We start from the raw sequence: 115,343 nt of genomic DNA, 5'->3' as shown, positions 1-115,343 counted from the left end.
GATTTCAATTCAAACTATAACATCGGTTAATTTTTTGATAAGCTAATTGGAATACTATACATTTGCCGAAGTAAAAAAATAATAAACGATTATAATGAATATACCAGCTGAATTAAAGTATACAAAAGACCACGAATGGGTAAAGATTAACGGTGATATTGCAACCGTAGGTATTACTGATTTTGCCCAAGGTGAACTAGGTGATATTGTTTATGTAGAAGTAGACACCTTAGATGAAACTTTAGAACGTGAAGCAATTTTCGGAACTGTTGAGGCTGTAAAAACTGTTTCAGATTTATTTTCTCCCTTATCTGGTGAAATAATTGAATTCAATGAATCGCTTGAAGATGAGCCAGAAAAAGTTAATTCTGACCCTTATGGTGATGGATGGATGGTGAAAATAAAGTTTAGTGATGCTAGTCAATTAGATGATTTGTTAAGTGATTCGGCATATAAAGAAATTATAGGTGGTTAAAAACCTTGTTTTTAAAGTACTATTCATAAGCTGGATGATGTTTGTAACATTTTTCAGCTTATTTTCTTTTTCAGATGTAGATACTTCTCGGTTCAACATTCCACATATAGACAAGGCGGTTCATTTCACCTTTTATTTTCTAATGGTCGTGTTGGCTTATTTGGCAAAAACCAAGGGAGAATTTAAAACAAATGGGACGCTTAAGCTGCTGTGGTACATCGTTTTATTTGCCATAGTTTACGGCATAATTATTGAAGTGATACAACATATAGCTACCGATGATAGACATGGTGATCCGCTTGACGCATTGGCCAATTCTACCGGAGCTATAGTAGGAATGTTGGTCCTACGATTTTTGTTTTTTCGAAAGTCATCGTTAAAATGAAAATATTAATTGCATTTTTATAGAATATTTAGTTAAATTAGCAATCACTAAAATGAATATATATGGAACCTAAAAAGAATCCTAAGGCGGATTTAACGAAGAACAGTAGTCTTTATTTTGTTATCGGATTGTTCGCGGTAATGCTATTTACTTATGTGGCATTTGAGTGGAAGACTTATGATGAAGTCAATGATTATGATATTTCTATGAATGTGGATGACCTTTTAGATGAGGAGGTTCCTATGACCGAACAGATTAAAACTCCACCACCACCACCACCACCAGCAGCACCTGAAATTATTGAGGTTGTAGAAGATGAAGAAGAGGTTGAAGAAACTGTAATTGAGTCTACTGAAACTAGTCAAGAAGAAGAAATCGTTGAGGTTGACGATGTAATTGTTGATGAAATTGAAGAAGATGTAGATGTACCTTTCGCTGTAATTGAAGATGTACCGATTTTTCCAGGTTGTGAAAATGAGAGCGATAAGAGAGCTTGTTTCAATTCAATGATTCAAAAGCACATTGGTAAAAACTTTCGCTACCCAGAAATAGCACAAGAAATGGGCGTTCAAGGTAGGGTTAGTGTTATGTTCGTTATTCAAAAAGATGGTAGCATCGGTAACATTAGAATGCGTGGGCCAGATAAAAACTTAGAGGCTGAGGCCGCTAGGATTATTGGTAAACTACCGAAAATGACACCTGGTAAGCAAAGAGGTAGAGCAGTACGTGTACCTTTTAGTATTCCAATTAACTTTAAATTACAATAGTTCATAAAGCTATTTTATAATATAAAAAAATCCCGAGCTACTAGCTCGGGATTTTTTTGTTTTTAATGGCTACTACTACTTTTTTAAACTGGTATAAAATGTACTTCTCAATTTTTCAGGATTGATGAAGCCAGTTCCATAATCAGTATCATATGCGCCAGAAATAGAAGTGTCCGTTTTAATTTGCTCTAATGTTTTTCCTGATTCTATTGCTTTTAAAGTGTTATTCTTAATGTTCTCTAACATGGCAATGTAAGTGGTAAGTTCTTTTTTATTCGATGGTCGGCCGTGACCAGGTATTATAACCGTATGGTCATCAATTAGTATTAAAGCCTTCTTTTGTGCGGTAATATAACCATCAACGCTTCCACCGTTATCTAAATCAATATAAGGATAGCGTCCTGAAAAGTAGGTATCACCCATATGCAGGACATTGTTTTTCATGAAATATATCATAGCATCACCATTAGTATGGGCATTATGTACGTGAAATGCCATTATGGTTTCATCGTCTAAATATATTTTAAGCTCTTCAGAAAAACTTATTTCAGGTAAAATGTCTTTACTAAGTTCAGGTTCTTCAATAATTCTCTGTTCTAGGCTTTTTCGAACATTATCTTGGGCAATTAAATTTGTTGTATTGGTGTTGAATTCTGCATTCCCTCCCGTATGGTCCCCGTGCATATGTGTGTTGAATAAATAGGTTATAGGTTTGCTGGTTATTGTTGCTATCGCTTGTTTTATTTTCGGACTTAGTCTCGCAAACTGATCATCGATCATAAATGAGTTGGTCGCATTTACATAGAGTCCGATATTGCCACCTTGCCCAGTAAGCATATATACTTCACTAGTAAGGGTATCTATGGTAATTGTAACTTTATCTTCTTGGCCCAAAGTAATTGTTGAGATAAGCATAAGTGTCGCTAGAGTGTAAATAGATTTTAATTGTTTCATTTTTAAGGGATAAGAAGTTATTTTGAATACTTTCAAATATACTAGAAATAAAGGTTTAAGGTTGCAGAAATATGACTAGGGGGTTATCTTTGCTGATCTATTTAAATGAAATATGAAAACGGCCGTTAGTTCGACAAAAAATAGTGCGCTAGCATTAATTTTTGACGATTTTAAGGAGATTACCAAAGCTAGGTTGGCAATTAGTGTCGTTTTTTCTTCGATTGCGGGGTATTTTTTAGGGGCCTATGAAATTCAATGGGTTCAGGTGTTGTTATTGGCATTTGGAGGGTATTGTATGGTTGGCGCGAGTAACGCATACAATCAAGTTATAGAGAGAGATTTAGATGCTTTAATGAAGCGTACTAAAAATAGGCCTATTCCTACTGGTAGAATTTCTGTCAAGTCAGCAATGACAATGGCAATTGTTTTAACCTTGCTTGGTGTAATGGCATTATATGTATTGAATCCTAAAACGGCAATGTTTGGGGCTATTTCTATATTTCTTTACACCAGTGTTTATACTCCGTTGAAAACTATAACCCCATTGGCGGTTTTTGTTGGCGCTATTCCTGGGGCGATTCCATTTATGCTAGGATGGGTTGCTGCTACTGATGATTTTGGTATAGAGCCAGGAACATTATTTATGATTCAATTTTTTTGGCAATTTCCTCATTTTTGGGCATTAGGATGGATGTTAGATGACGATTACCGAAGTGGTGGATTTAAAATGTTGCCGACCGGTAAAAAAGATACCGCTACTGTACTGCAAATAATCATGTATACGATATGGATGATGGTCGTATCGGTTATACCTGTTTTTGGTATTACGGGTAGATTACAATTATCAGTTATAGCTGCTGTAATTGTATTTTTAATGGGGGCTGTGATGTTGGGCTTTGCCTTTAAGTTATATTCGAAAAGGGACAATGCTTCTGCAAGAAAATTAATGTTAGCAAGCGTCAGTTATATAACTTTGATGCAAATAGTATATGTAATAGATAAATTTTTAGGTTAATATGGATTTGACACAAGGAACGGAGCAAGAGAAAAATGCCAGAGCGAAAAAAATGATGCTTTGGTTTGGAATCGTGAGTTTGTTAATGGGGTTTGCTGGTTGGACAAGTGCTTACATTGTCAGTAGCTCAAGAGAAGATTGGTCTAGTGATGTGTCTTTGCCACAATTTTTTATATATAGCACTATTGTCATTATTATTAGCAGCTTTTGTTATATGTTGGCAAAAAACGCTATTAAAGAAGGGCAGTCTAGTAAGGGTACTCTTTGGTTATGGATAACGTTTGCGTTAGGTATTGCCTTTATTGTACTTCAATTTTCTGGTTTTTCAGAAATGGTAGCGCAGGGATATTATTTTACAGGCCCAACAAGTAGTATAAAAATGTCTTATGTTTTTCTTATCGCCATGGTACATATTGTCCACGTTATAGCGGGAATGATTTCACTATTGGTTGTATTATATAACCAAAGCAAAGGGAAATATAATAAAGAGAATTATTTAGGAGTTACCTTAGGGGCTACTTTTTGGCATTTTTTAGATTTGTTATGGGTCTATTTGGTGATATTTATGACCTTTGTTAAATAAAAAGTGTCTCAAAATAAGTTTTGACTCAAATTGCGCTTTTATATAGTTCAAAAAAATGTAAATTTGCTAAAGTTTTATTAAAACGATAATCAGTATATGGATTCTACGGTGACAACGGGAACGGAAACAAGCGTATGGGGTGGAGGCAATCAACCTTTAGGAGCAAGCTACGGTAAATTAATGATGTGGTTTTTCCTTGTGTCGGATGCGTTAACTTTCTCAGGATTTTTAGCAGCTTACGGCTTTTCAAGATTTAAATTTATAGAAACGTGGCCAATTGCCGATGAGGTATTTACCCACGTTCCATTTTTTCATGGTAATTATCCCATGATTTATGTTGCTTTCATGACCTTTATTTTGATTATGTCATCGGTAACGATGGTATTAGCTGTAGATGCTGGCCATAAAATGAAGCAAAATGCAGTTATTTGGTATATGTTCGCTACCATTATTGGAGGTGCTATCTTCGTTGGTTCACAAGCATGGGAATGGGGAACTTTTATCAAAGGTGATCATGGTGCTCTAGAAACTAAAGGTGGTAGAATCTTACAATTCGTAAAAGCAGATAGTGGGGAAAGAGCTTCATTGTCAGATTTTGCTGTTACAATACCGGGAGAAAGAGTCATACACGAAAGAAAGAATGGTCTGTGGTTCTTTGATGAACCAACATTAACTAGTTTTTCTCTAGAAGAGGTTGTTGAAGGTTTTAAGGCAAATCCTAATATTTTAATTAGAACAGAAGTAATTACTGAAGAAGGTGAGAAAACCCTTTTAGATAGACAAGCTTCATTAAAGAAATTAGCAGATGCAACGCAAGTTGTTGAAGGTGCCAACTTAATTCATAATGAGTATGGTAGCAGGCTATTTGCAGATTTCTTCTTCTTTATAACTGGTTTTCACGGGTTTCACGTTTTTTCTGGTGTAGTGATTAATATTATCATATTCTTTAATGTTATTCTTGGTACATATGAACGAAGAGGACATTATGAAATGGTTGAGAAAATTGGGTTGTACTGGCACTTTGTAGATTTAGTATGGGTATTCGTATTTACCTTTTTCTACCTGGTTTAGTCTTTCTAAAAGATTGTATAATTACGATAGATTTATTTAATAGATTACAGTAAAATGGCACACGGACATAAATTAGAAATTTTTAGAGGACTTGTAAAGTTCAAATCTAACACACAGAAAATTTGGGGAGTATTAGCTTTCTTGACCTTAATTACAGCTGTAGAAGTTGTTCTAGGTATTATGAAGCCAGAAGCTTTAACAGATACGCATGTATTAGGCATGAAGTTGTTAAACTGGATATTCATTATACTTACCTTGGTTAAAGCGTATTATATTGCTTGGGACTTTATGCACTTACGTGATGAAAAGTCTGCCTTAAGAAGAGCTATTGTTTGGACACCAATATTCTTAGTGTTGTATTTAGTATTTATTCTACTGGTTGAAGCAGATTATATATACAACGTATACAGAGATAGCTTTATTTCTTGGAATTTCTAAGCTATTATTAACAGAATTAAAAGACGGTTTTATAACCGTCTTTTTTATTTTTGTATAGTTTCTATTGTAATAGATATTCAATCGGGGTTAACTAATTTGACCGATAATTTTTCTTCTTGATTTATGAAAAAGGCCTTTGTTCTTATTGTCTTGTTTGTGCTTCCAATCGTTGCCTATTTATTTTTTGCTTCTGGGGTCAATAACTTTGGGAAGTTGCCCGTGCTTACCGAGAATGTGAAGGAAATAGATTTTTCAAAAGATATAAGGTTTAAGGATAAAATTACTGTTTTAGGATTTTTGGGCACAAATGTAGATTCGAGAAAAGGAAACGCATTTAATCTAAACCAAAAGATTTATAAACGATTTCATGAATTTAATGATTTTCAGTTTGTAATGGTTGTACCAAATGGTACTGAAGATAAAGTAGATGAGATTAAAAAAGAGCTTACCACCTTGTCTGAAATTGACAAATGGAATTTCGTATTTGCCACTCAAGAGGAAATAATGGCCTTATATTCTAGCCTTAAAACAGATATTCAATTAGATGATAGATTGGGTACTTCTTATGTTTTTATAATTGATAAAAATTTTAAGCTTAGAGGTAGGACTAAAGATGAGGATGAAGGCACGAAATACGGTTTCAATTCAAATTCTGTTGCTGATTTGAACAATAAAATGGTAGATGATATAAAGATAGTTTTGGCAGAATATCGTCTTGCCTTAAAAAAGAATAATACCGAAAGAATTAAGTGATGAATAAGAAGTATACGTATGTCTGGGTATCATTAATAATTCTAATTTTTGGTATAATTGTTATTCCACGAATAGTAGAAAGATTATCATCAAATACGGTTGTAGAAAACGACCGTCTTAATGTATCCGTTCAAAATGATAAATTGGGTTATATTTTATTAGATGGTAAAAAGCGAAAAGTGCCATCATTTGAATTTATCAATCAAGATAGTATTGTAGTTAGTGATAAGGATTATTTAGGTAAAGTTTATGTAGTAGATTTCTTTTTTACAAGATGCCCTAGTATATGTCCAGTAATGACTACTAACCTTGTTGATATACAAAGGAATTTTAAGGGAAATAAAAATTTCGGTATTGCTTCATTTAGTATCACTCCAGAGTTTGATACACCACAGGTATTAAGAACCTATGCCGAGAAATATAAAATTCAAAAATCTGGTTGGAATTTATTGACGGGTGATAAGGATGCTGTATATGAATTGGCAAATGCTGGTTTCAATATATTTGCTGCAGAAATGCCAGATGTTCCAGGGGGTTTTGAACATTCTGGGTTGTTTGCATTGGTAGATAAGGAAGGCTATATAAGGTCTAGAAAAGATGAATTTGGAAATCCTATAGTGTACTATAGAGGAGCTATTTTAGAGAAAGACGGGGCTAATGATCAAGGCGAGCCCGAAGAGATAGGTATTTTAAAAAGTGATATTCAAAAGTTGTTAAAAGAGTAAAGTCATAAATATGCAAGTGAACGTGTCAGACGAACGAAAATTTAATCGATTGATAACAGTGGTTTCAATTGTTATTCCTGTGGTAGTTGCTATACTTTTTGGAGTTAAAATTCCTAATGTAGAACCACTGTCGTTCTTGCCTCCAATCTATGCGACTATAAATGGCGTTACTGCTGTTTTATTATTGGTAGCTGTATGGGCAATTAAAAATGGTAATGAGAAACTTCATCAAAATTTAATGACAACAAACATAGTTTTGTCATTGTTGTTTCTGATAATGTATATTGCATATCATATGACTTCAGACTCTACTTCTTTTGGTGGTGAAGGTGTTATTCGTTACGTATATTATTTTATATTAATAACACATATCGTATTGTCTATTGCATTAATTCCTCTTGTTCTGCGTACCTATTCAATGGCCTATTTAAAGAAATTCGAAGACCATAAAGCATTGGCGAAATATACTTTTCCTGTTTGGTTGTATGTTGCAATTACTGGTGTCGTGGTCTACCTAATGATATCACCTTACTATGTATACTAAACGGACAATATTTATACTTATAGCGATGCTTATAGTAGTGCCATTTGATGCAGAAGCACAATGTGCCATGTGTAGAGCGGTATTAGAAAGTGAATCGTCTGGTAAAGCTGCCGAAGGTATAAATAACGGTATTGTTTATTTGATGGCAATACCCTATGTTTTGGTCGCCGGATTGTTCTATTTTATCTATAGAAAAATGCGGACATAAACTAATTTTTGTAATTTTTACATTAATAGTGTAACATTCTTGCGTCTGGTTAGTCTTATGATTGTGTGATATTTAAATTGCATTCATCAATCAATCAAATTAATCAATCTCATGTTCGATCTAGAACGTTGGCAGGAAATCTTCGATACTATTCGCAAAAATAAATTGCGAACTTTTCTCACGGGACTTTCCGTGGCTTCAGGAATATTTATTTTGGTTATTTTATTGGGTTTCGGGCAAGGAATGCAAAATGGTATTGCCAAAGAATTTGAACAAGATGCAGCAACTAGTGTTTGGGTTTGGCCTGGTGTTACCACAATTGAATTTAAAGGGATGAACCCTGGTAGACCTATTCAATTACGAAATGAGAATTATGAGTTTGCAGCTACTTTATTAGAAGACCAAATAGAGAATAAGTCGCCAAGAATATTCGTGCGAAATTCATTTGTCAACTACGGTAATGAATCTTTAGCATATAATGTACAAGGCGTATCTCATCAATTTCAATTCATAGAGAATGAATTTATTTCGCAAGGTAGATTTTTGAATCAGCAAGATGAAGATACTAGGGCAAAGGTTGCCATTATCAGCAACAAAATAAATCGAGAAGTATTTAAAGAATTGGAAAGTCCTGTAGGAGAGGTTTTAGATATATCTGGTATATCTTTTAAAATTGTCGGGGTGTATGGTGATATTGGCGGTGAACGTGAAGAAGACCGTATTTATATTCCTATAAGTACCGCACAACAAGTTTTTAATGGGGCAGATAAATTGAACAACTTGTCCTATACATTACCGCCAGTAGAAGATTTTGAAGCTGCGGTGGCACAATCTATCAAGTTTAAGAACGACCTTAAATCTTACCTACAAAAAGCACATACCGTAGCTCCTGATGACACAAGTGCCATTCAGATTTATAATCCTATGGAAGAAGCTAAGCGCTTTTATTCCCTAATGGGCGGAATCAAATTTTTCTTTTGGTTTGTAGGGGTGTGTACAATTATTGCCGGTATTGTTGGGGTAAGTAATATTATGCTAATAGTAGTGAAAGAACGAACTAGAGAAATCGGTATTCGAAAAGCATTGGGAGCTAAACCTTGGTCGATTGTTGGAATGATTTTGCATGAAGCTATTTTCATCACTGCAATCGCTGGATTTACCGGACTTATTTTAAGTATGGGATTATTGGAGATTGTAGGCCCACATGTTGAAGTAGATTATGTGCTTAACCCTTCGGTTGATTTTAACGTTGCGCTTACCACTGTTTTTGTTTTGATTTTTGCAGGTGCCGTGGCTGGTTTTTTTCCTGCATGGCGTGCGGCCAAGATTCAGGTTATTGAAGCTTTAAGGGATCAATGATATAGAAGTTATTCATTTATATGATGGTATTATGGCAGTTGTACCAATAATTAATAAAACTTAAGCATGTTCAACAAAGACCGTTGGAAAGAAATAATGGAAGTTTTGTCTAGCAATGTTTTTAGAACATTAGCTACTTCTTTTGGTGTGGGTTGGGGTGTATTTATTTTAATTATACTACTTGCAGCGGGAAAAGGATTGGAAAATGGTATTCGGGCAGATTTTGGTGATATTGCCACCAATACCATGTTTATGTGGTCTAGAAATACTACAATACCCTATAAAGGATTACCAAAAGGTAGACGCTTTAATTTTAAATTAGAAGATGTACAGGCTATAAAGGACAACGTGCCGAACCTTCGGTTTATATCTCCTAGAAATCAATTAGGAGGTTTTGGTGGTGGTAATAATGTTGTACGAGGTTTAAAAACAGGTGCTTTTAATGTGTATGGCGATTATCCGCAGATTATACGGCAAGAGCCAATGACAATTACTTCAGGCAGGTTTCTTAATCAAAATGATATTGAGGAAAAACGCAAAATCGCTATCATCGGCGATGGGGTAAAAAATGAACTATATGGGCAAGGTGAAAATGTTATAGGTACATACGTAATTATACAAGGTGTCAATTTTATGGTGGTAGGTACCTATCAGAAGAAAAGTGATGGCGGTGGTGAAGAAGGCCAAAAAGAAATATTTGTTCCCTTTACGGCTTTTTCACAAGCATTTAATACAGCTAATGATGTAGGTTGGATGGCAATTACGGCTAAAGATGGTAGTTCAATTTCTAATTTAAAAGAAAAAATTGTAGATGTTGTTAAAGAGAGCCGTAAGATTCATCCAGATGATAAGCGTGCCGTTGGCTATTTTGATTTATACGAACAATTCAATAGGGTAGAAAGCTTGTTTGGAGCATTGCGTTGGGTTGCATATTTTGTAGGTGTTCTGGTATTATTATCGGGCATTATAGGGGTAAGCAATATTATGTTGATAGTTATTAAGGAGCGAACCAAAGAAATTGGTATTAGAAGGGCATTGGGAGAAGCACCTTGGTCTATCAAAAAACAAATTCTTATGGAATCTATATTTCTAACCATTATATCAGGTATGGTTGGTATAATTTTCGGAGCGGTATTTATATATGGGGTAAATGCAGTGCTCGATTCTGTAGGTCCAGTAGATATGTTTGTAAACCCCAGTGTAAGTTTGGGTGTGGTAGTAAGCGCATTGGTCATTTTAATATTCTCTGGATTGTTAGCTGGCTTTATACCTGCTCAAAGTGCTATTAAAATAAGACCTATTGAGGCATTAAGAACAGAATAAATAAATTTATTAATCAGAAAAATATATAACCAATCAAAAAAATGAAAAAATCAACAACAATTATCATTCTACTAATCATAGTATTAGCATTTGGCGGTTCTATGTATTATTTATATCAAAAGAACGCAGAGGATCCGGTTGTTTATTTAACTGAGGAACCTTCGAAACAGACAATCATTAAAAAAACGATGGCCACCGGAAGTATACTTCCGTTAGAGGAGGTTTTAATTAAGCCGAATATATCTGGAGTTATTGAAGAGATCTTTGTTGAAGGTGGCGATTATGTAAAATCTGGTGATTTGCTTTGCACTATTAAGGTTGTTCCCAATCTTAATGCTCTGAATGATGCAAGAAATACTATTGACGAAACTAAAATTAATTTAGATGATCAACTACGGAATTTTGGGCGTCAAAAAGGACTGTTCGATAAAGGTGTAATATCAAAAGTGGATTTGGAAAGGGCAGAGGTAACTTATAATCAGGCAAAACAATCATATGCTGCGGCCAATAAGCGATATGATATTGTAAAAACAGGAACAACTGCCGGTTATGGTAATGCAGCCAATACTCAAATTAGAGCAACGGTTAGTGGTATGGTTTTAGAAGTACCGGTAGAAGTGGGTAATCAGGTAATTGAAAGTAATAATTTTAATGAAGGAACTACCATTGCTGCCATAGCAGATGTTGATAAAATGATTTTTGAAGGAAAGGTTGATGAGTCTGAAGTTGGTAAAATCAAAGAAGACCTTCCATTAGAAATAACTGTAGGAGCAATCGAAAATAAGATTTTTGATGCCGTATTAGATTATATAGCTCCAAAAGGAAATGAGGAAAATGGTGCAATACAATTTGAAATTAAAGGAACTCTGAAAAAGCAAGATTCAATATTTATTAGAGCCGGATTAAGTGCCAATGCATCTATAATATTGGCCCGTGCCGATAATGTTTTAGCGGTTAAGGAAGCTTTGATTCAGTTTGATGATAAGACTAAAAAACCGTTTGTAGAAATTGAAAATGGGAAGCAGCAGTTTGAGCGAAGAGATATTGAACTGGGAATTAGTGATGGAATATATGTACAGATTAATTCTGGTATAAAAGAGGGCGAGAAAATAAAAGTTTGGAACGAGGTTAAGCCAGATGTATTAGCAGAAAATTAAAAAAGCAAAAAAATAAATCAATTGATGTAACAATTTAAACACTGGCTAGTCTAATGCATAGACAGTGTAGAAAATTGTCCAAAACAACAACCAACATGATTCAAATTAAAAATCTTCATAAGTCCTATAAAATGGGCAAAAATTCACTTCACGTACTTAAGGGAATAAATTTTAATGTTGAGGAGGGTGAATTGGTAGCTATTATGGGCTCCTCTGGTTCAGGTAAATCTACGTTATTGAATATTCTGGGTATGCTGGATAGTTTGGATTCTGGCGAATACATCTTGGATAATGTGCCTATTAAGGATCTTAATGAGACTAAAGCCGCTCGTTACCGAAACAAGTTTTTGGGGTTTGTATTTCAATCGTTCAACCTAATCAATTATAAAAGTGCCGCGGAAAATGTTGCGTTACCGTTATATTACCAAAAAGTACCTCGAAAAGAACGTCAAGAAAAGGCTCTTAAATATTTAGAACAGGTAGGGTTAAAGGAATGGGCAACACATTTACCTAGTGAACTTTCTGGTGGTCAAAAGCAACGTGTAGCAATTGCAAGGGCAATGGCCGCAGAACCTAAAGTGCTATTGGCCGATGAGCCAACTGGTGCCTTGGATAGTACAACTTCTTATGAGGTGATGGATTTAATTCAGAAAATTAATGATCAAGGGAATACTATTTTAATAGTTACCCACGAACCAGATATTGCTGCTATGTGCAAGCGTATCGTGCATTTAAAGGATGGTATTATTATAGAGGACAAGAAAATTGAACAGGTAAGAGCAGCGAAATATGTTTGATAGAGACATTTGGCAAGAGATTTACCATAGCATCAGCAATAACAAGTTAAGAACTTTTTTAACTGGTTTTTCTGTGGGTTGGGGAATCTTTATTCTGGTAATGCTTTTAGCTTCTGTAAATGGAATGCAGAATGGCTTTACGTCACAGTTTAGTGATGATGCCACAAATTCTATTTTTATACGAACGGGTACAACTTCTTTGGCGTATGGTGGTTTTGAGGCAGGAAGAAGAATTCAACTTACCAATGATGATATCGAATATATTAAAAGAAGTTTCCCTAATGATGTAGAGTATATAAGTCCAAGAGTTTTTCAAAACACATCGGCACGCTATAAAAGTGAAACTGGCAGCTATAATGTTCAAGCAGTTTATCCCGATCATCAAGCAATAGAAAAGACCATTGTTAATAAAGGCAGGTTCATAAATATAAATGACTTGCTCAATGCCTCCAAAGTTGCCGTAATTGGTAGAAAAGTAGAGGAAGATTTATTTAAGAATGAAGATGCCATTGGCAAGTTTGTTGAGTTTAACGGACTTCCTTTTAGAGTAATTGGAACCTTCACCGACGATGGTGATGATAATGCAGAGCGTAATATTTATGCGCCAACTAGTACATTTCAGAAAATGTATGGTCAAACAAATCACATAGATCAAATAGCGTTGACCTATAATCCTGAATACAATCTTACCAAAGCGTTAGAATTTTCAGACCGATTAGAAAGTGTTTTTAGACGTAGGTTTAAAATTGCTCCGCAAGATCAAGCAGGTATTCGAATTTTCAATTATGCCGAGGTCTTTGAAGATATCAGCAATTTTACGGGAGGTTTGGATATTGCAGTGATTATTGTAGGACTTTTAATCCTTCTTTCTGGTATAGTAGGAATCGGTAATATTATGGTATTCATAATAAAGGAACGTACAAAAGAAATAGGTGTTCGTAAAGCACTAGGTGCCGAACCTTGGTCAATAATTAAACTAGTATTGTTCGAATCTGTTTTTATAACTGCTTTGTCAGGTTTTATAGGTTTGGCTATTGCAACAGGGTTATTGGCTATTATAGGTCCAAATATTAAATCTGGGGCTTTTGCAAATCCGTCGGTAAGTATGTCAATAGTAGTAACTGCAACAATAATATTAATTGTAGCGGGTGTTTTAGCGGGATTAATTCCTGCGATGAAAGCAGCAAAGGTTAAACCAATTGTAGCACTAAGCGATAAATAATATGTGGATATTAGATAGAGATTTATGGTCTGAGATTTTTGCCACACTAGGTAAGAACATGTTTCGAACATTTTTAACGATGTTAGGGGTTATTATCGCTATGATAATTCTCGTTCTCTTATTGGGAGGTGCTAACGGAATGAGTAATGGATTTCAGAAGATATTTGCCGGTACAGCTTCCAATAGTCTATTTATTTGGAGCCAAAGCACATCTGAACCATACAAAGGTTTTGAAAGAGGGCGCAGAATTCAATTCAAATTAGAAGATGCAACCATTTTAAAAGAGCAGATTGAAGAAATAGAAGTATTGGCACCACGTATAGAACTTGGTAGTCATAGGGGTGTAGTGACGGTATATAGAAAAGGACTTACTAGTGGTTCAGCGGTATATGGGGATTATCCTAATATCGATGACATCATGAAAAAGAAGTTGGTTGCTGGGCGTTTCTTAAATGAGAACGACATGACCGATGCAAAAAAGGTCTGTGTAATTGGTGAAGAAACCTACAAGCTTCTATTCGAAAAGGGGGAAACTGCAGTTGGTGAAGATGTTCGAATAAATGGAGTATTCTTTAATATTGTCGGTATATATAAACCAAACCAGAATATAAATATTGACGGTGAAAATTCGGTATATATTCCATTTTCTACATTTCAGAAAGCATTTGGATCAGGAGATAGAATGGGTTGGATGGCAATTTCAGTTCGAGAAGATACTAAAGTACCCATTGTTGAAAGTAAAATTAAAGGTTTGTTGAAAAACAAATATGATATCAACCCTATAGATGAACGAGCAATTGGAAGTTTTGACCTCTCAGAGGTTTTTAATAATGTTTCTGCCTTTACCGGTGTATTGCAAGGGGTATCATTTTTTGTTGGAATTTTAACTCTCTTGGCAGGTGTAATCGCAATTAGTAATATCCTTTTGATTACTGTTAAGGAGCGTACTAAAGAGATAGGAATTCGAAGAGCTTTGGGTGCTACGCCTAAAGTGGTTAAACGTCAAATAGTTTTAGAATCTATTGTAATTACTGTGTTTGCTGGTTTTGTTGGTTTTGCTATTGCAGTAGGATTTCTGGCGATTGCTAACAATATGATAGGAGATAATAGTGATTTGCCATTTTATAATTTAATGATAAGCATCCCCCAATTTTTAACATCCTTTATTTTAATGATCGGCCTTAGTGTTTTAATAGGTTTAATTCCTGCTAATAGAGCCATTAGAATTAAACCGATTGATGCATTAAGAGAAGAGTAACAAACCAAATAGAGAAGAATAAATAACAATCAAATAGTTGAGCATGAACAAGTATGTAAAGTACGGATTACTAGGAGTGGCGGTTATAGGAATATTGGCTGCAGTAGTCTATTTTTTAAAGAAAAATAGCACACCTCTAAAAACATATGAAACAGAGCAAGTTGTAAAAAGAGATATCGTAAATAAAGTGGTGGTTACTGGCAAGGTAATACCACAAGATGAAATTGAGATTAAGCCTCAGATTTCGGGTATCATTGAAAATGTGTTCTTAGAAGAAGGATCGCAAGTAAAAGCGGGAGACTTAATTGCGACCATTAAAGTGGTTCCAAACGAACAAACTTTAAACCAGGCAAAAGGACGGGTGAACAATGCCAATATTGCTTTAGGAAATACGAAAATTGAGTATGACCGTAACAAAACACTTTTTGATAAAGGGGTGATTTCAAGTCAAGTTTACAATACTCAAAAACTTAGCTATGACCAAGCAGTGCAAGAATTGCAAAATGCACAAGCAGATTATCAAATTATTAGGGTTGGTTCTGCAGGTGGCTCATCAAGCGCTAATACTAATATTAGAGCTACGGTAACAGGTACTTTATTAGAGATTCCTGTCGAAGTAGGTGATCAAGTTATTCAAAGTAATAACTTTAATGATGGTACTACCATTGCTACCATTGCCGATATGTCGAAAATGATATTTGAAGGTGAAGTTGACGAGGCTGAAGTTGGCAAATTGAAAGTGGGTATGCCATTAGAAATTAGTATGGGAGCTTTACAAGATGAAAAATTTTATGCTAAACTAAAGTTTATAGCACCTAAGGGAGTCGAAGAAGAGGGTGCTGTTCAATTTAAGATAGAAGGTGATTTAGTAGTTTCTGATAGCACAAATGTACGAGCAGGTTATAGCGCAAATGCTGCAATCGTATTAGAAGAAAAGAAAGATGTTTTGTCGATTAAAGAAGCATTATTGCAGTTTGACAAAGAAACCAATAAGCCTTATGTTGAGGTAGAAACTGGAGAAAATGAGTTTGAAAAGAAAGAACTTGTCTTAGGTGTTAGTGATGGTATAGATGTTGAAATTGTATCTGGTATCGATGAGAACGCCAAGATAAAAATTTGGAATAAGTTAGAGGCTAAGAGTGAAGATAATAGCCCTAATGAAGATTAATTCAATCAATCAAATCAAAAAACGAATCATGTAGCCAAAGATTAAATTTGGTTTCAAAAAAAGTAAACAAATGAAAGTAAAAATCACAGGATTACTACTTATATTTTCTGTTGTGGTGGGTATGGCGCAACAAAAGAGATGGACTCTAGAAGAGTGCGTATTCTATGCTGTAGAAAACAACTTAACAGTTGAACAATTCGAGTTGGATTTAGAAAACGCAAGAATTGATGAGTCTGATGCTATCGGAAATATGTTGCCTACGTTAAATGCTTCTTCAAGTGCATCAAAAAACGTTGGGTTTACAATCGTAAGCACCTCAAACCAGCCTGTTGCAGGTAATCAATCTACTGTTAGTGTTAGTGGAAATATTAGCTCGAATATTACTCTTTACAACGGATTAAGAAATTTTAAACAATTGCAACGTGCAAAATTAAATGCAATTAGTAATCAGTATAGATTAGATAATTTGAAAGATGATATAAAGTTGAGCGTAGCTAATGCTTATCTTCAAATCTTATCAAATAAAGAAGCCCTAGCAGTGTCAAGGGCTCAATATGCTATTACAGAACAAGATTTAAAACGAACCAAGGAATTGGTTGATTCTGGGGTTGTCCCAAAAGGAGATTTGCTTGATTTAGAGGCGACTGCCGCTGGGCAAGAACAACAAATGGTCAATAATGAAAGCTTAGTTTTAATTTCAAGAATAAACCTTGCACAACTTTTACAAATAACGGATTACGATAATTTTAATATTGCGGATGAATCTTTCGAAATCCCTCCATCGGATATATTGAATAATTCTGCTAAAACAATTTTTGCGAAAGCATTAGAATTTAGAAATGATATTAAGTTTTCTGAGTCTACAGTAGATTTAGCAGAGAAAGATTTAGAGATTGCAAAAGGTGCTTATGCTCCTACCTTAAGTGGGTTTTTTCAATATGGAGCAAGATATTCTGATGCCACCCAACCTTTACCAGATGGTAATGGAGGCGTTTTTACACCTGGGTTCATAGACCAACTTTGGATTTTTGATGGAATCTCTTATGGTGTACAATTAAATGTACCGATTTTTAATGGTTGGAGTACTCGTAATAGTGTACAACGTTCACGTATAAATTTAGAGAAGTCTAAACTTCAATTCGAACAAGATAAGCTAGATTTGGAAACAACAGTAAATCAAAGGTATGTTGATGTTACAACATTCGCAAAAGCATACTATGCCGCTGAAAAAACTTTAGAGGCTAGAAGATTAGCTTACAATTATTCAAAAGAACGTTTCGATGTAGGTTTAATGAATTCATTTGAGTTCAGTCAAGCGCAGTCTAGGGTTGATAATGCCGAGGCAGATTTAATTCGTACTAAATACGATTATATCTTTAGATTAAAAATATTAGAATTCTATTTTGGTATTCCTATTTCTTTAGATTAGTCGAATCGATTATAATTAAAAGGCCTGTAACATTTTAATGTGTACAGGCTTTTTCATTTTATGGGATGTAATACCTTTGCATCATGGGTATAATATTAAATCTTGAAACATCTTCTACAAATTGCTCGGTATGCTTGGCGAAAGACGGAGTTATACTGGCGATGAAAGAATTAAATTCTGAAAACTATTCTCATGCTGAAAAACTTCACGTATTTATTGAAGAGGTAATAAAAGGAGCTACTTTGAAAATGCAAGATTTAGAGGCTATAGCAGTGAGTAAAGGCCCTGGTTCTTATACAGGCTTAAGAATTGGAGTTTCTGCCGCAAAAGGCCTGTGTTATGCTTTGAGTATACCGCTAGTTTCAATTTCTACATTAAAAAGTATGGCCTCTCAATTAAAGGGCGTTAATGATGATGATACAATAATTCCTGTTTTAGATGCTAGACGTATGGAAGTGTATTCTGCCATTTTTGATAGTCAACTAAATCAAGTAAGGGAGACCAAAGCAGAAATTATAGATGAACAATCATTTGAAGCGTATATTGGCTCAACTTCTGTTCATTTTCTGGGAAGTGGTGCCGAGAAGATTAAAGGAATTTTCAATTCTAAAAATCTTACCTTTCACCTAGATGTTGTGCCATCGGCAAAAGAAATGGCATTGATATCATTCGATAAATTTAAAAACAAAGACTTTGAGGATGTTGCTTATTTCGAACCTTATTATTTAAAGGACTTTGTTCTTCAAACGAAGAAGGATAAGTAATAAAAAATATGCTTATAATATTTTCTTATTCGTTTCCTGAGTATTGTAATAGTTTATCAATTGAATAATATCACTTTCTAATCGCATATTCAATTCATTTTTCTTAATATATTGTTTCAAGATTTCAGAACTATCATCTAAAAAACTTAGAATCTTTCTTTTTGATAGTTTAGTTTCAATTGCGGGTTCATCACCTTTTTGCATATAATACATTGATATGTCCTGATATTTTGCAGGTTTAAATTTATCGTACCCGTTTTCTGGATTTTCGGCTTGTACAAATATTTTCTTTGGTTTTTTTAAAAGCCTGGCATATCCTTCATTTAGGGGGTTGAAATATCCTAATTTATTTTCACCTGATTCGCGATACTCCCTAACCATATAAATTGTACCATCTATATCGGCGACAATGTTGCTTCTTCTTAATAAAGTTCTTGCTACATCATTTTCATTTTTTATTTCAATTGCGTCACGGTATGCATCATATCTCATTAAAGCATCACTTGTATGTTTACCATTAATTATAGTTTTTCCTTTTTTGAAAATCTCATTCATATATGGCGAACCGTCAATAGGTACTTCAAAAAAAGACATTCCCATTTGTGCAGGAGTCAATACGCCAGCTGGACGTCCAATGCCTTGAACTCCCTGCGAAAAGCATAAATTGGATATAAAAAACATCAAAATTAAAAGCCTGTTCATAACTATTGATTTTACTTAAAATTAATAAATAATTAATTAATTGAAAATCAATTAACTGCAAAAAAAAATCCTCTAATTCATAGAGGATTTTAATTTACTACTATAATAAATTTTAATTTTTCATTTGGGTAACTACACGTTGTGGGAATGGTATTTCAATACCAGCAGCATCGAATCGATATTTTGTTTCTTCCAGAACATGAAAATGCGCTGCCCAAAAATCTGGATTATTTGCCCAAAAACGAAGCGTTAAGTTTACTGAGCTATCCCCTAATTCTCCCACATATACTTCAGGTGTAGGGGTTTGAAGGATAGTTTCATATTCAGCACATATTGCCAAAAGAATTTCTTTCGCTTGTTTTATGTTAGAACCATAACCAATACCCACATCAATTTTATCTCTTCTTGTGTCTTGAGAATTGTAATTTATAATTGTGTTATTAGAAAGTTGTCCATTTGGTATTATGGCCATTTGGTTTCCAAACGTGCTAACTTTTGTAGTGAAAATCGAAATTTCTTTTACGGTTCCATCAACTCCTTGAGCAGAAATAAAATCTCCAATTTTAAAGGGTTTGAATAATAATATTAAAACGCCACCGGCAAAATTGGCTAGCGATCCTTGAAGTGCCAAGCCTATTGCTAGACCAGCTGAAGCAAGTACCGCAACCAAAGAAGTGGTTTGCACTCCCAATTGGGTAATGACTAGTACAAACAGTATCATTTTTAACGCTATATTAATAAAGCTTTGTAGAAATGATTCCAAGGCCAAATCATAGTCTTTCTTTAAAAAGAACCTACGTACCATTTTATTAATGAAACGTATGACATATGTTCCTGCAAATAAAAGAAAGAGCGCAATTACTAAATTGGGCATAACGGCCCACATCCAATCTAATGCTTTGTCTGCATGTTCTTGAAGGTTCATTATTTTATCCATAATCGATATCTGATTTTTGATATTTTAAAACTGAACATTTGTAAAATGTAATTCAAATGTTAGGACTTAAAAATTATTAAAATTGTGCCATTACTAATTTTAAGGCTTCTTTGGTTTCTTCAACGGGTAATTGACATGTACCATGTTTACATACATATATTAGCGTTTTTTTCTCTGCATGTCTATTCATTAACAAGGGTAAATTACTGGTTTTAGAATTCGAAGCGGCAAATATAGCGTTTGGCAAGTAGCTATTCATTATGCTTTTGCATATGGGTTCAAAATTTTCACCAATAACGACAACTTCATAGTAATCTTGACTCATTAATAGTGATAAGTGAAGCCAATTAGCGTGGTTTTGCGGATTATCGGTAATTGATTTCTGCATAGTATTCATGATTTGATTCAATCTTATTTCAATATTTTCCTCTGGAAAATATTTAGAAAGCTTCAAAAGATTATGAGCCATTATAGAATTGGATGAGGGTATCACATTATCAGCTACTTCTAAGGTTTTTCGAATTAAAGCTTCTTCTTTATTCGAGGTGAAGAAAAACAATCCGGTTGAGGTGTCTGAAAAATTATCAAGTACGTAATGGGTAAGTTTTAAGCTGTGAGTAAGCCATGTTTCGTCATAACTTACTTCGTATAAACTTATAAAACCGTCAATTACAGCAGCATAATCCTCAAGAAAACCAGAAATAGTGCTTTTGCCGTTTTTATGATTATGATAAAGACCACCCTCTTTATCAACTAATTTGTTTAGAATGAAATGCGCGTTCTGTTGGGCCATTTCTAAATATTTGTTGTTTCCCAAATACCTATAGGCATCGGTAAGTCCTTTTAGGGCTAGACCGTTCCAAGAGGTTAGAATTTTGTCATCAAGCCTAGGCTTGTCCCTTTTCTTGCGTTCTAGCTTTAATGAGTTTAAACATTTGGTTATGATATTGAATACTTGTTCTTCTGATAGATTGTGCTTATTCCCAATTTCCGTTGCTTCTGCGTCCCTAATTAACACGTATTTGTCTTCTTCCCAAAAACCATAAGTATTGATACTATAAAAATCAGCAAAAAGAGGGTAATTCTCTCCGAGAATTTTTTGAAGTTGTTTTTCTTCCCAAACATAAAAAGCTCCTTCTACCAATTTTCCTGTTTCCGTTAAACTATCAGCATCAAGAGAGGAGTAAAAACCATTGCTAACATCTAAAAGTTCTTCTTCAATAAAAGATATGGATTGTTGTACTACATTTTTATATAAAGTGTTCTTGGTTGCCGCGTACGCTTTGGCATAGAGACTGATTAATAATCCGTTATCGTAAAGCATTTTTTCAAAATGGGGTACATGCCATTTCGTGTCTACCGAGTATCTCGAAAAGCCACCGCCTACATGGTCGAAAATACCGCCCCAAGCCATTCTTGTTAATGTAGTATGCACATATTCATTGATTGCTTCATCTTTTTGTGAATGCCCATAATGTAAAAGAAAATTTAGATTTACGGGCATCATGAATTTGGGTGCTCTCTTATAGCCTCCTAGAAATGTATCGAAATACGTAGACCAATCTTTTACTATTTTTTTTATATCAGAAACGGTTATAATGTCACTATTTTTCTCAATGGCTACGGTATTTATTTCTTTTAATCCATGAGCCATGTTTTCGGCATATCCAATAATTTTTTGAGAATCGTTTGTATATAACTCTTGCAATTGGTTTAACACTTGAATCCATTCTTGTTTCTTTACAAAAGTGGCTCCCCAGAAGGGTCTTCCATCAGGTAAGGCTAAAATATTTAAAGGCCAACCACCACTTCCTGTCATCATTTGTAAAGCATCCATGTATATATGGTCAATATCTGGTCTTTCTTCACGGTCAACCTTAATATTAATAAAATGAGAATTCATAGTCCTAGCGACATCCTCATCTTCAAAACATTCATGTTCCATGACATGGCACCAATGACAAGCAGCATAGCCAATACTTATTAAAATAAGTTTGTTTTCCTCTTTCGCGCGCTGTAATGCTTCAGCGTTCCATGCTTCCCAGTTTACTGGGTTATGGGCGTGTTGAAGTAAATACGGACTACTTTCTTTGATTAGATTATTGGTGAATTTCGGATGCTTAACCATTAGAATACTTATTAATTTTAGGACAAAAAAAAACGCCAAAAGGCGCTTTTAAACTTGTATGATTTTTGTTATTTCACTTCGAAAGTGATTTTAACATTCACTCTATAATTTTTGATTTTTCCATCTTCAACAGTCGCACTTTGCTCGTTGATATAAACCGATTTAATATTCTTTACCGATTTAGAGGCTTCAGAAACTGCTTTTTTTGCTGCGTCTTCCCAACCAGTATCAGAATTTGCTAATATTTCAATTACTTTTAAAACTGCCATAATAAGGTATTTTTAGATTCACTCTAAGTTACGAAATTTGAAGGCAAAATTTGATGATATCCAAGGATTTATTAACCGTTTAGGGCTACAACTTCATTTACTTTATCACCCATCATATTTTTAAGCATAGTTTCTATACCGTTTTTTAAAGTATACGTAGAAGAAGGACAGCCGCTACACGCACCTTGTAGTATTACGTTTACAGTTTTACTGTCCTTATCATAAGATTTGAACATAATATTTCCTCCATCACTTGCAACCGCAGGCTTTACGTATTCTTCCAAAATATCCACAATTTCTTGTGATGTTTCATCTAGGGCAATTGTACTTTCTGCAGATACCGTTTCGGAAACTTGCGCTTCGGTACCAATTGATTTTGCGTTATCGGCAACAATCTCCTTTCCGTCAGCAATAAAATTTCTAATCACTTCTCTTAATTCTATATTGATGTCTTCCCATTCGGCAACTTCGTATTTTGAAACCGAAACATAATTTTCATCAATAAATACTTGTTTTACAAACGGAAATTGAAATAATGCTGTCGCTAATTTCGAATCTCGGGCTTCGTCAATATTTTTGAATTCAAACGCTGAACCAACTATTTTTTTACTGGCTACAAACTTCATCGTAGATGGGTTTGGTGTAACCTCTGCATAAACGGTTACAGGTATTGGTTTATCCAAATCTTCTTCAAGAACAATAGGTTCTCCTGCGTTCAAGTATTCGACCAATTGTTGCGCAACCTCATCTTTAACATCTTCCCACTTAACAATATCATATCGTTCTAGACCAATGAAATCACCAGAAATATATACTGTTTTTATAAATGGTAAATAAAATAATTGTTGAGCCAACGGTGAATTTTTGGCTTCATCTATATTTTTGTACTCGTAGTTTTTTCGTTGAACTAATAGATGATTAGTTTCGAACTTTAGTATATTGGGATTATTAGTCTTAACAACTGTAATAGAATACTCTTTCATGTCTCAATTAATTTATGCAAAAATACGAAGGAAATCTTAGTTTAGTCCTACATAATAATGTTGTGGTTAACCCGTTATACACTTTATATTATCAAAACTAAGGTCTAGTTTATAATCCCAAAGATGAGATACCATATTCTACTATTGTTTACCGTGTTAATGATAGGTTCAAAATCTATAGCACAGGAGGGCATTCCTGTATATTTTGATTATTTGTCAGATAACTATTATTTGGTATTTCCTTCTATGGCAGGTATAGGTGAAGGAGGAAAAATTAGGGCGACCGCTAGAAAGCAGTGGTTCGATGTCGATGATGCCCCTAGTTTACAAACGATTAATGCACATTTTAGAATTGGAGATACCCCCAGTGGAATAGGAGCCATACTATTTAATGATGCAAATGGTTATCATTCTCAAACTGGCTTAAAATTAACATATGCTCACCATTTAAGAATGGGCAGCAGTGATATGAGAGTTTTGAATCAACTTTCTTTCGGATTAAGTGGTACAGTTTTACAGAGTAGTTTAGATGAAACCGAATTTAGATCTGTTACCCCGGATCCTGCCGTATCTGGAATAAAATTGAGTGCATCATATACTAACGTTGATATTGGTATTTCATATAATTTTCAAGAATTCTACACTCATTTTGCAGTGACTAACGCATTAACAGGTAGTAAAAGAAATGTATACTATAGAGATAGACAAGATAACCCTGACCAATTAGTAATCGATAATATTAGAAGATACCTCGTTTCTGCCGGTTATGTAATTGGTAGAAGTGAATGGCAAGTTGAACCTTCGATATTGTTCCAAATGACTGAGTTTACGAAAGAGAAAACCATGGATATTAATGCCAAGGTATATAAGGATGTTGATTTTGGACGTATTTGGGGCGGACTCTCTTATCGAAGAAGTTTTGATGGTGCCCAATTTCAAACTACAAATGGTTTTGGTGAACAACGTTTACAACTCGTAACACCCATAGTAGGAGCTAATATTAATAATTTTATGGTTTCTTATAACTATTCATATCAAATGGGCGATATCCGTTTTGATAATGGTGGATTTCATCAGATTACCATTGGTTATGATTTCGGACAGACCGAGCGTAAGTACGATTGCTATTGTCCGGCAGCTAACTAAAAAAAGGCCCGTTTGATAAAACAGGCCAATTATCTTTTCTAAGATTAATCCCATCTATAGTTTTTTGATGCAGCTTGTTTTTTAATGGCCTGAATCATTGCATTTTCTAACTCACCAGAGTTATTGTTTTTTTGATTTTCGGTGATGTAGGTTAAGCGTTTAGAATTGTACTTCTTTATTTCTTTTTGAATTTCTTCTCGCTCATTTTTTTTCGATTCAACAAACTTCTTGATTTCGTTTTCACTCTTGCTTTGTAGTTCCTCAGGTAACTCGTCTTTTTCTATTGAGCTGATTTCAAATTCGGCATCATCATAAGCGTCAACCAAATCCCATTTTTTATTATTGTAAAGCCTTGAACTTTTACTAACGGCTCTTTTAACGGCAACAGCCTCTTGCATAGAAAGCGCATTGCGATCTTGAACCTCTTGAGCAATATATTTTGATTTTCCCAAAGAACCATAAGAAATGTAAGTCTTGTTCAATCTTGAATTAAGCTTTATGATAATTTCATCATATGGGGTAGTTATTTGAACAACTTCTTTGTTGTGGTCAATGGCCATATATTCACCACCGGTTAGTGTTGCTCCATTTTTCCAATTGGTATTAATGCCCAAATCGTAGTTTCCACAGAAAATGGTATTAACAACAACATCTTTCTCATTGGCATTGGTCAATGCAGTTTTATAATTGTATTGCCCTTGGTCAAAAGGTTCATTGCCAGCAATAAATATCATGCGTAATAGATCTGGGTTTTTATTCCATGGTAACTGAGCCAATGAGGCCTGTAAAACTTTACCGCAATATTCTTCCCCACCATTGGTCGTCAATAAGAATAGTTTTTCGGATATTTCATCAAGGTCGCTACTAAAACCTAATACTTGTTGTATGTAACCTTCATCAGCCGATAAATTGTCGTTGCCATACTGATACAGTGCAATCTGTAAATTTGGTCTGGCATCATTTCCCCATTTGGCAAGGCTGAATTCATTTACGATATCCCAAAGTTGCGATTTTGCTTGGTTAATTAAACCGTCCATACTATTACTAGTATCAAGTAATAATGCAATTTGTACAATATTATCTTTTTTTATTTCCAAAGGGGAATGAGCATGTGCAATTAGTTCAATTTGTTTTTGTTTAGGTTCGTCTACACAACCAAGTACAGTTGATATACCAAACAGAAGTAATCCCGAAGTTGTTATTTTTTTTAATGTTTTCATGTTTGTAGTTTTAAATTCAAGGCTAAAACTAATGGCAATATTTCTTTAAAAATAATGGTAATGAGTAAACGCACCTTCTCACTTAGTTAAGTAGTTCGCTGAGTTTGTAAACTATTTAAATTGGGAGTTAAATGACTGTTTTTGGTATTTAACCTATTTTTTTGTGACCTATAAATCAGCTAAGTTTACAGTAATAATAGCGAATGAAAAATTTATTATTCTATATATTTATCTGCTTTATATTGGGAACTTTTACAAGTCATTCTCAAATACAAAATGGTACCGTAAAGTTCAATTTAAAGGGTAGGGTCGAAGCTAAAAATACCGGTAGACCTATTTCTGGTGTGTCAATTTCAAATAATTTGGGGAATTTAGTTGTAACTAACGGACTTGGAGAATTTGAGATAAGAACCAAAATAGGCGATATACTTATAATTGAGCACGAAGACATAGAAACTTTACGATATAACGTAAAGCAAAATGATGATGTTCTCATTTTAGTAGAAGATTTTGAAACTTCATCAATAAGCAGTCGATTAAAATCATCGCCTGATATTTCTTTAGAACATCAAGCTTTGTTAGATTCTGCCGAAACATATAAAGCACAGGATATTGAAAAAAGTATTGACTATGTAGCACAATCAATATCCTTATTAGGTAAAAGGGGTAGAAAAAAAGAATTCGCAAGATCACTATCTAAACTTGGTGAAATTTATCAATATCATAAGCAATTAGATTTAGCTATCGATAATTATGAGGATGCCTTAGATGCGAATAAGACGATTGCAACATCATTATTGTTAGCTAAGGCTTATAATCTAACCTCGAGATTTAAAGAAACCGTTAATCTATTAAATCCTTTATTGGAAATTAAATCTATGCCCCCGTACCAAAGTGTACAATGTTATGAGTTGTTAGGTGATTCAAAAAAGGGTGATGGAAAGATTTCTGAAGCCATTCAGTTGTATAATAAAGGACTCTTAATTGCTAATAAGAATCAGATTACTTCGAAAATGACAGATCTCAATTCTAAAATCGCTGACACATACTCTTTAAGTAATCAAACGATAGAAGCTGAAGCATATTACGGAAATTCGCTTGAATTGGCTTCCCAACAGGCACCTAAAAGAGCTTTGCAAGAAAAGGAAAAGGTGGCTGATTTTTATAATGCCAAAAATAGGTATAGTGAAGAGATTACTATGCGAAAAAATAGCCTGCAAGATTTAAAAAAACTTAGCTCACCTAACGCAGGCGTAACTAAGTCAGAACTTGGTGATACAATTACATCGCAACGAATTAATTATAAAATAGCAAATGCGTATATCTCTCAAGATAAGTATAACGAAGCAATACCTTTTTTAGAAAGAAGTATTGTTGAGGCTGATTCTGAAGATGATCTTGTTGTACAAAAAGATGCTACCAGAAAGCTTTCTGAGGTGTATAAAGAGAAAGGTGATTTTACTAAAGCCTTAGACACCTACCAATCGTATGTTGCTTTGGTCGATTCATTATACATACGTAAAGAACAAGAAATATCTAGGGCAACTAGATTTAATAGGGAAATTGCCAATGCTCAAAATAGACTAACAGGACTAGAGCAAGAGCGAGAGTTGTCGCAAAGTAAATATGATTTAGCATTAACCGAACAAGAGTTGGTTAAAGAAAGTAATGCGAGGCAACAGTGGATTATTTATTCATTGATTTTCGGATTACTATTAACTCTTTTAGCTGCATTCTTCTTTTATCGAAGTAATCAGCAGCAGAAATTGGCCAATAATTTATTGGCGTTAAAATCGTTGAGGTCGCAAATGAATCCGCATTTCATATTCAACGCATTAAATTCGGTTAATAATTTTATTTCTAAAAGCGATGAAAGAAGTGCCAATAGGTACTTAAGTGATTTCTCTTCTTTGATGCGCTCGGTACTCGAAAATTCTGAAGAAGATTTTATTCCGTTAGAAAAAGAACTACAGCAATTAGAACTTTATATGAAATTAGAACATTCGAGGTTTGAAGATAAGTTCGAATATGAAATTACTATAGATAAGGACGTTCAAATTTCAAAGTATCAAATACCACCTATGTTGTTGCAGCCTTACATTGAAAATGCAATTTGGCATGGTCTAAGGTATAGAGAAACAAAAGGTTTTTTGTCAGTTTCTATTAAAGAAAACACTAGTAAATCAATTTCGATATGTATTACTGACAATGGTATAGGGCGTAAGAAATCTGCATCTATTAAAACTCAAAACCAAAAGAAACAAAAATCTAAAGGCATGGGGATAATCGAAAAAAGGGTTGCTATTTTAAATGATATGTATGCCGATAAGGTAGATATTGAGATTTCAGACTTAGAAATAGATGGTTCAGGTACCAAGGTGCTTTTTATATTAAAAAAAGAAAAATGAGTTTAAAAGCAATTTTGGTCGAAGATGAGGCCAATAGTAGAGAAATTCTTAGAAATTACATTGGTAAATATTGCCCGAGTATCGATTTAGTCGGTGAGGCGGCATCCATAAAAGAAGCTTTAGTAATGATAGAGAATAATATTCTTGATCTTGTATTCTTAGATGTCGAGATGCCTTTTGGTAATGCGTTCGATCTATTAGATCGGCTACCCGATAGAACTTTTGAAACTATTTTTGTTACTGCGTATAACCATTATGCAAAAGATGCTTTGAATAATCATGCTGCATATTATTTGACTAAGCCAATTAATATTGATGAATTAATTAATGCTGTCAATTATGTTGAAGGTGTACGGGAAAAAGAAGCGAGTTTAGAAGGTGAGATATTAACTACCAAGTCGAAAGGAGTTGAAGGTAAATTGACGTTGCCTCAGCAAGACGGATTTCAAATATTGAATATTTCTGAAATTCTATATTGTAAAGCTGATGATAATTACACTGAGATTTATCTACTGAATAAGAAAATATTGGTGAGTAAGACTTTGAAGTATTTTGAAGATGCTTTGGCCGAGTTTCCTTTTGCGCGTGTGCATAAATCGTTTTTGGTAAATGTGAATGAGGTGGTCAAATACAGAAAAGGCAAAGGAGGTAGCGTGGTGATGTCTAATGGAAAAGAAGTGATGGTTTCCGCATCTAAAAAGAAGGATTTCCTGTCCTATTTTAATTAAATAATAAACAAAGGGTATGATAAAAGGTGTTAGAGGTAAAGAACCTGTAATAGGTGATGATTGCTTTATTGCTGAAAATGCAACTATTGTAGGTGAAGTAATAATGGGTAATCAATGCAGTGTTTGGTTTAATGCTGTGCTTAGGGGCGATGTACATTTTATTAAAATGGGCGATAAGGTAAATGTTCAAGATGGGGTTGTTATTCATTGCACGTATAAAAAATCGCCAACAACAATAGGTGATAATGTATCTATTGGTCATAATGCAATTGTACATGGGTGTACTATTCATGATAATGTGTTGATTGGTATGGGTAGTATTATTATGGATGATTGTATCGTTGAGAGTAACAGTATAATAGCAGCCGGAGCTGTTCTTACTAAGGGGACCCATGTGCCATCGGGAACCATATTTGCGGGTATGCCAGCTAAGAAAATAAAAGATATTAGTCCCGAATTAAGTTCAGGAGAAATTAATAGAATAGCAGAAGCGTATATCATGTACTCAGGTTGGTTCAAAGAGTCAGAATAGAGGCTGTTCGTAATTTCAATACGGCAATCTATCTAAAATTTGTACTTTTGCCGCACCAAAATTAAAAGTTATGAACGCATATGTTTTTCCTGGGCAAGGTGCTCAATTTGTTGGAATGGGACTTGATTTATATGAGAAATATCCTATCGCCAAAGAATTATTTTTAAAGGCAAATGATATTTTAGGTTTCGATATTACCGAAATAATGTTCAATGGTACTGCCGAAGGATTAAAAGAGACAAAAGTAACGCAGCCAGCTATATTTCTGCACTCTGTTATCTTAAGTAAGGTAATGGGCGATTCATTTCAACCAGACATGGTTGCAGGCCACTCACTCGGAGAATTTTCTGCGCTTGTAGCAAATAATACCTTGAGTTTTGAAAATGGATTAAAATTAGTATCGCAACGTGCCTTGGCTATGCAAAAAGCTTGTGAGTTAAAACCATCTACCATGGCTGCCGTTTTAGGATTAGAAGATGATGTTGTAGAAAAAATATGTTCAGAAATTTCAGGTATTGTAGTAGCTGCTAATTATAACTGTCCTGGTCAATTAGTGATTTCGGGTGAGATAAATGCTGTAGAACAGGCATGTGAAAAATTAAAAGAAGCAGGCGCGCGAAGAGCACTGATGTTACCTGTTCGGGGAGCATTCCACTCTCCTTTAATGGAGCCTGCTAGAGAAGAACTTGCAGCAGCAATAGATAATACGAATTTTGCAAGCCCAAGTTGTCCTATCTATCAAAATGTAACGACAACTGCAGTAAATAGTCCGACAGAGATTAAGAAGAACTTAATGCTGCAATTAACAGCACCAGTTAAATGGACGCAAAGTGTACAACAAATGGTAAAAGATGGGGCGACAGTGTTTACTGAAATTGGACCTGGGAAAGTTTTACAAGGTTTAATTAAAAAAATTGAACCTACCGCAGAAACTCAGTCACCAATACTCGATAGCTAGGCTTTTATCTTTCGAGTATACCATTCAACCTAAAAATCCTTTTTTCAACTGTTTGTGAGCGGTTTACCTTGATTTTTTCGTAATATTGATGTCCTTATTTTTGGTTGTAGAATTATAATTATTCTTCAATGAAATTGATGGAAATGAAAAGAATACTATGAAAATGAAATTACATTCTATTTTTCTAATCATTACAAAAACAATCGACTTTAATCGGTCTTTATTTGTTTTCGCTTTATTTTTTCTATCTGTTTCTCTAGGAGGGATTTTTGGGCAATCGGTATCAATTGTAAATAATGCGGACGCCTTAGAGGGAAGTGCTACTCCTGGAAATTTTAGGGTTTCAGTGGCGTCTCTTTCTGATTTTGGTACAGTTACCGTGAAATATGTTGTTTTGGCTAGCAGTACTGCTACGTCAGGTGTGGATTATACAGCTTTAAGCGGAGAGGTGGATGTTACCTATACTGCGCTTCTAAGTAGTGCGTTAATTAATGTAAACACTTCTTTTCAAGATGTTTTATTGGAGGGAACAGAAACAGTAACTGTTGAACTATCAACAAGTATGGATTATACTTTAGGTGCTAATACAACAGCAACAGTTAATATAGTTGATGACGATACTGCAACTTTGAGTATATCTGATGTATCAGCTGTTGAAGGTACTAATCTGGTGTTCAGTATTGTGGCTGATAAAGCTGCATTATTTGATTATACCGTAACTGTTAATTTTGGTGGGGGAACTGCAACCATAGGAACGACACCCATTGTTTATCCAGAAGATTATAATGGTGCGCAAAGAACTGTCACGTTTTTATCAGGGGATGTTTCAAAGCAATTAGCGGTAACTACCGGGAACGATATTGTAATTGAAGATGACGAAACATTTATAGTTACCCTTACAAGCGCCAATAATGCCAATATTATCGCAGGAGATACAGCTATTGGTACCATAACGAATGATGATTTAGGACAGGTAACCGTTCTTGCAAATAGGGCGATTACTAATGAAGATGGGTCAGGCAACGATGGTCGATTTAGAATTGAATTGAGTGAACAAAATAATACAGGAACTGCAATAGTTGTTGATTACACGTTGACAGGGAGTGCTGCACAAGGCGCTGGACAGGATTACACCATTTCTGGGAATGCATCAATAGCCAATGGTGCTTCGTCAACAAACTTAAATATTCAACCTATTGATGATGTATTGGTAGAAGGAGATGAAACTGTAATAATAACCTTAAATAGCGTAAACAGTGCTTTGTATGAAATTGGAACCCCGGCGTCTGGTACAGTAACTATAGTCGATGATGATGTTTTTACGGCAACTATTACTGCAACTGATGGTACGGCTACCGAAGCTACCCCAGTTACTGATACGGGTACATTTACTGTTAGTTTAGATGAGGTAAACAACACGGGAGGTCCGGTAATTGTAAATTATAACGTTGGTGGTACAGCTACCTCGGGTACAGACTACACTGCACTAACAGGTTCTGTTACTTTTGCTAATGGTCAACAAAACAGGATTATAACAGTCACACCTATTAACGACAATAATGTTGAGAATTCTGAAACCGTAATTGTTACTTTAGCTACGGGTACAGGTTATGATTTAGGACTTGCCGCAACAAGAACAGCAACAGTGACTATAGTTGATACCGATACCTATACCGCAACAGTGGTTTCAACAGTGGCAACTGCTAATGAGAATCCTGTCTCAAATGGGACATTTACGATTAATTTAGGTTCTGTAAATACTACAGGGTCTCCAATCCTTGTAAATTATAATATTACTGGTACGGCCACATCTGGTCTTGATTTTAATGCATTAAGCGGAACTGCTTCGATTGCTAATAATCAACAAACGGCCATTGTTACGGTAACACCTATAAATGATGCCGCCATAGAAGATAATGAAACTGTTGTTTTAACACTTGCAGCAGGTAATGGCTATTCTATAAGTACTATTAACAATGCTAGTATAACAATTGTAAGTGATGATGCTTATGTCGCTCGAATTACTGCATCCGATGCTACAGCGGCAGAAAGTAATGGGGCTGTAGCCACCGGCGAGTTTACTGTAGCTTTAAGTGCGCCAAATAATACCGGGGGTCCAATAACCGTTAATTATACTGTTAGTGGTTCAGCAGTTAACGGAACCGATTATACTGCAATAAGCGCAAATGCTGTAAGTATTGCAAATGGCATACAATCTGTACCAATTGTAATAGCCCCGATAAATGATCAAATACAAGAAGGTATTGAAACGGTAATTATTACTCTTGGCACTGGAACTGGTTACGTTTTAGGAACTACAGCTACTCAAACGGCGACTGTTAATATAAATGATAATGATCAAGCTACTTTAACTATTTCTGATGTTACAGAAAATGAAGATTTAGCCTCTGGGCAATTTGTCTTTAATGTTGTTTTAGATATTACAGTGGTCGGCGGTACACAAGTATCTTATTCTTTTATTGATGACACGGCTATAGGTGGGGGAACAGATTATACGGGTACTCCGGGTACATTGATTTTTACGGGCACTGCAAATGAAACTAAGACGATTACTGTGCCCATTAACAATGACGCAGTTTTAGAAGATACAGAAACTTTTAATGTTCAATTAGGCTTACCCACTAATAATGTACAACGTGCAAATGGTGGTACAGCTATAGGTACGATAAATGATGATGATAATTGTGTTGCTGCACCGGTTTTAGATGCATCTGTTTCTCCAATATATTGTGTTGTTGATATCGGTAGTGCTTTTTCAGCCAATCTATATGATTTCACTACTAGTATTGCTCCTAGCGGTACCGTTCTGACATGGAGTAGGGTTTCTAACCCTTTAATAATAAACTCACATTTGACGGTTGCAGAAGCTCAAGATGTTAGCACACCGGCCTCCTATTATGGCTTTTTCTATGATGCGGCAAATAATTGTGCGAGTGGTAATATTGAAGTTCAAATTGTTCGAAATATCATTCCTCAGTTGGTTAGTATTACTGGTAATGAACGTTGTGGTTCTGGAACATTATTGTTAAGTGTTACACCAAGTGATGGTGCTTCTGTTAATTGGTATGATTCATTAGAATCCGATACGCCTATAGCTTTTGGAGAAACTTATACAACTCCACCCTTAACTACAACAACTACATATTATGTTGAGGCTACCGAAAACGAATGTACAACCGAAAGGCAGCCAATAATTGCTAGAATAGGATTTCAAGCTACTACCGGTACTGCTCAAAATGCCTCTATATGTAATATAGCGGCCAACGGTCTTACCAGTTTAGATTTAGATAATAGACTTACAGGGGCTGACCCTGGTGTATGGATTTTTGTATCAGGTCCTGAAGATGTGAATATAAGCTCTACCAATGTTGTTGATTTTGAAGGGTTGGCTTCAGGAGCATATATTTTCAGATTTACAACTACGAATTCAACGGCGCCATGTCTCAACTCTACAATAGATATTACCGTTAATGTTAGTGATTGTGAATCAGATGATGATAATGACGGACTTTTAGGTGGTCAAGAAGTTGCCTTAGGCTTAGATCCTAACAACCCAGATACTGACGGTGATGGTATTGAAGATGGTGAAGAAGTTGGTACTGATATAGCCAATCCCTTAGATGAGGATAATGATGGAATTATAGATGCTTTAGATTCAAATACCGAGGATACGGATAATGATGGTGTAAATGACCAACAAGATCCTGCTAACGACAACCCATGTATTCCCAACCGATTTAATGGTAGTTGTGACACTGACGGCGATGGTTTATCAGATTTAGACGAACAAACCAATGGCTCTGACCCAGATGACCCTTGTGATCCTGTAGCAACACCAAACTGTGATGATCCTATAGATTTAGAAGTTTTGAAATCTGTTGACAATGTAGATGCGCAAATCGGTGATACTGTTGTTTTTGAAATAATGGTAACCAACTTATCTGATAGAAAAGCTAGAGCAATTGTTATTGGAGACTTATTAGAATTAGGTTTTGATTTTGTGTCTAAATCCTCTCTCGATTATGATGAAATTTCAGGTATTTGGAACATAGCAGAACTCGAAGCTGGTTTGTCTGCAGAACTTACCATAACTGTTACTGTTTCTGAGGAAGGGCCATACGAAAATACGGCAACCTTATTAGAGTCCATACCGTCAGATAATAATCCAGCAAACGATGAATCTACCGTAACTCTAAATACAGAAGTGCCTGAAGGCATTGATCTTGAAGTAATAAAGACTGTTGATAATAAAACTCCATTGTTGGGAGAACAAATAACATTTACCATTCGTGTAGAAAATAAATCTGTAAATGGAGATACAATTAATAATATCGAAATTGAAGATATACTTCCAGTTGGTATAGATGCTGGTTTTATTTACATAAGTGATGTTTCTACCGCAGGAGATTATAATGAGTTGACAGGTAGGTGGACTATTGATTCACTTGAAGTAGGAGAACAAAATGCAGTATCATTAGAAATTACCGTATCAGTGCCAATAGAGGGGACTTTTAGTAATTTGGCCACATTAATTAGGTCATCGCCAAAAGATGGTAATGAGGTAAATAACAGTAGTACTGTAGATGTTAAGGTCGGTATACCAACTCCTGCAGACCCAGGTTTCCTTTTTAATCAGTTTTCACCGAATGGAGATAATACTAATGATGTACTAAGAATTAATCTTAGGGACTCAGATACTCAATCCAGAGAGGGGATAAATTATAAAATTGTTATTTATGATCGTTATGGAAATCTGGTTTTTGAAGGAGCTAATTTAGTTTCTTCTGAAACTCAGACTACTGTTGATGTTTGGGATGGAACCTATAAAGGAAAAGAAGTCCCTAAGGGAACTTATTTTTATATTATGAATTATAGTATTAATAATCAACCGGCTATAATCGATAAGGGTTGGATACAGCTTATTAGATAGAATAAATTATGGATTATAACTTTAATAAATCGAGTTATACTGTAGCGCTTTTGCTATTTTCTCTGTTAGGCTTCAATGCATTTGGGCAGAAAGAACCGCAGTACACTCAATATATGTATAATATAGGTAGTTTTAACCCAGCCTATGTCGGAACAGTTGAGACACCAGAATTATCTGGACTTTACAGAGCTCAATGGATAGATATACCTGGTGCGCCAAGAACATTTAGATTCGGAGCTAACCTGCCCTTTAAAAATGAGAAAGTAGGTCTAGGTCTTAATGTCATAAGTGATCAATTGGGGCCAGTTTCTCAAACCTATGCTGATATTTCTTATTCATATCAGATAATGGTAACCGATGAGACAAAATTGTCTTTTGGTATTGATGCAGGTGGGTCATTTTTAAATGTTGACTTTACAAAAGGTACTTTTGAGAACCCTGGTGAAGACCTTAATGGTGAAATGCTAAGCAAGTTTTATCCAACAGTTGGTGCTGGTGCTTTTCTATATTCAGATAATTGGTATCTTGGGGCTTCAGTTCCGAATTTTTTAACTGAAGGTGTATACAATGACGAAGTGGCTTCAATAGTTGAAGATAAGCTTCAATTCAATTTAATTGGAGGTTATGTTTTCGACCTTTCAGATAATCTAAAATTTAAACCAGCTTTCTTAATAAATACACTTAAAGGCTCTCCGATTAACGCAAACTTATCTAGTAATTTTTTAATTTCAGACGTATTTACTGCTGGTGTGTCGTACCGTATCGAGAATGCATTTAGTGGTTTGGCAGGTCTTCAAGTTTCAAACTCATTATTTGTAGGGTATTCATATGATTATAATACCAATTTACTTGGCGAGTTTAATAATGGGTCACATGAGATTATTCTTAAATTCTATTTAGGTAGGGAAGGAGCTAATAGTACAAAGGATGGCAATGATAAAAATGCAAAAGGTAAACCTAAACAAATTGATTCACCTCGATTCTTTTAAAGTGCACTAACATGAGATTTAAATTAATCATAGTATTACTAGTTTTTGTTCCCTTGATGGTTTCAGCGCAGGATAAAAAATCTAAAGCTGATAATCTATATTATAGCTATCAATACCAACAAGCAATAACCGAGTATAGAAGTGAAATGGAAAAATATCCATTAACGAACCATCAGTTATTAAACCTTGCCGATTCTTATTTTAATATCGGAAGCTTTGATAATGCCTCTGAACTTTATTTAGAAGTGAATAAGAATGATACAATTATGTCGGTCAATCGATTTAATAAAATGCTTCAAAGTATATCTAAAAACTCAGAGAGAGATAGGATAAAGACTTTTTTAAGGTCGAAAGCTGATATGTTGTCACCAGAGCTATTAGAGAACGCAGAGTTTAATTATAGTCTTTTAGAAATTCCTAAAGAAAGTGATAATAGTGTTATTGAAAATGTAGCTATAAATAGTCCGCAAGGAGATTTTTCACCTGCTTTTTATAAAAACGGTTTGTTGTTTAGTAGTAGTAGAATACAAAAAAGTAAAAAAGTTTATGAACCTTCAGGAGAATCATATTTAGATATCTATTTCGGTAAACTAAATGCTAATAATGAATTGACGGATGTTGAGGTTTTTGATAAAATACCCGCAACAAAGTTTCATAAGTCGACCCCTTTCTATTCTGATAAATTATCAACTTTTTTCTATATTCTGTCAAACACTGAAGATGATGAGCTTAGATATGATGAAAATGGCAAAAACGCATTGGCTATTGGTACGTTAACCGATACGGGACGATTTCGATTTATATTAAAAGATCTAAGTACATCTTTTTATTATCCATATTTCGATGACAGGTCTGAGCGATTATATTTTGCTGCTAATTTCGATGACAGTTATGGTGGTACCGATTTGTATTATGTATATACAAACAACGGGCAAATAATGTCTGCGCCTATAAATTTGGGTCCGAGAATTAATTCACCAGGAAATGAAATTGCTCCTTTTGTCTTTGAAGGAAGTCTTTATTTTTCTTCTGATGTTTTTTACGGATTAGGTGGAATGGATGTTTATAAATCAAGTATAATAGGAAATGATTCGTATACCATACCTGTTAATCTTGGTGAGGGTATAAATTCAATATCTGATGATTTTGGTTTTATAATTAAGCAGAATGAGAATAAAAGTTTTTCAGGGTATTTCTCATCTAATCGTAAGGGAGGTAAAGGTGGAGATGATCTTTATAGGTTTACATTAAAGAATTTACCTGGTTTAAAGACATTTTCTTTAGGTGGAAAGGTTGTTGACTTAAAGAAAAAAAATGGGGTAAGTGGTGCGCAAGTAAGGTTGTTAAACGATAAGGGTGAATTGTTAAAGGAAGTGAGTTCTGTAGCGACAGGTGATTTTAGAATTGAAATTCCTTGGCAAAAACAGGTGACTATACAGGCTTTAAAAGATGGATATTCAATTTTTTCAACATCCTATTCAGAAGAAGATATGGAAGAGATTCAAACAATTTCTTATACGTTAGGGCTTGCTAGGTTTGAAGATTTCGTTTTGGAAAGTGAAGACAAAACTATTTTAAAACTTGATAAATTTTATTTTGACAAAGGAAAAGCTATTTTGAATGCACAAGTAGAAGCTGAATTGAATAAGGTTGTTGATGCAGTATCGCGTTTTCCTCAGTTAAGGTTAAAAATTGAAACGTACACAGACAGTAGAGGTAGTGATTCTTATAATAAGAAACTATCACAAGACCGGTCTAATGTTATAAAAGATTATTTATTAAAGAATGGTTTATCCTCTAATAATATTGTTGAGGCAATTGGTTATGGTGAGGAGATGATTAAAAACAATTGTACTAATGGAGCATATTGTTTAGATTTTCTTCATAAACAAAACGAACGTACTTTATTTGTGGTTGTAGATTGATGTTAATAGTTCCTATTTAGAATATTACGATGTAAAAATAATACAACGAAAAACACGACAAAAATACAATTCCAAAATAAGTTAGCATTTTGAGATATTTTCCAGGCCAAAATTCTTGAGCCAAGTCATTACTAGTCACATTCTTTAGATTCATATAGCCGATAATAGGAGCTACTATGAATGAAACAAAAGTAGCTAAAGCCACCAGCTTGCCCATATTTGCACTAAATGTTGCAATGACTATAAAGTTGATAATGGTTAAAATTAGCACCCCTATGCCAAATGCTAATTTAGTACTGAATATTTTAGTTTTCGGATTCAATAGAGAGGCAATGTCTAGACCTACCCTGGTTAATGCATCATGGGCAGTCAGACATGTACTGAACATTGTGGCAAAAGCAGAAATTGCAATGAAAATATACGCCCAAGAACCAATATGCTCAGTAAATAATAAAACTACTTGGTCGGCAAAACTTACCGCATTATTGCTAAGCTGAATGTTTGTTCCGTATAAAGTGAACCAACCGATAATCATAAAAAAAACTGCTAGAATGGCAGTGATGCTATATCCGATATTAAACTCCTGAAGTGATTCTTTTAAGCTTGGTTTATCTTGAGTTTTCCATTTTTCAATACTCCATAAACTAATCCAGCTAGATGCTTCAACCGTGGTTGGCATCCAACCCATTAAACCAATTAAGAAAAGTACGCCAACCTCATTAAAAATGGGTGTTGGTTTAAAATCTTGAATATGGGCGACAGGACCTTGAATTAGCACTAAGACTGTTGTGGTGAGCAATGCGATAAAGAGAATGCTTACCACAAACTTTAGGCTAATCTCTAAAAATTTGTATTTTCCAAAAATTAGAATTGTACTTATAGTCAAAAACAAACCTAGTGCTACAGTTGAAATAGAAGTGTTCGTAATGTTAAACAGATTAATGAATAAACCTGCAGTAACCGTGTATAGTGCTGCTAAAATTGTAAATGTGGTTAGTAGTGTGATTCCTGCGTAGAACCATAAATAGCCTTTGCCGCGATGCAGATATCCTTCAATTAGAGTTTTATTGGTAACACTGGTATACCGCACTCCAAATTCAAAAAATGGATATTTGAGGATGTTAGCTAGAATAATGGGTATTACCATAACCCAACCATATTGTGCACCTGCTTTTGTAGATAATACTAAATGGGAGGTGCCGATTGCCATACTTGCAAATAAAAGTCCTGGCCCTAAATTTCTTAAGATGATTTTAAGTTTTGACACAATTTATGGTTTGGTTGCTCCAATAAATGTAAACTATTTAGGTTAAGTGGTAATGTTTATTTTATTTCAATGGTCGCTCCATAGAATTTTGGCTGAGTGTTTAATATCATATCGATAAAAACTTTTACCCGTGCTAAATATTCTCTAAAATGAACTTTGAATCCTTGTGAGGTAGATAAGTCTTGGGCATTGAAACCTATAGCTTTTAATCCTTTTTGTTCTGCAATATATATTGCTCTCTCATTATGAAACTTCTGTGAGATTACGGTAACGTTGTCAAGTCCAAAAATAAATTTTGCCCGAACCATAGAGTCTAGAGTTCTAAAACCAGCATAGTCTAAAAAAATCATTTCTTCTGGTATTCCCGCTTTTATTAAATCTTTCTTGATGGTATTTGGTTCATTGTAATAAATGCTACCATTATCACCACTCACTAAAATAAATTTGATTTTGCCAGCTTTAAATAGCGCTACTGTTGCATCTATGCGATAGGTATAATACGGATTTGAAGAACCGTTAGATATTCTATTAGAAGTCCCTAGTACAAGTCCTACCCTATTGGGGGGTATAGTATTAATGTTAGAATAGGTTTTGTCTTCAGTGGTGCTTGAAATAATAAAATTGCAGGTCAAAATCACTAGTACGAGTACTAGACTTAATGTGCCTAAAATTTTAATGATTTTTCTGAGCATGTATTAAAGTCAAGATTAAAGGTAATAAATACCGAATGACTTTAAGTTCTATTAAATTAAAAAGTACCTAGGTTAATCTTAGGAAATAGATTAAAATAAAAAAACCCTTGAAAATCAATTGATTAACAAGGGCTTTGGTACTCGAGGCGGGACTTGAACCCGCACGCCCCAAAGAGCACAGGATTTTAAGTCCGGCGTGTCTACCAATTCCACCACTCGAGCATATTTGGCATTTAAATAAAAAATGCTGACCAGCAACATTTTCTGAGCGAAAAACGGGATTCGAACCCGCGACCTCCACCTTGGCAAGGTGGCGCTCTACCAGCTGAGCTATTTTCGCAAGTTAATGAACGTGCATCTCTTAAAAGATGCGGGTGCAAATTTAATACAATTCTGTAAAAACCAAAGTAAAAATGAGCAAAAGAATAAAAAATTTTATGATGTCGCCTTCTTGTCCTTGGTTAACAGCCTTTTAATTTCATTTAACTTCATTAATGCCTCTACCGGAGTAAGGGTGTCAATGTCTAAATGCGTAATTTCTTCCTTAATTTCTTCTAATAATGGATCATCTAAGTTGAAAAAACTTAATTGCATTTCGTTGGAAGTGTTTTTAAGTTGATCACCAATTTCTTGATTCACCTGTTTATTTTCCAACTTTTTTAAAATCTTATTCGCTTTTTGAATTACTTGTTGCGGCATACCTGCCATTTTTGCTACATGAATACCAAAACTATGTTCACTGCCACCAGGAACTAATTTTCTAAGAAATAGAACGGTATCCTTTAATTCCTTTATGGCAACATTGAAATTCTTAATACGATTATACGTATGAGTCATCTCATTAAGTTCGTGGTAATGGGTGGCAAACATCGTTTTTGCTCTGGAAGGGTGCTCATGAAGATACTCTGAAATGGCCCAAGCAATTGAAATACCATCGTAAGTGCTTGTTCCTCTTCCAATTTCATCTAATAAAACCAAACTACGTTCAGAAAGGTTATTAAGTATTGATGCGGTTTCGTTCATTTCAACCATAAAGGTCGATTCGCCCATCGAAATATTATCGCTGGCACCAACTCGAGTGAATATTTTATCAATCACCCCAATTTTAGCACTTTCAGCAGGTACAAAACTTCCCATTTGTGCAAGAAGAACAATTAAAGCTGTTTGTCTCAATAATGCTGATTTACCACTCATGTTTGGTCCGGTAATCATTATAAACTGCTGGTTAGATCTATCTAACTGTAGGTCGTTGGTGATATATTGTTCACCTAAAGGCAGTTGTTTCTCAATAACTGGATGCCTTCCATCGGTAATTTGTAAATCAGTAGAGTCATTTAACTCCGGACAATTATATGCATTCTCTTTAGCCAATTGAGCAAATCCACAAAGGCAGTCAAGTTGCGCTATTAGGTAAGCATTGTTTTGAACTGGGGCAATATATTCTTGCATCCAAACAACCAACTGAGAAAATAGTTGTTGCTCTAATGTTGAGATGCGATCTTCTGCGCCTAGTATTTTTGCTTCATACTCTTTTAACTCTTCAGTAATATATCGTTCTGCATTAACTAAGGTCTGCTTGCGAATCCATGTATCGGGAACCTTGTCCCTGTGCGTATTTCTTACTTCAATGTAATACCCAAAAACATTGTTAGAAGCTATTTTAAGAGAGGTGATGCCAGTTGCAGCAGTCTCTCTTTCTAGCATGCTGTTTAAATAATTTTTACCAGTAGTGGCCAACCCTCTTAGCTCATCTAATTCTTCAGAGAACCCTTTTGCGATAGTACTGCCCTTTAAAATATTTACTGGGGCCTCTTCGCTAAGCATTTCTTTAATTTTTGCTCTTAATAAATCGCAAGATTGAATTTGGTCTCCGGTTAAAGCCAAAGATTCATTTTTAGAAGCAGTTGCCAATTGCTTTATTGGTATTAAAGCTTCAAGTGAGTTTTTAAGCTGAACAACTTCTTTAGGGTTGACTTTGCCTGTGGCCACTTTAGAAATTAAGCGTTCTAAATCGCCCATCTGCTTAATGTGGTGTTGAAATTTTTCTAGAACTATGTCTTCATTATATAAAAAAGAAACTATCTGTTGTCTTCTTTTTATTTTTTCTAGATTTTTAAGTGGTAAAGCAAGCCATCGCTTTATCATTCGCCCACCCATTGGGGAGATAGTTTTGTCAATGACATCTAAAAGAGTGACGGCATTTATATTTGTTGAATGGTATAGTTCTAAATTTTTTATGGTGAACCTATCCATCCATATATAATCATCTTCGGCGATTCGCTGCAATTTTGAAATATGCTGTAATTGGCGATGCTGCGTTTCTCCTAAATAATGTAATATAACACCAGATGCAATAACACCACATTTTAAATGATCAACACCGAATCCTTTTAATGTTTTGGTGTTGAAGTGTGAAGTAAGGTTTTCTAAAGCATAATCTTCCTGAAATACCCAATCTTCTAAATAAAATAAATGATGGTTTTTGCCAAATACTTCGGTAAATTCTTTTTTATGGGCTTTAGATATTAAAATTTCATTAGGGGAAAAATTCTGTAATAGTTTATCGATTTGTTCTTCACCACCTTCCGATGTTAAAAATTCACCTGTAGATATATCAACTAAAGAAATTCCAATTTTTTTTCTTCCAAAATGAACTGCGCACAGAAAATTATTAGTCTTTGAATGAAGTATATCATCATTCATTGCCACTCCAGGGGTTACCAATTCAGTAACACCCCTTTTAACAATCGTTTTGGTTTGTTTAGGGTCTTCGAGCTGATCGCAAATCGCAACACGTAGCCCTGCCTTTACCAATTTCGGTAAATAAGTGTTTAATGAATGATGGGGAAATCCGGCTAATTCTGTTCGTTCACCACCATTATTTCTATAGGTAAGAATGATTCCTAAAATACGAGAAGCCTTAACGGCATCTTCACCAAAGGTTTCGTAAAAATCACCTACTCGAAAAAGCAATAACGCATCAGGATATTTGGTCTTGATGGTATTGTATTGCTTCATTAAAGGGGTTACCTTTTTTATCTTGCTTTTATCCGCCACTTTATCTTTATCTCATTAATTTTGTATCTACACGAAAGTATGATTTTATCCATCGATTTTAAATCATTGTTGATATTTGCCGATAAGTTTATCACATTAAATTATCATTAGAAAATTAAAATAAAGCATGAGAAAACTACGAAATGAGGAGCTAGATAGAAAGGGTGTAGAAGAATTTAAACTTGCTGGTAAGACTCCGATAATTATTGTTTTAGACAATATTCGCAGTTTGAATAATATAGGTTCGGTTTTTAGAACAGCAGACGCTTTTTTGGTTGAAAAAATATACTTGTGCGGCATAACCGCTACGCCTCCCCATAAAGATATTCATAAAACTGCTTTGGGTGCTACTGAAAGTGTTGATTGGGAGTATGTGCCTGAGACTATTGATTTAGTTGAGAAGTTAAAAACTGAAGGATGTCATGTGATATCGGTAGAACAAGCTGAGAATGCGACTCAATTAAATAAATATATTCCCGCGAAGGATGAAAAACAGGTTTTGATCTTTGGTAACGAAGTGAAAGGTGTAGCACAAAATGTTGTTTCAGCAAGTGATGAGATTTTAGAAATTCCCCAGTTTGGAACAAAGCACTCTTTAAATATTTCGGTAAGTGTTGGGGTTGTAGTTTGGGATTGCTGGAATAAATTAAATGCATAAAAAAACCTGGTCATTGACCAGGTTTTCAAGTATAGTTTGAGTTAGTTAGTTGCACTTGTGCTGTTGCAATAAAGTGAATCCTTTTCATTTACGCAAGAAATCATACAATATTTTGCACTATAGTGATGATAATGCAAAATCTTCAATCTTAGTTAAAATGGTTTCGTAATCCCTATTATGACTTACAAAATCTAAATCACTAACATCTATAACTAATTGATTTTCTTTTGGGTAGGTCTTTAGAAAGTCAAAATAACCTCTATTTATTCGTTCTAGGTAAGAGAGTTCAATATTTTGTTCATAATCTCTACCACGCTTTTTTATTTGCTCTAAAAGTCGCTCTGTGGTTTGATACAGATAAACGTATATTCTTGGTTTTTTAACCTCCTTGTACATGAAATTAAATACTTTTCGGTAAAGTTCAAATTCGTTTTGCTGTAAGGTGACCTTTGCGAAAATTAGTGATTTGTATATGTCATAATCACTCACCATAAAGCTTTTGAAGAGGTCAAGCTGATTGGTGTCTTCTGTAAATTGTTGATAACGATCGGCCAAAAAAGACATCTCTAGCGGAAAAGCATACCTTGCCTGATCCTCGTAAAAACTTGGTAGAAACGGGTTTTCGGCAAATCGTTCCAATATTAATTTGGCATTAAATTCATCAGAAATTTTTGTAGCTAATGTTGTTTTTCCTGCACCAATGTTACCTTCAATGGCCAAATAATTAAAACTGGCAAAAAGCGAATGTCGATTTTTGAAAAGTTTATTAAGTTGTTTGGTGATGATGCTTTTATCTTGGCATTCTTGCAGCAAATTTCTTGTATCCTTGTTTAATATAGGATGATAGAATTGAGGTGTAATATCAGCTAATGGCTTGAGAATAAATTTACGGTCTTGCAGTTTTGGGTGCGGAACAGTTAAGGTTTCTGTTTCAATAATATCATGCTCATAGTAGATTATATCTAAATCTAGTGTTCTACTCTGATAACTATTGCTTTCGGTTCTTATTCTTCCAAAATACGTTTCAATTGTCAATAGTTTGGATAACAATTCTTGTGGAGAAAGTAACGTTTGTATTTCTATGCAGGCGTTTAAAAAATCTTCACCTTCGAAACCCCATGACGGAGTCTCGTAAATAGCAGAGACTTGCCTAATTTCTCCGGCTTTACTGCCTATTTCGAAAATAGCTTTTTGTAAAAGAAGTTCCCTGTTACCTAAATTACTTCCAATAGATAAATATGCTGTTTTGTACACTCCCATAATATTGGAACAAAATAACTAAAACATATTCACATTGGTTATCTTTGTTAACTATTTAAAAGAAAGATTTACATGAATTTTTTGAGAAATTTTTTAGCGTCTATTTTAGGTTCCCTGTTCGCTTTTGGAATCGTATTCGTTATGTTTTTAATATTTGTCACGCTTGTAAGTAGTGGAGAAGATACTGTTGCTGTGAAAGAGAATTCGATATTAGAGCTTCAGTTACAGCGTCCAATTTCAGATTATACTGGCACCAATGAGCTTGATCCATTTGCTGGTATTTTTGAACAATCACAAGGTTTAGATGAAATCTTACATGCTATTGAAGTGGCTAAAAATGATAACCGTATAAAAGGTATTAGCATTAATAACAACTTTATTATTGCTGGTTTGGCTCAAACGCAAGCCATTAGAGGGGCGTTAGAAGACTTTAGGTCTAATGGTAAGTTTATTTATGCATATGCAGATTTTTATATGCAGCGCGATTATTATTTAGCAAGTGTGGCAGATTCGATTTTTATGAACCCTGTAGGTGTGTTAGATTTTAAAGGACTCTCGACTGAAGTGCTTTATTTTAAAGAACTGCAGGAAAAATCAGGTGTTAAAATGGAGGTGATTCGCCATGGTAAATATAAAAGCGCAGTAGAACCTTATTTAGAAAATAACATGAGTGAGGCCAATAGAAGTCAATTGACGTCATTGCTTCAATCGCTGTGGAATTCTATGGTTACCGATATTTCAAATACAAGAGGTATTTCAGAATCTGATTTAAATAGTATAGCTGACACATTAGGGGGCAGAACACCTAAATATGCAAAAAAATCTGGTCTTGTAGATGATATTGCTTTTTACGATGAGTATGAAAATAAATTGTCTAATGCCCTAGCTCTAAAAAATGAGGATAAGATCAACATTAGTACACTAGATGATTATGTGAAATATTCCAATAAGAAAACATTGAAATCCGGTGATGATAAGATTGCCGTTGTCTTTGCTCAAGGAGAAATTTTTTATGGAGAAGGTGGTCCAAATATCATAGGACAAGGAATTATTAATGAGGCTTTAATTAAAGCAAGAGAGGATGAAAGTGTTAAAGCTATTGTATTAAGGGTTAATTCGCCGGGAGGTAGCGCTTTGACTTCAGATATTATTTGGAGGGAAGTTGCACTAACTAAAAGAGTAAAGCCAGTTATTGTTTCTATGGGTAACGTAGCTGCATCTGGCGGTTATTATATAGCTGCAGGTGCAGATAGGATTTTTGCTGAGCCAACCACAATTACGGGTTCTATTGGTGTTTTTGGTACTGTACCGAATATGACCGAGTTGGCTGATAATATTGGAATAAATGCAGAACAGGTTGGTACCAATAAAAATGCTATTGATTATTCTTTATTCGAACCGATGCAAGAAAGTTTTAAAAATCAAATTCAAGAGAGTATTGAAGATACGTATCAAACATTTTTACAGCGTGTATCTGAAGGTCGTAATATGACGATGGCACAAGTAGACAGTGTGGCTCAGGGTCGTGTTTGGAGCGGTACTGAGGCTTTAGAAATTGGTTTGGTAGACGAATTAGGGAGCTTAGATGACGCTATTGCTGCTGCTGCTGAAATCGCTTCCTTAAAGTCTTATGGGGTTAAAAAGTTTCCTAGATATAAAAGTGGTTTTGAGCGTTTTATGGAAGATTTAGAAGGGGCTAGTGTACAATTAAAAGATAATCTGCTGAAAAATGAAATTGGCGATGAAGCTTATATGATACTTAAAGAATTAAAGTCTTTCAAAGAACAAAAAGGCATACAGGCAAGAATGCCTTTTGCTTTGGATATCAAGTAAACGATGACGTTAAAGGATAGGAGACTGGCACAACGTATTTATTTGTATTTAGGGGCGCTGTTTATTACCTCCTTAGTAGTATCGAATCTTATTTTTCAAAAATTTTTCTATTGGAATCCGTTTGGTGATTTTACTGTTTTTGGAGTTTCGCTTTTTGAGGTTTCCGTTGGTATTTTACCTTATCCCATAACCTTTTTGATCACTGACCTTATCTCTGAAATATATGGTAGAAAAATGGCGAATCAGATCGTCACTGCCGGTATTTTCGCTTCTTTTTTTTCAATGAGTATTATTTTGCTAGCAGAGGTTGTGCCTGCAATACCCACTTCACCAATAGGCGACCAAACGTTTACTCAGGTTTTTGCGTTATCACCAATAGCAGTATTAGCCTCAATGATAGCCTATTTATTAGCGCAATATGTAGACGTTGCCATTTATCATTTTTGGAAAAGATTGACCAAAGGAAAGTATCTATGGTTGCGTAATAATTTTTCTACATTTCTTTCACAATTTCTTGATACGTTTACCGTTGTGGGACTGTTATGTGTCTTCAAAGTACTACCATGGGAATTATTTTTCGGACTAGTGGTAAGCGGATTTCTTTTTAAAATTTTTATAGCATTCTTTGACACTCCTTTTCTCTATTTCTTCGTATATATAATGAGAAAACGTTTTGATCTGAAACCAAATGAAGAATTGGACTTAGATATATTAGAACAATAGCATAAAATAAAGCAGTATAAATATGGGTAAGAAAATATTGAAAATTGTAGGTGTAATTCTATTGTTGATAATAGCAGTGCTAATTGCCGCGCCTTTTTTCTTAGAGGCAAAAATTGGTGATATTATAAAAAATAATGTCAATAAGAATGTGAATGCTACACTAGATTTCTCAGAAACAGATTTGAGTTTATTTAGCAGTTTTCCTAATGCAGAGGTGAAATTTAAAGATGTGATTTTAATCAATAAAGCTCCTTTTGAGGGCGATACTTTGTTTAAGGCCAACACACTAGATTTAACTATGGGTATTATGCAATTGTTTAAAGGGACCGAAGATGCTATTGTAATTAATAATATTTATTTAGAAGGTGCATTGATGAATGTAGTCGTTGATAAAGATGAGAACGCTAATTATGATATTGATGTAGCTTCTGAAAATACAACGGTTGCAGAACCTATTAGTACCAATGGTTTCTCTTTTGATTTACAATCATATGAAATCTCAAACTCAAGAATTTATTATATAGATAAGTCTACGGGCATAACTTTTAAGTTAGATGATTTTCAACATAAAGGAACAGGTGATTTGTCCCTGGCAACATCAGAGTTAGACACACATACCGATGCTTTGGTTTCGTTTGAAATGGATAGTGTAAATTACCTATATAGAAACAAGGTACAATTGGATGCTTTAATCGGCATAGATTTAAATCAAAATAAATATTCTTTTTTAAAGAACGAAGCACTAGTAAATCAGCTTCCGTTAGTATTTGATGGTTTTGTTATTGTTAATGACGACAATCAAGAAATAGATTTAACGTTTAAAACTCCTTCCTCAGATTTTAAAAACTTTTTGGGTGTAATACCAGAAATCTATTCTAAGAATATTGAAAGTGTTACTACCACTGGTGATTTTATAGTTAATGGTAATTTTAATGGTATTGTAGACGATACCCATATTCCTAAATTTAATATTGACATTAAATCTGATAATGCATCTTTCAAATATCCAGATTTACCTAAAGCGGTGCGTAATGTCTTTTTTGATATTCAATTGAATAACAAAACTGGTATTACAGAAGATACGTATGTAGATATAAACAAAGCTTCATTTATGATAGATGAAGACAAGTTTAACCTTACATCTAATATTACCGAGCTTATGGGTAATACTAAAGTAAAAGCTCATGTAGATGGGGTAATGAACTTGGCTAATATTTCTAAAGCATATCCTGTACCAGCCGGGTATGATTTAAAAGGCCTTTTGAAAGCAGATATTACAACAGCCTTCGATATGGCTTCCGTTGAAAAAAAGCAATATGAAAAAACGAATACAACTGGAGAATTAAGTGTTGCTAACTTTGAATATAATTCTGAGGAACTTGCTAATCCTGTTAAATTTAATAAGGCAAGTTTAACGTTTAATCCGAAAACTGTCGCATTAAATAGTTTAAACGGTACTACAGGTAAAACTGATTTTGATGTTACCGGAACTATTAATAACCTTTTAGGGTTTATGTTTAATGATGAAAAGGTGGAAGGTTATTTTAATTTAAAATCGAACACCTTTGCTTTGAATGATTTCATGGTAGCTGAAGTAGAAACCACAACACCAACAGAAAAGAACGATAGTGAAAGTGGGGTAGTCGTCAAAGAAGAGAAAATTAAGATACCTTCATTTCTTGATGCTACCATTAATGCAAATGCAAAACAAGTATTGTACGATGATATTGTTTTAAGTGATGTCACTGGAATTTTGATGATAAAAGACGAAACGGCTATATTGAGCAATATGACCTCTGGTCTTTTTGGGGGTAAAATGGCTTTTAACGGTGAGGTTTCAACTAGAGGTGAGATTCCGACCTTCGCCATGAAATTAGATTTAAACCAATTAGGCATTGAAGAAACGTTCAAGTCAGTTGAATTATTTAAGTCATTAGCGCCTATTGCACAAATATTGAAAGGGAAGTTGACTTCGGATATTTCATTATCGGGGAATTTAACAGATGATTTATTACCTAATCTATTATCATTAAGCGGAGACCTTTTTGCAGATATAGCTACCGATGAGATTAATACGGAATCTGCTCCACTTCTAAATGCTTTAGTTTCAAAATTGAATTTTATCGACTTAAAAGAACTAAATCTTAAGGAATTAAAAACATCTCTTTCTTTTAAAGATGGTCTGGTTACCGTAAAACCATTTACGATTAATTATAAGGATATCGCTATAAATGTTGATGGGAGCCATACTTTTGATAAGAAGTTAAACTATAAAGCTACGTTACAGGTTCCTGCAAAATATCTAGGTTCTGACATTACCAAATTAATTGCTAGAATTGATGATTCAGCTTTGCAAAATTTGACCATACCTGTTATTGCAAATATTGGAGGGGTATATAATAGTCCTCAAGTGACCACAGATTTAACCTCAGGCATAAAGCAATTGACCACGAAGTTGGTGGAGATCGAAAAGCAGAAGCTTATTAATAAAGGCACTGATAAGGCTAAGGATTTGATAGGGGGTATTTTAAGCGGTAATCAAGCTAAATCAGATTCAATTAAAAAAGATACAACTTCAAATAAACAAAAGGCTAAGGATATTTTAGGCGGAATACTTGCTATCAAAAACCCAAAAGATAGTACAGCGGTTAATAAAGACTCAGTTCCTGCCAAGAACGAGAAGGAAGTAGTAAAAGAAAAAGCGAAAGATATTTTAGGTGGTTTGCTAGGTAAAAAGAAAAAAGATACAGTTAATTAACTGTAAGGCCTACATAATAACCCTCACTACCTCTAATATTAAATACAGTGTTATCTTCGAATATAAGATACTGCCCTTTTATTCCTTTTAATTTACCTTCATATAAAGGTGTTTTATCAAGATTAAGGCTTTTGACTTTAGTGGGATATTTCAATACCGGGAACTCTATCTGGGTTTCACTTTTATTGTCTAAATAATAAGGAAGAGCTTCTTCAGGAATGTATTGCTTTAATTTTTCACGCCATTCTAAAAGATTCTCATCTACAATATTATTGGTTAGCATAGTGCGCCAATTTGTTTTGTCGCCAACATGATTTTTTAAGGCTACTTCTGTAATACCTGCAAGATACCTGTTGGGTACTTCTACGATTTCAATAGCTTCATGAGCACCTTGGTCAATCCACCTTGTGGGTATTTGCCCTTTTCTGGTAACACCAACTTTAACGTTGCTTGAATTGGCTAAGTAAACAATGTGTGGTTGCAATTGTACTTTTTTCTCATACGCTAAATCTCTATCTTCTTGGTCTAAATGGGCTGTGCTCAATTCTGGGCGCATAATCCAATCTCCCGCAGAGGGTATTTCAAAGAAACATGTTTTACAAAAACCTTGTCTATAAATAGGTCTGTCATTTCCGCAGTTTAGACATTGAAATTTTATAAATTCTATTTTTAGATTTTTATCGAGGACTTGATTTACATTTAGAAAATCTGATTCAAACAGCATATAATATTGTATTGGATGACCAATTTCTGTTTGCATTTTTTTTAGTACTCCTTCGTATTGCATGTTTAATCTGCTTATTGTATGGTCAATTTGAAAATGATACTTAGATACGCTATTTTTAGCAACACAAAGATACCGATAAATGCCAATTACTTTATTTAATTCCATTGCCTCTTGGCTGTTGAAGAAGCGTTATCATCAGATAGAACTTTTTTTAAAGTACCCAGAAGAGGTTCAAGAAGAAGTTTTACTGCAATTGCTCGAATTTGCAGAAGACACAGAAGTTGGTAGAAAGTACGAATTCGATTCTATTGAATCATATAACACATTTAAAGAACGTTTGCCAATCGTGTCTTATGAAGAAATTGAACCAATAATTGAACGTACTAGAAAAGGTGAACAAAATCTTTTTTGGCCTACCAAGGTGAAATTGTTTGCGAAAAGTAGTGGAACCACTAATGCAAAAAGTAAGTTTATTCCCGTTAGTAGTGAAGCATTAGAGGACTGCCATTATAAATCAAGCAAAGATTTACTATGCCTTTATTTAAACAATAATGAAAATTCACAATTGTTTACGGGTAAAAGTCTTCGATTAGGGGGTAGTAAAGAGCTCTACGAGGACAATGGCTCTTTTTTTGGTGATCTGTCTGCCATTCTTATAGATAACATGCCTTTATGGGCAGAATACAGCAGTACACCTAGTAATAAGGTTTCTTTGATGAGTGAATGGGAAAGTAAGCTGATGGCCATTATTCATGAAAGTGTACAAGAGAATGTAACTAGCCTTGCAGGTGTTCCATCATGGATGTTGGTCTTGATGAATAAAGTTTTAGAAGAAACAGGAAAAGAGAATTTATTTCAAGTATGGGAAAATTTAGAGGTGTACTTTCATGGCGGTGTAAACTTCAACCCATATAAAGAACAGTATAAAAAAATACTTCCAAATGATAATTTTAGGTATTATGAAATATATAATGCTTCAGAAGGATTTTTTGCTATTCAAGATAGAAATAATAAGGAAGATCTTTTACTCATGTTAGACTATGGTATTTTTTATGAGTTTATCCCGATGGATGTTTATGGCACAATAGAGCAAGAAGCGATTCCGTTATGGGAAATTGAACTAGAGAAAAATTATGCAATTATCATCACGACCAACTCTGGCCTATGGCGTTATAAAATTGGAGATACTGTTAGGTTTACTTCTAAAAGTCCATATCGAATAAAGGTTACTGGGCGTACTAAACATCATATCAATGTTTTTGGTGAGGAGTTGATTATTGAAAATGCCGAGGAAGCATTGAAAATAGCTTGTGCTAAAACCGAGGCTGAAATTATCGATTATACTGCCGGACCTATTTTCATGGTCGATAAAGAAAAAGGAGCTCATGAGTGGATTATGGAATTTAGAACCTTGCCAAAAGATTTTAATTTGTTTGTTAATGTATTTGACAATGCTTTGAAATCACTCAATTCAGATTACGAGGCAAAACGGCTTAATAATATCACCTTAAACCTACCCTTGGTTCATATTGCCCGTAAAAACTTATTCTATGATTGGTTAAAGGCAAATGATAAACTTGGTGGTCAACATAAAATACCAAGACTTTCCAATAAACGTGATTATTTAGAAGAGCTTTTGCTAATGAACGGGTAATTTGCCCCATACACACTATTTTTTAGTCTAATCACAACATACTTTTATTTTGGCTCAATAGTTGAATTAACTTTATATTGGTTAAAAACCTGGTTAAGAGCTATTTCAATTGTTGCTTTTTATCATTAGAATTCTTAATAAAAGGGACTACAACGATAATTTTATACGAGTAAACAATTAAATAGTGATATGTGCAGCTAAAAATCCAACTTGCTGTAGGAAAACTTAACCAAACTATAAAATACGATTATTATGGCACAGAAATTAGTGATTGTTTCAGATATGTGGGGCGCTAAGAAAGGTTTGTGGATTACTTCATATTTAGGATACCTTCAACAGTATTTTGATATTACTTTTTATGATAGTCAACAATTGGCCAACCTGGATCTATTGGTACAGTCAGAAGAAAATGTTCATAGTGCTTTTGTTAATGGTGGTATTGATACAGCTGTTTCTCATTTGTTGAAAAAAGAGAAAGAACCTTGTTATTATCTAGCTTTTAGTACGGGTGCAACTATTGTTTGGGAAGCTGCAAAAAATGGATTGCCAGTTAAATCATTTTATAGTGTTTCGGCTACTAGAATTCGTTTAAAAAATGAAAGGCCAAATGTGCCATTTCAATTGGTATATGGTGAAAATGACGTATTTAAGCCGAGTGATGATTGGGCTGTTAGATTAGGTATTGACATGGAAGTTGTTTCCAATTATGGGCATACACTTTATTCTGATGAGAAAATCATACAGAAAGTATGTTTAGATTTATTACAAGAGGTAACACAAATAGCACCACAAATTAAGAAAGTGGTCTAGTGTAAAATATAAGATTAGAACCTAAAAAAAAGCGTGGATGAATATCCACGCTTTTTTTATATATTATTCAGGGTCTTATTTAAGAAACTGCTTTTAACTTTTTTACGGTATCGTAAGATAACTTTTCTTCAGCATAAGGTTTTGTTACTTTGAACGTCGTATCATCTGTACTTGGCATCTCGAACATTGCATCTGTAAAGATTGCTTCACATAAAGATCTTAAACCTCTAGCACCAAGCTTGTATTCAATTGCCTTATCAACAATATAGTCTAATGCCTGTTCAGTGATGGTAAAAGTAATATTATCCATTGCAAACAGTTTCTCGTACTGTTTAATGATTGCATTTTTAGGTTCTGTCAAGATTGCTCTTAACGTCTTTTTATCTAGCGGATTCATATGAGTAAGAACAGGAAGTCTACCAATAATTTCAGGTATAAGTCCGAATTCTTTTAAATCTCTAGGTATTATATATTGTAACATATTGGTGGTGTCCAAAAAGTTGTCAGATTTTGAAGCACTATAACCTACAGCTTGCATATTCAAACGTTTTGTAATGGCACGTTCAATACCATCAAATGCTCCACCAGCAATGAATAGTATGTTTTCAGTATTGACTTCGATAAATTTTTGATCAGGATGTTTTCTTCCACCTTTAGGTGGAACATTAACAACAGTGCCTTCTAATAATTTTAGAAGCCCTTGTTGTACACCTTCACCAGATACATCTCTAGTTATCGATGGGTTATCACCCTTGCGAGCTATCTTATCTATTTCGTCAATAAATACAATACCTCTTTCAGCTTTTTCAAGATTGTAATCTGCTGCCTGTAAAAGACGTGTTAAAATACTTTCTACATCTTCACCTACATAACCAGCTTCTGTCAACACTGTAGCATCTACTATAGCCAATGGTACATTAAGTAATTTCGCAATAGTTTTTGCCATTAGGGTTTTACCTGTACCGGTTTGCCCTACCATTATAATATTACTTTTTTGAATCTCTATGTCATCTTCTTTTGAAGATGGTTGAAGTAATCTTTTGTAGTGATTGTAAACAGCTACCGACATCACTTTTTTTGTTCGTTCTTGCCCAATAATAAAGGTGTCTAAAAACTCCTTAATCTCTTGAGGCTTTTTTAAGACTAGTTCAGAAGAAAGATCATTTGTCTTTGTTTGTTTTGATTCTTCAGCAACAATGCCGTGAGCCTGCTCTATACAACGGTCACAAATGTGTGCGTCAAGACCTGCAATCAATAAATTGGTTTCTGGTTTTTTTCTACCACAGAATGAACATTCTAAATTTTCCTTTGCCATTATCTTACTTCTCTATTCTATTCCTTAACGATTGAAAATCGTTTTTGGTTTAAAATTCATTTATTTATTTGATTCAAGTAGTCGGAATTATTTCTTATCCCTTACCAAAATTTCATCGATCATTCCATACTTAAGGGCTTCGTCAGCTTTCATCCAGTAATCACGATCACTATCATCACGTACTTTTTCAATATCGGTGTTAGAATGCTGAGCTATGATTTCATATAATTCATCTTTTAACTTTAAGATTTCTCTTGCGGTAATTTCAATATCACTCGCTTGCCCTTGAGCACCACCCATTGGTTGGTGAATCATAACACGAGAATGTTGTAAGCCACTACGTTTTCCTTTTTCACCAGCGCATAATAAAACAGCACCCATTGAAGCGGCCATTCCTGTACATATAGTAGCAACATCAGGAGTAATAAATTGCATAGTATCATAAATACCTAAACCTGCATATACACTACCTCCAGGAGAGTTGATGTAAATTTGAATATCCTTTTTAGCGTCAACACTTGCTAGAAACAATAATTGTGCTTGAATGATATTTGCAACTTGATCATTGATACCCGTACCCATGAATATGATACGATCCATCATTAAACGCGAATAAACATCCATGGCAACAACATTCATAGACCTTTCTTCAATAATGTTAGGCGTCATGTTTGTTGGGTACATGCTGCTCATTATTGTGTCGTAATATGTACTGCTAATACCTTGATCGTTTATTGCGAAATTCTTGAATTCTTTTCCGTAATCCATAAATTGTATGTCTATTTTTTAGAGTAAAAAAAGGTGCCGAAAATTTCATTTCCGGCACCGTAAAGATACTTAATTTATTGTTTGGAATTATCCGTAAACTTCTTTCACGAAATTTTCATAGGTAACTTCCTTTGTCTTAAGGTTTGCTTTTTCCTTATAAAGATTCAATAGTTTTTGACTCATCAATTGTTCTGAAAGTCTTTTTACTTCATCTTGGTTGCCAAGAACTCGAGCAGCAATGCTGTCTAATTCTTCTTCTTTTGGGTCTAATTGACCGAATTGAGCCATTTGCGAGCGAATAAATCCTTTAGAGAATTCTTTCAACTCATCGAATTGAACTTGCAGTTCATTGTCACGAATAATTTTGCCTTCTATAAGTTGGTAGCGTAATCCTTTTTCAGATTTTGCATACTCTTCAACCGCTTGCTCCTCAGATAAAGGCTCTTCACCTGTCATTTGTATCCATTTGGTTAAGAAACCGCTTGGCAGTTCAAATTTGGTGTTATCAATAAAGTATTCTGTAACGTCGTTCAATAATTTTTGATCAGACTGTTGTTCGAATTGTTTTTCAGAATCTTCTTTAATACGCTCTTTTAATTCTTTCTCAGATTTTACACTGTCAGGTCCAAACAATTTATCAAATAACTCTTGGTTCAGCTCTGCAGCTTCTCTTTCATTTATTTCCGAAATTGTAAAAGTTACCTCGGTATCCAAAGATTCAGCTTTTTGCTTATCGATGCCTAAAGCACTAGATAGCATATGGTCTTCATTGAATAATCCTTTAGTTTTTAAAGTGATGACATCACCAACCTTCTTGCCTTTCAATGCATCTAAAGCTTTTTTGCTTTTCAGTTTATCGGTTTCCAACATGGTCTTGTTGTCAATTTCTTCAGCTTCGTTAAAGAAAGTACCGCTAACTTCGTCATTTTTGCTAACTACATCTTTGCTTACAAGCTTACCATATTGCTTTTGTATACGCTCTACTTGCTCGTCAATCATTTTCTTGTCGGCAACAATCTTATATTGAGTTATCGCTTTTTTGGTTTTCAATGAAACCTCAAAATTTGGAGCTAAACCCAATTCAAACTCAAAAGCTAGTTCATCTTGGTCCCAATCAAAATTATCCTGTTGTTTTGGAAGTGGATTTCCAAGAACGTCTAGTTTTTCTTCAGTAAGGTATTTGTTAAGGTTGTCTTGCAACAATTTGTTTACTTCATCGACCAAAACTGCTTTGCCATATTGTTTTTTAATAAGGCCCATAGGTACTTGACCCTTTCTAAAACCAGGTATGTTGGCTTGCTTTTTATAATCCTTTAATATGGTATCTACCTTATCTTGGTAATCGTCTTTTGTGATAGCAACTTTAACTACTGCATTTAAATCGTCTATCTGCTCTTTCGTAATATTCATTCCTTATTATCTATTTGCATGTATAAAATGGGATGCAAAAATACTATATTTTGCAAAGTCAACCAATTTTTTAAAGTATTGAATTTCAAATCAAAAGCAACTATGACTTGTCGTCATTTAGCAATGAAAAGAAGATGGATTGTAAAAAGGATAGCAGTAGGCTAAAAATCAAAGCCCACCAAATGTTACTTACCGTAAAACCGTCAATTAGCTTATCGGCAAGGAGAATAATTATAGCATTTATAATTAGTAAGAAAAGGCCGAAGGTAACAATGGTTACAGGTAAGGTCAAAATTACCAAAATTGGTTTTACTAAAAAATTCAGTAAACTTAGAACAACGGCTACAATAATAGCGGTCATAAAACTATCTACAGAAACATTGGGTAAAACATTTGCTAAGATAATTACGGATAAAGCACTTAAAAGTATTCTTAGAATTAGTTTCATATCTATTTGATTTAAAGTGTGATTAATTGTTTTAATTTTTTGTTCGATTGAAAAAGGTTAATGATTTTTCAAGGAATTCATCAGGATTTTCTGCGTGTAGCCAGTGGCCAGCATTACTTATAGTTTCTATTGTTGCCGTTGGAAAATGCCTTTTAATGATTTCAATATCATTTTTTGTTACATACTCAGATCGCTCACCTCTTAAGAAAAGTGTTGGTCCTTCGTAAAAATCCGTACTATTAATATTGTCGCCTATCTCTTCCATTTTTTCGCTCAAAACCTCAAGATTGAACCTGAAGCACAATTTTTTATCTTCATTTCTAAATAGATTTTTTAGTAAAAATTGTCGCGTGCCGAAATCTGAAATATATTTTGTTAGTTGGTCGTCTGCATCTTTTCGCGATTTCAAATTATTGGTATCAATGGCGTTTAAGCCTTCTATTATGGTTTGATGATGCGGTGGATAAAATTTTGGAGCAATGTCGGCAATTAATAATTTATTTATTCTTTCGGGGTGAGAGCAGGCAAATTGCATTGCCGTTTTCCCTCCCATAGAATGACCAATAAGTATTGTGCTTTTAATTTTATGATGATCCATATAATTTAGTAGGTCATCTGAAAGTATGTCATAATCAAAATCGGGTGAATGAAAGCTTTTGCCATGATTACGTTGGTCAATCAAATGAACTTGAAATCCGTTTTCAGCATATGCAGTGCCTAGTGTTTTCCAATTGTCAAGCATTCCTAAAAATCCATGTAGAATGCATAGCGGTTTGCCTTCTCCTATAATTAATGAATGTAAAATTTGCTTCATTTTAACCTATGTAAATACATGTTCACAACATTATCAAGGCCTAAATATAATGCTTCGCTAATAAGCGCATGACCTATTGATACCTCTAGTAAATTAGGGATATTTTTTGCAAAATATTCAATATTGTCCAAGCTTAAATCATGGCCAGCGTTTATTCCGATGCCTAATTCGGTAGCACTCTTAGCGGCTTCAATGAATGGTTGTATTGCTTTTTCTTTATTTAGCTCATAATTGGCGGCATAGCTTTCCGTGTATAATTCTATACGGTCTGTACCTACCTCTGCTGCGCCACGAATCATTATTGGGTCGGGATCAACAAAAATTGAGGTGCGTATACCTGCTTGCTTAAAAGTTTTGATAACATCGGTTAAAAAATCTTTATACTTAATAGTGTTCCAACCTGCATTCGAAGTTATAGCTTCAATCGAGTCGGGTACTAAAGTGACTTGTTCTGGCTTTAATTCAAGGACTAAATCGATGAATTTTGGAATTGGATTACCTTCAATATTAAACTCGGTTGTTACCATATTTTTCAAATCTCTAGCATCTTTGTAACGAATATGACGTTCGTCTGGTCTTGGGTGTATGGTAATGCCTTGTGCGCCAAAACTTTCTAAGTCTTTTGAAACCTTTAGTAAATCAGGTACATTGCCTCCACGGGCATTCCTAAGGGTTGCTATTTTGTTTACGTTAACGCTAAGTTTTGTCATTATGTCTTATTTACCTTTTAAGAGTTTCAAAAATACGAATAAGGCACGCCTTTTGATATTATTAATTGTTATTTTGCGTTATAATCAAGCCTATGCATATTCAAGAACATGTCATTACTACAATTCCTGTATTTGAGATAAAGGATACTTTTGAAAAAGTATTGGAGTTTTTTCAAGATACAACTTACTCACATGTTGCTATTGTAGAGGAAGGAAGGTTTTTAGGTGTTTTCTCGGAAATTGATGCAGAGGTATTACTTCCAGGTACAAGAATTGAGGAGTTTAGATATGAGCTACAAAGCTTTTTTGTTCGAGCCGAAACCAATTGGCTTGATGTATTAGAGGCATTTGCTCGAAATGAGGCCAATATTTTGCCTATTTTGAATGAAAAAGAAGAAGTTGTAGGTTATTATGATCTTACCGATATAGTCACTGTTTTTATTGATACTCCGTTTTTTACTGACCCAGGTAGTATTCTTGTTGTTGCCACAGGGATTAAAGATTATTCATTTAGTCAAATTGCTCAAATTGTGGAAAGTAATAATGCAAAACTTTTAGGAGGCTTTATTACCGATACACAGAATGATATTATTCAAGTTACTTTAAAAATCACCACTGAGAACTTTAATAAGGTTGTTCAGACTTTTAGGAGGTATAATTATCATATTCTTTTTGGTAATAGTGATGATCAGTTTCTTGAAGACCTTAAGGAGCGTTCAGATTATTTAGATAAATACCTAAATGTATAGTATGAAAGTAGCTATATATGGGCAAACATATCAAGACAATGCAATAGAGTATCTAGTAGAGTTGTTAGATGAGTTGCATAAAGAACCTTCAGAAGTATTCATAGAAAAAGAGTTTTATGAGCTATATCGTAAATTAGAATCTTCAAAAACCTTTCCAACTTTTACAATGACGAGTGGGCTAAATTCCACTTTCGATATGTTCGTTAGCTTTGGTGGAGACGGTACAATTTTAAGAGCAACAACATTTGTTAAAGATTTAGGTATACCTATAGTTGGTGTAAATACTGGTAGATTAGGTTTTCTTTCCACTTTTAAAAAAGAAGATGTTAGAAAGGTAGTTCGGGAATTTAAAGAAGGGGCTTATACTATTGTAGAGCGTAGTTTAGTTCAATTAAATACTAAAGAGCTTGATGTTGAATTTGGTGATCTCAATTTCGCGCTTAACGAAATTACAGTGAGTAGAAAAGATACTACCTCGATGATAACGGTAGAAACGTATTTAAATAATGAGTATTTAACATCGTATTGGGCAGACGGATTAATCATTTCAACACCAACGGGTTCTACAGGGTATTCATTAAGTTGTGGTGGTCCTGTAATTGTGCCGACTGCAAAATCATTGGTCTTAACACCAATTGCACCGCATAATCTTAATGCTAGACCACTTGTAATTTCTGATGATACTGTAATACGTTTAAGAGTATCTGGTCGAGAAGAAAATCATTTGGTTTCTTTAGATTCAAGAATTGCTTCGTTAGAAAATGGACAAGAAATTGCAATTAGTAAGGCGCCCTTTACTATTAAAATGATAGAGTATACTTCTGAAAGCTTTTTAAAGACCCTAAGAAATAAGCTACTTTGGGGCGAGGATAGGCGAAATTGAGCCTGGTTTTAAACAATAAATGACCTTAATCGCTGTTTATCTTTTGAGAACAAGAAAATTATCTCATTTTCTATTTTTGATGGGGATGGGTTATAATTGTAAAAAATAATTTATGCGTTATATAACGTTAGTGATATTGCTTTTTTCGTTTATCGGACTTAAAGCGCAGACCTATGAAGCAGGTGTTTTTTTAGGTGGGGCTAATACCATTAGCGATGTGGGAAGAACAAATTATATTTTACCTTCCGATATTGCTTTTGGTGGTTTATTTAAATGGAATATAAGTAAAAGGTATGCATGGCGAGGTAGCTTAATGTATGGTAAGTTTACAGCAAATGACAATAAATCAAGTTCAACAGCACGGCAGCAAAGAGGTTATGTGGTTGATAATTCTGTTTTAGAAGGTTCTGTCGGGCTTGAGTTTAACTTTGTAGAGTATAATCTTCATAAATTGGGACCGGCTTTTACTCCTTATTTATATACAGGTATCACCTATTTTAGATACAATTATGAATATTTTAATGGTGGTGTTCTGCAAGAAATTGGACAGAAAGATGGTGCATTTGCCATACCAATGACGGCAGGGGTTAAGTATCGTATCAATCAGTTTCTTATTTTTGGGGCTGAAATAGGTGCTAGATATACCTTTACCGATAACTTAGACGCCAGCAACCCTGTGGGGTCAAACTTTGAAGAATTTCAATTTGGAAATATTTTTAGTGATGATTGGTATGTTTTTTCTGGGTTAACATTAACCTATACATTTGGCCGAAAGCCGTGTATGGATTGTTTTGAGTAAAAGAAAAATGGACGATATAAACGGTATTGATAAAACAAATGTTCCTAAGCATCTAGCCATTATTATGGACGGTAATGGTAGGTGGGCTAAGGAAAGAGGTAAATTAAGAGTTTTTGGACACGAGCACGGGGTTAAAACCGTAAAGATTGTGGTTGAACAGTGTGCTCAATTGGGAATCGATTTTTTAACTTTGTATACCTTTTCTACTGAAAACTGGAACCGCCCAAAGGTTGAAGTTCAAACTCTTATGCGATTATTAGTATCTTCTTTAAAGAAAGAACTTAAAACTTTTAACAAAAATAATATACGTTTAAATACCATCGGTAATATTTCTGCCTTGCCATCAAAAGCCTACAAAGAGTTAATTGAGGTAATGGATCAAACAAAGCAAAATACAGGCATGACGCTTACTTTAGCGTTAAGTTATGGCGCTCGAGAAGAGATACAATCTGCAGTAAAAGCAATAAGCGCCAAAGTTAAAAATAATATAATTTCAATTGAAAATATTGACGAAACCATTATTAATAACCATCTTTACACGCACAATTTGCCAGACGTAGACTTGCTTATCCGTACTAGTGGAGAACATCGGATCAGCAATTTTTTATTATGGCAGATTGCATATGCAGAGTTATATTTTATTGATGTATTTTGGCCCGATTTTAGGGAACATCATTTGGTAGAAGCCATTAAAAATTACCAGAACAGAGAACGAAGATTTGGAAAAACTAGCGAACAACTCACTTAAAGATATGACTAGGTTCATATCTTTGAACCACATTTTAACCACTTTTTTATTTTTAACTACCCTTATTGCCACCGCACAGGATGAAACCTATGAGGATGGTAAAAGCTATATTCTTGGTGGCTTGGATGTTACCGGGCTGCAAAGTTATAATGAGCAAACGGTGAAAACATATACTGGGCTTAGGGTAGGACAGCCTATTACTTTACCAGGTGAACAAATAAGTGAAGTCATTAAAAAATTATGGGGACTCGAGCTTTTTAGCGAAATCGAATTCTACATTGTCAATATAGAGGAGAATACGGTTTTCCTAGAATTGAATATAATTGAACGCCCTACGTTAACTAACGTTACCTTTTATGGTGTTAAAAAAGGGAAAATAGAAGGCCTTATTAAGGATACGGATTTAAAGAAAGGTAAGAAAATAACGGAAAGTCTTATTTCAAACTCTAAAAATTATATTGCCAATAAATACAAGAAGCAAGGATATTTAAATGCTCAGGTAAATATTGCTACTGCTAAAGATACTTCTGACACCAATACTCAGAGTATGGTGGTCAATGTGAAGAAAGGCGATAAAGTAAAAATACGTAAAATCATATTTGAAGGTAACGATCAATTAGGTGATAAGAAACTTCGTAAAGCTTTAAAGAGTACTAAACAGAAAAAGCTAGGTAGGTTCTGGAAAAAATCTAAATTCATTCAAAAAGATTACGAAGATGATTTAGGATTATTGGTCGATAAGTTTGCTGAAAATGGTTATCGAGATGCTAGGGTTATTTCAGATTCTGTTATTAAGGTAGACGAGAATAATATTGATTTACGCATAAAGGTTGAAGAAGGTGATAAGTATTACTTTGGTAATATTGACTTTGTGGGTAATACGGTATATACTGATCGTCAATTAAATCAAGTATTGGGAATTAAAAAGGGGGATACCTATAATGGTGTATTGTTGCGAGAACGTATTGCAGACAATTCTAAACCAGATCCAACAGATGTTACCAGTTTGTATCAGAACAATGGTTATTTGTTTTCAACTATAAATCCTGTTGAGATTTCTGCCGCCAATGACACAATCGATTTTGAGATTAGAATTATAGAAGGTAAAGAAACGTTTCTAAACCATGTTACGGTTTCAGGTAATGATAAAACTAATGATCATGTTATTTATCGTGAGTTACGTACAAGGCCTGGCCAAAAGTATGATAAATCAGATATTATTAGAAGTATTCGTGAATTAGGCCAATTAGGATTTTTCGATGCCGAACAAATTACACCAGATGTTTTAAACGCGAATCCTAATGAGGGTACGGTTGATTTAGCATGGAATTTAGTTGAATCTGGATCCAGTCAAATAGAATTACAAGGTGGTTATGGTGGTGGTGGTTTCATCGGTACCTTGGGGCTTTCTTTTAGTAACTTCTCCATTCAGAATTTATTTAAGGGAGAGAAGTATAAGCCAGTGCCTATGGGTGATGGCCAAACATTTGCCTTGCGTTTACAGGCTAGTAGAACTTTTAGGGTGTATAGCTTAAATTTTGCAGAACCATGGTTAGGGGGTAAAAAACCTGTGCGTTTTAATTTGAGTTTATCGCGAACTCAACAGTTTGCAGCCTCTTATGGTACAAGCCGTAATATTGAGGTAAATAAGGATCAACAATTCTCAATTACGGGTATCACTGCCGGATTGGCTAAACGTGTGCAATGGCCAGATGATTTCTTTACTATTTCCCATTCGCTAAGCTATCAGTTATACGATTTTAGAAATTATAATATAGGTTTGTTCAACTTCGGTAACGGTAAGGCAAATTCGTTAGCGTATACCTTTGGTATTTCAAGAAATGCAACACTAGGTGGACGTATTTTTCCAAGAGGCGGCTCTAATTTTGAGGTTACTGCAAAATTTACGCCTCCCTGGTCTTTATTTAGTGATAAAGATTATAGAGAGTTACAGAATAGATCAAAAGAATTAGATAATAAGAAAAATACAGAAGGACTAACTACTGCTGAGAATGTAGAACTAGAGGATATTGATCAAGAACGATTTAGATTATTAGAATATTATAAAGTTAAGTTTAAAGGTGACTGGTACACTACTTTAGTTGATAAATTAGTTTTGCGTAGTAATGCAGAATTTGGTTTCTTAGGTAGCTACAACAGTGCCGTAGGTAATGTTCCTTTTGAAAGATTTTATGTTGGTGGTGACGGCCTAGGAAACTTTACATTAGATGGTCGTGATGTAGTGCAATTAAGAGGATATGATAATCAATCTATTACTCCATACTCTGATGGTGCAACTTCACCAGATGGGGCTCTGATTTATAATAAATTTTCATTAGAATTACGTTATCCATTGACATTAAAGCCTTCAGCGTCTATCTACGGCCTCGCATTTTTAGAAGGTGGTAATGCCTTCAACAATTTTCAAGACTTTAATCCGTTTCAATTAAAACGATCGGCCGGTGTGGGGCTGCGAATCTTTATGCCAGCATTTGGTTTGTTGGGTATTGATTTTGGTTATGGATTTGATGAAGATCTTAAACCTCAATCTGCAGGACAAGGTCCTAGTGGGTGGCAAACACACTTCATAATTGGTCAACAGTTTTAATTTTAATTGAAATTTAATAATTGTGTTATATGCTAATCCTTTCATTTTAAAAGTTTTAGTAAATTTGGCACGATATTTTCTATAGGATTAAACGATATCAACAATGAGTTCAAAAACAAAAGTTCTTTTATTAGTTTCGGTCATCTTTATGACTATTGGAAGTTTTGCCCAAAGAGGGGTAAGAATGGCTTACGTAGATATGGAGTATATCTTAGAAAATGTTGAAGAATACCGAGATGCTACCGAACAGTTGGAAGCAAAAGTGCAACGTTGGAAAGTTGAAATAGAGCAGAAGCAAAGTATTGTGGAGCAGATGAAGAAAGATTTAATGGCTGAAAAAGTATTATTGACGCCAGAGCTTATTGCAGAACGAGAAGAGGAAATTCAGATTCTTGAAAAAGAGATGATAGAGTATCAACAAGATCGTTTTGGGCCCCAAGGAGATTTAGTTTTACAGAAAAGAAGGCTGATACAACCTATACAGGATCAGGTGTTTAATGAAGTGCAGAAAATAGGCGTAAATAAAAAGTATGATTTTATTTTTGATAAATCTGCGGATGTCGTAATGTTGTATTCAGAAAAAAGACATGATATCAGCGATTTGATATTAAGGGGTATTGCACGAACAAGAAAGGTCAGTGCGCCAAGTAAGAAGGCAGATGACCGAAGTAGGTTAGATGATTTTGAAGGAGAAGAGGAGTCAGAGGAAGTTAGTGAGGCGTTACAAGAACGTTTAGATAAAGCTAATGAGGCAGCTGAAGCTAGAGAGAAAAGTGCAGCTGATACGAGGTCTGAGCAGTTGAAGTTAAGAGAAGAAAGAAAGAAGGCTTACGAGGAGCGAAGAAAAAAATTGTTAGAAGAGCGTGAAGCTAAGAAACAAGAAAAATTAAAGGAGAGAAATAGCGATACCGAAAAAGATGATAATAACGGTACTATTTAAATAGGTTTAACAACCATAAAAATTAACACTCAAATTAGAATTAAAATTTAACTCATGAAACAAGTAAAACAAATTGTGGTAGCCTTATTGTTGTTCGTAGCAACGACAAGTTTTGTAAATGCCCAAAGTAAGATAGCTCATATAGATGTTACTCAATTATTATCGGCTATGCCTGAAATGAAGGCTGCAGAAGCTGAGCTTAAAAAATTACAAGAAACTTACAATGCAGATATTCAGGCGTCAATGACTGAGTTACGTAACAAGTTTACTCAGTATCAAAATGAAGCAGCAGCTAAATCTAAAGAAGAGAATGATAAGAGAGCTGTTGAACTTCAAGGTTTTGAGAAGAACATAGGTGAGGCACAACAAGCTGCACAACAAGAATTTCAAAAGAAACAAGCTGAATTGTTCGCTCCTATTTCAGAAAAGGCTAAAACAGCTATTGAGAAAGTTGCGGCTGCACAAGGTTTTGACTACGTAATCGATGCGCAAGCTGGGGGTGGTTTAATCGTTGCAAAAGGTAAAGACCTTCTGCCTGACGTAAAAAAACAATTAGGTTTCTAATACAAACTTTTATAGTAAAGAAAAGCCATCTAACTAGATGGCTTTTTTTATGCATATAATTTCCTCATAATATTTTTCCAGCGTAATTGTCTTATGAATTTTCCTTCAACTTCATTTACTAAATAGGGAGCATTGTTATATGCTGCATTCATAAAGCCAATAATATTGTTCCAGAAAGATTTAATCGATTTATTCTTAGCTGCCATTTTAATAGAAGCAATAAAAGTAATCAAAAAGCCATAGCGCATGCTGTACATTGCTTTTCCTTGAAGTCTTTTTGCTTTCTTGTTATATGCCTTTCCAGTAGGTCTTAAATGCTTTACCTTAAGTGTAAGGTCGGTTTGTATTAGAAACCCATGATACTTTGCTAACAGTTCGTCTACCGTATCCCAACCCATAGCATTTTTTAATCCACCTATGGCATTAAAACAAGCGTTAGAGTAGGCTTTAATTGCACCTCGCACATGGTCTTTATCCATCGGGTGATTTAGAATCCATTCTCCACAGTCATTTTGCTCATAAATAAAACCACCACAAATTCCAAGTTTAGGTTCTTTCTTAAGATGCGAACCAATCACTTCAAAATAGTTTTTTGGCAGAATAATATCTGCATCTAATTTTACAATAAAATCAAAATTTTCATCTAAGACGTTGAAACCTTTATTAAATGCATTGATTACTTTACTGCCAGGCATATGCTGCGTAGTAGAAATAATGTTCAGTTTTTGAAAAATACTATGTTTCGAGGAAAAACTATTTATTATGGTTTCGGTACTATCGGTGGAGTTATCATTAACAAGAATAACTTTTTTCGGTAATAATGTTTGACCTAAAATAGAGTTTAAAGTACTTTCTAGATAAGCCTCTTCATTATGTATAGGAATAACTATATAGTAATCCATTTTAAGTGCGGTCTATTACGTTCGTGTAGCGTAAACTATATAATATCTCGGAGTAAACAATCTTAATAATGGTCGTATCCCTATTTTTTTAACGGGATTGGTCCATTTTTGTGATTCCTGTATTTTCCATCCTGCTTTTTCTAATAACCAATCAAATTGCCAATCTTCAAATTCATGATAATGTCTATCCCATTTATCGGTTTTGCTTCTATATGCTGGCGAAAACCATAATTTTAGAGGTATACTGGCAACTAACTTTTTGGACTTAACGTTAGATAAGATGTGCAAAGGGCTTAAGAGGTGTTCAAAAATCTCAAAAGCTGTAACCACTTCTGCCTCCGAATTCAGAACAGAGGAAAAATCAAAATCTAAATCTTCACCATTTGTGTTTTCAACTTTATAGCCATCTTGCTCCATTATTTCAGTAAATGGATTTTTAACACCTAAATCTAAAATTGATTCATTCGTGTTAATATGTTTTCGCAAAAATTGCAGGGTGTGTTCGTAGCGTTTGTTCGGAAAACTATTTTCGTACATGTTAGATTCTGTAAATCATTGCATTGACGTTCATTCCAGCGCCAACACTTGCAAAGATAACAACATCTCCCTTTTTAACTTCTTGATTTTCTAATTTACCTTGTTTTATGAGGTCGAATAAGGTAGGAATTGTGGCAACAGAGCTATTTCCTAATTTAGCAATGCTCATAGGCATAATGCCTTCAGGCATTTCTTTACCGTATAATTTGTAAAAACGCTTAACAATGGCTTCATCCATTTTCTCGTTCGCTTGATGAATGAATATTTTTTTAACCTCATCAATTTCAATCCCGCTTTTATCTAAACAAGAGGCCATCGCTTTTGGTACATGAGTTACCGCAAACTCGTATATTTTACGACCAAACATTTTTATATAGTACGTATTATCCTCTTCGTTTTTATTATAAGTATTGCCAAAAAAGAGATAATTGGCTTCGTCCATTGCGTAGGTGCCTGACTCATGAGCGATAATTTCACCACCTTTATTTGTTCTCTCTACTATTGCGGCACCCGCGCCATCAGAATAGATCATGGAGTCACGGTCATAATCATCAACAACTCTAGATAGTGTTTCTGCTCCGATAACTAAACACTTATTAGCAATTCCACTTTTAATAAAAGCATTAGCTTGTATCATGCCTTCTAGCCAGCCTGGGCAGCCAAAAATTAAATCATACGCAACGCATTTCGGATTTTTAATTTGAAGTTGATGTTTAACTCTTGTGGCTAAACTTGGTAATGTATCTCCTTGGGTTTGGCCATGAACAAGGTCACCAAAATTATGTGCAACGATAATGTAGTCTAATGTTTCTTTATCTATTTGAGCGCTCTCTATGGCCTTTTCAGCAGCAAAGAATGCTAGGTTAGAGGTTGTAAACTCTTTTGAGGCATATCTTCTTTCTTCAATACCGGTAATTGCTTTGAATTTTTCGATGATGACTTCATTGGTATGTTTGAAGGTAGAGCCATCAAGATTGAGAAATTCATGTTTATTAAAATCCTTATTGGTAATGGTCAAGGTAGGAATATAACTTCCTGTTCCCGTAATTGCTATGCTCATTTTAATGTATTGAATTGCGAAATAAAGATAATCAAGTTAATATTCTTTTGTATGCATGCATAATAAATATTACGATGTTCAAGCTTGAATACTTAAATGAATATTATTGAAAAAGCCCTTTCAAATTATTGAAAAGGCTTTGTATTAAAGGGTTAGTCTCCTTAATTCGTTTCCATGTAAGCTTCTATCGGTGCGCATGTGCATATCAAATTACGGTCTCCATATGCGTCGTCTACTCTTCGAACAGATGGCCAAAATTTATTTTCTTTAATATAGGGAAGTGCAAAAGATGCCTTTTGCCTTGAATATGGGAATTGCCATTCATCTGAGGTAATCATTTCTAAAGTATGTGGGGCATTTTTAAGAACGTTGTTAGGTTCATCTAAAGTAGATTCATCTATCTCGGTACGAATAGAAATCATTGCTTCACAAAATCTATCGAGCTCTGCCAAGCTTTCACTTTCTGTAGGTTCGATCATTACAGTTCCTGCTACCGGAAATGAAACTGTTGGTGCATGAAATCCATAATCCATTAATCGCTTTGCAATATCAGTAACTTCAATTCCATTATTCTTGAATGGTCGACAGTCTAAAATCATCTCATGTGCGGCTCTACCTTTTTCACCAGTATATAAAACCTCAAATTTACCTTCTAGCCTATGCTTAATGTAATTTGCATTTAGAATAGCGATTTTGGTTGATTGTGTCAACCCTTGCTCACCAAGCATTTTAATATAACTATATGAGATTAAACAAGCTAAAGAGCTACCCCAAGGTGCTGCAGAAATAGCAGTGATAGCTTTTTCACCACCTGTGGCAATTACCGGATTACTTGGTAAGAATGGTACTAGTTGTGGGGCAACACATATTGGGCCAACCCCTGGTCCGCCACCTCCATGTGGTATTGCGAATGTTTTATGTAAATTTAAATGACAAACATCAGCACCAATGGTTGCTGGGTTGGTTAAACCAACTTGTGCATTCATATTCGCTCCATCCATATAAACCTGACCGCCATGATCATGAATTAATTTTGTAATCTGTTTTATGGAAGATTCAAATACACCATGAGTGGAAGGATAGGTGACCATTAATGCGGCTAAATTATCTGAATATAGTTTAGCTTTTTCTTCTAAGTCAGCAACATCTATATTTCCTTTTTCATCTGTTTTGGTAACAATAACTTTCATGCCTGCCATCACAGCCGATGCAGGGTTTGTACCATGTGCTGATGAGGGTATTAAACAGATATTACGTTCCGAATCACCTCTCGATTCGTGATAAGCTCTTATAACCATTAAGCCAGCATACTCGCCTTGTGCTCCTGAGTTTGGCTGAAGCGATGTATCTGCGAATCCTGTTATTATAGACAAATCTTTCGCAAGTTCTTGTAATACCGTTTGGTAACCTTCAGCTTGCTCAATCGGTACAAACGGATGAATATTACCCCAATTCGTCATACTGAGCGGTAACATTTCTGTTGCAGCATTTAGTTTCATGGTACAACTTCCTAATGAAATCATACTGTGATTTAACGCTAAATCTTTGCGTTCTAATTTTTTGATATAACGCATTAACTCCGTTTCCGAATGGTAGGAATTGAATACCTTATTTTCCATAAATGAACTAGTTCGTTGAATGTTCTCAGGAACTGAAGTTTCATTTAATAGAGTTGTAATCGTTATTGTTTTTTTGTTGAGAGCTTCTGAAAATATCGCAACAATTTGATTGAGGTCTTTTAATGATGTGGCCTCGTTTATTGCGATAGAAATAGTATCGTTGTCTATATAGAGAAAGTTAACCTCATTTTTTTCAGCAATCGGCTTTATTTTTTTAGTATCGGCTTTGATGGTGATGGTGTCAAAAAAGGCAGTATTTATTTGGAATATGCCTAAATTTTCTAGAGTATCTACTAAAGTAACAGCGGTTGTATGAATTTTAGTTGCAATATACTTCAAGCCTTTTGGTCCATGATAAACACCATACATACCTGCCATTACAGCCAACAATACTTGTGCAGTACAAATATTAGAAGTTGCCTTGTCTCTTTTTATATGCTGTTCTCTGGTCTGCAAAGCCATTCGCAAAGCTGGTTTGCCATCGGTATCCTTAGTTACCCCGATTATTCTACCTGGTATACTTCTTTTATACTCTTCTTTTGTAGCATAAAATGCGGCATGTGGTCCTCCATAACCTAATGGAATACCAAAACGTTGTGTTGTGCCTACTACAACATCAACACCAAATTCACCAGGTGGTGTCAATAAAACCAAACTCATGATATCTGCAGCAACGGCTACTTTAATTTCATTCTCTTTTGCCTTAGCAACAAAACCTGTGTAATCGTTAACTTGACCATGTTTGCCTGGATATTGTAATAAGGCACCATAAAAGTCATTACTGAATTCAAACTCTTCATGATTACCAACCACCAATACTATTCCAAGTGGAATTGAACGTGTTTTTAATAGTGAAAGTGTTTGTGGTAATATTTCTTCCGAGACAAAGAATTTTAGAACGTCATTCTTTTTTTGGTCACGGCTTCTAACATCGAATAACATTGTCATTGCTTCTGCCGCTGCTGTACTTTCGTCCAGTAATGAGGCATTGGCAAGTTCCATACCCGTAAGGTCTGTAATGATAGTTTGAAAGTTTAGAAGTGCCTCTAATCTACCTTGGGCAATTTCAGCTTGGTAAGGAGTATAGGCAGTGTACCATCCCGGATTTTCTAGAATATTTCGCTTGATTACTGAAGGAATTAAGCTTTCATGGTATCCTAAACCGATATATGATCTAAAAACTTTATTCTTTTTCGACAACTCTTCAATATGCGCTAAAAATCTATGCTCACTCATCGGAGCATCTAATTTTAAAGGTTCTTTAAGTCGAATATCTTCTGGTATAGTCTCGTAAATAAGCTGTTCCAGATTTTCAACACCTACTGTATTGAACATTGAGTTTAAATCTTCTTCCCTAATGCCGATATGGCGCAGAGCAAACACGTCAGTCTTCATAGATGCTATTGTTATATAATGTACAAAATTACCACTTTTATGTGTGTAAATTATGATTGTAAGTGATCTGTAATGTGAAAGTTTTTAACCAAAACAAAGGGTTATAAACACTTTAACTACTTTTGTTCAATGGCCCTTATTAAAAGGATTTTTGATTTTTACTTAGATGCTAGCATCCATGTGGCTTTAGCTATATTTAGTTTGGTTCATGTTACCGCACTTACCTTAAACATAAATGTGCCTCAAGAACTTTATATTTTCATTTTTTTTGGGTCTATAGGCTGTTATAATTTTGTAAAATATGGCGTTGAAGCGGAGAAATATATCCTAGTTGCCAATAGGTATCACAAGAATATCCAGTTTTTTAGCTTTATATGTTTGCTAATTGCTTTTTATCAACTATTTTTTTTATCAGAGAGAGTTATAGTTGCCTTATTTATTTTAGTTGCAATTACAGGTCTTTATGCTTTGCCTGTATTGCCTAGGCATAAGAATTTTCGAAGTTTAAGTGGATTGAAAATTTTAATAGTGGCTGCGGTATGGGCAGGCACTACTGTTATATTGCCTGCCATCTCCCAATTAGAAGTAATCAACTGGAATGTTAAGGTGGAAACGTTTCAACGTTTTATGCTGGTGCTGATATTGTTGGTTCCTTTTGAGATTAGAGATTTAAAGTATGATAGTGCAGCATTGAAAACTTTACCGCAGCGGGTAGGGGTGAAGGGAGCTAAATTAATAGGTTGGAGTTGGGCAATTATTTTTTATGCAGCTACCTTTTTAAAAACTGATTTAGATGTAACGAACGTAGTTGTTAAGTCTATTCTATTTATTATTTTATTAGCTGTTATATTTAGAACGGAATTAAATCAAAAGAAATATTTTTCGTCATTTTGGGTGGAGTCAATTCCTTTGTTTTGGTGGGTGCTAATAATGATTGGTAAGAAGTGTTTTATTTTACTTTAGAGCAAGTATCTTTCATTTTCTTTTTGTCTTCTTCTGACAATACAGCAAGTCTCGCTTGATTACATAGCGAAGTCAATTTTTTATTTTTCACACTATGGTTTGCGCAAGTCTTGCACATAAGTAAATGAAACTTTAATTTTATTTTCTCCCAAGCAGAAGCTTCTTCGTATTGAACTTTATCGCAAATATTTGCTGCTTTTTCACATGAAATCATCATAATTAAAACCAATTTTGATTTAGACAATCCATCAAACCTGTTCTGGCTCTATGTATCATTACCCAAAGATTAGACGCATTTATTCCTAATGCATTACAAATGTCTTCAGTTTCCATTCCTTCTATAGTTTTCATCTTAAAAACCTGAGCTTGTTTCTTTGGTAATTTAGATATGCAATTTTGAATCGCAAGCCCCAATTCTTCGTTTTCAATAGCATCATTTTCAAAATTACTATTAGGATCAGCGATACGTTCTTCTAACCAATCACCCTCTGAATCAGTTTGTGAACTATAGCTCATACGTACCTCTGCTTTTCCTTTTTTAGAATTTGTTTTACGATAATGATCTATGACTTTTCTCTTTAAAATAGCAATTAGCCACGTGCGTTCTGTAGCCTCACCTTTAAAATTTTTAGCCGACTTAAGGCCTGCTATAAAAGTGTCTTGCACAAGGTCTTTTGCGATTTCAGAATCACTAACCCTAGTGACGGCATAATTGAAAAGGTAATCTGCATAAAGATCTACCCAGGTATCAGGATGTAGTTGGTGTGTTTCCATTTTTTAATCTGCACCTCAAAAGTAAATTAATTTTGGGGATTATGTTTACTTTTGGGTATAATCGCTCAAGTCATGAAAAATATTCTATTCTTTATTATACTGATAAGTGCTCAATTTGGTTTTGCACAAATGGAGTCACGATCCATAACTGAATTTAAAAGTTTTGACTCTTCAAAAGAAATTCTTCTCGATGTGAGAACTCCAAAAGAATTTGCAGAAGGTTATATCGATGGTGCGCTTAATATCGATTGGTTTTCACCCAACTTTAATCAAAAAGTGGCATCGATAGATAAGAATAAAACCATTTATGTGTATTGCAAGAAAGGTGGTAGAAGCTTAAAATCCCAGGCTAGATTAAAAGAACTTGGGTTTTTGCATGTAATCAATTTAGAAGGTGGCTACGATATGTGGAAGCTATCTAAGGATTAATAGTCGTCATACTTTAAAATACACTGCATTATTTACAATGAAATGGTTTTAGGATTCTAAAACCATTTCATCTCTAATTTTTTTTATAATATCGATTACCTATAGCTTGAATAATAAATAAATATCAGCACAAAAACTATACGTGCCGTTAAAGGCTACCAAAGCGCTAAAATAGAAGCTAAAGTCCATACTAGAACAGCATTGGCAGACCTAAATTTCAACCATTTCACCACGGTTTCCGTCATTCCATTGAAACCTATTTCTTTTTTTGAAATATACAGCACTAAAAAATAATTTAGTAGGCCTAAGATAACAAGGTTACTACAATAAAATACAAAAGATGCTGTGCCTTAAAAATCACCTACATAAATTGCTGTTGAAAATAGTAGAAAAACTACGGAAAGTAATAGTGCTATGTTTAACCAAATCAGTTTTTCATTGATTTAGTTTTACATAGCTTAAAATACGCAAATGTGAAACCCAATATATGGCAATAACCATAAAACTTACCAAAAACCCAATGAAATTGGGTATACGATTTGCTAAAACGGCTAAAAAATCACTTTTGTTTAGAACTTCGCTGCTCAGTACATCTATTTCTAGAATAAGAAGCGTCATTGCAATTGAAAAGACAGCATCGCAAAATGCTGTTACTTTATTCTTTTCACAAATGAATTTGTGTTTAATTATTAAATATGAGTTTTCACTAAAGTTTTAATAATCCTGCTCGTTCCAATAACGCTTCAACTTTAGGTTCAGCGCCTCTAAATCTTTTGTAAAGAACCATAGGATTTTCTGTGCCGCCTTTAGATAGTACATTATCCTTAAACTTAGTGGCGACCTCTTTGTTGAAAATACCTTTCTCTTTAAAATAGGCAAAGGCATCTGCATCTAAAACCTCGGCCCATTTGTAGCTGTAGTATCCAGAAGAATAACCACCTTGAAAAATATGTGAGAAAGCCGTACTCATACAAGTTTCTGGTGTCTCAGGATAAAGAGTGGTGTTTTTAAAAGCTTCATCTTCATGTGCCTTTACATTGGTAATTTTTGATGGGTCAATACCGTGCCAAGACATATCCAATAAGCCAAAACTTAACTGACGTAAAGTTTGCATGCCTTCTTGAAAAGTAGCAGACTCTTTAATTTTCTGAACCAATGTCATAGGTATGGTTTCTCCCGTTTCATAATGCGTTGCGAACAATTCTAATGCTTCTTTTTCATAGCACCAATTCTCTAAAATCTGACTTGGCAATTCTACAAAATCCCAAAATACTGATGTGCCTGAAAGACTAGGGTAAGTAGTGTTTGCCAGCATACCGTGTAAACCGTGACCAAATTCATGGAATAAAGTTGTTACTTCATTAAAGGTCAGTAAAGATGGTTTGCTTTTAGTTGATGGCGTAAAGTTGCATACGTTTGAAATATGTGGTCGCACATTTTCGCCGTTTCTTTTCCATTGCGATTTATAGGATGTCATCCATGCACCACCACGTTTCCCTGTTCTTGGGTGAAAATCAGCATAAAATAGTGAGACGAAATTTTTATCTGTGTCGTAAACTTTATAGGTTTTAACCTCGTCGTGGTATTTCTCAATGTCATTGACTTCTTCAAAATGAAGGTCGAATAAGTTTTCGGCAACTTTAAAAACTCCTTTTATAACATTTTCAAGCTTGAAATAAGGTTTCAGCTTTTCATCATCAAGGTCAAATAATTCTTGCTTTAATTTTTCTGAATAAAAACTACCATCCCATTTTTCTAAACGGTCAATTCCATCTATTTTTTTTGCGAAATTTTCAAGCTGTTGAAATTCGCGTTCTGCTGCTGGTTTTGCTTTTTCAAGTAATTCATTTAAGAAAGAATGTACTTTTTCTGGTGTTTGTGCCATGCGTTCTTCTAAAACAAAATCGGCATGGGTTTTATAGCCCAAAAGGTTGGCCCTCTCAAAGCGTAATTTTACAATGTCAAGAACATTGTTTTGATTGTCTAACTTGTCATTATGAAAACCTTTGCTGCCAAAAGCCAATGATAGCTCTTTGCGTAATTCCCTGTTTTTAGCATACTTCATGAAAGGAATATAGCTTGGGTAATCTAACGTAATCATCCAACCTTCTTTTTTTCCTTTAGACACGGCTAATTGTGCAGCAGCCTCTTTTTCGCCTTCTGGTAGTCCGTCTAAATCTAATTCATTTGTAAGATGTAATTGGTATTTATTAGTTTCGGCAAGTACATTCTCGCCAAAAGTCAATTTCAATTTTGCCAACTTAGCATCTATGGCTCGTAAACGTGTCTTTTTTTCTTCAGATAAATTAGCGCCGTTTCTACTAAAACTCTTGTATTTTTTATCTAAAAGTGTGTCTTGCTCTACAGTAAGGTTTAATGAGTCTTTTTTATCGTAAACTGATTTCACCCTTTTGAAAAGTGCTTCGTTTAAAGTGATGTCATTCCCAAACTCCGATAGTAATGGTGAAATTTCTTGAGCAATCTTTTGAATTTCCTCATTGGTTTCGGCAGAGTTCAAATTAAAGAATACACTCGAAATACGGTCTAATTGTTGACCAGAAAACTCTAAAGCTTCGATAGTATTTTCAAATGTTGGTTCTTCGGTATTTGAGGTTATGGCATCTATTTCTTTTCTGGCATCTTCAATAGATTGTAAGAATGCAGGCTTGAAATGTTTGTTTTTTATCTGTGAAAACGGAGCTGTATCGAATGGAGATAGTAATGGATTCATTTAACTAGTGTTGAGAAATTAGATTTGAGTATTGAGATTTGCCTTTGTGAGTAACGAATAAAATTATGCTTAAACGAACAACTATTTACCGTTTACCGCTTTTGCTCCTTCAATTACTTTTTGTTTCAAACCTTCTTTGTAAAAAATAATTTTATCGAGTACACATTTGTCTGAACTACCGATTATCTGTGCGGCTAAAATTCCTGCATTTTTCGCACCATTAAGGGCAACTGTTGCCACTGGTACTCCGCCAGGCATTTGAAGAATGGAGAGGATAGAATCCCACCCATCAATAGAATTACTGCTTTTTACGGGTACTCCAATTACAGGTAGTGGCGACAAAGAAGCCACCATGCCGGGTAAATGTGCGGCCCCACCAGCCCCGGCTATAATAACAGAATAGCCATTAATGTGGGCATTTTTACTGAAATCGAATAATTTTTCTGGAGTTCTGTGTGCAGATACAATGTCGACATCGACTTCTATATCAAATCCTCTTAAAATATCTATGGCTTCTTGCATTACGGGCATGTCACTGGTACTTCCCATTACTACGGCTACTTTACTCATGTTTTTTATTTTGAAATCACTTGAATCGTTTCCTTTACTTTTTGCGCAATACTTCTTGCCTTGGCCAAATCATTATTGACAATGGTCACATGACCCATTTTACGAAAAGGTCTTGTTTGCGCTTTTCCATAAATGTGTGGAGTAACACCTTCCATGGCCAAAATCTCCTCTATGTTTTTGTAAACTACATCACCGGTGTAGCCTTCTTCACCAACAAGATTCACCATAACTCCTGCCACTTTGCTATCGGTATTACCTAATGGTAACCCCAGAATACTACGTATATGTTGTTCAAATTGGTTAGTGTAGCTAGATTCAATGCTATAATGACCACTATTATGAGGTCTTGGTGCAACTTCATTCACTAATATTTTGTCATCTATTGTTTGAAACATTTCAACCGCCAATAAACCAGTAAGTCCAATTTTCTCTGCAACTTTTAATGCCAATGAACGAGCATTCTCCGCTACCTTTTTATCAATTCGAGCAGGGCAAATAACATATTCTACTTGATTGGCTTCTGGGTGAAATTCCATTTCCACCACTGGGTAGGTTTTTATTTCTCCTTTAGAATTTCTAGAAACAATGACCGCCAATTCATTTTTAAAAGGAATCATAGTTTCTGTAATGCATTCTCCCGCGGGTAGACCTTTTAAATCATCTAAGCTTCTAACAATTTTCACTCCTTGGCCATCATAACCAAATTGTGCCACTTTCCAAACAAAAGGTAATTTTAGGCCACCATTTGCAATGCTATCCTCTATTTCACTTAAGTAAGCAAAACGTTGAAAATCTGCCGTGGGTATTTCATGGTCTACATAAAACAATTTTTGTTTAGCCTTATTTTGAATAATGCGTAAAGCTTTTGGCTGTGGATAAACTTTTACACCTTCTTCTTCTAATTTCTCTAAGGCATCTAGATTTACATTTTCTATTTCGATAGTAAGTACATCTACGTCTTTCCCAAAATTATAAACAGTTTCATAATCTAAAAGGCTGCCTTGAACAAATTCATTGCACGAAATACGGCTTGGAGCCTCAGAAGAACTATCTAAAACTTTGGTGTATATATCCCATTTTCGAGTTTCGTACAGCATCATTTTGCCTAATTGACCACCACCTAAAATGCCTAATTTGAAATCTGAAGAAAAGTAATCCATATAAATGTTGCTTTTAGCAATGAGAAAAACACCCTAAGTCTCACAAAAATACGGTTAAATCTTAGAAACCAATTCCTTTCTAATTAAAAACACAAGGCAATACCTTATCTTTGCAGACCTTGATAATCTAACAAAATTGATACAAATTCACGACAAGTTTTTTAAACGCTATTTAAGCGAATTAGAAATTCAACAGGCCGTTAAAAGCGTCGCTGATAAAATTGCTGCGGATTACAAAGATGAGACGCCAATTTTTGTTGGTGTTTTAAATGGGTCTTTCATGTTTGTATCAGATTTAATGAAAGCCTATCAACATCCATGTGAAGTTTCGTTTGTAAGGTTGAGTTCTTATCAAGGTTTAACATCTACAGGAATTGTAGAAACCTTATTAGATGTTCCAGAAAATATTGAGGGTCGCAGTATTATTATCCTAGAAGATATTATTGATACAGGGCGTACTTTGCAAAAATTGGTGCATTTATTTTCAAAAACGAATGTCAAGGAATTCAAAATAGCCAGTCTTTTTTATAAACCAGATGTATACAAAGGTGAATACGCCATTGATTATTTCGGACTGGCCATACCAGATAATTTTATCGTGGGTTATGGTCTTGATTATAAAGAGCAAGGAAGAAATTTAAGAGAAATATACCAACTAAACCAGAAACATATGATCAATCTTGTACTCTTTGGTAAACCAGGAGCCGGCAAGGGCACACAGGCAGAATTCCTAAAGGAAAAATATAACCTCAAACATATTTCTACGGGAGATGTGTTTCGGTATAATATAAAAAATGGAACAGCATTAGGAACTTTGGCTAAATCATATATGGATAAAGGTGATTTGGTACCTGATGAGGTTACCATAAAAATGTTGATGGAGGAAGTGGAAAAAAATCCTGAAGCTGATGGATTTATCTTTGATGGATTCCCAAGAACGGCAGCGCAAGCTGAAGCATTGGATAATTTCTTAGAATCAAAGGATATGGGAATTAATGCTACTATTGCTTTAGAAGCGAATGACGAAATTTTAATAGAACGTCTTTTAGAACGTGGTAAAATAAGTGGTCGTATTGATGATCAAGATGTTGCTAAAATTAGAAATCGTTTTGACGAGTACAATCAAAAAACTACGCCCGTAAAAGAATTTTACGAAGCACAAGGTAAATTTCATAGTGTAAACGGTATTGGTTCTATTACAGAAATTACCGAACGCCTAACGAAAGTAATCGAAGGCTTAAAATAATATAGAATCTCTTTCGTCAAATCAATTGGCTAAAGATTTTTGAACTGAAAAAATATCAATGACAGAAGGTAATTTTGTAGACTACGTAAAAGTGGGTTTGACTTCTGGTAAAGGAGGCAAGGGATCTGTGCATTTGCACCGTGAAAAATTTATTACCAAAGGTGGTCCTGATGGTGGCGATGGTGGTCGTGGCGGTCATATCATTGTTCGAGGAAATGAAAACCTTTGGACACTGGTCAACTTCAAATACAAAAAGCATTTTAAGGCCGGTCATGGTGAGCATGGCAGTAAAAGCCGAAGTTCAGGTGCTGACGGTGAAGATGTGTATTTAGATGTGCCTTTAGGTACTATTATTAAAGATTTTGAGACCAAAGACGTGCTTTTTGAAATTACCGAGCATGGTGAAGAAAAAATTCTGTTGAAAGGTGGAATGGGTGGTCGCGGTAACTGGCATTTCAGAACATCTACAAATCAAACTCCTAGATATGCACAACCTGGAGTTGATGGGCTAGAGGGTGAGTTTTTACTAGAATTAAAAGTACTGGCCGATGTTGGTTTGGTAGGTTTTCCCAATGCCGGTAAATCAACCTTATTATCGGTAATAACTTCAGCGAAACCAAAAATTGCCGATTACGAGTTTACTACCTTAAAACCGAACTTAGGTATTGTAGAATACCGCGATTTTAAGAGTTTCGTAATGGCCGATATTCCTGGTATAATTGAAGGAGCAGCAGAAGGTAAAGGCTTAGGACATTATTTCTTAAGACATATTGAGCGTAATTCAAACTTACTTTTTTTAATACCTGCAGATAGTAAAGATATAAGTAAGGAATACGAGATTTTGTTAGATGAGTTAAGACGTTACAACCCTGAATTGCTTGATAAAGACCGTTTAATATGTATATCTAAAAGTGATATGCTAGATGACGAACTCATGGATGAAATGAGAGAGGAATTGAACAAAGATTTAAAGGGCACTCCGTTTATGTTTATATCATCGGTTGCGCAAATGGGAATTGTTGAATTAAAGGATAAGCTCTGGGCAATGCTTAACTCTTAATCGAATACCTGCTTAAAAACTCGAATTAAGCTTTATTTTTCTTTAATTTTAAGGAAAGACAATTTTATGAGAATCTTCTTATTTAGTGTTTTATTACTGGTTTTTACTTCATGCGGAGTTGCTCGAGTTAATTATGACTATGATAACCAGACCGATTTCACTTCGTATACTACTTATAATTATTTCCCAGACATAGAAACGGGTCTAAGTCAATTAGATGAGAAAAGATTAATGGATGCCTTAGATGCTACTTTAGGTGAAAAAGGATTCATGTTTGCAGAAGAACCCGATGTTTTTATCAATATTAAGAGTTCTGTATTTAAGTCTCAGCAAGGCAACAATGTTGGTGTTGGACTTGGTGGAGGCGGTGGTAACATAGGCGGAGGAGTTTCTATTGGTATCCCCGTTGGTGGACCAAAATTAACACGAGAATTGCAGATAGATTTTGTCGACTCGAATAAAGACATGTTAATTTGGCAAGCGATTAGTGAAAGTCCTTTTCGTGAAGGAGATACACCCGCAGAAAAGTCAAAGAAACTACAAGCAGTAGTCGATAAGATATTTAGTAAATATCCTCCGAAATAGGTTTATTTAATCACGCTTAGTATCGAGCGTTTTTCACTTTTACTACATACGTGGCAATGAGGTCATCATCAATCAAAATATGCACATCGTGTAAACCTGTTTTTTCAAAACGATAAAGCAAACTGATTTTGTTTAGGTTTCGTAAGATGTTAGGCTGAATTGTTTTTTGTCGGCCTCCAGTATTTATTAGTAATTGAAAGTTATTGTCATTGATATTATTTGGAGCATCTAACTTGAATGTAACTACATCGCCCTTTTTAATATAGACTTTCATCTTTTCAGGGCTTAAGGGAATTATGGGAGCTAAAAAAGCTTCCTTATAAATAACCGGTCCTTCAATAAACCCTGTAAAACTTTCCGTGTCCTTTAACCGTATTTCCTCTTTATTTATTGAAAAATGATTTTTCGCGAACAATTCGGGTTCCGCAAAAAAATACCCATCGAAATAATCTGATTCAAATTTCGGGTTTCCATCCTCGAGAATAGTTTGCCCGGCAGACCAAGTAGCATCACAGACATACCATGTATTGTTTATTTCAATTCTATTCCACGAATGATTTGGTGCGCTATCCTCTTTTAATATCAATGTTGGTGTGCGTCCATAGCCATCAATAATTTCGCACTTGAAGCCAGCAAGATTAGCCATTTCTTTAACCAAATATGCATACCCTGTACATGCCGTTTTTCGTTCGGTAAGTAACCTGTCGAAGACTTGGGGTGTCATGCTATTGTTCCAATCTAAAAAGGCTTGCCTATCATTGACAAGCCTCTTTCTTTTATTGCTGATTTTTAAATACGAAGAATAATCATTCTCGATATTTGAGCTTATCCAGGTGTAGATTGCCCTAAATTTTTCAACATCGGTATCTAATGGTGCTGTTAAATTATAAGTGAGTACAGGCAAATTTCTTAAACCTTCTCCTTTATAAACCTCTGCAACACTATCAGCTTTTTTGAAACTAATGCCATTAAAATCTGAACGCTGAGCGAAAGAGAAATGAAATGATACTAACCAGAATACAAATGCTATTCTCATTATTTGAAGATGGAAATGAACTTTTGAAATATATTTCTTTTGCTACTATAAGCCCCTTCGATTACAACTTCACCCATTAGTTCAACATCATAAGTGTCAAACATAATATTAACGACTACGGTAAAGGATTTGCTGGTGGCAACTTTATGTGTTTTGGTTTCATAACCAATATAACTGAACACCAAAACATCATTTACCTCTAGTTCTTGCGGAAACTCATACTTTCCATCAATATCTGTTTGAATACCTACAGTTGTACCCTTAAGTACAACATTAACTCCCGGTAGCGGTTCATTGGCTTCATCGAGCACCGTGCCCTTCACTAAAAATTGTTCTTGTTCAGTTTCAATAATGTCAATTTTACTCAGTGTTTCTGTTGAAACTACCTCGATGCCAGTTTCAATACGTGCTGTTTCTTGCCCGTTAATTGGCGAAGTATATAACGCCAAGAACGATAAGGTCATCATTCCTATTCCTTTTGAAAGTATTGAATTGTTCATAGTGTATAAAGAATTGGTTTCATAGGTTGTAAGTTGCGATGCTTTAAACTTACCGCAAGTTTTGTTTCTTGTTGAATTTAGATGACTAACGAGTTCCTTATCTGAAAATTTAGTGAAATCAAAGACTTCTTTTTGGCAACTTTTACAGAATCCTTCGTGGTCGGTTTTACTAAAATTAGTGAATTTTTCTGTGCATGGGTCTTTTACGATAATTGTTAATGTGCTTTTCATAATTCAGTGGTTTTATATGTATACTTCTAAAGTATAGTGAGGCTCTAGCAATACAAATAGGTAATGAGGGTGTTGGCAGTTTCAATGAGTAAACCATACTAATAGGGGTTAGGTTTATAACGATCAACAAACTTTCATTAATTTTAGGTCATTAAAGCCCAATATTTTATTAGGCTAAATGGTGATATGGTTATTAATTTTATTTTTGTAACAAATCTTAAATTAAACGTCATATATCAATACGTTAATTAACACAACTATGAAAAAAATTTATTTGTTAGCTGCTGGTTTGGTAGCATTATCCTCTTGCAAAGAAGAAGCCAAAACTACCGCTGAGGTAGACAAAATACCTGGTATCGTTATAGCTAATATGGATACTACACAAAATCCTAAATCAGATTTCTATAACTACGTAAATGGAAACTGGATGAAGTTTACTGAAATTCCAGATGATAGAACAAGTTGGGGTGGGTTTAGTGTACTTCGTAAATCTACAGATGATGATGTTTTAAAAATATTGGCTACTGCAAAGGAAAGTGGAAACTATGCAGCAGATACGGATCAGGCAAAAGCATTGGCGATTTTTGACACGAAATTAGATTCAGCAGCAAGAAATGAAGCTGGTATTACTCCTCTACAACCTGCATTGGAAGCTATCGCTTCAGTGAAGAATTTAAAGGATTTACAAACTGTTCTAGCTACCAATGCCGCTGTTTCTTCCCCGTTTTTAAGTATCGGAGCTGGGGCCGATTTAAATAATAGTAGTATGAACGCTGTTTATTTAGGTGCTAATGGATTAGGACTCCCAGACCGTGATTTCTACTTAGAGCAAGATGAAAAATCTATCGAAATTCGTGAGGAGTATAAAAAGCACATCTCAAAAATGCTGCAAAGGTTAGGGGATACGGAAGCAGACGCTACAAAAGCTGCCGACAAAATTCTTGCTATGGAAACTAAACTTGCTGAACCAAGATTGGATAAGGTTGAAAGTAGGGATGCCAGAAATTATAATAACCCGAGATCTATCGCCGATGCAGACAAGATGTTAACGACAATAGATTTAAATAAACTTATTTCTGATTTAGGTATTACTAAAAAATTCGACACGCTTTTAGTAACTCAGTTAAGGTATACCGAAGCATTAGATAAATTTTTAAAGGAAACACCAATAGAAGATATAAAGAGTTTGGTGAGATGGGATACTTTTAATAGTGCAGCGGGAAGACTTACTACCGATATAGAAACAGCTGATTGGGAATTTTACAGCAAATATTTAAGTGGTGCAAAAGAACAACGTGCTGCAGATGAGCGTGCCTTAGCAACTGTGAATAATACTGTTGGTGAAGCTTTAGGTCAGTTGTATGTTGATGCTAAATTTCCACCAGAGGCAAAGGCAAAAGCGGAATTAATGATTGCCAATGTCATAGAGGCCTTCAAAGAGCGTATTTCTGTTTTGGATTGGATGAGCGATTCGACCAAAACAAAAGCAATTGAGAAGTTAGACAAATTTACCGTGAAGATTGCCTATCCAGATAAATGGGAAGATTATTCTACTATGAATGTATCGAAGGATAAATCGTATTTCGAGAATATGACAGCTGTTGATAAATGGGGCGAATTAAAAAACTTTGCTGAAATAGGGGAGCCTGTGGATAAAACGGAATGGGGAATGTCTCCACAAACTGTAAATGCATATTTTAATCCATTGAACAACGAGATTGTTTTTCCAGCTGCGATTCTACAACCTCCATTTTATAATTACACGGCAGATGAGGCAGTAAATTATGGCGGAATTGGTGCCGTTATCGGACATGAAATTTCACATGCATTCGATGATAGTGGTTCTCGTTTCGATGCTGATGGTAATTTAAAAAACTGGTGGACAGATGAAGATTTGAAAGCCTTTACTGAAAGAGCCGATGCTTTGGCAGTACAGTATGATAGCGTTTCGGTATTAGAAGGCGTTAATGTAAATGGTAAATTCACCTTAGGTGAGAATATTGGTGATTTAGGTGGATTATTAGGTGCTTATGACGGGCTTCAAAGATACTATGCAGAGAATGGCCGTCCTGAAGATATTGATGGTTTTACTCCTGAGCAACGCTTTTTTATGTCTTGGGCAACAGTTTGGAGAACTAAGAGTAGAGATGAAGCCTTAAGAACACAAATTAAGACGGATCCACATTCTCCAGGAATGGTTAGAGCAACTCAACCACTTTTAAATATTCAAGAGTTTTACGATGCTTTTGGTATTAAAGAAGGTGATGCCATGTACCTTGCTCCTGAAAAGAGAGTGAGTATTTGGTAGATCTTAGTATATAGTATTAGAAAGGCGCTACATAGTAGCGCCTTTTTTTATGTTTTTTTTCAATGAGGTATAAGAAGATTATTAATTCGTCTTTGGAAGATACATGGCAATCTGTAAGTTGATGATAATTCATCAACAGATTACTTAACTATGTTCTATTGAACTTGCACGGCAACATGAACCCCTTTACTGTGACTGCTGAATTCTGGTGCATACATACTTTGTATGGTAGTAATACCATTACTGAAATTACCAGCGTTGTTTACTCGAACATCGTATTCAAATACATAAACACCTTTAGGTAAATAGTCGAAAAAGAAGTTTGTACTAGCATCTTTAGTGCTTTCATAGTACCCTAAACCATCTTGCCATTTATATCTGGATATCACATTTACAGGTTCAAAAGCTGCCGCACGCATATCTTTCATATGAATGAATTCCATATCTCGGTCAGACTTTAATTCGATACGAACTCGAACAAGGTCTCCGACTTTTAAATAAGAATTCTCTTTTACTTCTGAAATCACTTCACCTTTTGCTGTATTCTTTTTCAAGAATAATTTTTTCTTTAATTGCAACGGAGTCTCAGCAGATGTAATTTTGTCTAAATCTTCGAAATATTGCCAGTATAAAGCACCCCAAGCAATTCCATCACCTTTTTTGCTAATTTGAACTTCACCCATTTTAGGTTGTATTTCGCTACCGTTCCATGATGTTTTAAAATAGCCTGTACCAGCTTCTATTTTTACATCTTCTAATGTAGAAGGGTTTATTGCTTGACCTCCTACCAGAACATCTACAGCATCCGTTACCGATAACCAATCATTTCCTTGTAATAATAGTGCATATACAGCTTCGGTAGTTGCCTTGGTGGTACTCCATTGATTCGTCTGCTTGTTTTTTAACAACCATATTTTAAGATTGTCAATGGTCTCTATATCCGTTGGGCGAATTTCAGAAAATGCCTCTATCAACAATGCTTGGGTTTCAATAGGAGCTTGGTGCCAAAACCAAGAACTCGTATTTTTCTTCCAATACATACCTAGTTCTTCGTTGGTAATACTATTTTCTTCAAGGGAACGTAAGATTTTGGAGGCGGTTCCCATATCGTCTATTCTATATAAGGTCAATGCCAACATTCCTTGAGCATACAAACCTCTATTTGTCCAATACTTTCGCGCTTGATTTAGGTAGTATGCGATTACTTCATCAACTTTTTTAGAGGTTTTAATTTCCTTGAAAAAGCTCCGCATATATAAATAATGAATCTGCGTTGCACTTAAATGGTCGTCATTAATGCTCGTGGTGCGCTTCTTCATTTCCTCATACTCCTTCACGAACTCGCTATCTAAATAGGCTATAGCCTTGTCAATCATCTCAGATTGATTGCTAGTGATAGAAGAAGTAACATTTAAGTGATTCAAATGGCCTAAGCCGGTAATTATATGTTGGGTAATGTACCTATTATCTGGCCCGCCATTAAACCAAGGCCAAGCACCATTTACTTTTTGATTTTGTATTAATTTGTTTAATGCAAGTTTTTGCTCACTCTGCATTTTGTTCATGTTGAACAATAACCCAATTCGTTTCTTTTGCTCGCTCTCCGATTGGGCATCACGTAACCATGGTGTTTCTTGAATTAATAGAGATTTTAATTCCTCATTTTTTTCAAGATTACTTAGTAAGGCATCTGAATTAGCCCATTGTTCGAACACTTGCTTAATTCTAGGATTACTAGTGGCTATATGGCTTGCCAAGGTATTCGCGTAATATTTTGAGAATGTTTGTTCGTTGCATTCGTATGGAAACTCCATCAAATAGGGTAGTGCCTGTACGGCATACCATGCCGGATTGGAAGTGATTTCCAAAGTCAGTTTGTGGTGTTTGAGCGTAGCGGAGGACACATTCTTCAATTTATCTAAATTAAATGTCTTTGTCTGGTTCCTGCGAACCCACATTGGCATCGACTCGGTCACTAAGGTTCTGTTTGTTAATACAGGTAATATATTTTGTTCTCCATCACCAAAGTCTCCTGCTTTAGCAATAATTTTATATTGAACCGTTTGTAGCCCTTCGGGTATTTTTAATTGCCACGAAACTTGTGTATTTCCCATAGAATCTAATTCAAAAGATCTTTCATCAATAGGATGTGACCGTTCTCCTGTGGGAGTTTCAATCAATCGGGGCAAAATATCCAAACCCGTATGCGCATCAATTAATTCTAGTTTGGCTTGGCCAGAAAGAGCTTTTTCGGTTAAATTGGCAATCTTTGTACTGATAATAATTTCATCTCCTTCGCGTAAATAACGAGGAGCATTTGGTATCACCATCAATTCTTTTTGGGTTACCGTACTCAGATTTTTAGTAGTGCTCTCTAAGTTTTTAGTATGTGCTAGAAGCTGCAAATTCCATCTAGTTAACGCTTCTGGTGTTGTGAAACTAAAGGTTACATTCCCATCTTTATCGGTTAGTAGGTGTGGAAAGAAAAATGCAGTTTCTTGAAGGTTTTTACGAATCATAACCGAATCAAAGTCCGATTTTTCTTCTTTGGGTTCTGGCTTTTGTGTTGAACTGATTTCTATACCTGATATCTTACCTTGAAGTTCATCTTCCATTTTAGAATCTGAATAACCAACGGTGTCAAGCTCCTCAAAAGAAACAGAACTTTCCATGATCCCAGAGACCAACGGAGCAGCAGACTTGAATTTTCTTGATCTCGCTTCATAGAATCTTCCATAAGAGCCAAAATGAAATCCAAACCAATCCAACGTGTCAAATCCTAATTCCGAAAAGCTATAACCGCCATAACTTTGATAGGTATTGAAATTACTTTTTGAGAAACTATTAGTAGCACTTGTTCTATTCGAGGAATAATAGGTTGGGCGATACAGCGGATCGAAATTCCAATTATGATAAGTGAACTGGTCTAAAGAAGCATCATACATGCTTGCCAATAGCTCTGCCGACACTTTATCCCCTTTAGCCCCCTTTATATTAAATGACCAAGTTTCGTCCGTGCCTGGCGCTAATTTATCTCTAAACGTAAGGATTTCAATCTGTAGATCACTGTTAGGGTAGGGTACTTGAATAGGTTGACTTTTTGCTTGAAATGAGTTAAAGAATACATAACTGTAGTTTATGGCAAATCCGCCTAAATCTTTTTCAGTTACGGGTACCGTTATGGTTTTTGAATTGTTATGCAGGTTAATCAGCATCGAATCAACTACTTCATGGTTTTTTTCAATATTAACCATAATGTTGAGGTCTTTTGCATTCGATAAAAATGTAATCTTTGCTTTGTCGCCAATTGAGTACTCGTTCTTATCCGTTTTAATCTGAAATAATTGATTGTCTGCTAATTCGTCTTCATCTCCTGTTAAGGTAATAAGGGCTACATCTTTTACTGCCTGGCCAAACTTATCTTGAGACTCTAGTTCCATCACATATTTACCAGAACCCCAATTTTTAAGTTTCCCAAGAAGAATTTCTGAAGCTTTACCGGTGTCAAAAGAAGTTTTCCAAACTATTTTACCTTTCTCCCAATTCAACGGGTTATCCTCATCTTTGTAAGCATCATGCGGATACAAATTTTTAAACTCTTGTTTTGTAAACCCGGCATAATCTGGAGCAGGCCATGTTCTTGGGCGTAAAACATTATCGGGTGCTTGTAACTTGTATAATTTAATAACACCAGTTGCAGCTACAGATGCGCCATTTAAATTAGTGCTAGAAATACTGAACTTAGCATCTTTTACTTTCTTGTCAAGAACAGAGGATATCATCAAATTTATATTTAGAGAATGATACCCTACATATATATTTGTTGTAGTACTGCGTGTTTCTCCATTAATATCGGTTACATCTGCCGTTACTTCATAATTGAATGTTGGTAGATCGCTTTTCTCTATACTTGTATCGGGTAGCGCATTAAATTCAATTTCATATTTCCCTGATGCATCGGTGGTCGTTTCGCCATATGTTATTTCTTGCGGAGTGTCATTAAAATAGGGGCGATACCAATAATACCACCTAGGGAAATTCACTATTCTTTTAACTCTGTACACTACTTTAGCATCTGAGATAGAACTACCTGCATAGGCTGTCGCGTTACCAGAAACTTTAATATGGTCATTGACTTTGTAGGTTTCCGTAATTTGGTCAAATGAAGTTTCAAATTTCGGACGCTTATATTCCTCGACCGAAAAGCTTTTATTACCGTTCAGGTTAAGTTCATCTGAATAGACATTAATAGAGAAGAAACCAGTAAGGCCACCTATTGGTAGAATAAATTCCCCAGACAATGAGCCAAATTCATTAGTAATTAACTTTTGCGTTCCTATTTCTTGACCATTTACATCAGTAAGTTTAACGTGTACTGTAGTGTTCTTAATAATGCTCGATTTGCCATTTTCTTTTCGTACGGAAATACCTTTAAAGTATACAGGTTGTCCTGGTCTATAAATACTACGGTCGGTAAAAAGAAAGCAAGAGTTATCTACCCTAGCGGTGTTTTGAGAATAATTTCTACTAATGTAGAAATCACCAAAATAGGCTACCTCTTTATCTTTTTTAATGGTAATGTAAATGCTATTTCGACTATCCTCACTTTTTTTAATTGAAAATTTACCATCTGAATCGGTCGTATAGCTTTCGCTCTTTGCAGGGGAATTGTAATTCTTGCGATAGTTGAAAATCACTTTGGCGCTTGCAATTGGCTTACCGTTGTTACGATCAATTATTTGATAAATTTGCTGCGTATCGGTTTGGGTTTCACTTAGTGCAAAATTAGTTGCTTGTATGCTTTCATAACTGAAAATTGAATCGCTCTTGTCTTTTGCCTGCACTACAATGGCATAATAACCATTTGCCAGTGCAGGCATAGAAATTTCGGTACTATGTGTTTGAAAATCGTTTTCAGTTTTAAGTGTAGAATTCCATGTGGTTTGGACAGGAAGATTTTTAAGGAAGGTTAATTTTTTCGCTTCGGGATATAATTCGTTAAGCTCTTTTAACTGTTTTTGAGAAATTTTATAGGCTGTTAACTGAATAGTCTCATAGTTCTTATAAGTAACTAATAATCTTCCGATAGTATTATTGGGTATATGCTTCTCCGTCAATAATTGAATAAACGGTGTTTCAATTTGTGATTTTAATGCTTGGCACTTTTCTGCAGCTCTACTTTTAGGAAATGTTGCAATTACCTTATCACACAGCGCAATGGCTTCTTTGAGTTTCCATTGATGTTCTTCATTGGTTTGTGGGTTGTATGTGCCACCCATTTGTTGATATCGATAGGCTATTTCAAACGTATATAAACCGGAAAGCGGACTATTTTTAATGCTTTCAGCAGAGTTTTGCAGCACTTCAATTAATAAATTGTCCTTGTCAGCAAACGTTGCAAATTGATGTATAAAAAGTAAACGTTCAATATCTACTGATACCAATGGTCGTATATCTGCATTACCAAAGTGAAAAGAAACTAACTGCTGGAAAATCTTTAAGGCTTTTGATTGAAGTGAATAGGTATCAGTAGAATAAGTATTTAAAAAACTGAACGAATATGCCTCACACAATACCTCTGCGTTGTCGATTTGAAAGGCATCTGCGGGCTTTTGTATGCTATTCTCACTAGTAGTATAAAAGCTTAGGGCATTATGCGCTAAAAGGTCGAATAGCGTAGGCCTAAATTCTGAAGATCCCTTTACTTTATTTAAGATTACATTAAAATTAGAAATGGGTAACTTCTGTAGTGCTTCTGGGTGTTCTAAGGATGCTTGAAAATGAGTATCAATTTCTTGAAAAAGGGTATTTAAGTCCCAAGTTCTGAAATCAACGGTGTCTACTTTTGTTTCAGTGGTTGTACGATTATAAAACGTATATCTGTTTTGCTGAAAGTATTGCCAATAGATATTAGCCAAGTAATTGTGAAGTATGTTTTTCGTTGAACCTTCTGCAATAGCTATCTCTGCTTTAAAATCATTTACGATATTTAATTCAGCATCTTCCTCTAAAATCAATGCGAATTTTGATTTATAGAGAAGTGACTTTATAATTTGAGTCTCGTTTTTTTCAATACGTGCTTTTTTTGATATGGTTTCAATTAGTTTTAATGCTGATTTAGATAAATCTTCGGTCTCAAGTTTTTCAACCTTTTCCCAAAGCGATTCATATGAATCGCTTTGTTGTGCATTGCCGAATTGTGCAAACATGAATATACCGAGAATTAAATGTAGTTTTTTCATAATAGTAAAATTACAATACAAAACTGTGCCAATTAAATATTTGAAACAATGTAAAATTAGGGAATGCTACTTTTCGGTTAGTGATCAGTGTGTTCTTCTATTCGGATTTGAATACTTTTGAAAGTATGTTTTATTTTAAAAATAAAAACCAAATAATGTAGCAATAACAGATATAGCTTGCGTCTACTTATTCAACCGAGGTATTTGGTTTATGTTCAATTTTGAAGTTGCAAGAATTTGCAATAAAGCACATTTTATTCGCTTCTTCGTGTAACTGGTTTGCTTTTGTTATCCTATTTAAATTTGTGATAACCACTTTAGGATGTAATGTAACTCTAGTAAATTTACCACTTCCATTGTCGGTTTCTTCCATAACACCTGTTGCATGGTCAACATACTCAGTAACTATTATTTTATGCACAGAGCATAAATGTAAATACCACAACATATGGCAAGCCGATAATGATGATAGAAATAGGTCTTCGGGGTTATATCTTGTTCTATCTCCAAGAAAAGATGGGTCAGATGAGCCTTTTATTTCTCCATACTTTCCGTTAGAAATAATTTTATGATTTCGGTTGTAAGATTTATAGTCGCGCGTACCATTGCCTTCATTACCTGTCCATTCTGTTCTTACTTCGTAATTATGTTCTTTCATAAAAGATCGTAACCATATTTCCTGTTTTAAAAGTAGTAAATGTCTATGAACTATTATCGCCATAAATATGAAATTGTAATTCATATTCATGGAGTCTTTTACCAAAAAAAGTGTATAAATTGTTTAGTCTCTTTCAAGGAATATGAACTGAAAATTTCACATAGAATTTTGGCTGTTGCAGCCATAACACTAAACTAATTTGTTTGCGTTATTTTCTCAATTGCACCCAATCACTTTGTTTTTAAGGAGACTGGTATTGGTATCATAAGAAAAGAATACGGTACTTTAAATTATTCTAAAATTTCGTAGTCGATACTATGTTTACGCAGAGCTCTTAAAGCAGAGCCAGAGTTTTTGTCTTCTACATCAATAACAACAGCGTCACCTTCTAAAAGTATATCTGTAAGCTCATTAGATAATGATTCATTAACGTTCAATGAAATCTCTGAAATACATTGCGATATTGCCCTTCTATCTGGTCTCTGAGCATCGCAAGACAATAAGTTTAATTTCATAACTATAATTTAGTATTGCAATATAAGGGGTAAAAACTTTGTACCCGCCTGAATGTACCTTTCACTACAGACGGGTTTTGTTTGTAATACTATTTTAGTAAACCTACTTAGTGCACTAGTTTTTATTTTCTGGCCGCTTTAAATTCACTTCCATTGTACCATTTCGGAAAATATTCTTCATTAGATAATTTAACACCTACATTAAAAAATAGTTGTAAATCTAATTGAACACCACTTAAATCTGTCGTTTCAGGATTGTATTCATCTGAAGGTTGATGGTATTTATTAATAAGATAATTATCGTTGTATTTTTTTATTTCTTCCATACTATAATCAAATCCTTCATGAGAACCACTTGCATACAAGGCAGGGATTCCTATTTTCGCAAAATTAAAATGATCTGATCTAAAGAAATATCCTTTTTCGGCTTCTGGATCAGGAATAATGTACCTGTTTTGTTTAGTGGCGGCTTCTTTGGCATATTCATCCATTTCAGAATGACCAAAACCTGTAATTGTTAAATCTTTCATTTTCCCTGGACTCCCCAGCGCATCAATATTAATGTTTGCGACGGTTTTCTTAGGATCAAAAATCGGGTTTTCTGCATAATAGGCAGAACCTAATAATCCTTGTTCTTCCCCTGTGACAGCTATAAAAACAATAGAACGCTTGGTAGCTTTAGATTTTTTGAATGCTTCGGCAATGGCTAATAAACTTGCCGTACCAGATGCGTTATCTACTGCTCCGTTGTAGATTGAATCACCATTTATAGCTTTTCCAACTCCGAAATGGTCCCAATGACCTGAGTATATAATAAATTCGTCTTTTCTGTCTGTACCAGGTATAAGGGCAACTACGTTTTTAGAAACGTCTTTTTTGATTTTGTTTTGAATTGAAACGGATACGTTCAGACCTAATGGGATTGGCTTAAAATTTTTATTGCGAGAAAGGGTTTTATAATCTTGACCTTTCATCGTTGAAACAGCAAACATTTTTTTTGCGCTTTCACCACTTATCCATGACTCTACATTTAAAAGGGGTAAATCACTTTCTATAATTAACCTAGCGCCACTCCAACCAGATTCAATTACATTCCAACCATAAGATGCTGGCTCGGTATCGTGAATAATTATGAGTCCATCTGCACCTTGTCTTGCAGCTTCTTCATATTTATACGTCCAACGTCCATAGTAGGTCATTTCATTTCCTTTAAATACGGTTGAATCACCAGATTTAAAACCAGGATCGTTTATTAAAACAACAGCAGTTTTTCCTTTCCAATCCATACCTTTATAATCATTCCATCCATATTCAGGGGCAACAATACCATAACCTGCAAATACAAGCTCTGAGTTATCAAGATTTACATCAGGTTCCGATTTATTTGTTGTTGCAACAAAATCTTTTAAGTATTCTAAATCAAAACTTTCATTTTTTCCTGAAATAATCATTTTTTCTGATGGAGTTCCTGTAATTTCTACCATTGGAACATCTTGAAAAAAACTAGTACCATTTCCTGGTAAAACCCCTAATTTTTCGAACTCATCTTTTAGATAGTTTACGGTCTTTACTTCTCCTTCAGTAAATGGTTTTCTTCCTAAAAAATCATCGGATGCTAGACGCTCAATATGATTATGAATAGTTGTTTGGTTAACCTCCACTAAATTTGACGTGTCTTTTTTGTCGTTGTCACAACTAATAAAAAGTACTATTATTAAGAATTTTAAGTATTTCTTCATGATTGATTAATTTGAGTAAATAATTACTAATGGTTGAGCTATGAAAAGTATAGGAGCAAACTGGCGTTTGCTTTCCACCACGCACAAAGCGATTTTTTTGGTTTTTTGTCCCACATCAAAATCCCATCCCGATAGCTAATGGGAATGCGGAGCTCATAAAAATACGCAAACCTTCGCTTAAAGCTCATAAGCCCGTATTAATTTTAGCTATTGTTGGTAAATCGTTTTAGTCCCTTTCATTATTCACTTATCTATCAATTCGATAGGTTTTTTTACTGGGACCAACACCTTTTATGGTCAGTGATTTCCATTCTTTTGGGAGAATAGGATTTTTTTGAATAATTCCATCATCGGTGATATCTAAACCACCAAAACCAAAAAGAACACTTTGTAACATACCACCCGCACCCGTTGCAAAATATGAAAAGTTAGACGTGGAGACTTCAGAAAGTGCACCAAAAGGAGCTTGCTGATTAGGTACGTAACTTTCCTTAAAAAGACGGTAGGCATTGGTTACATCACCTTGTCTTGCATATAATACAGAAAAAATTGACTTCCCCATTGCAGGACCTTCTTTTGATAATTTTGGCTCGTAATATTTCAAGTCTTTTAGTATAGCCGCTTTATCATTAATTATATTGAGCGGAAAAGAAAGTAAGTTGACATCTGCTTGTTTAATGATTTCCCCATTATAATTTTCATGTTCTTTAGTAGTACCGTCTTTAAGTTTTAGGATTTTAATTTTTTCTGAAACCAATTGCCACGTTGGGTTTGGTATTTCTCCAATTTCTTTAGCGGCTTTTATTGCAAATTCCAAAGCAGTAATAGCCGCCCCATTTGTAAAAGCATTGTCATTAACATTAGGTGCAAACTCATTGGCCCCAACAACATTATTAATAGAGTAACTGCCATCATTATTTGCATTAACCCGACTTACCCAAAAATCGGCTACTTCTTTCATTAGAGGATATCCCTTCTGGGTTAACCATTTCTTATTTTGAGTAACCCTATAATAGTTCCAAAATGCAATTGCTATATCTGCTGTTATATGATGTTCAAACGGACCGGTAAGTGCAAAAGGTGGTGTAGCTTCCTCGCCAGTATCATCACTCTCCCAAGGAAACATAGCCCCTTGGTAACCATAATTTAATGCTCTCTTTTTTGCAGGTTCTAATCTATCAGAACGATAATTAACTAAAGAACGTGCAATATTTTGATTAAACATTAGTAAGGGTGGAAACATCCAAAGTTCGGTATCCCAAAATATATGTCCATTATAAGGTGTTTGTAATGAGAGACCCATAGGGGCAATACTTAAATCAGAATCACCACGACCAAAAGCATACAAATGATAAAGTGCCAACCGAACGTCTTGTTGCGATTGTAAATCTCCTTCAATAATAATATCTCCCTCCCATAATTCATTCCATTGCGCTTTATGTTGAGCTAATAGTACTACTTTTGAATTCAATAAATTGAAGATTACCATTCTTTCCGATTCTGATTTTGGGTCAGAAAAATCTTTGGTAGTGCATTGCGCACCAGTCCATGCAAATTCTAAGTTTTCATTTTTCTTGATATTGTAATCAAACGATAAGGTGTTTTCATAGTCAGATATAACGTTGTGATTTAATTCTGGTCGTTCATGTTCTCTAGAAGAGTTTATGTTGTGCCATATGAATGTGGCAGATGTACTAACAAGATGTTTTTCAAAGGGACTTTTCGCTACGGATTGAAGAATAGGCATCGTTGTTTCAACATCTTTTAATATTTGAAATGTGTTTTTAGGGGTTTGGTATTCTTTTGGCGTTAGTATTTTCCCTGTAACTTTCACATCAATTTCTTTGCTAGCCTGAATACTAACATCGATATATCCGGTATACTGCAAATTACGAAGGGCATAAACGGTACATGAAATTTTCGCCTTGTCTTTGTAGTCAAAAGTAGTTGTCAATGCCGCATTTTTCATATCCATTGTTTGCTGCCAATTGGTGATATTATCTTCTGTGATTTTTTCGCCATCAATGTGTATATCAAGATTACCGAAATTCATACCGTGAAGAATCTGACTAACTTTTAAGTTAGGGTCAACATCATAGACGTTGTTAAGCACAACGTGTTGTATTTGAAGAGGCTTTGGGGAGCTAAGCATTCCTATTCTACCATTTGCAATAGCAATTCCTGTATAATCTGAATTTTCATTTGTGCTAATATGCCAGCCGTCATTTTGAGCGGATATTATTGAACTGGAAATAAATAATACTATGAAAAGTATTTTTTTCATTATTGTTTGTTTTTTAAATGAATGCATACGTGGTTGTAAATGGTTCGTTACGTTGTTTAGCGCTCTTAATTTAGCAAATACAATCCGAAAAGAGAATCCGAGAGGATTGTCGTAAATAGGCTGCATTAGCTATTAATTTTATAAGGTTTTAGGCTCTTTTTATTTATTGAAACTCAGGTTCCCTGAAAGTAATATTTATTCTTCCTTGTTGAAATTTAGAATTTTGAAGTAAACTGTGGGTATACCTTGATTGACAGTGAGCTCCCATTACTAGTAAACTTCCATTTGCCAAATCTAAGTTATATAGTTCATTGCTGATTTTATCTTTAAAACTAAATTCACGTACTTCACCTAAACTAATGGAAGGCAAAATCGTATTAAATCCTGATGTTTCTTGATCACTATGATAAGGAGCAAAATAATTTCCATCTGGATAATAAAGACACATGGCAAGTTCAAATTCCTTTTTCAATAAGTCTTGGACTTTTTCTTTTAATTTTTTTAGTGACCCTCTCCATAAAAATGATTTTCCATGAATTTCTTCAGGATGACTATTCTCATTAATAAGTCTTTCACTTGCGAATAAAATTTTGAAGCTATCAGTTTTTATCAATTTTCCACCAGCATTTATAATTATCCTCGACTGGTCTAATTTGTAATTTTCAATTAAACTAGTATAAAGTTCGTTGGACTCTTCTTCACTCAAAAAGTCTGCGACATAATCGACTTCACAATTCAAAGGTAGTTTCATTTATAATATTGTCTTACGGTTTATGTAATTGTAGTGCGGGATTAAAAGTGATGAACTTTCAAAACCGCACGGAGTCAATTCGTTTATTCATTATTTCAAATTTTTCGTCAAATCGTCAAAGACGAATTGGCGGTTTTGCAATAACGAACTACAGTTGGATTACCCACTGAAACCTGCATTACATTTACATTTTGCTAGCCTATCGTTATTTATTTATTTTTTCAATTCCTTTTTTCTTAATTAAATTGAATTGATCTGACATAAATAGTTTTTCCTTCACCGCCTAAAAAAACGAAGGCAAGCGGTGTTTTTATGATTTTCTTATCTGCCGTTTTAAATTTCTCCACAGGTATTTCATAGGTTTCCCACTTATTGCTTAATGTAATATCAACTCTTGATTCTGTGCCATCAGGAAGATCATATTTATCTTTTATCGCTAAAGCGAACTGCTCACCACCAATGGCCCCCTTCATTTCAAGGATTACCTTTTTGTATTTGGTAAAATCCATTTCAGTTACGCGATTATTCAATGCGTTAATAGTAAAATAAGGGGAGCCCCAGTCAAACGTATTTTCAGGATAGGTCAAAATCATAGCGTCATCCTCGAATGTTATACCATCAAAAAACTTGCTACTTGATTGTGCGTATACTACTCCAAAATCTGACGGTATTTTGCCATTGACTAAAAGATTTAAGACATCAACTTCTGCATAGGAATAGAAAGTACCACTAAAATCTATTTTGGTCTGTTCATCAAAATTCACCTCTCCTTTTTCCACCATTTCAATGTATTTTTCTCCAAGAATAATTTGCTGATCGTATAAATCAACCATATCTAATTCTTCAAAGCTTTTAGCAAATAGTGCTATCGTATAGTCATCGTTTAAAACATCTAAAAACTGCTCTTTAATATCACCTGATTCCATATATTCCCAGGGCCTCTTAAAAAGTGTACCGACTTCATTTCTGAATTTATAGGACCATGTTTGAAAATCAGTTTTCAATGTCTGATTATAATCTTCCTCCTGTTGGTGTAAACGTTCGGCTGCAGCATAAAACGAATTAAGTAACAATTCGATATCCGTACCTTGAAGTTTACTTAGATAAATTGAATTTTTTAACGCATCGAAAGCACTAAGGTTGGGTTGGTAATAAATGATATTATTTAATTCACCAAAGGTATTGGCTATAAAAGCGTAATCATTAAAACCAAATACTTCTTTTTGAGAATCAATATAGGTGTTGAAAATAGAATCTGCCCGAATGCCAATATTTTCTCTTCCCGTTCGGATTAATTTTAAATATCTGATATCCGATTGAATAGCACTGGAAATACTTTTCTTCAGCCCATTCAGTTCTGCTGACTGAATACGCTCCTGATTCCAGATATTGATTTGCAGTGCAATTAAAATGCCTATAACTACAAGAATAATTTCTCCGATGGCATATCTCATATATTTTAATGGTCTGTTATCATCTGCCAATTTCTTACGTATTTTTCTAAAGAATTTTATCATTGGTTATTGGTTGGTCATAATGAAGCACAACGGTTTAGCTAAGCGTAGTGCGGAGGTAAGGAAACTTTTCGTTTCCGTCTGCGCACGAAGCCAAAGCTTATTGTTTAGTTTTATTTTTTCTTTTCCAAAGCTAAATCCATAAGATTTAGCGACTTTATAAATATACACAGACCTTTTGATTTAGCCCGAAAGTCCGCATTACGTTTAGGTTTTGTTGTGTGTAGGCTTTTTATTATACAACTCGCTTTTCTTTTATAAATCCGACCACAACCAATGGTAAAACCGTCAAAAATCCAGAAATCATAAATCCTAAAAAATATGGATTGGGGTCTCCTCCTTTGTCGTCCCACATAAAGGTCAGAAATGAATTAAAGAAGAATACTGTCAAAATCGCCCAAAGCAATTTAAATCCAGTTTTATCCGCCTTGTAAAATCCATAAACTGTCACAATTCCACCAAGTAGATTCATAAAGTTCAATATTTTGAAATCTTCAATCCCAAATACATTTTCAAATGGATAAAGATAAATCGCACTTCCTTTCAATAAGATAATTTGAATTATAGGTACAAATGAACCGAGAACTAATATTCCCATTAAAGTTAGCGGTATTAAAGTGTCTTCTGTTTTCATTTTTAGCTTACACACAACGTTACGTGTATGGACTGTAGCGCGGATTCGTTACGGAACCCAATAAACAGATACTTGCCAGAGGAAAATCCGCAGGATTTTCCACATGGGTAGGAATAAGCCATGGTTTATACACTTCTTAAGTTTGATTTTCAGTTATCCCTTTTTTTAAATCCATTCTCTCGTGCAATATTCTGGTTATTTCAACATAGTTTTCATTTAAAGTTCGGTAGAAAATGATATGTCGATTTGTTTTGATTCCGAATAAACTTGGAGTAATTCCATCATAGTTTTTTCCTAGAAGCGGATTGTCTGCAATTTCTTGACAGCCTGAAATTAGCATTTCGTAATATTTATCAGCTTGATTTTCAGACCAGACCTCGAAAGTATACTCCCAAATCTTTGATAAATCCTCAATTGCTTTATTCGTCAATTTAAATTCAGCCATTTGAGTGCTTCTTTGCTTTTAGAGATTCAAGATGTTTTTTAGGGTCAAAATCGTGAGTAATTCCGCTATCGATTCCGTCTTGGATTGCGTTTCTCAATGCAATTACTTTACTTTCTTCTTCTTCTAAAAGTCTCAATCCCGCGCGTATAACTTCGCTGACATTTTTAAATCGACCTTCTTTTATTCGACTTTGAACGAATTGGTCAAAATAATTTCCGAGTGATATTGATGTGTTTTTGTTCATTTTAAACTATTTGACTTAAATATACCAAAAATTGGTATAAAAACCAAAATTCTCAAATTACACACAACGTTTTGCATATGGCTTGTGGCGGTTTCAAAGAGCTTTCCTGTGCACCGAAACCAAAGCTAGCTATGGAGCAAACCTTGCAATCAACCGTTCACCCGTCATAAGCTATATGCGTTGTTGTAAAGCGTTTTTAATTTAATGCTTCACAGCCAATTCCGCTATTTCTCTTGTAAGCTTGGTTGGCGAGTTACAAAGGCAATTTGTTAACCCAATTACATAAATATCTAAATCAGGGAAATAAACACCCATTGACTTGAAGCCCCAAACTGCACCTCCGTGTTCAAAAGTCTGATTTTTATTTATAGTTTTAATATGCCATCCATAACCATAGTTTGTATGCTCTCCATTATTCAATGTATAATTCGTAAATGCTTTTTTAGTAGTTTCTTTACTAATTAAAAAGTTGTTTTTTATAGCTTCTTGCCACTTAAACATATCATCAACTGTAGACATCAAACCACCTACAGAATAAGCTAGAGTAAGACTAAAATCCATTCTGTTAATATAGTTATCATTCTTTTGGTACCCTGAAGCTCTATTTTGAATAACCTCTCTCTGACTTGCAAACTGTGAGGCTGTCATCTTTAATTTTTTAAAAATTTGTTCCTCAACAAAATTAGCATAGGACTGTCCAGTTATTTTTTCAATTATATAACCTAAAATCACATATCCTGAATTATTGTATTCATATTTTTCCCCAGGAACAAAATCGATAGGCTCGTTTTTAGAAAAATCAATCAACTCTAAAGGAGTCAAATCTTTTTGCGAAATTGCATTTAGACCTTTAACTTTAGTATAATCTTTAATCCCTGAAGTATGTGTTAATAAGTGATGTATTGTTATTTTATTTCCATTAGTAGGATAATCAGGAATAAACTTGGTTATTTCGTCATCCAAATTCAGTTTACCTTTTTCCATAAGCATTAAAATGGATATTGCAGTAAATTGTTTTGTCATAGAACCTATTTTGAATACATTGTTCGTTTTCATTGGAACATTCAACTCTAGATTAGCAAGGCCAAATGCTTTTTTATAAATGACACTTCCATTTTTAGAAATCAAGAAAGTTGCTCCAGGAGTATTGCCTGAGTATTTTTCCTGCAATAAACTATCAATTTTGGTTAAATTTTGTGCATAACCCATTGATTGGAAATTTAGAGATAAAACAGTAATTACAACCAATAGAAACTTTGTGTAAAGTGATTTTTCCATTTTTTAATATTTTAATTTTCAGCTAAATAACAGGCACTTTTAATCGTTACAAAATGAAAGTCACCAATGGCTCTTTTTTATACATTAAAGCCATCAATCCCTAATTTTTCGCCAAATTCTAACGATAGAAGCCGTTTGTGACAAACATGAAGCCTTCATGCCAAAAATTATTATTGAATTTTATAAACTTTTATATTCGTGAGCTATGGGCATAACAAAACATATAAAAGTTGGAATTATTGAGGCCTTGTTAATGGTTTTATTGTTCAGTGTTTTTATTTATCCCAGATTACAGGGTATCGAAGATTATGTGTTTATATATCCTTTTAACCTTAAGGATGGTAGTATATATTGGGCACTTTTTTTTTCAATATTATTTGGTGGACTGCTATTTTTTCTAAATATATATTATGCCATTCCTAAGTACCTAAAAAATAAACAGGTTAATAAATACATCCTGAGTATTATATTATTGTTTTTCGGATTACTAGGACTCGAATTTCTTGCAAAAATAACATTACAAGCCTTTTATAATTTGCCAGAAAATGTTGAACTTTTATATGGTGTAGATTATAATAATCTCCCTAAGAGACGAAGTCTTGAATTTCCTATTGGAATAAGAAACCTTGGATTTTTAGCATTATCCTTTGGATATCGATATGTTAAAGATTGGAAACAACTTATGGAAGAACGCACCCGACAGCAAACTATTTTAGCAGAAAAATGGAAAGTAGAGCTCAAATATTTAAAATCTCAGGTAAATCCACATTTTTTATTCAACAATTTAAATAACATATATGCGATTACGAAACGGAATAATGACACGGAAGCTTCTGAAGCCATAACCAGACTCTGCAGTCTAACCCGTTTTATGCTCTATGACAGTAGCTCTAAATACATTCCTATAGCTAAGGAAATTAAGTATATCCAAGATTATATTGAAATGCAACAATTACGTTTTGCCGATGAGGAAGTAATTGTAAACTTAAAGCTAGAAGGTGATATAGAGCATACAAATATTAGTCCTTTTATATTAATCCCTTTTGTGGAAAATGCCTTTAAATATGGTGTTAAAATACATCAAAACAGCATTATTAGAATAGAAATTAAAATTATAAAGGGCAGCTTGGTTTTTAACGTGCGAAACAAAATTCAGCATAGTGAAAATAATCATGTATACTCAGGAATTGGAATTACCAATGTTAAAAAAAGGTTACAACTGGTATACGCAAACAATTATGAACTTAACATTAATAATGATGAGAAGTACTTTGAAGTACGGCTACGAATAGATAATTTATGATTGTAAATTGTGTCATAATAGATGATGAGCCAGCGGCCATAGAAGTGTTATCAGATTTTGCTGATAGAACTCCAAATTTATCCCTTTTAAGTACTTTTAGGAATCCATTACAGGCCTTGGGCTTTATAAGAGATAATAAGGTCGATCTTATTTTTCTAGATATCAATATGCCGGAACTTAATGGTATGGAATTATTAAAAGTATTGATTCATCCACCATTGGTTATTTTTACCACGGCTTACACAGAATATGCAATAGAAAGTTATGAAAAAAATGCGGTAGACTATTTACTAAAGCCAGTAACTTTCGAGCGTTTTCTTATTGCGGTTAATAAGGCTCAAAGGCTTTTAATGAATATGAATCCTGAGGTCATTGACTCCACTCAAACTTCGAATGCAAATGAAGAAATCATCTACCTTAAGAGCGGGACAAAAACACATCGTTTAGTACTAAATGATGTTCGCTATTTGGAAAAAGATGGCCATTATATTACCTTTTATCTAAGCGACAAAAAAGTGGTTGCACGTTTAAGTATGAAAGATGTTTTTGAAGTAATCTCAAAAACAAAATTCATTCAGGTACACAAGTCGTATATAGTTTCTATTTCCCATGTAAACACTATTGAAAGGCATCAAATAAAAATAGAAGAAGCCTATATTCCCATTGGGAAAACGCACCGAAAAGCCGTCCATGCGTTTTTTAAATCGGATTTTGATACTAATTGATCTTAATCAATTAGTATTCTTTCATTATGGATAAGTCTACTGTTATTCTTAAGTTCCATTGTTCCAAATCCATCAATTTAGATATATTTCATAAAAACTTATTTTCCAAATAAACACTTGCCAAAGCAATTAATTATACACGGTGTTACCAACTGGTTTTTATTTTGAATAAGCACCTGAAGAATATGTCAGTTCATAACTATGAGTGTAGATTTCAAATACAATTCCAAATGGGTCTTCAACATAACACATTTTAAAAGGCTTGTCATTCGGATAGTATTCTCTGATTGGCATTCTTTGTTTTCCTCCATAAGCCAAAATTTTATCTATGAGTTCTTCAATATTTGGGTCTTGTACACAAAAATGAAATAGACCAGTATTGAAAGGATTAAATTCAGGTGCTTCTTTAATTCCATTTGGAAAAGAAAATAATTCTATTCCAATTCCGTCAGAAGTTGCTAAATGAGCAATTTCAAATTCCGTCCAATCGTTTCCAAAAACGTCAATGCACATTTGACCAATAGCAGTTTCCTTTTCCTTTTTGACTTTTGAAGGCTCCATAATTATGTACCAGCCCATTACTTCTGAATAGAATTTCACAGCTTCTTTTATATTTGGAACTGTTATTCCGATATGCGAAAATGATTTTGGATAATTTTTATTAGTAGTCATAAGTTATATTTTAGATTGCAAAATTAATCTATATTTGCCTAATCGGCAATAACTTACTAAAAAGTGGTATACTTACCTAAACGAGTAAAATACTGATAATCAATAATATAAAATTTAAATTTTGAATAAAGATAATAGTTGTCCTTTGAATTACACAATGAATTTAATAGGGACAAAATGGAAACCTTTAATTCTATTTCATTTATTAGAAGGCGGTTTGCGGTCAGGAATATTACAAAAGAAAATTCCAGGGATTTCAAATAAAATGTTTACACAAACAGTAAGAGATTTAGAAAAAGATGGGCTTATTTCTAGAAAAGTTTTTCCTGTAGTTCCTCCTAAAGTGGAATACAGATTAAGCACTAGAGGGAAATCACTTGAGAATATTTTAAGAAGTTTGGATAAATGGGGTTTGCAAGATAGTCAAGATTAATTAAATGTGCTCGATTTCAATCTTGTTGTCTTACGGTTAGTATAAGAAAAGTAGGGCTGTTGTCAAGCGATGTTCTTTCGGTTTAGCCATAAGCCAAATCTTTTGCATTTTGTTTTTACTTTATTTTCCTAAAAGCCAAATCAAAAGATTTGGCGACTTTGCAAGTAAGCCCAAACCCTTTGTTTAAGCTTTATTTACTCTATTTTTTTTATACATTGTTAGCACCTCGCCATTATTTCTATTCTTGTCCAATTAATTTTGTTCTTTGTTGCTTTGCATTTGATAATATATAATTTTTAATGTCATTAATATTTTGTTCTGATAACCTATCATTAAACTTAGGCATTCCGTTTTCAAGAAAAATTCCATCTCCAACTATTTGAGTAAAGGATTCGAATATTTCTGGTTTGGAGTAGCTCAAGTTGGGGATAACGCCATCTCCATGACAAAATCCGCAATATCTACCAAATAAACGCTGCCCATTTTCAATTTGTTCTTGTGTAGCATCAAAATCGAGATTGATGAGATCTCTTGGTTCCTTAGCTGGAAAAGTTGGAGGGGCTTTTTTACCACCAATTGCAAATGTATAGATACCTCCAGGGTTTATTTGATCTACGTATTTAACCCAAGTCGCCAAGCCACCTCCCCACCCAGCTACTAGGGTAACATATTGAGTGCCATCGACCATATACGTAATAGGAGGAGCGACTATTCCGGTTTGTAATGGGAAATCCCACAATTTATCACCAGTCATAGCATCATAGATTTTGAAATCACCCTCGCCTGTTCCTTGAAACACTAAGTCTTTAGTTGTAAGTACTCCGGCATTCCAAGAAGATTGATGAGTTACACTCCAAATTTCACGCTGTTTGACTGGATCCCATGCAATCAATTTGCCAACGGTTTCCGGGATTAAAGAATCTTGAACTACTGGGCTATTCGCATCGTATCCGGTGCCTGTATTCCATGATTTTCCATCATCTATAAATTCGAATTTTTTATTTTGTCCATAGAAATTAGAACCTTCTCTGGCAGGGATATAAACCAAACCTGTCGATTTATTAAATGCCATAGGATGCCAATTATGAGCACCAATTGGATGAGGAGCAATGTATGCATTAACATCTTTATATCTGGCAAAGGAGCTCTCAATGGGGCGTCCTGTTTCGTAATCAATCTTCTTAGCCCAATTGGTATAAACAAATGGTTCGCCCGATATGAAATCTCCGTTTGTTCTGTCAATGACATAGAAGAAGCCATTTTTTGGTGCTTGCATCAAAACCTTTCTCGGTTTGTTTTCAATTTCTAAATCTGCTAAAATTATTGGTTGGGTAGCGGTATAATCCCAAGATTCGCCCGGTGTAGTCTGATAATACCAGTTCATTTCTCCATTATCTGGATTTAGGGAGACTATTGAAGAAAGGTATAAATTGTCTCCTCCTCCGGGACTTCTGATTTCTCTGTTCCAAGGAGAGCCATTCCCCGTTCCAATATATAATTGATTTAGTTCGGGGTCGAACACAATCGCATCCCAAGCTGTACCTCCACCTCCAAATTTCCACCATTCTCCTGTCCATGTATTAGCTGCTTTTTTCATCGCATCTGATTCAAAACCATTTTGAGGATTATCAGGAACAGTATAAAATCTCCATACCTGTTCACCAGTTATTGCATCATAGGCAGTTATATAACCTCGTACCCCATATTCTGCCCCACCATTTCCAATAACTATATTTCCTTTTACAATTCGAGGAGCTCCGGTTATTGTATATCCTTTGTTTTGATTTACGGTTAAAACTTCCCATTCTTTTTTACCGGTAGCAGCATCAATTGCGATTAGCCTGCCGTCAAAAGCACCCAAATACACTTTTCCTTTGTAAAGAGCTACTCCTCTGTTTACTACACCGCAACAGCCTTTTTCACCATATTCTCTTGGAACTTCAGGGTCAAAAGTCCAGATTACTTCGCCTTTTCTTACATCAATCGCATAAACCATACTCCACGTTCCTGTCAAATACATAATGCCGTCTACAACTAAGGGTGTCGCTTCCAAGCCTCTTGTAGTTCCCAAGTTTATGCTCCAAACCAATCCTAAACTATCAATTGTAGATTTATTAATTTGGTTAAGCGAACTATATCTGTCTTCTTTATAATTTCCTCCGTGGGTTAGCCATTCATTTTCTATGGTTTCAACGGTTGCTAACTTGTCATCATCGATTCCATTTGTTATGTTTTTTATATGGTCAGGAGATCCAGAATTTGGTGTTTTTTTACAATTAATAAAAGCACAAGAAATCAGAATTGTAAGAATGTAAAATTTTGATTTTTTCATCTTTTTTATTTTTTGGTGGGTGCTAACTTTGTTGTGTATGGTTAGTTGCGTGGTTAAGCACTTAATTTAGCAAATAAATCACAGATAGAATATTCCGAAGGAATGTTCGTAAGTCGGCAGTGACCTAGCAATGAAATATACACGGCTTAAGTTTTTTATGTGAATCAATTTCGTTGTTATTCAACCTTGGGTTTAGTCAATCGGACGATCTCATTGATATGATTTTCAATAGGTTCTTCCTCTATGGCTTTAATAACACCTCTTAGATAATTTCTTCGGCTTACAATCATATTTTGAAATTTTATGGTATTTCTTGTGGCGAGATTCATTGCTGTGTCTTTTCCTGTAGTATCGAATGCATCTCTGTAATAAGGCCAAAGGAAGTCAGTCAAATAGTCATAGTAGACTTTTTCATCTTCTTTATAGTCGAGAAACACATCTTTCCAGGAGACTAAATATTTCTGTAACTCTTCATCTTGAATTAATTGAAGAGCATTTGAATTGACTACAGATTCTATAGAGCCAGAATATGGGTAATAGGTCATGCCTTCCATTTGTAAGTTGTATTTCTTATAAGCTGCATACTTTAGAGAATCATTACCTAAAGGAAATAAAGTAACCAATTTTTCCAACCCTTCAAGCGCCCGATAGTGAATGGCTTTAAGAGAATCAAAATCCACTTTGTTATGGACAAAATCTCTATGGATATTGTCTAAAAGTTTGCGCTCGCTAATGCGGTCTTTGCGGTCTTGATTCCAGTTACTTACTTGTAATGCTAGAAGTATCCCAATCATGACCAGTACAATTTCTCCAATAGCATATTTAAAGTACTTCCCAGTTTTATTTTCCATAAGTAAGTTTTGTCTAATTTTTCTAAAGAAATTTATCATTGGTTAGCGGGTTTTGAAAGCTCGATAATTCGGTCGATGGTGTTTTTGATCTGCTCTAATTCAGTTTTTTGGCTTGAATCATTTCCAGATCCTAATATATCTTTCAAATGACTCTCTCTGCGGAAAAACACAGTCTCGAACTGTAAGGTAGAAAGAAAGTTTATGTCAACGCGTTCATCTTCATAGTCGTGATCCCACCCCAGCGATGGTGTTAATTCAGCAATTAAAAAATCCCAGTTGTCTTTTTTTGCCAATTCTTCTTCTTCCTTATAATCGGCAAGTACATCTTCCCATGAAACAAGAAGTCTTCTTAATTCAGTATTGGATATAAGCTCGAAGGAAGAGGTGTTCACAAGTGAACGAATCACGCCTTGGGATGGGTTGAATGTATAAGAACGTGCCCAATAATTCTTCTTCTCGTAGAACGTATCTAAATTAATTTTTTTTGGGTCGATCGGAAATTGAGCAATTACGTATTGTGTGCTTGCCATGGCCAACTCATGTGTGGCTATTACCTTTTCTAATTGCGCTTTGTTTTTAACGAATTCGTCATGTAGCGCTTTAAGCAGAAGTTCTTCTTTATTTGAGGCGATACGTTGCTGATTCCAATTGTTGACCTGCAAAGCCAGCAGAATACCAATCATGACAAGAATAATTTCTCCTATGGCATATTTTAAATATTTTCCAGTTTTATTTTTCTCCATAAGGTCATAGCGTATTTTTCTAAAGATTTTTATCATTGTTTAATGGTTGGTCATAATGAAGCACAACGGTTAAGGCTATGTGCAGTTTTAATGGCATATAGCCTGTGTTATCGGTTGGATTTTTGATATTCCTCATTTATTTTCTTCTTTTTTGCTAACGACAAGCTTCAGCTGCAGCCGCATCACATAGCAGCGAGCGGAGCGAGCACACCTTCGAGCGGCTGTCAGTTGCAAGCAATGTTAGGCGGCACACGGGAGCCACGAGTAAAAGGAGGCGCGGCCCCGTTGGGCGCAGTATCTGAGCACACTGGCGCAAAGGATGGGCGCGTGTTGCAATGCTCCGTTTGCGGCAGCTCAGGGTTGACCCATTGCCGTTCACGGTTACGCACGAACGGGCAGACAGACGCTGCGCCTCCGTCATCTTGTTGCCGCCACTTTCATCGCCAGGTCGATGAACCGTTTGTCCTTTGCCACCAGGTAAGCTGTCCCTGGCACGTTCCCCGCCGCGGCGGAGCCAGTGCCGGCGCTCGTCGAGTGCATCGATCCCACGTTACTGACCACGGCCACCACCACGTCTGTACCCTCGACCCAGTAGAACGATCCAGTGAACCCCAGCACGTCGCCGTCATGCCCGATGACCGCGAGATCGCCCGGATACGCGCTGCGAAATAGGCCGTGCCCCACCTGTTCCCCTTCGCCCGCCGGAGACCACTCGGTCATGAACTTCATGCTCGCAGGCTTGAGCAGTCGGCCATCGCGAAGCGCCGCGGCGTAGCGCGCGAGGTCCCGCGCTGTAGCCACCATCCCACCGGCCGTCCACTCCACCGAGAGATTTGAGCTGCTGGCGTCGATCAAGCCCGGGCGAACCTCGGGGAAGGCGGCGTTCAGTCCGGCGTCCTCTTGGAAGGTCGGAGTCGCCCAGTGATACCGGTGCGCCAGCTGCCCTGGGGGAATGGGCTCGAAGCCTTCAAGATGGATGTCCTTCAAGCCGAGTGGCGTGAGGATCCGCCGATGGATCTCGTCCACCGCCTGATTGCCGGTCACCTTCTCGATGACCATGCCGAGCAGTGTGAAATTCGTGTTCGCGTAGCTGAACTTCTCACCTGGCGGGGCCAGCGCCGCTTGCCCTTTGATGTAAGGGAGCGTCGCCGTCTTGTCCCAGATGCGGGCCGGCTCGAGCCGGTCGCCCCGACCCTCGTGGATCCAGGCGGGGTCGTCCTCCCAGCTGCGCACTCCTCCAGTGTGGTTAAGTAGCTGCGCTAGTGTGGCTTTCTCCGCATTGGGTATTCCATCCACCGCCGCCCCCAGCAGACTCGCCGCCGTGGCGTTGAGATCCAGTCGCCCTTCCTCCGTCAGCTGCAAAATCACGACGGCCACGAAAGTCTTGGTAATGCTGCCGATGCCAAAGAGCATCTCGGGGCGTACGGGCGCGCTCGTCTGCAGGTCCGTTTTACCGGCAACCCCTGTCCAGAGGACGCTGTCACCCGTTGCCACGGCGGCAGAAATTCCAGGAATGCCAGAGGCGACGGCCTCGTCCAGGAGCGCTTTAAGCTCGGACGCGGCGCCGCGTTGGTCAGGCGAGCGCTCGGCCTTCCCCGCAGTGCACGCCGAAACGACGACCAGGCTTGCGAGTGCGAGCGCCCACTTCATCAGCATGATTGCTCCCGGTGGATTCTGGTCCTGACACTTCAAGACCGCTATGCCGCCTTGGTCTAATAATCGAGGTTTATTCTCTGTCATATTATTTCAATACTTTTGCTTCTCCAAAATCTTACCGATAAGGTGTTTGTGTATGGTTAGCTGCGTGGTTAAGCAACTAATTTAGCAAATAAATCACAGATAGAATATCCCGCAGGAATGTTCGTAAGTAAGCCTGCGCTAGCAATGAATTATACACGGCTTAAGTTTGATTCTCTTTAAATTGATAGTATAATCAGAAAGAACAAAAGAGAGAATTAAGGTTAGTATACACGGTGAAGCTTTAGACTTCGACAACATTGATAATCCTCTCTCTTTTACTACTTGAATCACGTTCAGTTCTGTGAGACCTTGATCTCGTTTTCAAGTTGTTGTGATACCGGTAGCCAGTTCTTTCATAGATCAGTTCCTATGAATAAATATAAAGAAACTTTTGGAGTTGACATCAGTAAGGATGTCTTTGATGTGCACGGTAGTTCCCAAGGTCACAACCGGTACAAGAACTATGAACCCGGTTTTAGGAAGTTCCTTAAAGAATTACCTGAGAGTTCATTGGTGGTAATGGAAGCTACCGGTCATTATCATTACAGGCTTGCACAGTTTCTTTACAAAAATGGAGTAATCGTATCCGTTGTAAACCCTTTGTCCATTAAACGTTTCATCCAGATGAAATTGGCCAAGGTAAAAACGGACAAGAGCGATGCGAAGGCTATCTGTGAGTATGCATTGATCAATGAAGTCCCTCTTTACAATGCTTTGACGGATACCCAGAGTGAGTGTCTACAATTGTTCAGATTATTGGACACCTATTTAAAACAACGTACGGCGACCAAGAACAAGATCCATGGAGAAGCTGTTTTGGGCATACCCTCAAAGTTTGTTTGTCGTTCCTTGATACGTAACAAAAAGCAGCTTGATAAGGAGGTGGTGGCCATCGAATCAGAGATTCTATCATCGGTGAAAGTGGATCAACAGGAGCAATTGACCTTGTTGACCTCTATACCTGGAATAGGGCAAAAGACTGCATTGTTTCTAATAGTTGTGACCGATGGTTTCAGCAAGTTCGAAGCGGTATCACAGCTTTGTAGTTATGTTGGTATTACCCCAACGATACGTGAGTCGGGTAGCAGCGTAAGAGGTCGTGCACGGATAAGTAAGGTCGGTAATAGAAAGCTGCGTAATTTATTGTTCCTGTGTTCTTTCAATGCCTGTAAGCACAACAAGGCTTGCAAGGAAGTTTACGAGCGTATCGTGAACAAGGGGAAAAGCAAGAAATTGGCATTGATAGCAGTTGCTAACAAACTATTAAAACAGTCTTTTGCTATTGCAAAATCTGGTAGACCATATGATGAAACTTACGTTTCCATACTGCCTAGATAAATAGAAGATAGATTGAATAAAAAAAGCTCAAAGAATCAAGTTGTGGAATCTATGAGCCTAGAATAATAATGTCCCAGATTAAAGAAGAATTTATTTGTTTTTTACCTCAGTTCTTTGTTGTCATTAGTACTTTCTCGAAATGCTATTCCGTTCCTGTTTTTAGTCCACGAAGGTCTCACGAATAATATCCTTACATTTTTGAATCTCGGATTTCGTTAATCGGTCGAACTTTTTTATTATCCGTGATTTGTCAATCGTCCGAATCTGGTCGATTGCAACCATACCTTTCTTAGCATTATGTTCCACCTGAATTCGAGTCGGGTATTTTTTCAGGTTCGTTGTCATTGGTGCGACAACGATTGTATTCAAATACTTGTTGATTTCATTGGGCGATAAAATTACACAAGGACGTGTTTTCTTGATTTCGCTGCCAATTGTAGGGTCTAGATTTACGAGAACGATGGAATATTGTTTTAATTCCATTCCTCAAAGTTTTCGTCTTCGAATACATCGTTGAACAATAAGCGGTCGTCATTGTTTTCCCGCATTTTTTCAAACGCTTTGTCCCAATTTTTTCTCGGACTATCGATTGGTTTCAGGATTATTTGTCCTTTTTCCAAAATCAATTCCACTTTGTCCTTGATATTATACTTTTCCAATATTGTTTTGCTTAAACGCAAGCCTTTGGAATTTCCGATTTTTATAATTGCTGTTTCCATAACTTTATTTACGTACATACAAAGTTATTACATTTTATCGAATACGCAATTTTTTTTTAGTATGTTCGTTAATATACATTGTTTACAAAAGTTATAGATTAGAGTTTACACTAAGTTAGTTTAGAAGATAGTTTTTCCATAATTATTGATTGAAATATTCATAAATAAGAAAGACACTTACTAGTATTAATCCAATTATCCCTCCACATTTCTTTATATTCATGGATTTCCTTGAATAATCGTTCTTGCCTAAAGATGTCCGAATTCGTAATTCTCTTATACCTAATACTAATGATATTAAAAGAAGTAAAACAGCACCTAAGAGTTTTAATTCGTTATTCATATTTCAGCTTGTTGCTAACGGTCTAGGCTATGAGCAGTTGGAGATTTTTACACCCTAACTTTTCGGTTTAGCACTAACCTTTGTTTAAATCCATATTTTATGTTTAACCACTAAAACCCCAATTGCTTATAGCCATTGTTGTGGCTAGTTTTTCTTTCTAATTATTTTCACAATTCGGTTAATTATAATTTCGGACAAGTTCCATTCATACCCTTCAAAGTCTGTTGTGTTTATAAACTGAACTACCACAGCATCTATATCTTTATGGTATTCTGCGAGACTTTGATAGCCAATCACTAAACCACCGTGATTATATTCATAAGGATATAATTCCTGTTCTCCTTCTTTAAATACAGAACCATCATTCAAAGCTCTTAGAAATGTTCCAACATCCTCTGCGGTTGCTAACATTCCAAAGTCACGGGCTTTAAAATCTTCTTCAATTCCTACATAATATCCGCTCATTACATCGTCTAAATCAACATCGTTAATCGAAAAAAATGTATTTTTCAATTCAAGAGGTTTCAAAATTTTTTCTTTGATATACTCGTTATGATTGTATCCTAAAACCTTATCCAATATCTTACGAAGTAATAAATAATTCGTGTTTGAATATTCATATCCTTTGTCTGGTTTAAAGCTAGCAGGAAGGTCTAAAGCAAAATCTAAGGCATTTTTGCCATTTTCTTCTTCGTTTTCCCAAAACGCTGGATTATCAGTGAAATTTGGAATACCCGAACGGTGTTGAATCATCATTTTCAATGTGATTTCATCGGCATTTTCTATTCTTCCTTTTAGTTCGGGAAGATAATCGGCTAATGATTTATCAAAAGACAAACGCTTTTCTCTGACCAATTTCGTAGCTGCTACAGCTGTATACAACTTACTAATACTAGCAATTTTGAACAATGATTTTGGGTCGGCTGGAATTTTCTTTTCTCTATCTTTCCAACCGCCAGTATAGAACTGGGGTTGTTTTCCTGCTTGGTCTACGTAAACAATCATACCATCAAAACCGTAACCTATTGCTTCATCTACTTGTTCTTGAACGGTATCTGGTAGCGGTAAAATCCAAGCCTTTACCAAAATCCAAGGCACAAAGAACATTGAGATTATTGTTCCAACAAGTAATAAAATTTGAATGATTCTTTTCTTTTTCATTGACTTAAATTTATTTCTTCATTGATGAGTTTTAAAATAGAATCTAAATCATTCATTAATGGATTGTAATGTGCCTTTTCTGTTGCAATACTTGTGATGATGAACAAGATAATATTATTCTCAAATTCTTTAGAGTTTAGCAAGGATAAATTATTGACTTCGTTTTCTGTTTTGGGTAAGCCAAAATTATTGCTGACTCCCGCTTGCTGAAAAACAGTATTTAAGCTGTATTTATCTGTTCTAAACATATCAAGAACTTTTATCCTTTGATTGCTGAGTTCTTCCTCTTGCCTTGATATATCCTCTAGAGTAGAAATCCAATTGGTGAGTTGTTTTCGTAATTCTGTATTGGATAGATTTTTCAGGTTTCCAGAATTAATCATTTCGATTAACAATGAGTTGTTAGAATTAAATGCCACATCGTCTGAAAATGTTTCTACAAGCAATTTAGAAAACAATGATTCTTTTGTAAAGTCATTATTTTGGGTAGATAGCTCTACTATTTTTTTTGCTCCCGAATAATTCTTTTTATTGATGTTGATTAATTCCTCAAGTTTCCATTTGCTTATCTCAAATTCTTCTTTTAACCCAGTTAAATAAATTTGCTCGGTATTCTTATCTATTCTTTTTTGATTCCAATTATTAATCTGTAAAGCAATTAAAATCCCAATGACTACCAATATGATTTCTCCAAAGGCGTACTTTAGGTATTTAGATTTTTTATTGTCTAAAATTAGCTTATGTCGTATCCTTCTAAATAATTTCATTCAGTTTTTAAATGTTCGTTAATATACATTGTTTACAAAAGTTATAGATTAGAGTTTACACTAAGTTAGTTTCTAACCTCACTGATTGTTCTTTTTTTCTAAACACATGTTCATCAAAGTATCCTAAAAATACGTTTCTATAAAATACCCTCCAAATACCATTGCCAATGTCCAGGGCCCCGATATGTTTACCTTGGAGCGAAGCGGAAAGGTAAACCCAATTGTAGGCCTTCCATCTGATGGCTCCATTTTGTGTAACTTTTAAGACTTTCATTTTGGAATCGTAATCAAAGTGGGGTATTTTTTCTGGGAATGGTCTTGTTGAAAATTCATGTACCGA

General features: G+C 35.0%; 102 protein-coding genes and 2 tRNA genes. 51 read left to right on the top strand and 53 right to left on the bottom strand.

The genetic code is table 11. From position 1 onward, the window contains the following. The first annotated feature begins 94 nt into the window (after nucleotides 1-94). The 3 genes from gcvH to BMY56_RS10200 all read left to right on the top strand — a co-directional run bounded on the left by gcvH (nucleotide 95) and on the right by BMY56_RS10200 (nucleotide 1,627). On the top strand, nucleotides 95-475 hold the full coding sequence (gene gcvH, locus BMY56_RS10210) for a glycine cleavage system protein GcvH (protein ID WP_091623565.1): 381 nt from the start codon (nucleotides 95-97) through the stop codon (nucleotides 473-475). Next, the gene (locus BMY56_RS10205; RefSeq protein ID WP_143057809.1) at nucleotides 468-860 is read left to right on the top strand and encodes a VanZ family protein; all 393 of its coding nucleotides are present in this window, start codon (nucleotides 468-470) and stop codon (nucleotides 858-860) included. The genes gcvH and BMY56_RS10205 overlap by 8 nt, the downstream gene beginning before the upstream one ends. 62 nt (nucleotides 861-922) lie before the next feature. Then, a complete protein-coding gene (locus BMY56_RS10200; protein ID WP_091623559.1) occupies nucleotides 923-1,627 on the top strand; it encodes an energy transducer TonB in 705 nt (234 codons plus the stop codon). 75 nt (nucleotides 1,628-1,702) lie between these two features. Here BMY56_RS10200 and BMY56_RS10195 read toward each other — a convergent pair whose 3' ends face one another. Then, entirely contained in the window at nucleotides 1,703-2,581 is an 879-nt protein-coding gene (locus BMY56_RS10195; RefSeq protein ID WP_091623557.1) for an MBL fold metallo-hydrolase, read from the bottom strand. A 112-nt stretch (nucleotides 2,582-2,693) separates the two neighbouring features. On the opposite strand from BMY56_RS10195, the gene cyoE reads away from it, so the two are divergent. From cyoE to tsaB, 17 genes are all read left to right on the top strand, one after another. Further along, a complete protein-coding gene (gene cyoE, locus BMY56_RS10190; protein WP_091623554.1) occupies nucleotides 2,694-3,596 on the top strand; it encodes a heme o synthase in 903 nt (300 codons plus the stop codon). A 1-nt stretch (nucleotide 3,597) separates the two neighbouring features. Next, nucleotides 3,598-4,179: a cytochrome c oxidase subunit 3 gene (locus tag BMY56_RS10185; protein WP_091623551.1), complete on the top strand. Its 582-nt coding sequence runs from the start codon at nucleotides 3,598-3,600 to the stop codon at nucleotides 4,177-4,179. A 96-nt stretch (nucleotides 4,180-4,275) separates the two neighbouring features. Beyond that, a complete protein-coding gene (locus BMY56_RS10180) occupies nucleotides 4,276-5,250 on the top strand; it encodes a cytochrome c oxidase subunit 3 (RefSeq protein ID WP_091623548.1) in 975 nt (324 codons plus the stop codon). A gap of 54 nt (nucleotides 5,251-5,304) precedes the next feature. Continuing rightward, nucleotides 5,305-5,688, top strand: a complete 384-nt coding sequence (locus BMY56_RS10175) for a cytochrome C oxidase subunit IV family protein (RefSeq protein ID WP_091623545.1) — start codon at nucleotides 5,305-5,307, stop codon at nucleotides 5,686-5,688. A 123-nt stretch (nucleotides 5,689-5,811) separates the two neighbouring features. Beyond that, nucleotides 5,812-6,441, top strand: a complete 630-nt coding sequence (locus tag BMY56_RS10170; protein WP_091623543.1) for a hypothetical protein — start codon at nucleotides 5,812-5,814, stop codon at nucleotides 6,439-6,441. After that, nucleotides 6,441-7,166 carry an SCO family protein gene (locus tag BMY56_RS10165; protein WP_091623538.1) on the top strand — a complete coding sequence of 242 codons (726 nt, stop codon included), beginning with the start codon at nucleotides 6,441-6,443 and terminating at the stop codon, nucleotides 7,164-7,166. Before BMY56_RS10170 ends, BMY56_RS10165 begins: the two co-directional genes overlap by 1 nt. Nucleotides 7,167-7,176: 10 nt before the next feature. Continuing rightward, complete coding sequence (locus BMY56_RS10160) at nucleotides 7,177-7,710, top strand: DUF420 domain-containing protein (RefSeq protein ID WP_091623536.1); 534 nt, start codon at nucleotides 7,177-7,179, stop codon at nucleotides 7,708-7,710. A gap of 25 nt (nucleotides 7,711-7,735) precedes the next feature. After that, nucleotides 7,736-7,918, top strand: a complete 183-nt coding sequence (locus tag BMY56_RS10155) for a hypothetical protein (protein ID WP_317040614.1) — start codon at nucleotides 7,736-7,738, stop codon at nucleotides 7,916-7,918. Between the two features lie 111 nt (nucleotides 7,919-8,029). Next, on the top strand, nucleotides 8,030-9,277 hold the full coding sequence (locus tag BMY56_RS10150) for an ABC transporter permease (RefSeq protein WP_091623532.1): 1,248 nt from the start codon (nucleotides 8,030-8,032) through the stop codon (nucleotides 9,275-9,277). Nucleotides 9,278-9,343: 66 nt separating this feature from the next. Next, entirely contained in the window at nucleotides 9,344-10,600 is a 1,257-nt protein-coding gene (locus BMY56_RS10145) for an ABC transporter permease (protein WP_091623529.1), read from the top strand. A gap of 41 nt (nucleotides 10,601-10,641) precedes the next feature. Further along, nucleotides 10,642-11,757 carry an efflux RND transporter periplasmic adaptor subunit gene (locus BMY56_RS10140; protein ID WP_091623526.1) on the top strand — a complete coding sequence of 372 codons (1,116 nt, stop codon included), beginning with the start codon at nucleotides 10,642-10,644 and terminating at the stop codon, nucleotides 11,755-11,757. A 95-nt stretch (nucleotides 11,758-11,852) separates the two neighbouring features. Beyond that, complete coding sequence (locus tag BMY56_RS10135) at nucleotides 11,853-12,554, top strand: ABC transporter ATP-binding protein (protein ID WP_091623522.1); 702 nt, start codon at nucleotides 11,853-11,855, stop codon at nucleotides 12,552-12,554. Beyond that, a complete protein-coding gene (locus BMY56_RS10130; RefSeq protein WP_091623520.1) occupies nucleotides 12,547-13,776 on the top strand; it encodes an ABC transporter permease in 1,230 nt (409 codons plus the stop codon). Before BMY56_RS10135 ends, BMY56_RS10130 begins: the two co-directional genes overlap by 8 nt. 1 nt (nucleotide 13,777) lies before the next feature. After that, the gene (locus tag BMY56_RS10125; RefSeq protein ID WP_091623518.1) at nucleotides 13,778-15,034 is read left to right on the top strand and encodes an ABC transporter permease; all 1,257 of its coding nucleotides are present in this window, start codon (nucleotides 13,778-13,780) and stop codon (nucleotides 15,032-15,034) included. 43 nt (nucleotides 15,035-15,077) lie between these two features. Continuing rightward, nucleotides 15,078-16,202 carry an efflux RND transporter periplasmic adaptor subunit gene (locus BMY56_RS10120; protein WP_091623515.1) on the top strand — a complete coding sequence of 375 codons (1,125 nt, stop codon included), beginning with the start codon at nucleotides 15,078-15,080 and terminating at the stop codon, nucleotides 16,200-16,202. Between the two features lie 70 nt (nucleotides 16,203-16,272). Further along, nucleotides 16,273-17,631: a TolC family protein gene (locus BMY56_RS10115; RefSeq protein WP_091623512.1), complete on the top strand. Its 1,359-nt coding sequence runs from the start codon at nucleotides 16,273-16,275 to the stop codon at nucleotides 17,629-17,631. Nucleotides 17,632-17,714: 83 nt separating this feature from the next. Further along, nucleotides 17,715-18,395 carry a tRNA (adenosine(37)-N6)-threonylcarbamoyltransferase complex dimerization subunit type 1 TsaB gene (tsaB, locus tag BMY56_RS10110; protein ID WP_091623509.1) on the top strand — a complete coding sequence of 227 codons (681 nt, stop codon included), beginning with the start codon at nucleotides 17,715-17,717 and terminating at the stop codon, nucleotides 18,393-18,395. Nucleotides 18,396-18,407: 12 nt separating this feature from the next. On the opposite strand, the gene BMY56_RS10105 is transcribed toward tsaB, so the two are convergent. The 5 genes from BMY56_RS10105 to BMY56_RS10085 all read right to left on the bottom strand — a co-directional run bounded on the left by BMY56_RS10105 (nucleotide 18,408) and on the right by BMY56_RS10085 (nucleotide 23,414). Then, nucleotides 18,408-19,097 (bottom strand): hypothetical protein, encoded by a 690-nt coding sequence (locus BMY56_RS10105; protein WP_143057808.1) that lies wholly within the window; start codon nucleotides 19,095-19,097, stop codon nucleotides 18,408-18,410. Between the two features lie 112 nt (nucleotides 19,098-19,209). Continuing rightward, a complete protein-coding gene (locus tag BMY56_RS10100; protein WP_091623504.1) occupies nucleotides 19,210-20,034 on the bottom strand; it encodes a mechanosensitive ion channel family protein in 825 nt (274 codons plus the stop codon). Nucleotides 20,035-20,110: 76 nt separating this feature from the next. Continuing rightward, entirely contained in the window at nucleotides 20,111-22,162 is a 2,052-nt protein-coding gene (locus BMY56_RS10095) for a thioredoxin domain-containing protein (RefSeq protein WP_091623501.1), read from the bottom strand. Between the two features lie 68 nt (nucleotides 22,163-22,230). Further along, nucleotides 22,231-22,431, bottom strand: a complete 201-nt coding sequence (locus BMY56_RS10090; protein WP_091623499.1) for a dodecin family protein — start codon at nucleotides 22,429-22,431, stop codon at nucleotides 22,231-22,233. Between the two features lie 71 nt (nucleotides 22,432-22,502). After that, entirely contained in the window at nucleotides 22,503-23,414 is a 912-nt protein-coding gene (locus tag BMY56_RS10085; RefSeq protein WP_091623496.1) for a NifU family protein, read from the bottom strand. Between the two features lie 123 nt (nucleotides 23,415-23,537). Between BMY56_RS10085 and BMY56_RS10080 the strand changes: the two genes are divergently transcribed. Beyond that, a complete protein-coding gene (locus BMY56_RS10080) occupies nucleotides 23,538-24,560 on the top strand; it encodes a PorP/SprF family type IX secretion system membrane protein (RefSeq protein WP_091623492.1) in 1,023 nt (340 codons plus the stop codon). 44 nt (nucleotides 24,561-24,604) lie between these two features. On the opposite strand, the gene BMY56_RS10075 is transcribed toward BMY56_RS10080, so the two are convergent. Continuing rightward, complete coding sequence (locus BMY56_RS10075; protein ID WP_091623489.1) at nucleotides 24,605-25,780, bottom strand: vWA domain-containing protein; 1,176 nt, start codon at nucleotides 25,778-25,780, stop codon at nucleotides 24,605-24,607. 203 nt (nucleotides 25,781-25,983) lie between these two features. Between BMY56_RS10075 and BMY56_RS10070 the strand changes: the two genes are divergently transcribed. The 7 genes from BMY56_RS10070 (at nucleotide 25,984) to BMY56_RS10040 (ending at nucleotide 38,271) form a co-directional block, all read left to right on the top strand. After that, nucleotides 25,984-28,188, top strand: a complete 2,205-nt coding sequence (locus tag BMY56_RS10070) for a histidine kinase (protein ID WP_091623487.1) — start codon at nucleotides 25,984-25,986, stop codon at nucleotides 28,186-28,188. After that, complete coding sequence (locus tag BMY56_RS10065) at nucleotides 28,185-28,916, top strand: LytR/AlgR family response regulator transcription factor (protein ID WP_091623484.1); 732 nt, start codon at nucleotides 28,185-28,187, stop codon at nucleotides 28,914-28,916. Before BMY56_RS10070 ends, BMY56_RS10065 begins: the two co-directional genes overlap by 4 nt. Before the next feature lie 16 nt (nucleotides 28,917-28,932). Further along, nucleotides 28,933-29,448: a gamma carbonic anhydrase family protein gene (locus BMY56_RS10060; protein ID WP_091623481.1), complete on the top strand. Its 516-nt coding sequence runs from the start codon at nucleotides 28,933-28,935 to the stop codon at nucleotides 29,446-29,448. Between the two features lie 70 nt (nucleotides 29,449-29,518). Continuing rightward, complete coding sequence (gene fabD, locus BMY56_RS10055; protein WP_091623478.1) at nucleotides 29,519-30,406, top strand: ACP S-malonyltransferase; 888 nt, start codon at nucleotides 29,519-29,521, stop codon at nucleotides 30,404-30,406. 157 nt (nucleotides 30,407-30,563) lie between these two features. Beyond that, complete coding sequence (locus BMY56_RS10050; protein WP_091623475.1) at nucleotides 30,564-35,357, top strand: Calx-beta domain-containing protein; 4,794 nt, start codon at nucleotides 30,564-30,566, stop codon at nucleotides 35,355-35,357. Nucleotides 35,358-35,365: 8 nt separating this feature from the next. After that, complete coding sequence (locus BMY56_RS10045) at nucleotides 35,366-36,346, top strand: PorP/SprF family type IX secretion system membrane protein (RefSeq protein WP_091623472.1); 981 nt, start codon at nucleotides 35,366-35,368, stop codon at nucleotides 36,344-36,346. A gap of 11 nt (nucleotides 36,347-36,357) precedes the next feature. After that, on the top strand, nucleotides 36,358-38,271 hold the full coding sequence (locus BMY56_RS10040; protein WP_091623469.1) for an OmpA family protein: 1,914 nt from the start codon (nucleotides 36,358-36,360) through the stop codon (nucleotides 38,269-38,271). 16 nt (nucleotides 38,272-38,287) lie between these two features. On the opposite strand, the gene BMY56_RS10035 is transcribed toward BMY56_RS10040, so the two are convergent. The 5 genes from BMY56_RS10035 to mutS all read right to left on the bottom strand — a co-directional run bounded on the left by BMY56_RS10035 (nucleotide 38,288) and on the right by mutS (nucleotide 43,248). Next, entirely contained in the window at nucleotides 38,288-39,538 is a 1,251-nt protein-coding gene (locus BMY56_RS10035; RefSeq protein ID WP_091623467.1) for an NRAMP family divalent metal transporter, read from the bottom strand. Between the two features lie 56 nt (nucleotides 39,539-39,594). Next, nucleotides 39,595-40,230 carry a SanA/YdcF family protein gene (locus BMY56_RS10030; protein WP_091623464.1) on the bottom strand — a complete coding sequence of 212 codons (636 nt, stop codon included), beginning with the start codon at nucleotides 40,228-40,230 and terminating at the stop codon, nucleotides 39,595-39,597. 135 nt (nucleotides 40,231-40,365) lie between these two features. Next, nucleotides 40,366-40,452: transfer RNA gene (locus BMY56_RS10025), tRNA-Leu, on the bottom strand. Between the two features lie 45 nt (nucleotides 40,453-40,497). Continuing rightward, nucleotides 40,498-40,570 (bottom strand) — tRNA-Gly (locus BMY56_RS10020). A 95-nt stretch (nucleotides 40,571-40,665) separates the two neighbouring features. Then, nucleotides 40,666-43,248: a DNA mismatch repair protein MutS gene (gene mutS / locus BMY56_RS10015; RefSeq protein WP_091624448.1), complete on the bottom strand. Its 2,583-nt coding sequence runs from the start codon at nucleotides 43,246-43,248 to the stop codon at nucleotides 40,666-40,668. 166 nt (nucleotides 43,249-43,414) lie between these two features. Between mutS and BMY56_RS10010 the strand changes: the two genes are divergently transcribed. After that, nucleotides 43,415-43,945, top strand: coding sequence for an RNA methyltransferase (locus BMY56_RS10010; RefSeq protein WP_091623461.1), 531 nt, complete (start codon nucleotides 43,415-43,417; stop codon nucleotides 43,943-43,945). Between the two features lie 117 nt (nucleotides 43,946-44,062). On the opposite strand, the gene folK is transcribed toward BMY56_RS10010, so the two are convergent. After that, nucleotides 44,063-45,205 carry a 2-amino-4-hydroxy-6-hydroxymethyldihydropteridine diphosphokinase gene (folK, locus tag BMY56_RS10005; protein WP_091623459.1) on the bottom strand — a complete coding sequence of 381 codons (1,143 nt, stop codon included), beginning with the start codon at nucleotides 45,203-45,205 and terminating at the stop codon, nucleotides 44,063-44,065. Between the two features lie 72 nt (nucleotides 45,206-45,277). Between folK and sppA the strand changes: the two genes are divergently transcribed. From sppA to BMY56_RS09990, 3 genes are read left to right on the top strand one after another with little or no spacing between them, the layout of a single operon-like run. Further along, nucleotides 45,278-47,038 carry a signal peptide peptidase SppA gene (gene sppA / locus BMY56_RS10000; RefSeq protein ID WP_091623456.1) on the top strand — a complete coding sequence of 587 codons (1,761 nt, stop codon included), beginning with the start codon at nucleotides 45,278-45,280 and terminating at the stop codon, nucleotides 47,036-47,038. A gap of 3 nt (nucleotides 47,039-47,041) precedes the next feature. Continuing rightward, entirely contained in the window at nucleotides 47,042-47,761 is a 720-nt protein-coding gene (locus tag BMY56_RS09995) for a queuosine precursor transporter (protein ID WP_091623453.1), read from the top strand. Nucleotides 47,762-47,783: 22 nt separating this feature from the next. Further along, nucleotides 47,784-50,519, top strand: a complete 2,736-nt coding sequence (locus BMY56_RS09990; protein WP_091623450.1) for an AsmA-like C-terminal region-containing protein — start codon at nucleotides 47,784-47,786, stop codon at nucleotides 50,517-50,519. Here BMY56_RS09990 and BMY56_RS09985 read toward each other — a convergent pair. Next, the gene (locus BMY56_RS09985; protein ID WP_091623448.1) at nucleotides 50,512-51,306 is read right to left on the bottom strand and encodes a DUF2797 domain-containing protein; all 795 of its coding nucleotides are present in this window, start codon (nucleotides 51,304-51,306) and stop codon (nucleotides 50,512-50,514) included. The genes BMY56_RS09990 and BMY56_RS09985 overlap by 8 nt on opposite strands. A 79-nt stretch (nucleotides 51,307-51,385) precedes the next feature. Between BMY56_RS09985 and BMY56_RS09980 the strand changes: the two genes are divergently transcribed. Together BMY56_RS09980 and BMY56_RS09975 are read left to right on the top strand one after the other, a co-directional pair. Next, nucleotides 51,386-52,900, top strand: a complete 1,515-nt coding sequence (locus BMY56_RS09980; RefSeq protein WP_091623445.1) for a GH3 auxin-responsive promoter family protein — start codon at nucleotides 51,386-51,388, stop codon at nucleotides 52,898-52,900. A gap of 252 nt (nucleotides 52,901-53,152) precedes the next feature. Next, nucleotides 53,153-53,710: a hypothetical protein gene (locus BMY56_RS09975; RefSeq protein WP_091623442.1), complete on the top strand. Its 558-nt coding sequence runs from the start codon at nucleotides 53,153-53,155 to the stop codon at nucleotides 53,708-53,710. A gap of 79 nt (nucleotides 53,711-53,789) precedes the next feature. On the opposite strand, the gene clpX is transcribed toward BMY56_RS09975, so the two are convergent. The 6 genes from clpX to BMY56_RS09945 all read right to left on the bottom strand — a co-directional run bounded on the left by clpX (nucleotide 53,790) and on the right by BMY56_RS09945 (nucleotide 59,175). Further along, a complete protein-coding gene (gene clpX / locus BMY56_RS09970; protein WP_091623440.1) occupies nucleotides 53,790-55,025 on the bottom strand; it encodes an ATP-dependent Clp protease ATP-binding subunit ClpX in 1,236 nt (411 codons plus the stop codon). Nucleotides 55,026-55,112: 87 nt separating this feature from the next. Continuing rightward, entirely contained in the window at nucleotides 55,113-55,793 is a 681-nt protein-coding gene (clpP, locus tag BMY56_RS09965) for an ATP-dependent Clp endopeptidase proteolytic subunit ClpP (RefSeq protein ID WP_091623437.1), read from the bottom strand. An 87-nt stretch (nucleotides 55,794-55,880) separates the two neighbouring features. Next, nucleotides 55,881-57,203, bottom strand: a complete 1,323-nt coding sequence (tig, locus tag BMY56_RS09960) for a trigger factor (RefSeq protein ID WP_091623435.1) — start codon at nucleotides 57,201-57,203, stop codon at nucleotides 55,881-55,883. Nucleotides 57,204-57,303: 100 nt separating this feature from the next. After that, entirely contained in the window at nucleotides 57,304-57,651 is a 348-nt protein-coding gene (locus tag BMY56_RS09955; protein WP_091623432.1) for a phage holin family protein, read from the bottom strand. Between the two features lie 31 nt (nucleotides 57,652-57,682). Next, complete coding sequence (locus BMY56_RS09950; RefSeq protein ID WP_091623428.1) at nucleotides 57,683-58,465, bottom strand: alpha/beta fold hydrolase; 783 nt, start codon at nucleotides 58,463-58,465, stop codon at nucleotides 57,683-57,685. Then, a complete protein-coding gene (locus tag BMY56_RS09945; protein WP_091623425.1) occupies nucleotides 58,462-59,175 on the bottom strand; it encodes a pyridoxine 5'-phosphate synthase in 714 nt (237 codons plus the stop codon). The genes BMY56_RS09950 and BMY56_RS09945 overlap by 4 nt, the downstream gene beginning before the upstream one ends. Before the next feature lie 92 nt (nucleotides 59,176-59,267). On the opposite strand from BMY56_RS09945, the gene BMY56_RS09940 reads away from it, so the two are divergent. The 7 genes from BMY56_RS09940 (at nucleotide 59,268) to BMY56_RS09910 (ending at nucleotide 66,466) form a co-directional block, all read left to right on the top strand. Further along, nucleotides 59,268-59,924: a CBS domain-containing protein gene (locus BMY56_RS09940; protein WP_091623423.1), complete on the top strand. Its 657-nt coding sequence runs from the start codon at nucleotides 59,268-59,270 to the stop codon at nucleotides 59,922-59,924. A gap of 1 nt (nucleotide 59,925) precedes the next feature. Further along, nucleotides 59,926-60,807: an NAD kinase gene (locus tag BMY56_RS09935; protein ID WP_091624446.1), complete on the top strand. Its 882-nt coding sequence runs from the start codon at nucleotides 59,926-59,928 to the stop codon at nucleotides 60,805-60,807. A 112-nt stretch (nucleotides 60,808-60,919) separates the two neighbouring features. Continuing rightward, nucleotides 60,920-61,606: a type IX secretion system protein PorG gene (gene porG, locus BMY56_RS09930; protein WP_091623420.1), complete on the top strand. Its 687-nt coding sequence runs from the start codon at nucleotides 60,920-60,922 to the stop codon at nucleotides 61,604-61,606. Nucleotides 61,607-61,613: 7 nt separating this feature from the next. Beyond that, nucleotides 61,614-62,354: an isoprenyl transferase gene (locus tag BMY56_RS09925; protein WP_091623418.1), complete on the top strand. Its 741-nt coding sequence runs from the start codon at nucleotides 61,614-61,616 to the stop codon at nucleotides 62,352-62,354. Nucleotides 62,355-62,358: 4 nt separating this feature from the next. Next, nucleotides 62,359-64,962, top strand: coding sequence for a BamA/OMP85 family outer membrane protein (locus tag BMY56_RS09920; protein WP_091623415.1), 2,604 nt, complete (start codon nucleotides 62,359-62,361; stop codon nucleotides 64,960-64,962). Nucleotides 64,963-65,065: 103 nt separating this feature from the next. Then, a complete protein-coding gene (locus BMY56_RS09915; RefSeq protein ID WP_091623412.1) occupies nucleotides 65,066-65,902 on the top strand; it encodes an OmpH/Skp family outer membrane protein in 837 nt (278 codons plus the stop codon). 54 nt (nucleotides 65,903-65,956) lie between these two features. Then, on the top strand, nucleotides 65,957-66,466 hold the full coding sequence (locus BMY56_RS09910) for an OmpH/Skp family outer membrane protein (protein WP_091623410.1): 510 nt from the start codon (nucleotides 65,957-65,959) through the stop codon (nucleotides 66,464-66,466). A 47-nt stretch (nucleotides 66,467-66,513) separates the two neighbouring features. On the opposite strand, the gene BMY56_RS09905 is transcribed toward BMY56_RS09910, so the two are convergent. The 4 genes from BMY56_RS09905 to gcvP form a co-directional block, all read right to left on the bottom strand. After that, complete coding sequence (locus BMY56_RS09905) at nucleotides 66,514-67,368, bottom strand: glycosyltransferase family 2 protein (protein WP_091623407.1); 855 nt, start codon at nucleotides 67,366-67,368, stop codon at nucleotides 66,514-66,516. A 15-nt stretch (nucleotides 67,369-67,383) separates the two neighbouring features. Continuing rightward, nucleotides 67,384-67,905 (bottom strand): class I SAM-dependent methyltransferase, encoded by a 522-nt coding sequence (locus BMY56_RS09900; protein ID WP_091623405.1) that lies wholly within the window; start codon nucleotides 67,903-67,905, stop codon nucleotides 67,384-67,386. A 1-nt stretch (nucleotide 67,906) separates the two neighbouring features. After that, entirely contained in the window at nucleotides 67,907-68,965 is a 1,059-nt protein-coding gene (locus BMY56_RS09895) for a 3-oxoacyl-ACP synthase III family protein (protein WP_091623402.1), read from the bottom strand. Nucleotides 68,966-69,126: 161 nt separating this feature from the next. Beyond that, complete coding sequence (gene gcvP / locus BMY56_RS09890; RefSeq protein ID WP_091623399.1) at nucleotides 69,127-71,979, bottom strand: aminomethyl-transferring glycine dehydrogenase; 2,853 nt, start codon at nucleotides 71,977-71,979, stop codon at nucleotides 69,127-69,129. Between the two features lie 129 nt (nucleotides 71,980-72,108). On the opposite strand from gcvP, the gene BMY56_RS09885 reads away from it, so the two are divergent. Continuing rightward, nucleotides 72,109-72,942 carry a UbiA prenyltransferase family protein gene (locus BMY56_RS09885; RefSeq protein WP_091623397.1) on the top strand — a complete coding sequence of 278 codons (834 nt, stop codon included), beginning with the start codon at nucleotides 72,109-72,111 and terminating at the stop codon, nucleotides 72,940-72,942. Here the strand turns inward: BMY56_RS09885 and BMY56_RS09880 are convergent. Then, nucleotides 72,929-73,159, bottom strand: a complete 231-nt coding sequence (locus BMY56_RS09880) for a hypothetical protein (protein ID WP_317040613.1) — start codon at nucleotides 73,157-73,159, stop codon at nucleotides 72,929-72,931. The genes BMY56_RS09885 and BMY56_RS09880 overlap by 14 nt on opposite strands. Nucleotides 73,160-73,161: 2 nt before the next feature. Then, on the bottom strand, nucleotides 73,162-73,716 hold the full coding sequence (locus BMY56_RS09875) for a sigma-70 family RNA polymerase sigma factor (protein ID WP_091623394.1): 555 nt from the start codon (nucleotides 73,714-73,716) through the stop codon (nucleotides 73,162-73,164). Between the two features lie 72 nt (nucleotides 73,717-73,788). Here BMY56_RS09875 and BMY56_RS09870 point away from each other — a divergent pair, with 72 nt between their 5' ends. After that, nucleotides 73,789-74,145, top strand: a complete 357-nt coding sequence (locus BMY56_RS09870) for a rhodanese-like domain-containing protein (protein WP_091623392.1) — start codon at nucleotides 73,789-73,791, stop codon at nucleotides 74,143-74,145. Nucleotides 74,146-74,580: 435 nt separating this feature from the next. Here the strand turns inward: BMY56_RS09870 and BMY56_RS19130 are convergent, their stop codons facing one another. The 4 genes from BMY56_RS19130 to BMY56_RS09850 form a co-directional block, all read right to left on the bottom strand. Further along, nucleotides 74,581-74,763: a TMEM175 family protein gene (locus BMY56_RS19130; RefSeq protein ID WP_091623389.1), complete on the bottom strand. Its 183-nt coding sequence runs from the start codon at nucleotides 74,761-74,763 to the stop codon at nucleotides 74,581-74,583. An 88-nt stretch (nucleotides 74,764-74,851) separates the two neighbouring features. Beyond that, nucleotides 74,852-76,876: a M3 family metallopeptidase gene (locus BMY56_RS09860; RefSeq protein WP_091623387.1), complete on the bottom strand. Its 2,025-nt coding sequence runs from the start codon at nucleotides 76,874-76,876 to the stop codon at nucleotides 74,852-74,854. A gap of 81 nt (nucleotides 76,877-76,957) precedes the next feature. After that, a complete protein-coding gene (purE, locus tag BMY56_RS09855) occupies nucleotides 76,958-77,446 on the bottom strand; it encodes a 5-(carboxyamino)imidazole ribonucleotide mutase (protein ID WP_091623384.1) in 489 nt (162 codons plus the stop codon). A 5-nt stretch (nucleotides 77,447-77,451) separates the two neighbouring features. Then, on the bottom strand, nucleotides 77,452-78,606 hold the full coding sequence (locus BMY56_RS09850; protein ID WP_091623381.1) for a 5-(carboxyamino)imidazole ribonucleotide synthase: 1,155 nt from the start codon (nucleotides 78,604-78,606) through the stop codon (nucleotides 77,452-77,454). Between the two features lie 136 nt (nucleotides 78,607-78,742). On the opposite strand from BMY56_RS09850, the gene BMY56_RS09845 reads away from it, so the two are divergent. The 3 genes from BMY56_RS09845 to BMY56_RS09835 all read left to right on the top strand — a co-directional run bounded on the left by BMY56_RS09845 (nucleotide 78,743) and on the right by BMY56_RS09835 (nucleotide 81,497). Further along, nucleotides 78,743-79,852 carry an adenylate kinase gene (locus BMY56_RS09845; protein ID WP_091623378.1) on the top strand — a complete coding sequence of 370 codons (1,110 nt, stop codon included), beginning with the start codon at nucleotides 78,743-78,745 and terminating at the stop codon, nucleotides 79,850-79,852. A gap of 58 nt (nucleotides 79,853-79,910) precedes the next feature. Then, nucleotides 79,911-80,912 carry a GTPase ObgE gene (obgE, locus tag BMY56_RS09840; RefSeq protein WP_091623374.1) on the top strand — a complete coding sequence of 334 codons (1,002 nt, stop codon included), beginning with the start codon at nucleotides 79,911-79,913 and terminating at the stop codon, nucleotides 80,910-80,912. Between the two features lie 66 nt (nucleotides 80,913-80,978). Then, a complete protein-coding gene (locus tag BMY56_RS09835; RefSeq protein WP_091623371.1) occupies nucleotides 80,979-81,497 on the top strand; it encodes a DUF4136 domain-containing protein in 519 nt (172 codons plus the stop codon). A 16-nt stretch (nucleotides 81,498-81,513) separates the two neighbouring features. Here BMY56_RS09835 and BMY56_RS09830 read toward each other — a convergent pair whose 3' ends face one another. Then, nucleotides 81,514-82,533, bottom strand: coding sequence for a transglutaminase domain-containing protein (locus BMY56_RS09830; protein ID WP_091623368.1), 1,020 nt, complete (start codon nucleotides 82,531-82,533; stop codon nucleotides 81,514-81,516). Beyond that, nucleotides 82,533-83,264 (bottom strand): carboxypeptidase-like regulatory domain-containing protein, encoded by a 732-nt coding sequence (locus BMY56_RS09825; protein WP_091623365.1) that lies wholly within the window; start codon nucleotides 83,262-83,264, stop codon nucleotides 82,533-82,535. The genes BMY56_RS09830 and BMY56_RS09825 overlap by 1 nt, the downstream gene beginning before the upstream one ends. A gap of 259 nt (nucleotides 83,265-83,523) precedes the next feature. Between BMY56_RS09825 and BMY56_RS09820 the strand changes: the two genes are divergently transcribed. Then, nucleotides 83,524-85,572, top strand: coding sequence for a M13 family metallopeptidase (locus tag BMY56_RS09820; protein WP_091623361.1), 2,049 nt, complete (start codon nucleotides 83,524-83,526; stop codon nucleotides 85,570-85,572). 155 nt (nucleotides 85,573-85,727) lie between these two features. On the opposite strand, the gene BMY56_RS09815 is transcribed toward BMY56_RS09820, so the two are convergent. The 11 genes from BMY56_RS09815 to BMY56_RS09765 form a co-directional block, all read right to left on the bottom strand. Beyond that, nucleotides 85,728-91,814, bottom strand: a complete 6,087-nt coding sequence (locus BMY56_RS09815; RefSeq protein ID WP_091623357.1) for an alpha-2-macroglobulin family protein — start codon at nucleotides 91,812-91,814, stop codon at nucleotides 85,728-85,730. A 187-nt stretch (nucleotides 91,815-92,001) separates the two neighbouring features. Then, nucleotides 92,002-92,472, bottom strand: coding sequence for an OsmC family protein (locus tag BMY56_RS09810; protein ID WP_091624441.1), 471 nt, complete (start codon nucleotides 92,470-92,472; stop codon nucleotides 92,002-92,004). Nucleotides 92,473-92,762: 290 nt separating this feature from the next. Next, nucleotides 92,763-92,987 (bottom strand): hypothetical protein, encoded by a 225-nt coding sequence (locus BMY56_RS09805; protein ID WP_091623354.1) that lies wholly within the window; start codon nucleotides 92,985-92,987, stop codon nucleotides 92,763-92,765. A gap of 122 nt (nucleotides 92,988-93,109) precedes the next feature. Then, a complete protein-coding gene (locus BMY56_RS09800) occupies nucleotides 93,110-94,726 on the bottom strand; it encodes a M28 family metallopeptidase (RefSeq protein ID WP_177170952.1) in 1,617 nt (538 codons plus the stop codon). Between the two features lie 247 nt (nucleotides 94,727-94,973). Beyond that, nucleotides 94,974-97,010, bottom strand: coding sequence for a kojibiose hydrolase (locus BMY56_RS09795; RefSeq protein ID WP_091623349.1), 2,037 nt, complete (start codon nucleotides 97,008-97,010; stop codon nucleotides 94,974-94,976). Between the two features lie 163 nt (nucleotides 97,011-97,173). Then, complete coding sequence (locus BMY56_RS09790) at nucleotides 97,174-97,761, bottom strand: alpha-ketoglutarate-dependent dioxygenase AlkB (protein WP_091623346.1); 588 nt, start codon at nucleotides 97,759-97,761, stop codon at nucleotides 97,174-97,176. 236 nt (nucleotides 97,762-97,997) lie between these two features. After that, on the bottom strand, nucleotides 97,998-99,278 hold the full coding sequence (locus BMY56_RS09785; protein WP_091623343.1) for a hypothetical protein: 1,281 nt from the start codon (nucleotides 99,276-99,278) through the stop codon (nucleotides 97,998-98,000). A gap of 232 nt (nucleotides 99,279-99,510) precedes the next feature. Beyond that, on the bottom strand, nucleotides 99,511-99,909 hold the full coding sequence (locus BMY56_RS09780; RefSeq protein WP_143057807.1) for a hypothetical protein: 399 nt from the start codon (nucleotides 99,907-99,909) through the stop codon (nucleotides 99,511-99,513). 136 nt (nucleotides 99,910-100,045) lie between these two features. Beyond that, complete coding sequence (locus tag BMY56_RS09775) at nucleotides 100,046-100,354, bottom strand: type II toxin-antitoxin system RelE/ParE family toxin (RefSeq protein WP_091623338.1); 309 nt, start codon at nucleotides 100,352-100,354, stop codon at nucleotides 100,046-100,048. After that, nucleotides 100,347-100,598 (bottom strand): type II toxin-antitoxin system ParD family antitoxin, encoded by a 252-nt coding sequence (locus BMY56_RS09770; RefSeq protein WP_091623335.1) that lies wholly within the window; start codon nucleotides 100,596-100,598, stop codon nucleotides 100,347-100,349. Before BMY56_RS09770 ends, BMY56_RS09775 begins: the two co-directional genes overlap by 8 nt. Nucleotides 100,599-100,799: 201 nt before the next feature. Next, a complete protein-coding gene (locus BMY56_RS09765; protein ID WP_091623333.1) occupies nucleotides 100,800-101,876 on the bottom strand; it encodes a serine hydrolase domain-containing protein in 1,077 nt (358 codons plus the stop codon). A 205-nt stretch (nucleotides 101,877-102,081) separates the two neighbouring features. Here BMY56_RS09765 and BMY56_RS09760 point away from each other — a divergent pair, with 205 nt between their 5' ends. Beyond that, nucleotides 102,082-103,179: a sensor histidine kinase gene (locus tag BMY56_RS09760; protein WP_091623330.1), complete on the top strand. Its 1,098-nt coding sequence runs from the start codon at nucleotides 102,082-102,084 to the stop codon at nucleotides 103,177-103,179. Continuing rightward, nucleotides 103,176-103,904 carry a LytR/AlgR family response regulator transcription factor gene (locus tag BMY56_RS09755; protein ID WP_091623328.1) on the top strand — a complete coding sequence of 243 codons (729 nt, stop codon included), beginning with the start codon at nucleotides 103,176-103,178 and terminating at the stop codon, nucleotides 103,902-103,904. Before BMY56_RS09760 ends, BMY56_RS09755 begins: the two co-directional genes overlap by 4 nt. A gap of 159 nt (nucleotides 103,905-104,063) precedes the next feature. Here BMY56_RS09755 and BMY56_RS09750 read toward each other — a convergent pair whose 3' ends face one another. Continuing rightward, a complete protein-coding gene (locus BMY56_RS09750) occupies nucleotides 104,064-104,576 on the bottom strand; it encodes a VOC family protein (protein ID WP_091623325.1) in 513 nt (170 codons plus the stop codon). A 157-nt stretch (nucleotides 104,577-104,733) separates the two neighbouring features. Between BMY56_RS09750 and BMY56_RS09745 the strand changes: the two genes are divergently transcribed. Continuing rightward, on the top strand, nucleotides 104,734-105,009 hold the full coding sequence (locus BMY56_RS09745; RefSeq protein ID WP_218144564.1) for a winged helix-turn-helix transcriptional regulator: 276 nt from the start codon (nucleotides 104,734-104,736) through the stop codon (nucleotides 105,007-105,009). A 238-nt stretch (nucleotides 105,010-105,247) separates the two neighbouring features. Here the strand turns inward: BMY56_RS09745 and BMY56_RS09740 are convergent, their stop codons facing one another. From BMY56_RS09740 to BMY56_RS09725, 4 genes are all read right to left on the bottom strand, one after another. After that, a complete protein-coding gene (locus tag BMY56_RS09740; RefSeq protein ID WP_091623320.1) occupies nucleotides 105,248-107,341 on the bottom strand; it encodes a PQQ-dependent dehydrogenase, methanol/ethanol family in 2,094 nt (697 codons plus the stop codon). 176 nt (nucleotides 107,342-107,517) lie between these two features. Then, a complete protein-coding gene (locus tag BMY56_RS09735) occupies nucleotides 107,518-108,192 on the bottom strand; it encodes a DUF6090 family protein (protein ID WP_177170951.1) in 675 nt (224 codons plus the stop codon). A gap of 35 nt (nucleotides 108,193-108,227) precedes the next feature. Further along, entirely contained in the window at nucleotides 108,228-108,935 is a 708-nt protein-coding gene (locus tag BMY56_RS09730; RefSeq protein ID WP_143057806.1) for a DUF6090 family protein, read from the bottom strand. A gap of 417 nt (nucleotides 108,936-109,352) precedes the next feature. Then, nucleotides 109,353-110,675 (bottom strand): serine hydrolase domain-containing protein, encoded by a 1,323-nt coding sequence (locus tag BMY56_RS09725; protein WP_091623312.1) that lies wholly within the window; start codon nucleotides 110,673-110,675, stop codon nucleotides 109,353-109,355. Between the two features lie 369 nt (nucleotides 110,676-111,044). On the opposite strand from BMY56_RS09725, the gene BMY56_RS09720 reads away from it, so the two are divergent. Then, on the top strand, nucleotides 111,045-112,013 hold the full coding sequence (locus BMY56_RS09720; RefSeq protein WP_091623309.1) for an IS110 family transposase: 969 nt from the start codon (nucleotides 111,045-111,047) through the stop codon (nucleotides 112,011-112,013). Between the two features lie 159 nt (nucleotides 112,014-112,172). Here the strand turns inward: BMY56_RS09720 and BMY56_RS09715 are convergent, their stop codons facing one another. The 5 genes from BMY56_RS09715 to BMY56_RS09695 form a co-directional block, all read right to left on the bottom strand. Beyond that, complete coding sequence (locus tag BMY56_RS09715; protein WP_091623306.1) at nucleotides 112,173-112,496, bottom strand: type II toxin-antitoxin system PemK/MazF family toxin; 324 nt, start codon at nucleotides 112,494-112,496, stop codon at nucleotides 112,173-112,175. Beyond that, nucleotides 112,487-112,732: an AbrB/MazE/SpoVT family DNA-binding domain-containing protein gene (locus BMY56_RS09710; protein ID WP_091624438.1), complete on the bottom strand. Its 246-nt coding sequence runs from the start codon at nucleotides 112,730-112,732 to the stop codon at nucleotides 112,487-112,489. Before BMY56_RS09710 ends, BMY56_RS09715 begins: the two co-directional genes overlap by 10 nt. Nucleotides 112,733-113,219: 487 nt before the next feature. Beyond that, a complete protein-coding gene (locus BMY56_RS09705) occupies nucleotides 113,220-114,236 on the bottom strand; it encodes a serine hydrolase domain-containing protein (RefSeq protein WP_091623304.1) in 1,017 nt (338 codons plus the stop codon). Further along, nucleotides 114,233-115,003, bottom strand: a complete 771-nt coding sequence (locus BMY56_RS09700) for a DUF6090 family protein (RefSeq protein ID WP_091623301.1) — start codon at nucleotides 115,001-115,003, stop codon at nucleotides 114,233-114,235. The genes BMY56_RS09705 and BMY56_RS09700 overlap by 4 nt, the downstream gene beginning before the upstream one ends. Before the next feature lie 55 nt (nucleotides 115,004-115,058). Then, on the bottom strand, nucleotides 115,059-115,343 hold a 285-nt coding region (locus BMY56_RS09695; protein WP_218144559.1), incomplete at its 5' end, for a hypothetical protein.

Origin of the sequence: Maribacter orientalis, from assembly GCF_900109345.1 — a bacterium.
Lineage (GTDB): Bacteria > Bacteroidota > Bacteroidia > Flavobacteriales > Flavobacteriaceae > Maribacter > Maribacter orientalis.
This window is presented reverse-complemented; position numbering and strand designations above follow the sequence as displayed.

Bases quoted from the DNA above. Each gene is read 5' to 3' on its own strand.
- porG (WP_091623420.1), top strand. From the start codon at position 60,920: ATGCGTTATATAACGTTAGTGATATTGCTTTTTTCGTTTATCGGACTT.
- clpP (WP_091623437.1), bottom strand. From the start codon at position 55,793: ATGGATTACGGAAAAGAATTCAAGAATTTCGCAATAAACGATCAAGGT.
- BMY56_RS09950 (WP_091623428.1), bottom strand. From the start codon at position 58,465: ATGAAGCAAATTTTACATTCATTAATTATAGGAGAAGGCAAACCGCTA.
- BMY56_RS10180 (WP_091623548.1), top strand. From the start codon at position 4,276: ATGGATTCTACGGTGACAACGGGAACGGAAACAAGCGTATGGGGTGGA.
- BMY56_RS19130 (WP_091623389.1), bottom strand. From the start codon at position 74,763: ATGACGCTTCTTATTCTAGAAATAGATGTACTGAGCAGCGAAGTTCTA.
- BMY56_RS10010 (WP_091623461.1), top strand. From the start codon at position 43,415: ATGAGAAAACTACGAAATGAGGAGCTAGATAGAAAGGGTGTAGAAGAA.
- BMY56_RS09830 (WP_091623368.1), bottom strand. From the start codon at position 82,533: ATGAGAATAGCATTTGTATTCTGGTTAGTATCATTTCATTTCTCTTTC.
- BMY56_RS10135 (WP_091623522.1), top strand. From the start codon at position 11,853: ATGATTCAAATTAAAAATCTTCATAAGTCCTATAAAATGGGCAAAAAT.
- folK (WP_091623459.1), bottom strand. From the start codon at position 45,205: ATGGGAGTGTACAAAACAGCATATTTATCTATTGGAAGTAATTTAGGT.
- BMY56_RS10075 (WP_091623489.1), bottom strand. From the start codon at position 25,780: ATGAAAACATTAAAAAAAATAACAACTTCGGGATTACTTCTGTTTGGT.
- BMY56_RS10150 (WP_091623532.1), top strand. From the start codon at position 8,030: ATGTTCGATCTAGAACGTTGGCAGGAAATCTTCGATACTATTCGCAAA.
- BMY56_RS09880 (WP_317040613.1), bottom strand. From the start codon at position 73,159: ATGATGATTTCATGTGAAAAAGCAGCAAATATTTGCGATAAAGTTCAA.
- BMY56_RS10125 (WP_091623518.1), top strand. From the start codon at position 13,778: ATGTGGATATTAGATAGAGATTTATGGTCTGAGATTTTTGCCACACTA.
- BMY56_RS09905 (WP_091623407.1), bottom strand. From the start codon at position 67,368: ATGGATTACTATATAGTTATTCCTATACATAATGAAGAGGCTTATCTA.
- BMY56_RS09720 (WP_091623309.1), top strand. From the start codon at position 111,045: ATGAATAAATATAAAGAAACTTTTGGAGTTGACATCAGTAAGGATGTC.
- BMY56_RS09800 (WP_177170952.1), bottom strand. From the start codon at position 94,726: ATGAAGAAATACTTAAAATTCTTAATAATAGTACTTTTTATTAGTTGT.
- BMY56_RS09955 (WP_091623432.1), bottom strand. From the start codon at position 57,651: ATGAAACTAATTCTAAGAATACTTTTAAGTGCTTTATCCGTAATTATC.
- BMY56_RS09860 (WP_091623387.1), bottom strand. From the start codon at position 76,876: ATGAATCCATTACTATCTCCATTCGATACAGCTCCGTTTTCACAGATA.
- BMY56_RS09915 (WP_091623412.1), top strand. From the start codon at position 65,066: ATGAGTTCAAAAACAAAAGTTCTTTTATTAGTTTCGGTCATCTTTATG.
- BMY56_RS10070 (WP_091623487.1), top strand. From the start codon at position 25,984: ATGAAAAATTTATTATTCTATATATTTATCTGCTTTATATTGGGAACT.
- BMY56_RS09805 (WP_091623354.1), bottom strand. From the start codon at position 92,987: ATGAAATTAAACTTATTGTCTTGCGATGCTCAGAGACCAGATAGAAGG.
- BMY56_RS10115 (WP_091623512.1), top strand. From the start codon at position 16,273: ATGAAAGTAAAAATCACAGGATTACTACTTATATTTTCTGTTGTGGTG.
- fabD (WP_091623478.1), top strand. From the start codon at position 29,519: ATGAACGCATATGTTTTTCCTGGGCAAGGTGCTCAATTTGTTGGAATG.
- BMY56_RS09825 (WP_091623365.1), bottom strand. From the start codon at position 83,264: ATGAAAAGCACATTAACAATTATCGTAAAAGACCCATGCACAGAAAAA.
- clpX (WP_091623440.1), bottom strand. From the start codon at position 55,025: ATGGCAAAGGAAAATTTAGAATGTTCATTCTGTGGTAGAAAAAAACCA.
- tig (WP_091623435.1), bottom strand. From the start codon at position 57,203: ATGAATATTACGAAAGAGCAGATAGACGATTTAAATGCAGTAGTTAAA.
- BMY56_RS10085 (WP_091623496.1), bottom strand. From the start codon at position 23,414: ATGAAAGAGTATTCTATTACAGTTGTTAAGACTAATAATCCCAATATA.
- BMY56_RS10195 (WP_091623557.1), bottom strand. From the start codon at position 2,581: ATGAAACAATTAAAATCTATTTACACTCTAGCGACACTTATGCTTATC.
- BMY56_RS10140 (WP_091623526.1), top strand. From the start codon at position 10,642: ATGAAAAAATCAACAACAATTATCATTCTACTAATCATAGTATTAGCA.
- BMY56_RS09740 (WP_091623320.1), bottom strand. From the start codon at position 107,341: ATGAAAAAATCAAAATTTTACATTCTTACAATTCTGATTTCTTGTGCT.
- BMY56_RS10170 (WP_091623543.1), top strand. From the start codon at position 5,812: ATGAAAAAGGCCTTTGTTCTTATTGTCTTGTTTGTGCTTCCAATCGTT.
- BMY56_RS09985 (WP_091623448.1), bottom strand. From the start codon at position 51,306: ATGCAATACGAAGGAGTACTAAAAAAAATGCAAACAGAAATTGGTCAT.
- BMY56_RS09945 (WP_091623425.1), bottom strand. From the start codon at position 59,175: ATGACAAAACTTAGCGTTAACGTAAACAAAATAGCAACCCTTAGGAAT.
- BMY56_RS09735 (WP_177170951.1), bottom strand. From the start codon at position 108,192: ATGGAAAATAAAACTGGGAAGTACTTTAAATATGCTATTGGAGAAATT.
- BMY56_RS10200 (WP_091623559.1), top strand. From the start codon at position 923: ATGGAACCTAAAAAGAATCCTAAGGCGGATTTAACGAAGAACAGTAGT.
- BMY56_RS09755 (WP_091623328.1), top strand. From the start codon at position 103,176: ATGATTGTAAATTGTGTCATAATAGATGATGAGCCAGCGGCCATAGAA.
- BMY56_RS09765 (WP_091623333.1), bottom strand. From the start codon at position 101,876: ATGGAAAAATCACTTTACACAAAGTTTCTATTGGTTGTAATTACTGTT.
- BMY56_RS09870 (WP_091623392.1), top strand. From the start codon at position 73,789: ATGAAAAATATTCTATTCTTTATTATACTGATAAGTGCTCAATTTGGT.
- BMY56_RS10045 (WP_091623472.1), top strand. From the start codon at position 35,366: ATGGATTATAACTTTAATAAATCGAGTTATACTGTAGCGCTTTTGCTA.
- BMY56_RS09715 (WP_091623306.1), bottom strand. From the start codon at position 112,496: ATGGAATTAAAACAATATTCCATCGTTCTCGTAAATCTAGACCCTACA.
- BMY56_RS09835 (WP_091623371.1), top strand. From the start codon at position 80,979: ATGAGAATCTTCTTATTTAGTGTTTTATTACTGGTTTTTACTTCATGC.
- BMY56_RS09900 (WP_091623405.1), bottom strand. From the start codon at position 67,905: ATGTACGAAAATAGTTTTCCGAACAAACGCTACGAACACACCCTGCAA.
- BMY56_RS09780 (WP_143057807.1), bottom strand. From the start codon at position 99,909: ATGAAAACAGAAGACACTTTAATACCGCTAACTTTAATGGGAATATTA.
- cyoE (WP_091623554.1), top strand. From the start codon at position 2,694: ATGAAAACGGCCGTTAGTTCGACAAAAAATAGTGCGCTAGCATTAATT.
- BMY56_RS09775 (WP_091623338.1), bottom strand. From the start codon at position 100,354: ATGGCTGAATTTAAATTGACGAATAAAGCAATTGAGGATTTATCAAAG.
- BMY56_RS09790 (WP_091623346.1), bottom strand. From the start codon at position 97,761: ATGAAACTACCTTTGAATTGTGAAGTCGATTATGTCGCAGACTTTTTG.
- BMY56_RS10040 (WP_091623469.1), top strand. From the start codon at position 36,358: ATGAGATTTAAATTAATCATAGTATTACTAGTTTTTGTTCCCTTGATG.
- BMY56_RS10160 (WP_091623536.1), top strand. From the start codon at position 7,177: ATGCAAGTGAACGTGTCAGACGAACGAAAATTTAATCGATTGATAACA.
- BMY56_RS10130 (WP_091623520.1), top strand. From the start codon at position 12,547: ATGTTTGATAGAGACATTTGGCAAGAGATTTACCATAGCATCAGCAAT.
- BMY56_RS09725 (WP_091623312.1), bottom strand. From the start codon at position 110,675: ATGACAGAGAATAAACCTCGATTATTAGACCAAGGCGGCATAGCGGTC.
- BMY56_RS09770 (WP_091623335.1), bottom strand. From the start codon at position 100,598: ATGAACAAAAACACATCAATATCACTCGGAAATTATTTTGACCAATTC.
- BMY56_RS09980 (WP_091623445.1), top strand. From the start codon at position 51,386: ATGCCAATTACTTTATTTAATTCCATTGCCTCTTGGCTGTTGAAGAAG.
- BMY56_RS10090 (WP_091623499.1), bottom strand. From the start codon at position 22,431: ATGGCAGTTTTAAAAGTAATTGAAATATTAGCAAATTCTGATACTGGT.
- BMY56_RS10065 (WP_091623484.1), top strand. From the start codon at position 28,185: ATGAGTTTAAAAGCAATTTTGGTCGAAGATGAGGCCAATAGTAGAGAA.
- BMY56_RS09990 (WP_091623450.1), top strand. From the start codon at position 47,784: ATGGGTAAGAAAATATTGAAAATTGTAGGTGTAATTCTATTGTTGATA.
- BMY56_RS10030 (WP_091623464.1), bottom strand. From the start codon at position 40,230: ATGCTCAGAAAAATCATTAAAATTTTAGGCACATTAAGTCTAGTACTC.
- BMY56_RS09925 (WP_091623418.1), top strand. From the start codon at position 61,614: ATGGACGATATAAACGGTATTGATAAAACAAATGTTCCTAAGCATCTA.
- gcvP (WP_091623399.1), bottom strand. From the start codon at position 71,979: ATGAAGACTGACGTGTTTGCTCTGCGCCATATCGGCATTAGGGAAGAA.
- BMY56_RS09710 (WP_091624438.1), bottom strand. From the start codon at position 112,732: ATGGAAACAGCAATTATAAAAATCGGAAATTCCAAAGGCTTGCGTTTA.
- BMY56_RS09935 (WP_091624446.1), top strand. From the start codon at position 59,926: ATGAAAGTAGCTATATATGGGCAAACATATCAAGACAATGCAATAGAG.
- BMY56_RS10095 (WP_091623501.1), bottom strand. From the start codon at position 22,162: ATGGTTAAGCATCCGAAATTCACCAATAATCTAATCAAAGAAAGTAGT.
- BMY56_RS09760 (WP_091623330.1), top strand. From the start codon at position 102,082: ATGGGCATAACAAAACATATAAAAGTTGGAATTATTGAGGCCTTGTTA.
- BMY56_RS09910 (WP_091623410.1), top strand. From the start codon at position 65,957: ATGAAACAAGTAAAACAAATTGTGGTAGCCTTATTGTTGTTCGTAGCA.
- BMY56_RS10050 (WP_091623475.1), top strand. From the start codon at position 30,564: ATGAAAATGAAATTACATTCTATTTTTCTAATCATTACAAAAACAATC.
- gcvH (WP_091623565.1), top strand. From the start codon at position 95: ATGAATATACCAGCTGAATTAAAGTATACAAAAGACCACGAATGGGTA.
- BMY56_RS10175 (WP_091623545.1), top strand. From the start codon at position 5,305: ATGGCACACGGACATAAATTAGAAATTTTTAGAGGACTTGTAAAGTTC.
- BMY56_RS09810 (WP_091624441.1), bottom strand. From the start codon at position 92,472: ATGAAAGAACATAATTACGAAGTAAGAACAGAATGGACAGGTAATGAA.
- BMY56_RS10120 (WP_091623515.1), top strand. From the start codon at position 15,078: ATGAACAAGTATGTAAAGTACGGATTACTAGGAGTGGCGGTTATAGGA.
- BMY56_RS09975 (WP_091623442.1), top strand. From the start codon at position 53,153: ATGGCACAGAAATTAGTGATTGTTTCAGATATGTGGGGCGCTAAGAAA.
- BMY56_RS10080 (WP_091623492.1), top strand. From the start codon at position 23,538: ATGAGATACCATATTCTACTATTGTTTACCGTGTTAATGATAGGTTCA.
- BMY56_RS09850 (WP_091623381.1), bottom strand. From the start codon at position 78,606: ATGGATTACTTTTCTTCAGATTTCAAATTAGGCATTTTAGGTGGTGGT.
- BMY56_RS09795 (WP_091623349.1), bottom strand. From the start codon at position 97,010: ATGAAAAAAATACTTTTCATAGTATTATTTATTTCCAGTTCAATAATA.
- BMY56_RS10185 (WP_091623551.1), top strand. From the start codon at position 3,598: ATGGATTTGACACAAGGAACGGAGCAAGAGAAAAATGCCAGAGCGAAA.
- BMY56_RS10155 (WP_317040614.1), top strand. From the start codon at position 7,736: ATGCTTATAGTAGTGCCATTTGATGCAGAAGCACAATGTGCCATGTGT.
- BMY56_RS09885 (WP_091623397.1), top strand. From the start codon at position 72,109: ATGGCCCTTATTAAAAGGATTTTTGATTTTTACTTAGATGCTAGCATC.
- BMY56_RS09875 (WP_091623394.1), bottom strand. From the start codon at position 73,716: ATGGAAACACACCAACTACATCCTGATACCTGGGTAGATCTTTATGCA.
- BMY56_RS10105 (WP_143057808.1), bottom strand. From the start codon at position 19,097: ATGAACAGGCTTTTAATTTTGATGTTTTTTATATCCAATTTATGCTTT.
- tsaB (WP_091623509.1), top strand. From the start codon at position 17,715: ATGGGTATAATATTAAATCTTGAAACATCTTCTACAAATTGCTCGGTA.
- BMY56_RS09730 (WP_143057806.1), bottom strand. From the start codon at position 108,935: ATGGAGAAAAATAAAACTGGAAAATATTTAAAATATGCCATAGGAGAA.
- obgE (WP_091623374.1), top strand. From the start codon at position 79,911: ATGACAGAAGGTAATTTTGTAGACTACGTAAAAGTGGGTTTGACTTCT.
- BMY56_RS09940 (WP_091623423.1), top strand. From the start codon at position 59,268: ATGCATATTCAAGAACATGTCATTACTACAATTCCTGTATTTGAGATA.
- BMY56_RS09920 (WP_091623415.1), top strand. From the start codon at position 62,359: ATGACTAGGTTCATATCTTTGAACCACATTTTAACCACTTTTTTATTT.
- BMY56_RS10165 (WP_091623538.1), top strand. From the start codon at position 6,441: ATGAATAAGAAGTATACGTATGTCTGGGTATCATTAATAATTCTAATT.
- BMY56_RS10145 (WP_091623529.1), top strand. From the start codon at position 9,344: ATGTTCAACAAAGACCGTTGGAAAGAAATAATGGAAGTTTTGTCTAGC.
- BMY56_RS09815 (WP_091623357.1), bottom strand. From the start codon at position 91,814: ATGAAAAAACTACATTTAATTCTCGGTATATTCATGTTTGCACAATTC.
- BMY56_RS09895 (WP_091623402.1), bottom strand. From the start codon at position 68,965: ATGAGCATAGCAATTACGGGAACAGGAAGTTATATTCCTACCTTGACC.
- BMY56_RS09995 (WP_091623453.1), top strand. From the start codon at position 47,042: ATGACGTTAAAGGATAGGAGACTGGCACAACGTATTTATTTGTATTTA.
- BMY56_RS09820 (WP_091623361.1), top strand. From the start codon at position 83,524: ATGAAAAAAATTTATTTGTTAGCTGCTGGTTTGGTAGCATTATCCTCT.
- mutS (WP_091624448.1), bottom strand. From the start codon at position 43,248: ATGAAGCAATACAATACCATCAAGACCAAATATCCTGATGCGTTATTG.
- purE (WP_091623384.1), bottom strand. From the start codon at position 77,446: ATGAGTAAAGTAGCCGTAGTAATGGGAAGTACCAGTGACATGCCCGTA.
- BMY56_RS10060 (WP_091623481.1), top strand. From the start codon at position 28,933: ATGATAAAAGGTGTTAGAGGTAAAGAACCTGTAATAGGTGATGATTGC.
- BMY56_RS09785 (WP_091623343.1), bottom strand. From the start codon at position 99,278: ATGATAAAATTCTTTAGAAAAATACGTAAGAAATTGGCAGATGATAAC.
- sppA (WP_091623456.1), top strand. From the start codon at position 45,278: ATGAATTTTTTGAGAAATTTTTTAGCGTCTATTTTAGGTTCCCTGTTC.
- BMY56_RS09700 (WP_091623301.1), bottom strand. From the start codon at position 115,003: ATGAAATTATTTAGAAGGATACGACATAAGCTAATTTTAGACAATAAA.
- BMY56_RS09745 (WP_218144564.1), top strand. From the start codon at position 104,734: ATGAATTTAATAGGGACAAAATGGAAACCTTTAATTCTATTTCATTTA.
- BMY56_RS09705 (WP_091623304.1), bottom strand. From the start codon at position 114,236: ATGAAAAAGAAAAGAATCATTCAAATTTTATTACTTGTTGGAACAATA.
- BMY56_RS10100 (WP_091623504.1), bottom strand. From the start codon at position 20,034: ATGGATAAAATAATGAACCTTCAAGAACATGCAGACAAAGCATTAGAT.
- BMY56_RS09750 (WP_091623325.1), bottom strand. From the start codon at position 104,576: ATGACTACTAATAAAAATTATCCAAAATCATTTTCGCATATCGGAATA.